The sequence below is a fragment of the Mucilaginibacter daejeonensis genome, from assembly GCF_020783335.1.
In the GTDB taxonomy this organism is placed as follows: Bacteria; Bacteroidota; Bacteroidia; order Sphingobacteriales; family Sphingobacteriaceae; genus Mucilaginibacter; species Mucilaginibacter daejeonensis.
In genome coordinates, this window is the sequence record NZ_CP086068.1 from 2,996,884 (window position 1) to 3,112,226 (window position 115,343).

Below are 115,343 nucleotides of genomic sequence, written 5' to 3' on the forward strand. Positions count from 1 at the left end.
ACCGCCTTCGCTATACGCTAATTGGAGGGCGAAGACATGCCCGTGAGCATCCATTTTTAATAAGGAGCGATGAAGGATGTTGATCATCTTTTCGGGGTCATCAGCATATTTTTTCCTGAAATCTTCATACTGGAACTCAAGAAATATGAGGCATAGCGCGTTCTCCATGGTTTGCACGTCGGCATCCACCTTGATGCGCTTTTTAAGAAGGATCTCGGTCACGCGGCTTATCTGCTCATCGGCATAGCCCGCTTGTCCCATCAAGCCTGAAGCGATCTCTGCGTGATGCAGGGCAAGGTCTTTACGCCATTTCAGGTATGCCTCGCGCCCTTCGGGGTAACTTTCTCGGGGCATCTCCCAGCGGCCAATGTGCTGGCAACGCGAGGCCAACAACAACTCTTCACTGGCCTGCGGATCAAGTAGAAGCACCCTATCATGAAGCTTCAAGGCAAAAAAATATTCCTGCGGATAGCTTGTTCCCTCCCACTCAAAAGTGCGTGGGTCGTTGCGGTTATAAGCATCAAAAAGATCAAAGGCGGCCTGGAGTTGCGTCATGGCCACAAGGTAGGTATTTTTTGAACATGGCGTGGATAGCGTCCATGCTGAACGTCCGAGTGTTGGACCATAAGCGTCGTGTCATTACACCTTCAACATATCAGCGTATGGGCTGTTATAGCAACGGTGCATTAATGCTTATCGTTCCAAAAATATTATCTTTACCGCCTCATGAGCAGAACCGTAACGCCGTACCAGAACCAGCAAGCGACCAAGAAAGAACAGGTGGCCGATATGTTCAACAACATATCAAAGACCTATGATTTTTTGAACCATTTCATGTCATTAGGTATCGACATCGTTTGGCGCAAGATCGCCATCAATGAGCTAAAGGCCGATAAGCCTAAGCGCATCCTTGATGTGGCCACCGGTACGGGTGACCTCGCCTTTGAGGCGCTATCCATACTGAAGCCTGAGAAGATAGTAGGTGTTGATATATCGGCCGGGATGCTGGAGATCGCCAAGCAAAAGATAGCCAAACGTGGCCTGGGTCATAAATTCGAAGTTCGTTTGGGCGATTCTGAAAAACTGCCCTTCGAAGCTAACGAATTTGATGCGATCACGGTGGCTTACGGGGTACGCAATTTTGAGGACCTGGAGGCAGGCCTTGCAGACATGCTACGTGTAATGAGGCCGGGCGGTAAACTGGTGGTGCTCGAGTTCTCCAAACCAAGAGTGTTCCCAGTTAAACAGCTTTACAATTTCTATTTTAACTATATCACGCCCGGCATTGGCAAATTGTTCTCTAAAGATTCGCGGGCTTACACCTACCTACCTGAATCAGTAGCAGCGTTTCCTGATGGCAAGCGGTTCACCGACCTGATGGATAAGGTTGGATACAAAGCCACCAAGAGCCGTCCGCTAATGTTCGGTATATGCTCGGTGTATACGGGCATCAAGTAGCATGAGAAAAAAAGGAGCCATATTGCTTTGCATGGCAATGCTGCTATCGCACCTGGTGATGGCACAAAGCTATGCCTCTGGCGGTGGCGCCGACGATAACGACCTGAGTTTTGGCTTCACCTTTCAGTATGTGATGCAGAACTATAAGATCATTAAGCAGCCAGACTGGCAAAAACCTTTGTATAACAACGAAGACCCTTTTAATCAGCTTACCACTAACGTGACGAGCATCAGCTCGCGTACCACGCCTGGTTTTGCCGTAGGTTTCATCACACGCTACCGGTTGACCGAATTTTTGGAAGCACGTACCACTCCCGGTCTCGTATTTGCCGACCGTGAACTGCTCTACACCTTTGCCAAGCCAACCACACCCAACAGCCAGCTGCAGTACGACGACATGGCCCGGCAGGTACAAACCACTACTATCGAGATACCTTTACTACTAAAGCTGCGCTCCGAACGCATAGGCAACTTCAGGGGCTACCTCGTAGGCGGTGCCAAATATTCTATCGCCATGAACAAGGGAGAGCCTGACCGTAATGATGCCCCCCTGCAACAAAAGATCCAGAACAAGCGGGGCTTTGCTTCGTATGAGGTCGGTTTAGGATGCGACATCTATTTCGAGTACTTTAAAATGTCGCCCGAGATCAAGGTGGGCAACTCTTTTGGCAACGTACTGGTGGCCAATAACGTACCGTTGATCTCGCCGCTGAGCAAGCTGTTTCTACAAAGCATCATGTTCAGTTTGCATTTCGAATAAAGGCTGACAAAGTTCAATTCGTTTGCTCTGCAGGGTCCGCATCCCACATAAAAAACATAATTTTGGCGTTCAAGTTATACTACTTATGGCTAAGATCGCTTTAATAACAGGGGCTACCGCCGGCATTGGCGAGGCATGTGCCCATCTGTTCGCCCGCGAAGGGTATGACCTTATATTGACCGGCCGCCGTCAGGACCGACTTGACCAGCTGGCTCAGCAACTGAACAACACTTATAATGTGCGTATAGCGGTCGCCGCTTTCGATATTCGCGACCGGGAGCAGGTATCGCATCACCTGGAAACGTTACCGGCCGACCTCAAACAAGTGGACGTGCTGATCAACAACGCCGGTTTGAGCCAGGGCCTCGACCCCATTCAAAATGGCAACGTGGCCGACTGGGATACCATGATCGATACCAATATCAAAGGCTTACTTTACACCAGCAAGATCGTATCGAACTGGATGATCAGCAATGGCCGTGGCCATATCATCAACCTGGGCTCGATCGCGGGTAAGGACGTTTATGTGAACGGCAATGTATATTGTGCCACCAAAGCTGCTGTAGATGCGCTGAACAAAGGCATGCGGATGGACCTGCTGTCACATGGCATCAAGGTGACCGCCATTCATCCTGGAGCAGTGGAGACCGAATTTTCGGAGGTTCGTTTTAAAGGTGATAAGGACCGCGCCAAAAAAGTATACGAAGGGTTTACACCACTTACGGCGCAGGATGTTGCCGAGACCATTTGGTTCGTGGCATCACGCCCGGCCCATGTAAACATCAATGACCTGATCCTGATGCCTACAGCACAAGCTACGGGCACCATGATACATAGAGGTTAGTGAGTTTAGTTATTAAGCTTAAAGTTATTAAGTTATTAGATAAGATAGCTCAATAACTCACAGCTTGATGACCGCAACTTCAATAACCAAATAAATCATTAACTCAGTAACTACACACAACTGAACACATGTCACTACAGACCCAAATAGACCAGGATATAAAACAAGCCATGCTGGCTAAACAAAGCGAAAAGTTGCGTGGTCTTAGAGCCATCAAATCGGCTTTGTTGCTGGCCAAGACCGAAAAAGGTGCTGCCGAAGAGCTAACCGAAGAGGCCGAGATCAAGGTGCTTCAAAAGTTAGTGAAGCAACGCAAGGAATCCGCTGACATATACCAGGCTCAGAACCGCCCTGACCTTTACCAGATCGAAACAGAAGAAATGGAAGTGATCGAGGCGTACCTACCCAAACAAATGGACCGTGCCGAGATCGAGACCTACCTGAAAGACCTGATCGGTCGTGTAGGTGCGACCTCTGTTAAGGACATGGGTAAAGTGATGGGTGCTGCCAACAAAGAACTAGCCGGCAAGGCCGATGGCCGCACCATATCAGAGGTAGTAAAACAATTACTGGCCTAATTAAATTTCCTTAATGTTAGGAACTATGTTCCAAACAGCTAATTTTATGCCGTGATGTGACCATCGTTAACATCAATGCCGGTCACTTAAATGTATTACTTGTACGTGTTATGAAATTTGTGCTTAAAGAAGAAAAAGGATTTATATACATTGATGAAGGCAAAGGCGATGTACTGCTGCTGCTTCATGGCCTTATGGGTGCTTTAAGCAACTGGGAAGCGGTGATCGATGAGTTCAAGGACCGGTACCGGGTCATTATCCCTATCCTTCCTATATATGATCTGCCTTTGCTTACCACCGGTGTAAAAACACTGAGTAAATACGTGCACCGGTTCATCAGGCACATGGAGCTTGAGAACATCACCCTGATCGGCAATTCACTTGGCGGTCATGTGGGACTGATCTATACCCTGGCTCACCCTGAGCGCCTCAAGTCATTGGTGCTTACCGGCAGCTCAGGCTTGTACGAGAACGCATTTGGCGGATCTTTCCCACGTCGCGAGAACTATGAGTTCGTGAAGGAAAAGGTAGAATATACTTTTTATGATCCGGCCACAGCCACGAAAGACCTGGTGGACGAAGTGTTCATCACCATTAACGATCGCTCAAAGGTGCTGCGCATACTGGCCATGGCCAAATCGGCCATCAGGCACAATATGGCTAAGGAACTGCACAAGATCACCATGCCGGTAGGCCTGATCTGGGGCCGTAACGATAAGATCACACCTCCCGAAGTGGCGGTAGAGTTCCATCAGTTGTTCCCGCAATCGAAATTATATTGGATCGATCAGTGCGGACATGCACCGATGATGGAACAACCAGAGGAGTTCAACCGTATATTAAAAGAGTACCTGGGGACGTTAAAGGTCGACCCCGTAAAACAAGAAGTTTAGTTATGCTTGCGACCGAGTTAGCTGCCAATATCATCCCTCCTGTGGCCACCACTGATCCCATTCAGCTGGCGATCGACCGTATGGTGGAGTTCAGGGTGAGGCACCTGCCGGTGGTGAACAACAACATTTTTATAGGCTTATTGGCCGAGCAGGACATCACCGAGCCCGACCATACCCTGCCCGTAAGTGAGTTACCTCACTTACATGTCAACAACTTCATCTTTCAGGAGCAGCACGTTTACGAGGTGATCCGCATGTTCTATGAACAGGAACTCACCATTGTACCCATCCTGGATGCGGCAAAGAACTATACCGGCGTAGTGACGCTGAATGCCATGAACGCTTACTTTGCGCAGATCACGGCGGTATCGCAGCCCGGAGGTGTTATCGTGCTCGATATCAGCAACAAGGATAACTCGATGGCGCAAATGGCCCAGATCGTGGAATCAGATAATGCGCAGATCTTAAGCTCCTACGTTCGCACATTTCCAGACTCCACACGGATGGAAGTGACCCTTAAACTGAATAAACCAGACATTGCTTCTATAAATGCTGCATTTTTGCGGTATGGCTATGATGTAAAGGCCTCTTTTGACCAGCACGATGGTGATGATGACTCGTTGAACCGCTACGAATCATTCATGAATTACCTTAACATGTGACCCCGCCGATGACGATATTAATTTATGGCCGACGCTTTAACGACACCGTTCTCCCCTACGTACAACAGGTATTTGATGTACTTGCGCAACATGATGTGCAGGTGTACATCCACCACCAGTTCAACGATACGTTAAAGGAACAGATCAGCAAGGTGCCGTTCCCGGTACTGCAAAGTGAGACCCCGCTGGGTGGAAACATCGATGTGGTGATCACCCTTGGTGGCGATGGTACCCTGTTAGATATGGTGACCTTTGTGCGCGATAGCGGCATTCCGATCATTGGTATCAACTTTGGTCGCCTGGGATTTTTGGCCAGCGTGAACAAGGACGACATTGCCGCAGCACTTTTTGCATTGGTGAACCGTCAGTACACACTTGATAGCCGCGAGATGCTGAGCGTGAGCTCGGAAGCAGAGATATTTGGCAAGGACAACTTTGCGCTGAACGACATCACCATCCACAAGCGGGATGATGCTGCCATGATCACCATGCACGCCTATCTTGATGGCGAGTTCCTGAACACATATTGGGGCGATGGTATCATCATCTCCACCTCTACCGGCTCTACTGCTTACTCGTTAAGCTGCGGCGGGCCGATCATCTATCCGCGCTCTAATACTATCGTAGTAACGCCGGTATCGCCTCATAACTTGAACGTGCGCCCGATCGTACTGCCCGATACCAGCACCCTTACCTTTGAGGTGGAAGCACGCAACGCTACCTGCCTCATATCATGTGATTCACGTACGGCGGTGATCGATAGCAAGTTCAAGTTCGATATTCATAAGGCAGGCTTCCAGGTGAACCTGGTACGCTTACAGAACGAAAGCTACCTGGAGACCTTGCGCAAAAAACTATTGTGGGGATTGGACGCCCGCAACTATTAGCCTTACTGTTATGAAGCGCTTCCTGCTGCTCATCGCCCTTTGTTTATTTGCGTTACACAGTAATGCTCAGCAATGGGAATTTGGCGTACAGGGTGGCGCAGCAGGTTACATTGGCGACCTTAACCAACGCAACCTATTGCAAGTGAGCGGAGCCATGCAGGGGCTTCATTTGCGTTATAATATCAACGGGCATTGGTCCATCAAAGCAAGCCTAAGTAAGGCGCAGGTAGAAGCTGCGGACAGCACATCCAAATACGCCGAACAACGACAACGCAATCTGAGCTTTTATACACCGTTTACCGAAGGTGCGTTGATCGGCGAGTTCAATTTTATGGAATACTTGCCCGGCGACCGTTATCATGACTTCACCCCCTTTGTTTACGGAGGTATAGCTGCGGTCAATTACACACCCAAGGCTATTTATAACGGGCAGACCTATGACCTGCGTCCCTTGAACCTCGAGCAGTCGCCGCAAACCTACGGTACCACCGCTGTGGCGGTCCCCTTTGGAGCAGGTGTAAAATTCAATCTGTTTAGCTCAGTAAGCCTCACTGCCGATGTAGGGTATCGCACGGTATATTCAGACCACTTTGACGATGTGAGCGGTAATTATGCCGACCGAAACACCTTTGTTGACCCTATCGCCCGGGCACTGTCTGACCGTTCAGGCGAACGGACCGGCGTATATATAGGCACTGCCGGTAGCCAGCGTGGCGACTACCGGAAACACGATACCTACGTCTTTTTCGGGCTAAGCCTTTCTTATACTATTCTTGGCCAGAAGTGCTACTATAAGTAACTGCTGGCACTGCGTTCGATCTAACAGCGTTTTGGTGAACAGCAGTTTTAATAGCTGCCGGTTTTACTGAAGCACGGGCAGGCTCGTTGCATTTACCAAGCAAAGTATAAATGATAATAAAGATAACGATGGTAGACAAACAGCCTCCACCTAATTTTTTTGCGCCCCAGGCGGCGATCAGCGCACGGAAAAATTTATTCATTTGTTGAGGGTTTTATAACAGTACCCTCATAAATGATAATTGTTTGAATAGAGATAGTAAACGTAGCTTTAAAGGCTAAAAACAGGCATTAAGGTAGAGCCTACTCCCCTTCCGGGTACTTGCGGAAGATGCTGTTGATGCGCATTTGTATCACCCCAAAAAAAGCTTCGCGGAAGATACGGGTCGACATTTTAGAGACGCCCTCGGTACGATCGGTAAAGATGATCGGTATCTCCACCACCTTAAATCCATGACGGATAGTGGTGTACTTCATCTCGATCTGGAAGGCGTAGCCCACAAATTTGATCTTATCCAAACGGATGGTCTCCAATACCTTGCGCTTATAGCACACAAAGCCAGCAGTAGCATCATGGATATCGATACCGGTGATCATGCGTACATATACCGATGCATAGTAGCTCATGAGTACGCGGTTCATGGGCCAGTTCACTACATTGACACCTTTCACGTAGCGCGACCCGATGGCCATATCGGCACCTTCAGCACAGGCCTCGCGCAAGCGTAACAGATCATCAGGGTTGTGTGAAAAGTCGGCATCCATCTCAAAAATGTAGTCGTACTGGTGCTTGATGGCCCACTTAAAGCCATGTATGTACGCCGTGCCTAATCCCTGCTTCCCCTTACGCTCCTCGATGTATAAACGTCCCGTGAACTCGTTCTGCAGGCTTTTAACGATACTGCCCGTGCCATCAGGTGATCCATCATCAATGATCAGTACATGCAGATCGTACGGCAATGAGAATACCTTGCGGATCATTCGCTCGATGTTCTCTTTTTCGTTATAAGTAGGGATGATGACTATGCTATCGGGCACGGTAAGTAATTAATGTACGAGTGGCAAAAGTACATATTTAAGCCTTTAAAAAACAAAAGCAGGAAAGTAACAACTTCCCTGCTTTAAGTTAAATTATGTTAAACGGTGTGGTTACAGGTTGGTGGTCTCGGCCACTAACTTGTTCTCGTCCTCAGTAACGTAATTGCGCTCTTTCAATCTTGGTGATACGAATAAGTAAACCACCAGGAAAACATTGATCAGCACCACGAAGAACCAGAAGTAGCTGGCTCCCTCGAAACGAGAGAAAAATCCGTGGTTAGAGATACTGCTATTCACGAACGCCACGAACATGTTACCTATAGCAACGGTAAGCAGCCAGATCGCAGACATGGTGCTCTTCATCGACTTTGGCGACTGGGTATAAGCGTACTCCAGACCGGTGATCGATACCAGCGTTTCTCCGGCAGATAGTACCATGTAAGCCAGTATCTGCCACCACACGGTCGGGTGTTGACCAGCATCGATCTTTTCCTGCAACAACGCGATGATCACGAACGATAAACCAGTAAGGAATAAACCTGCGCCAAAACGACGAAGCGGTGTTGTTTTGATACCGATCTTATCCAAGAATGGATACAAGCCATAGTTGAATATCGGAATGAACGACAGTAAGAAGATAGGGTTAGCCGTTTGGATCTGCTCAGGCAGTAGCTTGTAACCGAACATGGTCAGGTCAAGCTTAGTGGCCTGCAATACCCATTCGGATAAGCTTTGGTCCCACATGGCCCAAAACACCGGTACGAAAGCGAAAACGGCCATTACTCGCCAAACCGCTTTCATGCCTTCTACCTTTTCAGGATCGAACTTTTCTTTGGCTACGTCAAGCAACGACTGCCCTTTTTGTTTTTTGCCCATGTTGAATAAGGCATACAGCGATATAAAGACAAAGTTATTCTTGTTGACCCCTTGTGGAGGCAGCCTTACATATTTTTTACGACCTGTGAAAAAGATGATGGTAGCTAACGCCATTAGCACACCTGGGATACCGAACGCCCACTGCGCGCCATAGTGTTTATAAATGTAAGGGATGGCGATGGTTGATAGCACAGAACCAGAGTTGATGGCAAAGTAGAACCATCCATAAACCTTTGACAAAAGGCTTTGATTGGTCTTATCGAACTGATCACCAACGTTGGCCGATACGCATGACTTGATACCGCCCGCACCGATCGCGATCAGGATAAGGCCATATCTGAACCCGGTAAGGTCAGTATCAAAAAGTGCCAGGCACAAGTGCCCTAAGCAGTAAATGATAGACACATAAAGGATCACTTTGTATTTACCAAAGAACCAGTCGGCAGCCAGCGCACCAACGAATGGTAAGGCGTAAGCCAATGACACAAAGAAGTGCGTGCTCTCGTTGGCCTGAGCCTCGGCTACTGTTTGTAAAGCTGGATTTGCTGTTGGGTTGAAGAACTGAGCCACCAGGAAAGTGGCAAGTATGGAACGCATACCATAGAAACTGAAACGTTCGGCGGCCTCGTTGCCTATGATGTAAGGTATGCTTTTGGGATATTTAGGGTTTACGTTCTCGGTATCAATTGTTAACGGATCTTGAACCATAGTTTAAATTAAAAAATTTTTCTAAAATAGCATTTATATCTCAAACCCGAATTTTGTGTTGAAACATTTACCATCCCCGATACAAAAATGAAGTTATCGTGAAGAAAAGAAAACTGGTCAATTAGATGCTTGAAGCTCATGTATAACAACACTTCGCTCAAATTCAGTACGATAAAAAAGTGGGTCGAAAGATCCTGTTCAGCCGATCTGTCCACAGATCAAGGCAAATAAAATTTTGACCGAGAGTACAACGGGTGCAGAAGATCAGTTACGACGACGGGGCTTCACGGTATTCCTGCGTTCGATCTTGGGGTCGGTCACGCCTTCGTCCTCAGGCATGGGTATGTTGCGCATATCCAGGCCTTCTTTGAACTTCCACTTGCCACCCGTCATCTGGTATCCATCGTAGCTCAGATCCCCACCGTACATCTCGGGCGACATCTGCGCTTTGCCGTCGGGTGCGGCCAGGTGATCAAAAACGATGAGGTTCTGCTCGGGCACATAGCGTAACAACATTGACGCCTGTCGGCTGTATTCAAATACTACGCGATCGCGCATGCGTTTATTACCCGTAAAAACCGGCATACCAAAAACAGGAGCATTGTTCTTGAAGGACAGCACTTCGATCACCTTTTTGGTGGTTTTTACGTTATTCCCTTTCCAGCCTAAGAGCACATAATAAGGGTTAGTGCCAGCTACGTGGATGATCTTGTAGTATTGGGCACCCAGCCATTTTTTGTTATCGGTTATCGTGTCCTCTGCACTATTGATGAATGGTGTTTGATCCTCCAGAGGGTGTAACAGAAGCTTTCCGCCGGTGTTCATCTGTATGGCACCGTAAAAACGGTAACTGCCATCCTCATTCATCACGAACCAACTAAAGATCCTGAATTTATTATCAGGCGACCGCATGATGCTGATCGTCTTCAACGAATCGAAGTTGTAGGCGTAAGAGTTGGGGATCTTCAGGGTGCTTACCAGCGTACGGATGAAGGTGTAATTGGCATTCTTGCGTTCCACATCGCTCTCGTTGTTAACCACCTGCCTGCCCAGTTTGATCAGGCTATCCTGCATGGGCCGCAGTTTGGCCAGCTGATCAGGACTGTTAAAGCGCTGACCGAACGCGGTGCCGCAAACCGTACACCATAACATCACACATATAATAACAACTCGATACATAGGCATTGGTGGCGAAGTATGCTATCAAAAAACGATAATACAACTTATTTTGTTGCAATTAACGTTATTATTGTAAGCAAAGTGGGCGCGCAGTGCTGTCGCCTCCTGTTTACGAAAATCATATGCGTTAAATGGCGATCATTAGTATATCACGTACCAAAGCTTTATTACGTAAATACGCGGTAAGCGTAAAGTTCATTATCATACTTTTGAGCGTATTTCTTATCATCCTGGCATTGCCCAAGCAGGTAAAGTTCAGGTATGAGTTCGAGAAAGGCCGGGTATGGAACCAAAAGGAACTTTTAGCGCCTTACAACTTCGCCATTTTAAAGACCAACGCTGAGCTCGAACGTGATCAGTCGGCAGCTTTACAAAGCGTATCCCCTATTTACCAACTGCGCGCCGATGTACAATTACAGCAGTTAGAAGGCTTTGCTAACGACCTCAATATCAAATGGGCAGGTTCAGGCTTGCCGGAGAAGCAACGGGCCCGGTACCTGGAGATCGGTCGTGCGTTACTGAACCATGTTTATGCCATAGGCATCCTTACACCGGGCATTAAAGACCTGCCCGCCACCGAGGACTACAATATTACGGTGGTGAACAAGAACGTATCGGCCAACAAGAACACCTCGGGCCTGTACACCAAAGAGAAAGCGATAGTTTACTTTGAGCAGGAGCTAAACCTGACCAATGTAGATAAGGCGTTTATGCTTGACCTGCTCCAGAACCGGCTGCAGAACAACCTGATATACGACGACAAGCTTACTGCCCGCATCAAGCGCGACGCCCTGAGTGGAGTATCGACCACGCAGGGCATGGTACAAAAGGACGAGGTGATCGTGGCAAAAGGCACCGTGATCAATGATGAGATATACCAGAAGCTCCTCTCGTACAAAAAATACTTTGAGGACAGCGCCCGGGTGAACGGCAACCGCAAAATGGTGTTCCTGGGTCAGTTCCTGCTCGTATCACTGACCGTGACGCTGCTAATCGTTTTCCTGTACCTCTTCCGTAAAGATATTTACCAGGACAATCGTTTGGTGGGGCTGATCATGCTGGTGATCACGGCCATGCTCGGTACTCTTTCATGGGCGATCAGCCAGCAGCTGCCTAACCTGTATTACATCCCCTACTGCATCGTACCGATCATCATCCGCATCCTGTTCGATACCAGGCTGGCGCTTAACATTCACCTGCTGGTGATCATGATCGCCGGTTTCTATGTGCCTAATAGCTTTGAGTTCGCTTTTTACGAGATCACTGCTGGTATGGTATCGATCTACAGTATCAAGAACTTGCTGCGTCGCGGCCAGTTCCTCACCTCGGCGGCTATCATCACCATCACCTATCTGATCTCGTTCCTGGGTATCAGCTTTATCCGCGAGGGCGACCTGAACAGCATCGAATGGGCAGAGTTCTTTCCATTCGTGGTGAGCGTGATGCTTACCCTGCTGGCCTATCCACTGATCTACGCATTCGAGAAACTGTTCCGTATCACCTCCGATCTTACTCTCATTGAGCTGACCAATACCAACGCGGCCATACTGCGGGAATTAGCCTTTAAGGCTCCCGGAACGTTTCAGCACTCGTTACAGGTGGCTAACCTGGCCGAGAACGCGATATACAGCATTGGTGGTAATGCCCTACTCGTACGTGCGGGCGCCCTGTACCACGACATTGGCAAGATGGAGAACCCTTTATACTTCATCGAGAACCAAACGGCCGGCTTTAACCCTCACGACAAGCTCTCTTACGAAGAGAGCGCACAAATCATCATCAGGCACGTGCGTAAAGGCGTAGAAATGGCAGAGAAAGCGAACCTGCCAGAGACGCTCATCAATTTTATACGCACCCACCATGGCAATACCCGGGTGGACTACTTTTATCAATCTTTTCTCAAGAATTTTCCAGAAAAGTTCATCGATGAGAACATTTTCAGGTATCCTGGACCTATTCCTTTTTCAAAAGAAACGGGTGTATTGATGCTGGCAGACTCTGTTGAAGCGGCATCACGTTCACTCAAAGAGCCCGACGCCGGATCGATCAGCGACCTGGTCGATCGCATCGTAAATTACAAGTTGAACCAGAATCAACTGAAAGACAGCGACATCACTTTAAAAGAGATCGAGACCATCAAAACTATATTTAAACGCATGCTGATGAGCATTTATCACGTACGAATAGATTATTAGAAATAGGTGAAATATTTTTTTGACGGATAGCTTGAATTACTATATTTGCAATCCCAAACGGGGAACATAGTTACTTTAAACGGTGAGGTGCCTGAGAGGCCGAAAGGATCAGTTTGCTAAACTGACGTACGGGAAACTGTACCGAGGGTTCGAATCCCTCCCTCACCGCAAATAACATGTCAAAGTTTTGAAAAACGCCTCAGATCATACGATCTGGGGCGTTTTTGCTTTATAGCCACCTCATTTCAACGCAATTCATCTCAATCGAAGCGAGACCTCTTGCGAGACCTATTGGTCCCTTCGTAAATTAGGTCTCGCTGAACCGCTAAAAGTTTAATTATTAATCTTTAATCGTTAAAGCGATGATCAGAACAGTTTGTATCAACTTCGCGTTGAAAAAGAGCAAAACACTTAAAGACGGTACGGCCCCGGTTTATTTGAGATTGACCGTAGCAGGAGAACGTGTTGAATTTACCACACGCCGGTACATCAGGCCGGAGCGCTGGAATGCCGACCAGCAAAAGATGACCGGCACAAATGAAGAAGCTCGTGTGTTTAACCATTACCTCAAAACCCTTGAACAGCAGGTTTATGATGAGCACAGAAAAATGATGGATGCAAATGCCAACATTTGTGTGGAAGATCTCAAAAACAGATTGCTTGGCAAGGAGCAAAAGGAAAGGCAAAAGATGCTGATCCCCATCTTCAAGGAACACAATAAGCGTCTGCAACTCCTCATCGGAAAAGAATATTCCCAGGGAACGTTGACCATCTTTGAAACCACCTTCAGGCATGTAACTGAATTTATTCTGTGGCAATACCGGAAAGCTGATATAGACATCAAAGCTGTTGATCACGAGTTTATCACATCCTTTGATTTCTATCTGCGGTCAGAATGTAATTGTGCGAATAATACTACGGTCAAATATGTCAAGAACTTTAAGAAGATCATCAGGCTGTGTATAGCGAATGGCTGGCTGGACAAAGATCCGTTCGTTAACTACAAGCCAAAAGTAAAAGAGGTAGTTAGAGATTTTTTGACCAAAGATGAAATTCAAGCAATGGCAGATGCTAAGCTGGTTACCAATCGGGTTAGACAAGTGAGGGATATCTTCCTATTCAGTTGTTTTACCGGGTTAGCGTACGCAGATGTGAAGAAGCTTAAAAGGTCTGAGATCATCAAAGGTATTGATGGGCAACAATGGATTTTTACTTCACGTAAGAAAACAGACACCACATCCCGGATCCCCTTATTACCAACCGCATTGAGGATATTAGAAAAGTATGAGGATAATCCAGAATGCTTGCACAACGATAAAGCATTACCTGTCCTGTCTAATCAGAAAATGAACAGCTATTTAAAAGAAATTGCTGATACGATCGGTATCAACAAGGAATTGACCTTTCATATTGCCAGGCACACTTTCGCTACGGTGGTGACCCTTTCAAACGGCGTATCTATAGAAAGTGTTTCCAAAATGCTTGGTCACCGTAATATTCGCACTACCCAACATTACGCAAAAATTTTAGACGCGAAGGTAAGCGAGGACATGACTGCTTTAAAACAGAAGCTGATAATAAATGAAAATAAATTGTCAAACATTGAAATGGCATAAAAGTCTGCGGTACTCTAACTATTAAACAAAGTATCCGATAAAAATATAAAAAATGCACGAAATGTGCAAAATTTATCTTTTTATCATTCTTGTTAAAGTTTTTTATGTAGCTTTGACAAAAATTGTTATATGTTAATATCATTCGCAGTAACCAATTTTCGATCCATTCGTGAGCGCATGGAAATAAACACGCTCAAAACAGGGTCGAAAGGACTGGTATCGAATTATTTCAAAGCTTCAGGGAAAAGGCAGATGTTAAAGTCTGCTGTATTATATGGGCCGAACGCGTCAGGTAAGTCTGGTTTCTTAACTGCGTTTAATGCTTTACGATATTTGGTCAACGAATCAGCCGGCTTTAAAGTTGATGAAAGCATTGCTCCATACGAGCCTCACCGCCTTGAAAAAAGCTATATTTCGATGCCAACGACATTGGAAATCAGTTTCATCAATAGATGGCAATATGATTATATCATAGTATTTAATGATGAGCAAATTTTACAGGAAGAATTACACTACTATCCTGGTACTGCAAAAAGTCTACTGTATTCGCGATTCGCTGGCAAGGAAATAAAATTTGGGGACTATTTCAAAGGGCCTAAAAAGACGCTTGAAAAAATCACTTCTTCAAATCAACTTCTGTTATCTAAAGCTGCTGAGAATAATGCCGAAGAGGTACTGTTAACAGCGTTTAGGTTTTTTACATCCAAACTCAGGGCATATCCTGTAATGGAAGTGTTCCATGAGCACAATTTAACCTCATTTTATGCGAAGCGGTTAGCTGAAGATAAGGAAAAGGCCTTTACAAAACGTTTCAATGCCATGATTTGCGCACTTGATACGGGTATCAGTTCCGTATCCGTCGAAGAGGTTGATTGGAATAACTATAAGTTTCCCGGAAATATGCCAGACGAAATAAAAAAACAGTTTCAGGAAGACTATAAATACGACATTAAAACGCAGCATTTTGTATTTGACAAAACTGAAAAAATCGGATTTGAATCATTTGATATCAGACAGGAATCTGCTGGCACCCAAAGCCTTTTTGCGATTGGCGGGATCATTTTGGACGCACTGAATCATGGAAGGGTATTAATTATCGATGAGTTCGAGAAGAACTTGCATCCCAACATAACCGGCTTTCTAATTCAGTTATTCCATAACCCTGTAATCAATAAAAACAATGCGCAGTTGATATTCGCCACACATGATATTACTCAACTATCAAATGACAGGTTTAGAAGAGATCAGGTTTGGTTTACACAGAAGAACGAATTTGGTGCAACCTCGCTTTACAGGTGCTCAGATATTGAGGGAATACGTTTAGGGACGCCGTTGGACAAATGGTACGCTTCAGGCAGATTTGGCGCAACACCAATCATCCACGATGCAGATTTTTTAATTGAAATGCAGTCTGATGAGGTTTAAGGTCAATAAGAGAATTTTGATTTTGTGCGAAGGGGTTACAGAATACCTTTATGCAAAAACACTCCAGTCGGAGCTGCCGCGCACTTTGCAGCAGTCTATTTCCGTGGAGGTCTTTTATTCGACCAAGAATGATCCTAAACAGCTAGTTAATGAAGCCCATCGCCGCCTGAAAGCAGCGGTAAAAGAAAGAAACCCGTACGATACAGTTTGGTTATTTTTCGACAAAGATCAATGGCCTGATCTTGAGAGTACATTTAGACAAATTGAAAGGGATAATTTTGAGGTTGCCTATTCCTCCATAGCTATAGAGCACTGGTTTATATTGCATTTTGAGCATCGTGGCAGAGCATTTCAAACAGGGGAAGAAGCATTGCGGCACCTTACCCGACTATGGCCGGAGTACCATAAAACTAAACTCAATCACTATAAACATTTGAAAGAAAGGTTAGCGCTTGCAATGGAACGGGCTAAAATGATCAACCGCCAGCAAGACGGAGAAACGCCCATTCATGTACGTAACCCTTTTTTCACAGTACAACGATTGGTGGACTTTTTTGAAAATTTAAAGGAGGAAGGCACATGACATAAGAGATAACTTACCACACAGATAGGGTATGTCTTATAACAAAAAAAGCCCAGGAAATTGCGGACTCCTGAGCCTTTGATGTATAAGTTCATACGTGCAAGAAAGATGCAGCATACAAACGAGGTTTTCACGTCCTCTTGTTTTTAAACGCACAAAGGTAGAAAAAGTTATCCTTGTAGCAAGTAAAAACGACGTTACGCTGTCATCTCTCCTTGGCCTGTACCTGCGCAGCCTTTGCAGTAATATATTGTTAATATTACTAAAGAGATTAAAAATGACAGATCGTTTTATACAAAAGCCGGTTATCCTGGATGATGACCTAAGTAATGGCAGGCTCAAAGTAAGCCTGTTGATGACCCTATTAGCGGACCACCCTTATAAAGACCAGGTCGCTGAAACTTTCAAGATAGCTGAGATAGAAGAAGAGTATATTTTGGTCGACCATATAGATACTCTATTCAAAAAGATCAGTAATATAAATAAGAACTTTCATCGGTTCGCCGTCAATGCGCAAAGCAAGCATATCAATATTCGGCAAAGCGAAGAGCCGGTAAAAAATCTATCCAATCCGCTTCCTTTGGTCTTCAACTTCGAAGAATATGCAGAGGTAGATGAAGTGAAAACTGATCTAGATTGCTATGCGATCTACGATTCAAAAAACACTTACTTCGATACTTATGACATGGCAAAATATGCCAATCGTCTCTATAAAGATGGTCTTGGAGAACTTGCGCAACATAACCTTGATTATTTCAAAGCTTTAGCGGGCGGACACAAGAAATACAATCGATATCGCAGTTATCGTATGGTCGTCAGCGATGGTCAGGTTTTCCTGCGCGGTATCACATCAGTAGACAGGTATTATGAGTACGGTGTAGATTTCGCATTTGTTGTTTCTATGCTAGCCTTACACAGGGACATGAAAAAGCACGAAGGAAACAGGTACGCAATTACCAGTGCCGCGGCATCTGAATCCAAATTAGAAATCATTGTCGCCGATAAGGATCTGAAAGATGCAGGACCATTTGGAAAAGCCTCATCAGCAATAATTATCACGACCAATGACCTTGGTCAAGGATCACTAAACTACCAGAAGATTATTCGGGTTGGCGGCAGGCTGCATGGAGGTGTTTATCTTTTCAACAGCAAAGAGGAAGCAAACAAGAGTGAGTTAATCATCTCGCACCGAACAGGACCAAAGAAAACGCTGGAAAGTTTGTCCGAATTGGACATGCTATTAAACGACACCCAGGATTTTATCAATGACCTCCTTTCAATAAAAACGATTAAAACACCTGATGAATTACGGGCGCGTATTGAATACAAGTTGACCAATCCGCGTAGTGCTTTCCGGGAAATTCGTGAATTGAGGGACATTTTCAAAACTAAGATCAGTAATGAAATAAAGGCTTTTGCCAAGTTGTTGGAAATGTGTGATAAGGCAGAGCAGCTGGAAATTGACTATGACCTCAAGGACAAATTGAGGTACATTATCTCGGAGATTATTCTAAACAAAAAGTCATAGGGCACAAGTCTTAGCCTATAACGCTTGTAAAAGTCAGTCTTGCGAAAAATGTTAGTAATTTACAAACATTACACGCTTTTTATTAACTAAATTTATACGTTATTAATTATAATACAGCGTCTTAAACCAATTTAAGACGCTGTAAAAAATTCTTAAAAATATGGCAAAAGAAAATGTTGCGGTTAAAGAGAAGAAGGTTGTTCTCGAGCCACAGATATCGCTTACGATGATATCACGCTATATTATAGCTTCGGAGCGGCGTAGAAAAAGTATTTTGAAAGGCTGTAAATATCCACCAAATTACATTCCCAGGTTCTATGAAGTAGCCCGGAAGTTGGTTTGTGAAGCCTTTTCCTTGAATTTTATTGACCAGCATGAAGTTTATTTTGACGATTTCAAACGGCATGCCGCACGGCTTAGAAAAGAAGCGAAAGATTATGCCGAAAACACGGATGATTATAAGAACCGTATATATTCAGCAAAAGGTCTCGACAGCATTGTGGCGATGGAACAATTGTTAACACCCATATTGCAGAAATATGTATTAGAAAACAATCTAACCCGTCGGAGAAACAAAATTATGCAAAACGGTGTGCGCATCGGTGCTATGGCTGATTTGATCTTATCCGATGATTCCTCAACCCCTGTAGGCTTTCTTAAATTCAACTTTTCAACAACCAAGCTAAAAAAGGAAGAAGCTGCGGCAAAGCTTTGGGTACTACATCGCTTCTATTCGGAAAGAGAGTTGAATTTCAATCATAAGATATGCCTCGTAATTGACGTCGCAGCCTGGCGGATTTATAGATTTTCAGACGTTCAAAACCCAGGTAAAGAAATCGATCTTGCCAGTCATGAGATTTTTAACATTTGGAAACTTATCTGACGAAATGTTAACAGGCCAACACCATTGTAAGGGTCTTAATATTTTCGGTCAAGGTTTTTCGTCGCGTTGATTTAGGCTTTTCTCGGTTTTACACTGTTCACACATGAAAGACATTTCCTTATGTTCGAAGACGTTAATATTAAGTAACGCGTTATAGAGGCAAAACGAATTTCCTTTACAGATTTAGCCACATAGCATATCATTAAAAGCCGTCGTTATTTTAGGCATTAATCATTAGTTTATCAAACACACCTCTCCATTGCATGGCTTAAACAACCGGCAGCAGCAAGCAGGAAAACTGTCAAGGGCGCTGCTGCCAATAAAAACAATAATTGCAGCGTTCATACACCCTTGACAGTTTTCCTGCGGTGCTAATTTTGTGATGGCGGTGCAGTGGTCAATAGTTATTAAACGGAAAGGCAATTTTATGGTGAGAGGTAACGAGCTATAGTATTGCCTGTGCGGCAGGAAGGCTGTCGGTATAATGGAACCCGTAGCGATAGCGTGTGGTGAAATGAAACCGTCTGCCTTTCTGCAAAGGCTAATCTTTGAGTTGCTCTATTACCTGATGATACATTTCTTCAGCGGTTATGAACAGCTTGCATACTTTGTCCGACAAAGCTTTTACTGTATCCTTGTCTGCCTTGAAGTCGTCTTTATACCTTGCTGCCGAATAGGCCGTTTGTAACAACTCGAAAAGCTGCACATCTTTAACAACACTAAAGTCAAACACATTTTTCAAGTCATCTGTAAAGATCAACGTTATCCTTAGCTGCCTGGCCAGATTATGAATAGAAAGCCGGTAACCCAAATTTACCCGAATAATAGCGCTTAAAGTGCTTTCTACAGCTTGGTGCATCAGGAACACCGCTAAATTATAATTACCATCATCAAAACAGCTTAGGGACGTATCCAGAAAGTCTTTCCCTTGCTTACCCCAACGGTTCCATATATCTTCTACCTGGCTCTTGATAAATTTTCCATCAGGATTCCGTAGTTCGGGTAACTCAAATTTAGATGACTGGTAAGCTATTTTGTTTTTTTGTAAAGCATTGATAAAAAAGCGGCTTCCTTCTTCAAGCGCTCTAAGGAAAGCATCTGACTTATGAACGATCGCGCAAACATTGATCAGGTGACCGCATTTCTTCTCGATCTTATCTAAAAGTTGATGTTCCGATGTTTTGTCTTGTTCCTTAGTGATGATTAAGAAATAAAACGTATCAGGATCAGGATGTGTCCCAAGGTGAATGATCATTAATACAGACTCGATCTCCTTGAGTATGATCTCTATCAATTGATTTAAGCCAAGCTGTTCAGCCGGTGTAATAGCTTCATTAAACCTGCAATGGAAATTCATTAATGGCAATCTTACCGGATACTGCTTTACCTGAGCAATTATCGTCTCTTCACGCGCATCTGCATTCTTTTTAAATGTTGGTTCGATCTCGCGCTGCTTGATGATCCACGCGGCCTCATATAGCTTCTGCATGTTCTCGTAGAAGTAGATGACATCACTGGTATCTAAGAACTCATCCGCCGAATGATTGGACAAACCCGTTTCCAGCCACTCATAAAGAAAGTCAAGGTACTGGTTAACCGTATAGACCTTAAAAAAATTACTAATTGCGAAATATGGATTGATGCGTTCGATGGGTGACAGGTAGATTGGGTAATGCAGCCATTCCCGCTCTTCTCGCTGTAATTGTACATCAAAGTTGATATGAATGGCATCAGCGAGTTTCAATGCTCTTTTGGTACGACTGATTAAGTAGGCTGCTTCCAGTAACCTTGCATTTAATTGGTGTGTAAACAGCAACCCAGCTGGACTTTTCTTATGTTCATCCGTGTAATAACACTCCTCAATCACATGCTTACGCCACTCCAGTAAGCTTTCTAAATGTCCGGGTAGCCAGTCTGCGGAAAAGAAATCACTGATCACCTTTAAAGGCTCGTTGATCTCATCCTGGTCAAGGTACCGGGGATAAAAGTTCTTTACATCATATTGCTTTAGGTCCATGACTGATACTATTGCGACCGACCTGCATTGACCGGCAACACAAAAGAATAGTACCGTACCCCCGTGCCGAACCACAGCGATTTGTACTTTACAATAATGCGGTTGTTTCGTACATTTACAATAATTGATACATTTACGCCATGGCAGAGACTTTACACATTGGAAGAAAGATTAGCAAGATTCGTGAATTACGCGGTATAAAGCAGGAAACACTGGCATTAGAACTTGGCATCAGCCAACAAGCGATTTCTAAAATTGAACAAAGTGTCGAGGTTGAAGAAGAGGCTTTAAGTAAAATCGCGAAAATACTAGGGGTAACGCCGGAGGCAATCAAGAACTTCAGCGAAGAAGCCGTAGTTAACTACTTCAATACATTCAACGATAATAGTACGAATAACGGCGCTGTTTACGCTTTTAATAGCACATTCAATCCAATTGACAAATTGGTTGAAGTGTTTGAAGAGAACAAAAAGCTTTATGAACAACTACTAACAAGTGAACGAGAGAAAATCGAACTTTTAAAGAATTTGAAATAATATCAAGCTCCGCAAGGGCTTTTTTTATTTGCTATCGTGACCTACATGGTTCATTTATTAGAAATGCAGAGTATGCATTTCTAACTTTCTGCATTTATAGAAATGTTCATTTCTACAAATACAGAAATCTATATCTCTACATTAAATCGTTGATTACGAATTGATTAGTTTATGCGTTGTCGTAGACTTGATTATTACTTACGAACTGTCAAAATTTTCATCTGAAACTCAATTGAATCGGACATGGTTTGATTGGCTAAAAGCTTGTAGAACTTTGCCGATTTATAACGGACATTCCATTTTGTTCTATCAATGACGAGCCTGGCGTTGGCTTCTATAATGCTATCTTTAGATACTATTTTTGCCGGAAAATTGACTTGATGTGTGATACCTTTAATCGTCAGGTTTCCTGTAACATTCTTACGCTCATCACTTAATTGTGCAACCTCGGTTAACACGATTGTCGCAAACGGATATTTCTCAACCTCGAAAAAATCAGGATCCTTTAAATGATTAACTAATTTGTTATCACGCCCATGTTTTTTATCGGCAATGGTGTTCATATCAATCTCTACTGTACCACCCACAGGTTGACCGTTATTAACCATTAATTCTCCCTTTGATATGTGGACATATCCGCTCTGAGTGTTCAATCCGTTTAGAGAAGAACCTTTCCATGTTACTACGCTTGCGTTTGTGTCTATCTGAAGGTATTTTTCGTCCCCGACGTGTAAGGACAGGGGACTTTTTGGTGCGTTTTTTCTTCCTTTTCTTTCAGACCCGCCGCAACCGAGTATGGTAGCAGCAATTATTAAAATGAAGCAGGGGACTGATGATTTTTTCATGTTATAGAATAATATCGGTTAAAGAATGAGATTAATGAATAGATATTAGCAAATCATTTATGCTTTCATTTTTGATGCTCTTTACTTCTAAAGTCAGTAATGGTTTGGCCATCATACCGGTACACCCCGTTCATCGACCCAAACCAAATACTACCATCGTTAACTTCCAAAATATCACAGAGCATTTTTCTTACTGACATGATCTCGGTTACCTTAGGAATGTTATCATATAAAGACTTCGCATCATAGCGCGCAAGGACCCAGTTTCCAACCCCATTCGTGCTAGAAGCACCAGTAGTCCAGATATTTCCTTTGCTATCCTCAGCTATCGCCGACGCACCCCGCTTTGATACTTTGGTAAACGTGCTGCCGTCATACCGCCACAGACCACCCGAAACCAACAGCGTATCGCCTTTTCTATCTTCGATGATCGATGCACCAAACCAAATGTTTCCTTTTCTGTCTTGGATGATTGACCCAACGTTGTGAAATGGTTTGCCCTCTTTATTTTTGAAGACGGTAAACGTTTTTCCATCATAAACACAAGCGTCTCCATCGGTACCAAACCACAGTTTTCCGGTCCTGTCTTCAAAGATGGTATGGACACTATGATTAGAAAGTCCATCTTTCGTTGTCAAATTTTGAAAAGACCTACCATCATAACGGCTCACCCCGTTCCCGGTGCCCAGCCAGATATGACCGGCCTTGTCTTCAACAATGGAAAAAATGCAGTTACTGGGTAGTCCCTCCCGGGTTGTAAAATGCCGGAAAATTTTTCCATTGTACTGGTAAACCCCGGAATCGGTCGTTGCAAACCAAAGGTGTCGGCGCCGATCTTCCAACACATTCCAATACCTTCGAGAACCTATTTTACTGGTGAGATTAGTGAATGATTTTCCATCATAGCTGAACACACCGCCAAATGATGCGGCAATTAATAGAGTACCGTTTTTGCTTTGCTTGATATTGCGGACCATTCTGCTCGGGCCGTAAGCCGTAACGGTGTCTTTAATGGTGTAATTAATATGATCTTGATGAGGTTTAATTTTGTTTTGCCCGCAGCACAGGCAAAAGACGGAGATCAATAACAAAAGATATAAGCGCGCGTACTTCATCATTTCTTTATAAATGTTAATTTATTGGGAATATTGGCAGTTTTGAACACCCCATATTCAATTACCGCAATCAGTTCAGCAAAAGTAAGTGCCTGTCATTAGGCAGGAGGAATTGCTATTGTAAATAAAAATGTAAACTTTGTAAATAATATCATTACAATTATGCGCCGTAGCCAAAATTCCATTTGTATATCCAGGAAAGCCAAATTTTTTGTTGGATTGGTAATCCTTTTGGTTACTGCTGCACTATGTGCAGCTTTTAGTATGACCGGCGATAGGGACTTTGCTACAGCCAGAAGGGAAATTTTATTCCGGAGAATAGGACACGAGTTGCTCTTGCAATCGGGTGATAGCACATCCAGGGTGCTACCGGTAAAAAAGATTACCGAAAACGAATACCAGATTAGATTTGAAAATGCATTTACATTTCAAACAGATTCATTAATAAATCTTACTCGGCGCGAACTAGGTAGAGATCCATTGGCAAGCGATTATGTTGTTAACGTTTTGGATAGTCGCAACCCCGGGGCTGCTTATGGATATGCGATCTCGAAAAACAATGAAGATGAAATTGTAGCCTGCAAGGGCAGAAAGCAACCCAAAGCGCATTATGTGGTAGATGTCCAGTTTAAAACAGCAGGGGGCAGTATAATCAAGGGCGGATATCTTTTGAGTGGCCTACCGTTTTTAGCATTTGCAGGTTTTCTATTTTTCAGGTCGACGCAATCGCGAAAGCCCCTCTACAGGAAAGATACAGATGCCAGTACGATCACTTTGGGTTCTATGTTGTTTGAAGCAAAGAAAGGCAAACTTGTAATAAATGGTATAACCATAGATTTGACCGGAACCGAAACTCGTGTTATGCGCATTTTCGCCTCATGTCCAAACGAAATTGTGGAGCGAAGTCGGCTACAAAAAGAGATATGGGAAGATAACGGTGTTATAGTGGGTCGCAGTCTTGATGTGTTTATATCAAAACTCAGGAAAAAATTAGAACCTGATCCGAATTTGAAGATTACCGTTCTACGCGGTAAAGGTTATAGGCTTGAAACCAATTTAATGCAATAAAGTGGAGCTTTATTAACCCAATCTTTGGCCTTTCCTTTTCTTACGCTTGCGTTTGAACTCATTCAATGCACCTTGATCCATATCATCAGCAGGGTGATCAGTGCCGAGCAAACTCCCGATAAGATGGCTACCAGGTAAAGCCTGATAACCCACCTGCTGCCGACCTTGTTGTTGGCTTTGTATATCTGCTCCGCGCTGTATACGATACTTTTGATTTGGAACGCCAGATTGGTTGCTGTGCTGTCCATGAGTTCTAGCCGCCTGCTGGTATCCGCTATCTTTTGCTCTGATTTGATCCTGTAGTTTTCCAGCGCCTTGCTGTATAACTTTTCTATTTCCGGCAGTAATCTTTGTATCTCCGTCAGTTCCGGTTGCTGGTCCTCTTGTGGCGGATTCACTGGCTCTTGCTGATTGCTGAAGTTCTCTTGTCCTAACGTTTGCCTGGTAAATTGCTGTGCGATCTCTTTCTTGTTCATAACTGATAGCATTTTTAATAGCCTGCCATTTATATGCATTACCTAAATGAGCGCCTTTGAACTGCATTCCTTCATAGCCGTAGGATATGCCGCTCACAAAGCCGGTGCTGGCTTGGTTAAACAATACATTGATTCCCTTGAATTCCAGCGCCTGAATGAATTGTGCTGTATCCGGCTTCCTGCTGAGCACGTCTTTAATGATCTCCTGTAACTGCATTTTGGAGGATGGCACATTTGTTCGCTTCATCATCTCCAGCTCGTTCTTCGTCATCGCCCGCTCTTGGGCCTGTCTACTTGAGATGACCTCGGTCAGCCCATGCTGCTTTTCCAGCTTCCTGAGCACCTGCTCACTACGCTGGTAGTCCTTGCTGTCGGAAACCACTTTACCATCGTAGCCGATGCGGTTAACCAAGATGTGCAGGTGCGGATGATCTGCATCATAGTGCCGGAAGATGGCATATTGGTGCTGGTCAAATCCCATATTGTTCAAATATTCATTTGCAATAATGTTCATTTGTTCATCGCCCAGGTTCTCGTTCGGCGGGAAATTGAGGGAGGTATGATAGAAGTACTTTTGGAGGTTGGGCCTTAACATTCTGATCAAAGCCACCTCACGCATGATAGAATCCTCTTTACCCGATGTAAAAGTCATATCCAGGATCTTGGCAGCACCATGCTCCACCTTTTGCAGGTTGTAGCGCAACGCCCCCTTGAATCCCTTTCCTTTCACCTGATCCGCTGTCATTTCATTAAGCAGTTAAGTATGTCCTTCTGGGTTTTGATCAAAGCGGTTAGTATGGTTACGAATGCTGGTGATAGTTTACCTGCGTTTAATTGTTTAACCGCTTGGTTGAGGTTAACGCCGATCTTGTGCAGCTCCCGGTAAAGTGCAGCGTTCATCGGTGATAGCTTGATGGCAGGGAACCTGCCGGTAAATGCTTTCTGCCTGATCCAGTTGGCTGGTGTCATCGCCGATGCCTGGGCATAGTTGCAAACCAAATCATTCTCATCTTTTGTCAGCCGGATATTGACCTGAATGATCCTTTTATCCTCTTCCTGTAAAGCCGGTCTTCCCATGATCTTTGATTTTAAACGAAGTGCAAAATCTTGCTTATCTCCGAAGGAGCAAGCCGTTTAAGCGTAGCGAAAACATGGCTTGCTCCATTTCGTAAAGACAGTTTCATTTGGCCAAACGGATACGTTTGGACTGCACTTCACCACGCAGGACTTTTTGAATTGCATCCATCTCGTAATAGAGGATGCCGCCAATTTTGGTGAAGGGTATCGTGCCGTTGTCACGAAGGGTTTGCAGGGTGTTGCTCGAAATTTTGAGCAGGTTCTTAACCTGATAACTTTTAATCCATTTACGCGGTTCGCCTTCGGCTGAACCGCCGCTTAATAATGCCTTCATCTGGCTCATCAGCTTCTCGCCGAATGCTTCCAGGTCTTCCCGTGTGATGATTTCTGTTGCCATTGCTTTCCTTTGTTTCGTTAAACTTTCAGTTTGGTTAGCTAATTAGAGCTTAGCTTTTGCAGCGCGATCAGGATCGCGTTGCTTTGAAACAAAGATGGGTGAATAGGATACAAACTTTATCCGATATACTCCGAGTCGGATATAAGATTATTAAATATTGCTGAATTAAAAGTTGGGATTCATAACCCTAAGGTCGGCAGTTCGATCCTGCCACTCGCTACTTGAAAACCAAGCAGTTACAGTAAAATGTAACTGCTTTTGTTGCCAGCCAGTTTCGGCAGATTATTCGGGACGACAGGGCTTTCATTGGACTGTGGCGCTTAGACCCTACATTAGGGGCGGTGTTGCCTGTCGCAGTAGAAGTAAAAGGTTTCGATGTTTGGGATTTTGGCGATTGGCAAGTTTCGGTCACCCATCAATTAGTTGAAAAAATAATAGCAGCACGGTTGAATAAGTTACGCAAAGAAACGGGAGGTATACTTATTGGCGGCTTTGATTTTGAACATAAAAAAATCTATCTGACCGATACGATATTATCACCAACTGATAGTAAAGAATATCCTACCGCATACATACGTGGTATTGAAGGATTGGAAGCTGCATTGAGCAGTTATAGTGAGAAAACAGCGGATCATTTAAAATATGCTGGCGAATGGCATTCTCATCCGGAAAACTGCGCATTATCGCAAAGTGATGACGATAAAATATTATTCCAGCATATCCACGCAGAAATGCGGGCTTTGGGTTTTCCAACCATCATGCTCATTGCCGGAGATTGTGGTAAGTACGAAATTTATTTTAAAGAATAATGATAGAAAAAGCTAAACGTATTGGCATTGCTTTGTCTGGCGGGGGTTACCGCGCAGCAGGATTTCACCTGGGCACCCTGAAAAAACTTAACGAATTAGGGATACTGGAGTGTGTTGATGTGTTGTCTACGATTTCAGGTGGGTCAATCACAGGGGCTGCTTATTCGCTGCACTCAGGTGATTTTAATGCATTTGAGCAGAAAATGATTACCTCATTGACGACCAAAAGTGTAATCCGCTATGTGCTGACCTCCTGGATATTTTGGCGGGGAGCGTTACCGCTGACGTTACTATTATTAAGTTCCTTCATATTGCCGTTCACGCGCTTGGCTGGTTATTCCATTATTCCGCAATTATTATTTCTATTCCTAATGGTACGTTATCAGTTCAAATTATTGCCCCTTAGCCGGATCATCGAAAAGGCTTACGATAAATTTTTCTGCATGAAGGCAACATTAGCAGATCTCAAAGACCGGCCCGAGTTAGCTATAGGTTCTACCAATTTACAGACTATGCGGCATTTTACATTCTCTAAGCGTAAAATGGAAGATTCAACCTATGCTTTTTACACAAAACCTGTGCTCTTTAATGGTGCGACGTTCCCGGTTGCCAGGGCGGTCATGGCATCATCTTGTGTGCCGTTTGCGTTTACGCCGGTACAGATCGATAAAGTATTCTACCAGGATGAAATCTTATATGGCACCATGAACCCTCAATTGGTAGATGGTGGCGTATACGATAGTCAAGGCATACATAAAATCACGCAAGGCAATAGTTCTTATGCCTGCGATATAGTGGTAGTTAGCGATGCTGGCAACAAACTGCCTTTTGCCAAACTCTATAACAGCACCTTGACTTTGTTGCTGCGGACAGTCGATACGTTCATGGTGCGTATCAAAAATTTTCAGATGATCCAGAATGTCTACCAAAATCAGCACGGCCGGGAAATCGCTTATCTATCCTTAGGTTGGGACTTGGGGGGATGCATATCTGGTTATTATGATGGATTGGTCAATAAAAATATACCAGCAACACTTTCAGAAGCACACGAATTACCAGCTGCTTGGTTAGATACGCCAAAACTATATAAGTCAGATATTATCCAGCATTTGGAAAAACGCTGCCAGTTTGCAGAGATCAATGCTCATTCGCTTACGCCCGAACGGCTACAAACGATACGCCGGATCGGTACCAATCTAACCCGCATCAAACCGCAATTAGTTAAAGACATGATCATTCACGCGGCTAACTTGACCGAACTACAGGTTCGCTTGTATTGTCCATCTTTGTTGACAGCAACAAGTAACAGCTAACGAGTTTGTGAGTTTTATCCATTTTCAATGACAATGTGAAGTTATTGCAAGTTGTTCAAACACCGTGGCGAAAAAATGAAGTTGAGCCGCATATATTTGCACTACCTTGACACCAGCAGCCAATGAAACCAAAGTTAGCGTTTAAAAAGAATTATCCCTTTGCCCTGTGGCTTTTCTGCTGCCTTGCTTTCTTTTTGTTTTTCCGCCAGCCGGTCTACAGCATACTCGATACACTCTTGGTTAAGCATCTCGTATCACGTTATGACAATACAACATTCCATGAGATTGTGCTGATCATTCTTTGCGCAAGCATTGCCGCCTGGCTTTACCATTACGGCAGCCGAAAATTCAACACGATTGTTGCTTTGCTTACGATGCTATTTTATGCTCTTATGCGCAGTGATGACTATTGGCATTTTCAACCTTCCACTCTTTTCCACTGGTTAAAAAATTGGGACTTCGTTGCGGCGGCATTGACCGCCCCTGTTATTATTCATCTTTTCAAACCGCGAGCAGGCGCAAGTCATGAGCCGCAGCCGGAAAGCTTCATTGAAGAACGCGCCATAGAATCTGATAATCAGGATACATTTCAACGTTCGTCCGTCGTAGCAGAAATTGCCCGCCGGGTCAGCGTTACTTCCAATTGTAGGTCCTTTGCCATCGGCATACTCGGTGAGTATGGCAGTGGCAAGACTTCCTTTATCAACCTAATCAAAATCCACCTTGACCCGGCTAAAACAGAGGTACTGGATTACAATCCATGGAGCTCAGAAGGTGCCGCGAACATCCAGCGAGATTTCTTTGACCAGTTGTCAGCTAAATTGTATGAACTCAATCCTCGTATTGCTAACCTAATCGTTGATTATTCGCGTAAACTGAGCCGGACAGATTCTTCTTTTAATAAATTTATCAGGGAAGCTGGCTTGGCCGGTAGTTTGTTCACCAAAAAGACCTATACTGACGACTTTGAACGAATCAACCAATTATTAGACAACTCTCCAATGACCATTTTTAACGATCACCTGTTTGAGGATGCCCCCTCTTTTTATATCATGCGATAATATTCCGTGAAAAAAGGGGGATGCTATATTTCTAAGCCTATGATTATATCCCTGTCAAATTCAAATCGATTGGTTACCGGCAGTGGGATACCGCGTTACTTAGGCGCAAAATAAAAACGATCATTTTTTTAAAAACAAATGGTTTGTTATTTGTTACGATCTAAACGGAAATGGTGTCTTCCGTTCAAAATAACCGCCTCGTGCTGATGACGCCTACAATTAAAGCATAGATGAAACCTTGCAGGTCTTGTCGTGAACATTATTGTAGGTGAATGATCAGCGGTACTTAGATCCCTTTCTATCCCGTCTCGCATCTAATCAGGTCACCTCCCTGCTCATTGTTCCGGCAATAGTTCATGGTTTTATCCATACGATTTAAACTTTTAAAAACAACATAAAATGAACATCAAGAACATTATGGCTAGGGAAGTTTTGGATTCAAGAGGTAATCCGACCGTTGAAGCGGAGATCACTCTAGAAGATGGATTCACAGCAAGGGGAATCTCACCATCGGGTGCCAGCACTGGTGAGAAAGAAGCGGTGGAACTACGCGACGGCGACAAAAGCCGCTATCAGGGCAAGGGCGTTGAAAAAGCAGTAGCTGGAATCAATCAGGAAGTTAAGCGCACGGTTATCGGCTCTGCGTTTGCGGATCAGGCAGCCTTTGACAAAATGCTGATCGACCTGGACGGAACACCTAATAAGGCTCGGTTAGGCGCTAACGCCATTCTGGCCGCTTCGATCGCCTTTGCGCGGGTCAACGCTGTATCCAAAAAGATTCCCCTTTACCGTCAGCTTATCGAGCGCGATACCTATGTGATGCCGGTCCCATGCATGAACGTGATCAACGGTGGTCGGCATGCGGACAATAACCTGGATTTTCAGGAATTCATGATCGCCCCGCACCATGCGCCGAACTTTAAAGAAAGTATCCGCATGGGAGAAGAGGTATTCCATACATTAAAAAAGCTATTATCTGACAAAGGCTATTATACCGGTGTGGGCGATGAAGGTGGTTTTGCGCCCAACCTCCGCTCTAATGAAGAGGCCATCGAAGTGATCCTGCAAGCTATTCAGAAAGCCGGATACAAACCCGGCGAGGATATCTCTGTTTGCCTGGACCCGGCTACCAGTGAAATGTGGGATAATGGTCATTACAAAATGTACAAAAGTGACCAGCAGCGTTATACTTCGGAAGAGATGGTCGATCTATGGGCAAAATGGATCCGAACCTATCCTATCGTGCTTTTAGAAGACGGTTTGGGCGAAAATGACTGGGATGGCTGGAAGATCATGACCGATCAGCTGGGCAGCGAAGTGGAATTGGTCGGCGACGATATCTTTTGCACGAACCCTTCGATCATTCAGGAAGGCATCGATCGTGGTATCGGGAACAGCGTATTGATCAAGCTTAATCAGATAGGCACGGTATCAGAGACCTTACAAGCTGTAGCATTGGCGCAGCAGAACGGCTACCATTGTTTCATCTCCCACCGAAGCGGTGAAACCGAGGACACGACCATCGCTGACCTGGTGGTAGCCACCAATGCCGGGCATATTAAAACGGGAAGTGGCTGCCGCTCGGAGCGGGTCTCCAAATTTAATCAGCTTTTACGCATTGAACAGGAACTGGGTAGCAAGGCCCGTTTTGCAGGGATCGAAACTTTTAAACGGTAGCAGCAGATCAGGATATGAAAGCCCTTATCACCTCGGAGCGCTACCGGATCGTTAAAGAACTGATCAGGTGGAGCTTGCTTATACTTCCGGTAGCTGTCGCTATCGGAAGTATGGTCGCCTTGTTTCTATGGATACTGGACCTGGCCATCATTTACCGGTTCCATCATCCCTGGCTTCTATTTTTGCTCCCGCTGGCCGGGGTACTGATCCACTTGATCTATCGCTCGGTCGGCAGATCTTCTGAAAAAGGCAATAACCTGATCATGGATGAGATACATGAACCAGGCGGGGGCGTGCCACCGCAAATGTCACCGATCATTCTATTGACCACGGTATTGACACACTTGTTCGGTGGTTCTGCCGGTCGTGAAGGTACCGCGGTACAGATCGGCGGAAGCATTGCCCATTTATTCGGAAAGTGGTACAGACTATCCGTTCAGGACATGCAGCTGCTGCTCACGTCCGGAGTAGCCGCCGGGTTCGGTGCCGTGTTTGGCACACCGCTGACGGGTGCGCTGTTCGCCCTGGAGGTCCTGGCCATAGGGCGTATGCAGTATAACGCGTTATTGCCTGCACTGATCGGCGCAGTTGCCGGAGATTATACGGTAGCAGCCTGGGGAGTCCACCATACGGCCTACCAGATCAGCGCCTTTCGGCATGAACCCTATTTTTTATCGGCTTATCTACCTTTTGATGGTCTGTTAATGGTAAAAGTAATGTTAGCGTCCGCGGCATTTGGGATGTCCAGTGCTTTGTTTTCTTCACTAGTTCACGCGATCAAGGTCGTTTCAGGTCATTTTATACGATCGAAATGGCTGATCCCTTTTACGGGTGGCTTGGTCATTATCGCGCTGACCTATCTCAATGGCAAACCTGACTACCTGAGCCTTGGTGTCGCTGCAGAGTATCCCGGGGCCGTTACGATCCAGTCGGCTTTTCATGCCGGAGGCGCAGACCTGTTCAGTTGGTTTTGGAAAATGATCTATACGGCTATCACGCTTGGCTCTGGATTTAAAGGCGGAGAGGTAACCCCTTTATTCTATATCGGGGCTACCCTTGGTAACACTTTATCTGCTGTATTGCATGCACCGGTAGGCTTATTTGCAGCGCTGGGATTCATTGCCGTGTTTGCCGGCGCGACCAATACGCCGCTGGCCTGTACGGTCATGGGAGTAGAACTGTTTGGCGGTGAACACGTACTTTATTATGCGATCGCTTGTTTTACAGCCTATTTATTCAGTGGTCATTCGGGCATTTACAGCGCGCAAAGGATCGCCATCCCCAAATTGCTGAATGCCGGCATAACGCCCGACTCCGCTTTGGGTGACCTGGGTAAAAGCCGGCCGCATTGGTATGAACGATTTCTAAAGCATTAACTGCAGAGGCGGGGCGCGGTTCTACCGCGCCTCTATTTTAACGGTAACGATCTTGTTGACCATATAGGTCCTGCGATCCTTGTCGTGTTCCATGGGTTGCGTATTTCCCTGACTGTCGGTCGCCCTCGACATCAGTTTATATTGGCTATCGCCCGCAGGAACCTGCCAGTTGTATTCCCAAAGCCGCCAGGCGAACTTACCGTGCTTGCCTAGCAACTTTGCCGGTTTCCAGGTTACACCTTCATCGAAGCTGACCTCGACTTTGGTTATTTCATTTTCTCCGCACCAGGCCGCACCATGCACCCGGTATGTTTTACCGGCAGGGATCACTTCGCTTAGCGCTGGTCTGGCGATCTCTGCTTTTACCTGTACCTCGGTGACTGCGGTCAGAGTCGGCTGGTCATCAGTGCGTTTCCAGTAAGCGTATTCCAGGGTTTGCCAATAGCCATCAAAGGGCTTATTCACCGCGGTTATCTTGGTAAGCCACTTTACGGAAGCCATACCATACCAGCCCGGGATGATCGCCCTCACCGGGTACCCATGCTCGGGACTAAGGTCCTTTCCGTTCATTTGATAGGCAAGGATCACTTCCGCCTGCATCGCTTTGGTAAGCGGTAAGCTTCTGGCAAAGTGGATAGCACCAGGAGATTTAGGTTCTTCCGAAACTTCACCCTTGTCTGCGCCTTCTAAAATGATCTCTACTGCGCCCGGCTTTATGCCGGCCTTTTCCAATACTACAGAAAGTGGTACACCGGTCCATTCTGCATTTCCGACGGCACCCTGTTCCCACAATAAGCCTTTTACCTTTGGAGCCAGGTTGGCCCGCCCGTTTCCGGCGCACTCCAATGTTGCCATCACTTTTTTAGCGGGCAAAGCACGTAACTCATCATAGCTTAGTGTAATCTCTTTATTGACATGCCCCCCGATCCTGACCTCCCATTCTTTTGCCTTCAATCTTGGAATGGGAAAATGTGTTCGTATAAAGAACTGGTTATTGGGCGTGATGATACTGGAAAGCATCGGAAAAGGAAATTCAAAATTGACCGGCTCCTTTTCTCTGATGATCAGGCCCGGGAAGGATGGTTGGGGCCCTTTATCTTCGTTATTCGCTGAAGCGATACCCGGAATGAATGCGGTTGCCATGACCGGAACCGTCCCTTTCAGAAAAGCACGTCTTCCATTATTGCTGGTGGCATTGATTTGTTTATGGCCCATAATTGATCGGTCTTGATTGGAGTGTTAAATAAATAAGGTTTAGAAGTGTATTTTGTTTGCGTAGGTAATCCCGTATGGTTGCCAACAATTTAGCCACTTAATTGCTTAGATCATATGAATATGTCAGGCGCAGATACAAGCAAGCAAAAGATCAACCCCGGTGACCATCTGGCCAATGAACGCACCTTTTTGGCCTGGATAAGAACCAGCATAGCATTGATGGGTTTTGGCTTTGTAGTGGTAAAATTCAGTTTGTTCGTCAAGCAATTATCCCTAGTTATTACTGATAAGGTCCTCCTGCCCGGGAAGGGCTTTTCCGCAACCATCGGGATCATCCTCGTCGCTATCGGTGCCCTGATGGCTTTATTAAGCTATTTTAGATATCGACGTATTGAAAAACAATTGCTTAGAAACGCCTATTTTCTTTCGTTCGCCTTGTCGCTTTTGATGACCGTTGCGATAGTACTCGTCAGCGGGCTGCTGCTTTGGTATCTATTACCCAATACCTGATCAAACTTTCGTCTGAACAATTGCAATAGTTTAAAGTTAATAGATCATGGGAGGCACACAATTTAATATAACAGCTACATTGGAAGGCGGATCCGAAATGCGATATAATGTAACGCACCAGGACGAGACATTTGTCGTGCAGACCGGTGCCGGAACGATCACGCTGATTAATAACGGTGATAATTCATGGAGCATTGTTAATGGCGAAATCTCGCAGGAGCTTGCCAATACTATTGGGCAGGCCATTGAAGACTACTATAATAGAAATTCTTAATAGATGTCTATTTAGTATGATAACAAGCATTTCATTTTTCCACCAGCATAATAGATCATAACCATTAATAGTTGGTAGCTAAATTGAGACACACCTGATAGCTCCCCCAATGAGGTCAGGCAGGTATTCTTAAAATTGAGTAACGCTGATTCAAAAATCTGTGTATATAGCTTTTAGCACCTTGTCATATGATCACAGCCCCCGAAGAATATTACAAAGGACTTCCGCGAAAAACAATAGCCGCCTGTGTATTGATCCCGCACAACGATTTCTATTTGATCATTAGAAAAAGATCAACTCAACAATGGACCTTACCCGGAGGAATTGTAGAATCTGGAGAAAGCCCAATGGCCGGTGCTATTCGTGAATGCCAGGAGGAAACCGGTATTAGGCCAAGTATCGAAGGCCTATACCACGTATATTATTCGGAGCCTGTAATAGGTGAAAAGATCAGCTATGGTGATAGCATACATCTGATATTCAAAGCTAAGCCCATAACCGCCGACCAGCTTGACCAAATTTGCTTTCCTGATCAGGAGGCAGATAAATATCAATGGGTAGCCTTAGATGAGGTCGCATCTTTTGTGAAAAGCAATTTAGGTAAGGCGATACTCAGCGCTTCCTGCGGCGAGCTATATTCTGTTTGGAAAAGAACTCTACATTCCTTGATGAAAGAAGATGAATTTTACCAGCCAAAAAATGATTATCAATAGTTGATCAATAACTACAGATTATCGATCATCATATTTTGTGATATAACTTCAACCATTTTCGCTTGTACTTTTGGTATATCAATCAACGATCAAAATGAAACAGCAAGACGAAAATAGAGAAGTGACCAAAGCCTTGGTCAAAGTATCAAAGGCCTTGATGACCGTAAGTGTTTTGTTTGCGGTTTGTATAATAGCAGTGATCGTGACATTGTTAGTGCCAGCTGATCATAAACCGGGTGAAGTTTCCCAACAGGTATATGGAAGGTCTGATCAGCCTGCTACCATTCCATCTACCGAAGCCTCTGCCGGCACTACACCACGCCCTATTCCGGCTGATGCATGGAAAGCCCCTGATGAAAATACGATTCCTGCAGGTAAAGATGGCGAGATGATCAAATATGGCAGGGAGCTGGTCGCACATACCGCCAAATATTTTGGTCCTCAAGGCAGCATCGCGAAGATAACGAACGGGATGAATTGTCAGAACTGCCACCTTGATGCCGGGTCACGCCTTTTCGGTAATAATTATGCCAGCTTTATTGCCAGTTACCCAAAACTGAGCAACAGGAGCGGCCGGGTGGAGCAGCCCGAAGAACGCATCGCTGAATGCTTCGAGCGTAGTTTGGCCGGTAAAGTGCCTAACCCTTCCAGTAAAGAGATTCAGGCCATGCTCGCTTACATGAAGTGGATCGGTAAGGACGTAAAGAAAGGTCAAAAGCTATTTGGAAATGCAACAGAAAAGCTGGTATTCATGGATCAGGCAGCAGACCCGGCCAAGGGTAAGGAAGTGTTTATGATGAAATGCCAAAGCTGCCACGGTGCTAATGGCGAGGGCTTGCTGAATGCTGATAAAAAAACCTACGCCAACCCGCCATTATGGGGAAAACATAGTTACAATGATGGTGCAGGTATGTACAGGCTGACCAATTTTGCAGGATTTGTGAAAAACAATATGCCATACGGCGCTTCTTATCATAGTCCGCAATTAACAGATGAAGAAGCATGGAACGTCGGTGCCTTCGTTAACTCCCAGCCGCGCCCTCATAAGGATCAACATAACGATTGGAAAGACCTGAAGAAGAAACCGATAGATTTTCCGTTCGGGCCTTATGCCGACCGGTTCAGCGAGAAGCAGCATAAATACGGGCCATTCAAACCCATAAAAGACGCTCAAAAAGAATTAACCAGTAAAAAATCATAAACAAATAGAAAACATGAAAAAGTACATCATCATTTTAGCAGCCTTTGCGCTCACTGCTTTTGCAAAAAATGTCAAAGCGCAACAAACCGATCCCGCCGCCTTCACCGGCGCAACCGCAAAACTCAAGCATTACAACGCGCTTTATATCATCAATTCCGGCGATGATAAAAAGATCAAGGGGACATTAAGGAACATCAATAATGCGCTGGAAGACTCAAGGCTGAAGGGCAAACTCCATGTTGAGCTCATCGCTTTTGGCGACGGTGTAGCTGTTTACATGAAAAGTAGTGCTTATGAGCAAAGTTTAAAGGACCTCCAGGCAAAGGGAGTGGTATTGGCACAGTGTGATAATACCATTAAGGAAAGGAAGATCGATAAAGCTGACCTGTTCCCATTTATCTCTTATGTGCCGAGCGGCAACGGTGAGATCATCATCCGCCAGTACGAAGGCTGGGCCACCGTGCATCCTTAATCAGTACCCTCATTCAATTTATATAAACATCATGAAATATCTTCAGAAAATAACATTTGCAATAACAGCAATAATAGCTTTAGGAAGCCAGGCAAAAGCACAGGATCATCGTTTCGATCCGCCATGGAATACCCCACCTGAAAGTAAAGTACAGTTTACCGTCCCAGGAGTGGACAATGTACCCGACCTGTTCGGCGACATTAACGATCCGCAACTGGTGGTCTTCTTTGCCGGGAACCAGTTCATGTGTATCGATGACCTGATGTCCGCCTTCAAAAAACAATACCCGCAATACCAGCGTGTATTTGCCGAAACCCTGCCACCGGGCATATTGGCTAAACAGATCATGGGGGGTAGCATCGTTATCGGAAATATGCGTATTACGCTTAAGCCGGATGTTTACACCGCAGGAAAAAGTCGTATCGATCAGATGCCGGAATATTTCAGCAAGTCCGTACCTTATGCTTACAACCGCTTAGCTATTATGGTGCAAAAGGGTAACCCCAAAAAAGTGAAGGGATTGAAAGACCTGGGACGTAATGATGTGCGTGTAAGCATGCCCAATCCGGAATGGGAAGGTATCGGCAAGCGTATCGAGGAAGCTTATGTAAAAGTGGGCGGTGAACCCTTAAAAAACACGATCATGGATACCAAGGTTAAAAACGGCAAAACCTTTCTTACGCAAATACACCATCGCCAAACGCCAATGCGTATTATGTATCAACAAAGTGATGCTGCACCGGTATGGTACACCGAAGCCTATTATCAAAAAATGATCGGCCACCCGACAGATATGGTAGAAATACCTGACGGTGAAAATATCAGCGCGACTTATGTGGCCGGGCAACTAAAAACCGCACCACACGCACAGGCTGCGCAGGATTTTATGGATTTTTTGGTGAGCCCGACCGCAAAAGCCATCTATAAAAAATACGGGTTCATTACAAAATAACGACTAATAATTAAAGATATGTCATTACACTTAGGGGATTTAGCTCCCAACTTTACCGCACAAACAACCATCGGCGAGATCGATTTTTACGAATCCTCGGCGACAGCTGGGGAGTATTATTCTCTCACCCCGCAGATTATACCCCTGTTTGCACAACTGAACTCGGAAGAACGGCTTTATTAAAAAGCGAGTTTGATAAAAGAAATGTTAAGGCGCTGGCTTTAAGCATTGATCCGCTTGATAAGCACTTATCATGGATAAGCGATATCAATGAAACACAAAACTGTAATGTCGACTTCCCGCTGATCGCCGACGACGATCGAAAAGTTTCGGAATTATACGACATGATCCACCCGAACGCATCAGCGACAGCTACCGTCCGTTCTCTGTTTATCATCGGGCCTGATAAAAAAGTTAAATTGATGATCACCTATCCGGCATCCACCGGCCGCAACTTTAACGAAGTGTTGAGGGTGACCGATTCTCTTCAGTTGACGGATGAATTTAGTGTGGCGACCCCAGCGAATTGGGAAACAGGCGAGGATGTGATTATTGGTCTGAGTGTTAAAACAGAAGACATTGAGTCAACATTTCCAGAGGGACACCGCATTGTAAAACCTTATTTACGTTATACGCCAGACCCAACAAAACAATAGACTGGTTCAATGTTTTTAAGTATTCGTTTTTTTTATGCTAAAACTCAGTTTTTTTATTTTGTTGATGTCAATTTTGGATGCAGCCAAAGCGCAACACCACGATATGTCTATGCCAATGCCTGCCTCAAAAAATGTTTATTTGCAAATGATGGATCAAATGATGGTGAGTATGGATAAGTCAGCACCGACCCACTCATCGGATAAAGATTTCCTGACAATGATGATTCCGCACCATCAGGGCGCAGTCGATATGGCGAACTATGAAATAGAGCACGGTAAAAACCGGGAGATGGTCCAGTTGGCCAAAAGTATCAGGGCTGAACAATTGGTGCAGATACAGCAAATGGAATTATTGCTGCGTAGTGCTAAAACATTCGTCAGCGCGGGCACAGCCCATCAACAGGCCAACCAAAAAATGATGATGGTAATGATGCAGCAGATGCCAAAGGAAAAAGTGCTAAGCAATGATGACAATGCTTTTGCCTGGGTAATGATCCCTCACCACCAAGCCGCTATTGACATGGCTAAAGTGGCACTGCAATACGGCACCAACAAAAATATAAAGCGCCTTGCCGAAAGTATTATCTCGGATGAGCAGATTGAAATTGATCAAATGAAGAAATTCAGTCATATCCCGTAAAACAAACACCTATGAAAAAATTAATGTTCCTGTTCCTGGTATTGCCGCTGACCAAATTAAGCGCGCAGGACCGCGTCTACACGGGTAACCAAATATCCAATACTGTGTCAGTGATAGATCCTAAAACGCAAACTTTTCTGGGCGATATCGTATTGGGAAAGCCACAGCCTGAGATATTAAGCCCGCTTTACAAGGGGCAGGCATTGGTACATGGATTAGGTTATTCGCCTAAAAGACAATTACTTGCGGCCGTATCAATTGGCTCAAATTCGGTTACTTTTATATCTACCCCCACTAACAAGGTGCTTAAGACGATCTATGTAGGTCGGTCTCCGCATGAGGCTACATTTAACCCATCTGGCTCGCAAGCCTGGATCTCGGTAAGAGGTGAAGCATATATCAGTGTGATCGACGCGGCAACGATGAAGGAAATTAAACAGGTGAAGGTGGCGGACGGCCCTGGCATGGTTTCTTTTACGCCAAATGGCAAATGGGCCTACGTTTGTTCAAGTTTCACCCCCCGACTGGATATTGTTAATACAGCTACCTATCAGGTTGTGAAAAGTATTCCGGTGGTCAGCCCTTTCTCGCCGAATATATTTTGCAGCCCCGATGGTAAATGGATCGCCTTGACACATAAAGATATCGGCAAGGTAACATTGATTAACACAGCCACTAACAAAATTGAAAAGGTATTCAATACCGGGCCTATTACCAATCACGTTACGTTTACTGTCACCAATAAGGTGCCCTTAATGCTTGTGACCGTTGGTGGCGAAAACACCCTGAAAATTTTTAATATTAACCAGGGCTTCATACTGGTAGATAGCATAGCTACCGGTTCATTGCCACATGGCGTTTGGCCTTCGGGCGACGGGAGATTTGCTTATGTCGGCCTGGAGAATGATGATCAGGTGCAGGTTGTAGACCTGGTAAAAATGGCCGTTGTAAAAACGATCCCGATCGGTCAGTGCCCGCAGGCTTTGCTTTACGCGGTTAATGCAGGTCCGGTAACACCGGTTACAACGGGCTTATCACCCCTAAACGCAGCTAATAAAAGCCAGGTGATCAAGCTAAAAAGCACCAGCGCGATCATGCCTACCGGCATGTTGAATATAAGAAGCGTGGGTTTAACTGATCTCGTACAGCAGGACTTCAAAAAACTTGAACCCAACACCGCTTATACCTTGGCGCTTACCAATTCTACCCAACAGCCTTACAACGCAGATTACGTCATCAATTCATTTAAAACAGATGATAAAGGAACATTTAGCGGACAGTCTACGGGTATTATAAAAACGGTCGGCAAAACCATGGCAAATTATAAAATGGTGATATTAATTAAAGACACGAACAAGGTCACGGTTATGACCGGTCAATAAATTAAATAACGATGAAAAAGATTATGATAAGTTTGGCATTGGTTGCCGCCATTTGCGGCAACTTATATGCTCAAAAAGACACCTTACACATTTACGGCCCAGGCGGCCCTTTATCAGCCATGCAGGATTGTGCTAAGGCATTTACTGCTAAAACTGCTATCCCGGTCAAAGTGACTGGTGGCCCGGAACCGAAGTGGCTTTCACAAGCGCAGAAAGACGGGGATGTGATCTACGGCGGGGCGGAGTATATGCTTACGCAGTTCATGCAAACCCATCCAGGGATGATTGATGTTCCCACACGTGTCGAACTTTTTAAAAGGCGTGCGGCTATTCTCGTCAGACCGGGAAATCCAAAACAGATTACGAGTTTGAAAGATCTTGCCAAAACCGGCGTTAAAGTGCTTGATGTAAATGGGGCCGGTCAGTTGGGCTTGTGGGAAGACATTGCCGGTAAGGAAAACCTGATCGGGGACATTCAGAAAAATATCGGCGGCTCATTCGCCAATACCGCGCTGGGCATCGATGCCTGGAAGAAGGACCAAAGCTATGATGCTTGGATCACCTATGCCTCATGGCATGAAAACCTGAAAGATGTTACGCAGTTGGTGGAATTGCCTTTGTCATCGCGCTTGTATCGAGGTACACCGATAGCACTCACATCCAATACCAAACACGCAGCGCAAGCCAAACAATTCATTCAATTCTTGCAAAGTGCCGATGGCCATGTGATATTTAAAAAATGGGGATGGGAATAAAGTTCACTGTTAAACTATAGCAAAAACAGATCGACAGAATCAGTCTGCTTTTGCTTTACATGTTTGAGCTGTTTTTCATAACTTTAGACTATCAACCATCTGTTTTAACAATGAAAATGACTTAGTTTTATGATTGATCTTTGAGACATAAATAAAGAAGATCATGAAAACTATTCAACGTTACGTCCATTATGAATTTGATGACCAAGCAATAATAATTGGCAACAAGGTTATAAATATAGCTGTATCAGTCATCGCCTTGGCAGCAGCTACTTTCCCATTTTTGTTGTTATTTTACCGACTTAGTTAATAACCCTTTATCAATATGTTCGATTTCCGCTTACAGGTTTTTCATACAGTGGCCAAGCGGCTGAACTTTACCAAGGCGTCCACGGAACTTTTTATTAGCCAGCCTGCTGTGACCAAGCATATTAAAGAGCTGGAAGAACAGTTTAAAACCACGCTGATAGAACGCAGTGGCAACAAAAAAATATCGCTCACACCTGCTGGCGAAATGTTGCTGGCTTATGCGGATAGACTGGCCGCTGTTTACAACGAGCTGGACTTTGATATGAACCTACTGATCAAAAAACATTCGGGTACGTTGCGTATCGGTGGCAGTAATACTGTTGCGCAATACGTGATTCCCCCGGTATTAGCCCGGTTCCACGAAAAGTTTAAAGATGTACAAGTGAACCTGGTGCCAGGTAATACGGAGCAGGTTGAGCAGGCCTTAGTGAATAAAGAGATTGACCTCGGCATTGTAGAGGGCATCCTCCGTAATCCGCAGCTCAGCTACCAAGAATTTTTGAGTGATGAACTGGTGCTGATCTGTAGTGCCTCGAATACTTTTAAAAAGGACAGCATCAAGCCAGAGGAATTAAAAGAATTGCCGCTGTTGCTGCGTGAACCCGGTTCGGGAACGTTGGACGTTATTGCTCACGCTTTAAAGCCTTTCAATATCAAATTATCAGATCTGAAAATAGAAATGCAGTTAGGGGGCACGGAAAGTATAAAGTCTTATTTGCTACACAGCAAATGTTTTGCATTTGTATCGGTGCAGTCGATCTTAAAAGAGCTGAAGTATAACGAATGCCGGATCATCGACATTAAAGACCTGAGTATTGAGCGGCCATTTTATTTTATCCTGCCACACGGACAACCTTCTTCATTAGCAGAAATATTCATGCGATTCGCTAAAAGCTATAAGAGCCTATAAGCATTTGATATGACTGAAAAGGAGAAAAAAGTCATTATCATGTTTATTGCCGAAGCACCTGGCTCTACCAACAACCATTTTTATTTAAAAAACACCAATTTATTCCGGGCAATGCGCGCGGCCTTTGAACAGGCTTTTGGTAAATTTAGTTCTGCTGACGAATTTCTTGACTTTTTCAACAAGTCAGGCTGCCTTCTGGATCATCTATATCCGCTGGGTAAAGAAACATCAGCTAAATCAATGCCTTATGCTGTCGGACAGTTGGCAGATCGTATCCGATTGATTCAACCTAAACACGTTATCATTTTAATGAAGCGAATTGTTCCCGATGTCAATAAAGCAGCTATCGATGCCGGTGTCTCTCCATCTGAAATTCTGACCACCGCATATCCCGCAGGAAGTGAAAGGAACAGGCAAGTCTTTATTCACGATATATCAACCTGGTTAAGACATATACTCGATAATTTTTAGTTATCGTCAAGTTGGATTCGTGATAAAAATCACCCCAAAAAGCTATCGATATTTGAATAACAAAATCAAATATCATGAAAACGTATCAATTGGTCATCGACCCCAAATTCAAAGAAAACGGCAAGGAATGTAAATTCGATCACAGCCCTAAAAATGCTGTGGAACACACCGCAGTAGAAGATACACCTGTGATCGGTGTCAAAACAAAGAAAGGCTGGTTCGACAAAGATGCCCCTCAAAATCTTACCAGTAAGGAAGCTATGATCAGGGGAATTTTGGTAGTAACCATGCCAGCACTCAGCGCCATAGATTGGTATTGCGGCACCCATACCATATATATTCTCGCTCCGGTGTTGTTTTATTTGGAGGTAACTGCACTAACCATGACATGCCCTATTAAATCAATATTTAGTAAATACAGACATACAAATTTGCCTGAATTGTAATTTATAGTTAAGTTCCATCACACTTAGTTTAACACATCATGAAACATACCGTTGAAATAATCTCTGTTAAACAGATCACTCATGATGTTAAAAAGTTCAGGCTAACAAAGCCCGCAGGTTATCGGTTTAACCCGGGGCAAGCTACCGAACTTTCGATCAACAGACCAGAATGGGCAAATGTCCTCCGTCCGTTTACGTTTACAAGTTTAAACTCAGAGAACTTTCTTGAATTTACCATCAAGATCTATCCGGATCATCATGGTATGACCGAACAATTAGACAAACTGGGCAAAGGTGATGAGTTGATCATTAATGATTCATGGGGTGCAATTGAATATAAAGGGCCCGGTTATTTTATCGCCGGTGGCGCAGGGATCACGCCTTTCTTGGCCATTTTAAAACAACTGCATCAATTTGGCCAGCTTAATGGGAACACTTTATTCTTTGCGAATAAGTCAAAGGGTGATATTATTCTTGAGGATGATCTTAAAGATATGTTGTGCAGCAAAGTAACATTTCTTATTAGCGGGAAAACAGAAGATTTATATTTGAATGAAAGGATCGGGTATGCATTTCTCAAAGAAAACGTCAATGACCCTAAGCAATATTTTTATATATGCGGGCCGGAGCAAATGGTGAACGATGTAAACGACATCTTATTAAGTATGGGCGTATCGCCGGATAGATTGGTTTACGAGAAGTAAACATGGTGTATTCAACAGTAATACACAACTCTCTAAGATTTTATAATGCGCCGCAAGCCTGCTAAATTTACCGCATGATACAGTTTGGGCCAGCATTGCAATCAGCGTTAGAAGAAAACAGCCACCGTAAACAGTTGCCTGCCGGCACGGTGCTGATGTCATCCAACAGTTATGTGCGGTCATTGCCGGTGCTTTTATCCGGCAGTATGCGGGTTATGCGGCAGGATGAGGACGGCCGCGAGATCCTTTTATATTACATCAAGCCCGGCGAAAGCTGTATCATGTCATTCCTGGCCGGGATACATGAGGATACCTCAAAAGTACGCCTGGAGGTAGAAGAAGATGCCGACGTCTTGATGCTGCCCATTACCAAAGCCAGCGAATGGGTAAAAAGCTATCCCGAATGGGCCGACTTTATTTTTAAACTTTACCACCAGCGTTTCGAAGAATTGCTTACTGTGATCAATGAGGTTGCCTTTCAAAAACTGGATGACCGTATTGTAGAACTGCTCAAGAAGAAAGCCGCAGTATTCAATTCCCATGAATTTCAGATCACTCACCAGCAATTGGCAGAAGAGTTGGGCACAACGCGCGAAGTAGTATCACGCTTGCTTAAGCAAATGGAAAAGAAGGAAATGATCTCCCTTTCCCGCAATAAGATCACTTTAAATTTCCCTGTGTAACATAAGTCACCAATTGCCGGGCTGAAAGCGGATAGCTTTGTTCAATCAATCATCAGGTTTTGGAAATAGCAGGTTACGCAGCTTCGGTTTTAATTGGTTTATCCCTTGGTTTAATAGGCGGCGGTGGCTCTATTCTCACCGTACCTATTCTCGTTTATTTTTTTGCTATCGATCCGGTGTTAGCGACCACTTACTCGTTATTTGTAGTTGGACTAACCAGTACCGCAGGTGCGGCCAGCCATTACCTAAAAAGCAATGTGGATGTTAAGACCGCGTTGATCTTTGGTTTACCATCCTTGGCCGCCGTATTTATCATGCGGAGATGGGTAATGCCGGTGATACCAATTCACTTATTTACGCTCGGACACTGGACTGTTACCAAAAGCATGCTGCTGATGCTGGTTTTTGCCGGTCTGATGCTGGCAGCATCCCTTTCCATGATCCGGAATAAAAAGGAAGATCGTGGTAGTTCCCTAGAGCTTAGTTATCCAAGATTAATTTTCCAGGCCATAGCTGTTGGCCTTATCACTGGTTTTGTAGGTGTTGGCGGTGGTTTTCTTATTATTCCATCGCTGGTATTGCTCGCAGGTTTACCGATGAAAAAAGCAGTGGGTACTTCGCTTATGGTAATGACCATTAGCTCGCTGCTGGGTGTATTGGGTGATATCACCGGGCATGTAGTAATAAATTATGCGTTTTTAGCTGTCTTTTCGGGTTTTGCCATTGCCGGTATCATCCTTGGCAGTTACCTCACGCGGTTCATTAGCGATACTCGCCTGAAGCCTGCCTTTGGCTGGTTTGTATTGGCTATGGGTATCTTTGTTTTAATAAGCACTTTAACTAACTCACATGGACATCATTAAACAACCGTGGCCCTGGTATGTAGCCGGGCCTTTAATAGGCCTCATCGTACCGGCGCTATTAATATTAGGTAACAAAACATTCGGTATCTCATCAACCTTACGGCAGATCTGCGCGGCTTGTATCCCGGCAAATATTTCCTTTTTTAAATACGACTGGAAGAAGGACACATGGAATTTGTTTTTTATTGCAGGCATCGTTATAGGCGGATTCATCGCCGCGCATTTATTGTCTAATCCCGGGCCGGTGGGCATCAATCCTAAAACCATTGTTGCCTTGCAGCAGCAGGGCATTAAAGATTTCAGCGGTTTACTGCCACAGGATATTTTTAGTTTCAAGGCGCTTACCACTTTAAAAGGGTTTGTATTTATGGTAATTGGCGGTTTGCTGGTCGGCTTTGGTACGCGCTATGCCGGCGGCTGTACTTCCGGCCATGCCATTATGGGGATCTCTTCTTTACAATGGCCTTCCCTGGTAGCTACCTGCTGCTTTATGATTGGCGGCTTCGTCATGACCTGGCTGATCTTACCTTATTTATTACAGCTATGAAGAATCTGAAGTTTTTACTGGTAGGGATATGTTTCGGTATCATCCTGATCAAATCCGAGGTGATCTCATGGTTCCGCATACAGGAAATGTTCCGTTTGCAATCCTTTCATATGTATGGCATCATCGGCAGCGCCATTGTAGTGGCCATGATCGCTATAGTATTGATCAAGCGCTTTAATATCAAAACGATCTATCAGGAACCTATTGTTATCCCGGACAAGAAATTTAACTGGGGATACGTTTATGGCGGATTGATCTTTGGATTAGGCTGGGCGCTTACCGGCGCGTGCCCCGGTCCGCTGTTCGCGCAGATCGGCAGCGGTATTTTGGTTACAACTGTAACGCTGCTGAGCGCTCTTGCAGGAACCTGGGTTTATGGTTTATTACGTGAAAAACTCCCTCATTGATATGAAGATCCAACAATTTGAAGATAAAGGCCTGTCGCATTATTCCTATGCGATATTAAGCGAATGCGAAAAAAAGATCGTGCTGATCGATCCATCAAGGGATATTACCTCATACCTCTCTTATACAAAAGCGCACGATGCAACAATAATTGGTGTGATCGAAACCCATCCGCACGCCGATTTTGTGAGCGGGCACCTGGAATTGCAACAGGTTACTGGAGCGGTCATTTATTGCTCTAAACTATTGGGCGCTGAATATGCCCATCAAACATTTGACGATGGCGATGAGCTCTCATTCGGCAAAATAAAACTCAAAGCCCTGAACACACCAGGGCATTCGCCGGATAGCATCAGCATTGTTTTAGCACATAATGGCCAGGATAAAGCCGTGTTTACCGGCGATACACTGTTCATTGGTGATTGCGGCAGGCCTGATCTGCGTGAGCAGGCCGGAAACCTCACTGCGAGGCGTGAGGAATTAGCCAAACAGATGTATCATTCACTGCGCGACAAATTGTTGGTGTTGGACGATGCGGTTTGGGTTTACCCGGCACATGGCGCAGGTACCTTATGCGGTAAAGCGCTAAGCGATGCTAATCGCAGCACTATCGGCGCAGAAAGAGCGGGCAACTGGTCGTTACAGGAAATGAGCGAAACTGAATTTGTGCAGACCTTGCTGGGAGATCAGCCATTCATACCAAAATACTTTGCTTATGATGTTGCCTTGAATAAGCATGGCGCACCACCATTACAACCAGCATTAGCTGGCGTTCCGGCCAAAAAACCGGTCGAGCTGAACAGCGAAATGTTTATTATCGACGCCCGCTCTGAACAGGAATTTAAAAAAGGACATTTGCCGGGATCGATCAATATTCAGGATGGCGGCAAATTTGAAACCTGGCTGGGCAGCATCATTGCTCCCAAAGAAGCTTTTTGTTTAGTAGCTGAAAACGAGGAGAATTTAAATCAATTGATCAGCAAAACCGCTAAAATCGGTTACGAAGCTTTTTTAGAAGCCGCATTTGTGATTGACGGAGGCCACGAACAAATGGCAGAACTGAATTTTGCTCATTTTGCTGCGCACCCGGAGCAATACACGATAGTCGATATCCGAAACGAAGCTGAAGTAAAAGCGCAGCCGGTTTTCCGGAATGCTCTTCCTATTCCACTATATGAATTGCGGGAGCGTTTAGCGGAAATTCCTTTAAGTAAACCTATTGTGGTGCATTGCGCCGGAGGCTACCGCAGTGCTGCCGGCAGCAGTATTGTTGCTAACGCATTTGATTCGAAAACCAACGTGTTCGATCTTAGTGAAGCGATCAAAAAGTTTATATCTTAACAATGGCTGATAAAAAAAAACACTGGGAAAACGTTTATGCTCATAAAAAGCTGACCGAAGTAAGCTGGTACGAAGAAAAGCCGGAAACCTCGTTAAGCATCATCAACAGTTTTGATCTTCCCAAGGATGCCGCCATTATCGACATTGGTGGCGGAGACAGCTTACTGGCCGATCATCTGTTGGAATTGGGTTACTCCAACATTACCGTATTGGATATTTCTGCCAAGGCTATTGACAGGGCGAAGTTACGGTTGGGTGATAAGGCCAACGGAATTAAATGGATCGTAAGTGATGTGCTGGATATGGAAATTGACGATCAATATGACCTTTGGCATGACCGGGCAGCATTTCATTTTTTGACCAATACAGCAGATCAAAGCAAATACGCTAAAGTGGCAGCTAAACATCTGACCAATAAAGGATGGCTCATCATCGGGACTTTTGGTTTAAATGGCCCAGAAAGGTGCAGCGGATTAGCTGTTGAATGTCATTCCCCTGCTTCGTTGTCGAATATTTTCCAGGAGCAGTTTCAATTAACTGGCAGTATGGAACATATTCATCATACACCTTTTGATACTGACCAGGTATTTAATTACAGTTGGTTTCAAATACTACCATAACCTGTGGTTATCGTTCATCGCCTTTTATGATAAAAATCATTACTAAATAAGGCGGAATTTTGGGGTATCAAAAATAAAGTATCATGAATACCCAACATCAGTTAACCCAGCCCCATACATTTCTTCACCTGAACGAAAACACCCGTAAGGTTATTTTTATACTTTGCGTATCCGTATGCCTAACACCATTTGTAAGCCCGGCCATCGCGCTGTTATTAGGTTTGGCGGTCGCACAATTATCCGGTCACCCGTACCTGCACTTAAATCATAAAGCGACTCACTTATTGCTGCAAGTTTCGGTGGTAGGGCTGGGTTTTGGCATGAATGTACACAGCGCCATGCAAGCCGGAAAAGAAGGCGTATTGTTTACCATCGCGTCTATCAGCAGTACATTATTATTCGGCTTTTTGATCGGCAAGTGGCTAAAAATTGAAAAGAAAACCTCGTATCTGATCTCCAACGGTACCGCTATTTGTGGCGGCAGCGCCATTGCCGCCATTTCTCCGGTGATCAAGGCCGAAGAAAAACAAATATCTGTTGCGTTGGGCTGTGTGTTTATTTTAAACTCTATAGCATTGTTTGTGTTCCCGGTTGCAGGGCATTACTTCAACTTATCGCAAACCCAATTTGGTTTATGGTGCGCTATTGCCATTCATGATACCAGCTCAGTAGTAGGCGCAGCCAGTAAATATGGTGCACATGCCTTAGAGGTAGCCACCACCGTTAAATTAGCCCGGGCACTGTGGATCGTGCCGATCGCTTTTCTATCAACCTTCCTGTTCAAAAACGATTCTAAAAAGGTAGCTATTCCTTATTTCATCGGGTTATTCATCCTGGCCATGATCGCCAACACTTATCTGCCCCTTGTAAAATTGATCAACCCCTACATGGTGATGATCGCGAAAGCTGGACTTACCTTAACATTATTCCTGATCGGTGCTGGTCTATCTCGCCAAGTACTGGCTTCAGTAGGATTTAAACCTTTGTTGCAGGGTGTGGTACTTTGGATACTAATCTCGACAAGCGCTTTGTATGCCATTATGCATTTGGCATAATTTCAAATAATAATGGCAGAATACTGTAAATAGCTTGATAGTGTTGGAAGCTATTTTGCACTTAAAAACATCAGTTATGTTTTTCCTCTGCTACTGGAGGGAATCAGGCTACCTTAATCGTATGAAGGGAATAAAAAGTAGATAATGGCGATAAGCGAAAACATTTACTGTATCAGCCGAAGGCTCAAAAGCGGAGTTATTGACCAAAGTATTCAATGTAGAAGGTTGAAACGCCGAAATTAACTGATCTCAAAACAAAGCCGGGCCTTCAAACTTTATGATTTATAAACGATGCATACTATCCAACAATCCTTACAGAATTTATCCTCCTGTTTTGGATGTTGTTTGGGGAATATTTTTTGGCTTCCTACTCTATGTCGCTATCAAAGCGTTTATTTCAACCCGAAACCGTATTGTCAAGGTTAGGTAGGAATAACGCAGGATCAGTTGGGGTTTCTAAAGGTTATTGTATTCATGCCGTATCGTCTAGTCGTATATTACTATGTAAATATCTCTTGGCTAATCCAAATTACAACATAGAAAACGCTGGGCACGCATGGTAAACGACATTAGCATAAGTTCCGTGAATGGGATTGATACTACGCAGCGATAACAGAGTTGATGATAGCTGCCAAGTTTTCTACATCAAAAGGCTTTTCTACAAATCGATCCGCACCGGCTTCCTTAGCGATCATTTTGCCATTGATAGCCGCTGAGAAAAGCACTACTGGGATACGTAAGAGTTGAGGCGTTTTTTTGATCTGTCTGGTCAGTTCATCTCCTGAAAAAGGCATCCAGATGTCTATCAGCATTACATCCGGTTTTTCCGCAATAGCCTGATCGATGACCTTGCTGCTATTGATCTGGGTGATGACCTCAAAACCCGAATACTCCAAAAGCATACTGGTCATATCCAGGATGTCTTTGTCATCATCACAAACCAAAACTTTACACATCGACTTCCTATTTAATAAGATAGAGCAATTATAATGCCTTTAGTTTAATGGGTCACGGGAATTTCAAACCAAAAAGTACTGCCGATGCCTAATTCACTTTCCGCGCCGATCTTACCGCCGTGCCGCTCAATGATCTCGCGGCATAGATACAAACCGATACCAAACCCCTTGGTGGTTTTCATATGTTCGCCCTCGACCCTATAGAAACGGTCAAAAACGTGTGGCAGGTCTTTAGCCGGAATGGCCATGCCCTCATCTTTGACGCAGACACGTACCTGTCCATCCCGGGTGGTAGCCGAAACGTTAATGATCGTTCCCTGCGGGGAATACTTGACCGCATTGTTAATCAAATTGATCAGCACCTGTTCTATTTTGTCCTCATCAGCCAGAACGGGTTACAAACCGATACCAAACCCCTTGGTGGTTTTCATATGTTCGCCCTCGACCCTATAGAAACGGTCAAAAACGTGTGGCAGGTCTTTAGCCGGAATGGCCATGCCCTCATCTTTGACGCAGACACGTACCTGTCCATCCCGGGTGGTAGCCGAAACGTTAATGATCGTTCCCTGCGGGGAATACTTGACCGCATTGTTAATCAAATTGATCAGCACCTGTTCTATTTTGTCCTCATCAGCCAGAACGGGTGTATGTTCTACCGGATGATAAATCACGGTATGCGTGGTGATTGTCGCTAACGATTCCGATTCAGCAGCCTTGACCAGCTCAGCCATATCAAAGGGTTTGTGATTGATCTGTATCTTTCCTTCGCCCATGCGTGCGACATCCAGGAATCCGGTGATCATGCTGCTCATTTTACCGACCTGCCGTTTGGCTTTTGCCGATACGTTGCCGGTGAATTGATCATTGTTCTTTCTCGCACTCATCTCCAGCATTTGCAGATAACCACTTAGTGAAGTTAAGGGTGAACGGAGTTCGTGGCTCACAATGCCGATAAAATCGATCCGGCGCTGTTCTTCCTGCTTTTGCTCGGTAATGTCCAGAACGGAGCCGATGAACCGGAGCGGTGTGCCCTCTTCACTAAACAAGGTGAGCTTACATCGAACTATTGTCCAAATTTTATTAGTTACTAATAAAAACGAGTATAGTCGTTGATATAAGGTATACAGATGTATTACTTACTTGGCAGTGTCTAATCGGACTGTATAAAAATCAAAACTTTAAATTATAACCAATAAACCCTATCTTTACATAAAGATTGAGACTATTTCAATTGATTTGAGCGGGTCTTTGAAGAGACCTATTTTTCAAAAACCGACATATAAGTGCGATAGGGGGTGAAAATAGTCAGGTTACATTTCCCTCCCTGAATAAGGGAGGCTTTTTAATGGTTCAATTACTATTGTTTATCATAACGTTCTTAAGCCACCATCCAGCAACAGCTCGCCGCCCACCATAAACTTAGAGTCGTCAGAGGCGAGGTATAGGAAGCCTTGCGCCATTTCATCAGTAGTTCCCATTCTTTTTACCGGCGTTGCTTGTGCCATATATGCTTTTGCTCCGGCAATTTCTTCCTGGCTGGCACCACTTCTTTCAAATACCGGGGTATCCACCGGTCCGGGAGATAAAACATTTACACGGATTTTGCGGTCAAGCAATTCTGCTGAGAAACTACGGGCCAGTGAACGTACAGCCGCTTTAGTTGCTGCGTAAGCAGCAATGGTAGGCAGGCCCTTTTCACTAACGGTTGAGCCTGTCAGAATAATGGAAGCACCATCTTTCAAGTATGGCAGTGCCTTCTGCACAGAGAAGAAAACACCTTTAAAATTAATATCGCTGGTCTGGTCGAACATTTCCTCGGTATAGTCGCTCAGTAGTCCTGTAACGTATACGCCGGCATTAATGACCAGAATATCAATCTTACCGAATGCCTGGTCTACCTTTTGGTAAAGTTGGTCGATTTGAGTCAGATATGCCGAATTACTTGCCACACCGATAGCATCATTGCCTATCTGGCTTATCGCGCTTTCCAGCGTTTGCTGGTTGCGGCCTGTAATGGCAACATGGGCGCCTTGTTGGGCAAATAACTGTGCAGTTGCTAATCCAATGCCGCTGTTACCACCGGTAATTACGGCTACTCTATTTTCTAACTTTTTCATGTCTTTTGTATGTTCTGATTGAACAATACAAAGGTGCACAGCCCTTGAAGGCTAAAGAATAGAGAAAATTCCCGCCTTTATGGAACTATTGCCCGGCGGAAAGCAAAGTTGCTTTAGCGTTTCGGAAATCAGACGGTGCGTAGCTGGTTTGTTTCTTAAAAAAGTTACTGAAATAGGAGGCATCGTCATATCCAAGGTCATAAGCAATCTCCTTGGCAGATTTGTCTGTGTACATCAGCAATCGTTTAGCCTCAAGTATAATACGGTCTTGTATTACCGTAAGCGGCGATTTATGATTGTACAAAGCGAAGTAGTTAGCTAACGTTTTGGGCGATTTATTCAACTGATCAGCATAAAACTGCACGGTATGCGCTTTGCGGTAATTATTTTCTACCATCAGGTTAAACTTTCGCAGTACATCCAGTTTATCATCTGTCAACGTTTGCTCTTTTAAGTACTGTTGTTTACCCAATCTGGTTACAATGATAATCAGGCGCTTCAGCATCATTTGCAGCATATCGCGCTGTATAGCGTCTTTGTCCTCAAACTCATCTATAAATACTTGCAGCAGCAGGTTGAGCTTTTTTTGTTGCTGCTCATCCAAAGCGATGAACATGGTCTCTGCAGAGCCGTAAAATAAAAAGCCTACGCAGCTCACTTCTTTATCATGATCTACGATGCAATAAAAGTTCCGGTTATATTGCCAGGCGATAATGTGTTCAGGCTTTTCAAATGTAAAAGTCTGGTTCACCATTAACGGCAGGATGGTTTGAGGCGGAAAGTTCTGTTGAATGCCATCAATAGTTACCGTCTGCGCTGGTCCATCATTCCAGGCAAGGGTTAGAAACTTGTCTTTACGATCCCGCTGAAAAAATAACCGGTCGAAGTTAGACTCGTGCAAGGTAAGATGCAATTCGCCTGCAGAAATAGGATCTACATAATGTAGCTTCATGTCACAAAGTTGGAAGTAGTCGCAAATATAATGTTGAAGTCGTTATCGAGTTAAAGTTGTTTTGGCCAGCCGACATAAGCGGAGAAGACACCTTAACAACAAAAACGATGACAATAATCTTTTCAGGTTACTATCATCGTTACTGCATCAATGCAAATATTATAGATCGTATCAGATCAATTTGTTATTTAGGCAAAGTTGCTAAGAAATCCAAAATGTCTGCGCCAATTTCATTAACATGAGTTTCCACGGCGAAATGGCCGGTGTTATAAAATTTGATTTTTGCATCAGGCAGGTCTTTTTTAAAGGCTTCGGCACCTGCCGGTAAAAAGTAGGGATCTTTACTGCCCCATACCGCAAGTAATTTAGGCTGATGCTCTTTAAAATATACATGGAACTTAGGGTATAGAGCCACATTGGTCCGGTAATCACCCAACAGATCGAGTTGTATCTCAACATTACCAGGGCGATCCAGAAAGTGCTGATCTAAAGTATAGGTTTCTGGCGCGATCAATGTTTTATCCTCAACACCTTCCTCATACTGCCACTTTGTAAGCTTTAAGGTAGTAAATTCACGTAGTGCGTCACGATTTTCCTGTGTAGGGTTTTGCCAGTACTTTTGAATAGGATTCCAGCCACTGCTTAATCCTTCTTCGTAAGCGTTACCATTTTGCGAAATAATACCGGTGATTTTTTCCGGATTATTCATTGCCAGACGGAAACCAACCGGGGCACCATAATCAAATACATAAACAGCAAAGCGCTTTAGTTTCAGCTCATCAATAAACCCTTGTATGGTTTTAGTCAGGTTGTCAAAGGTATAGGTGAATGCTTTGTGGTCAGGTGCGTCTGAGTAGCCAAAACCTGGCAGGTCCGGAGCAATTACATGATATTGTTTGCTAAGTATCGGGATGAGGTTCCTGAACATATGAGAAGATGTAGGATAGCCATGAAGCAGTAAGATCACAGGTGTATTTTGTGCTCCGGCCTCGCGGTAAAAAATATTAAGTCCATTTGCTCTAATGTTTCGGTAGTAAGTTTTTGGGGTGTTCATGATGGTATGTGTTTTAATAGTGGAAGGTTTTTGTGCGTAAACCGGCTTTAAGCAGGCTATTAGTGTAATAAGTATTAGTGTGATTTTTATATTTCGTTTCATGACCTTTTTTATGCCCTGAGTGGACGATACAAAAGTGTGTGAAGCGAACACGCAAACCGATAGAGAAACTTCCCGCCGGCATGTAAATTCTACCCGCTGATAAAAACGCTTGATACCCTATGGCTATGACAAATCGAGCAAATGATTTATCATGGGAAAAAACAATGGTGTAAACAGATATACTTGAGCTGTAGAGCAAATAATATTTGAGCCTTGGAGCAAATTTTCTGGCTAGTATTTTACTCATCTTTGTAACGTTATCAAGCATTATGGACGTTTTAAAGTTGAGTACCGATTGGGCTAAAGCAGAAATAGTTTCAGCAAGGCTTGTTTTGCTTTTTGGTGTTCTGATATTCCTGGTGGCTATAGGCTTTTGGCAGTTTGGCAGAACAGGGACGGCAAGAGCGTTCATTATTCCGTTATTCATTGCCGGGATATTAGTGGTGGCAGTTAGCGCTGGTCTATACCTGGCTAACAAACCCCGCCTAATTCAATTTCGTGATGAGTACCAAAAAGATCAACAGGCTTTTATGCAAAAAGAACTGGCACGTACTTTCAAATCACAGCAGGACTTTAAGATGGTTTTTAAAGCACTTCCCGCTATTATAATAGTTGCCGCACTAATCATCGTATTTGTTCCGGGCAGTATCTGGCGTGCAAGTGCAACCGTCACTATTTTACTGATGGCTTTTCTGATGTTGGTAGACAGCCAAACAGAAGCGCGGAATAATGCCTATAGGCAGGAGTTGCTAAATGTAAAACCATAAATTGATGCAACAGCCGATTAGCAAAATAATTGAGGAGCGTTTTGTTTACTCCTGTACTTTTCAAAAACAACGAGGGTACGAGCAGTTCGTTCCCGAGTGCCTGCTGGCTTACCAGGTGTCAGGAGAGACTGAGGTTCAACACCGGGATGGTACACTGTTATTAAAACCCGGTCAGTTGCTGCTGGCCCGAAGAAACCAGTTTACCAAGAGCATTAAACTACCAGGGAACAATGAACCCTATAAAGTTATCTCCGTAATCTTTCCTGTTCAGGTATTACAGCAATACGCTGCTGAAAAACACTATATTAAGAGGGATAAATACAATGGCCCTCCGAACCTGATATTAGAACCAGATGGTTTTCTTAAATCATATTTCAATTCCTTACTACCGTATTTAGAACAGGCAGAGCAGATAGATAAACCGTTAGGATTGCTTAAAACCACAGAAGCGCTCCATATCCTGTTGAAGCAGTACCCGGAACTAACTGATTTTCTATTCGATTTTACCGCCCCTTACAAAATGGAACTGGAAAAGTTTATGAACGAAAATTATCATTACAACGTACCGGTAGACATTTTTGCACGAATGACGGGCCGAAGCCTGGCTGGTTTCAAACGCGACTTTAAATCTGTCTTCAAAGAATCCCCACGGAAGTGGCTTTTGGAAAAACGTCTTTCAAAAGCTTGTTCGCTAATTATCAAGGGCGCGAAAAAGCCATCGGAGATCTATCTCGAATTAGGATTCGAAAACTTGTCACATTTCTACAAAGCGTTTAAACATAAATATGGCGTAACGCCAACTAATTATAAAATTAACGATCATGATTAATCAGGAACAGTTATTACAGGTGATGACCGACAAGCAAGCCATCCGCGAGCTTGTAGACCAGTATGCCTTTTGTGCAGACAGTCGCAATGCCCAGGGCCAGATGGCTCTTTTTACTGAAGACACGCATTTTGCAGTTTACATGGATAGCAAATCAGAACAACCTACGCAGGTTATCGGTAAACGTGAAGACTTATTTCCGGTGTTTGATAATTTAAATTCCTATCACGCTACCATGCACTTTAACGGACAGAATACAGTGAGCCTTAATGGAGATCATGCTACTGGTGTAGCCTATTGTATGGCACATCACCTGACTTTAGAAGGAGAAACTCAAAAATGGATGATCGCGGCTATCCGGTATTTGGATACGTACCGTAAATCTGATGGTAAGTGGTTTTTTGCCGAACGTAAACTCTTGGTAGACTGGATTGAAAATCGCTAACTGGCACTATAAACTAGTAATCATATGAAGGGTTTACCCTAGGGGGTTAAACAATACACTTCCGCCTTTAAACCTTCACTCCTGGCAATTAAAGAAGCATTCTAGATTGACAATGTCTGTGCAATATAGTCGGCGATGTAAAGGCGAAGGGTACGTGGGCCAGCTCCACACGTAGGACTATGAGCGGAGCATGCTGCAAAGTAATTTGTTCAATCAAATCTTGCAATCGTAGGAATACCGTAATTACGTTAATAGCACCACAAATACTATCTAAATTCTGTTAAAACATTCAATTGATTTACAACTGCATTTCGTATTTTTGGAGAGTCGTTAGGGCGTGTTACCTATGTAACTACCTTGAACGAGAAAGTCTTTGCAAACAGTTGATTATAAGCTGATTTAAGAAATAGGTTCGAGCCCAGGTGGGCGCACTTCCCGAGTATCGGGAACTTTTAAAACCCTCTAAATAGCTTATTTAGAGGGTTTTTGTTCTATTACAGTCCTTTTTTAATCTTTACAAATACTCCCCTTGCAACCCCATTTCGGCTACCTGTGACAGTTTCCATAGCGCTTAGTTGGGTAAGGCCACACTCGGTTAGAACATGCGAGACCTAAGATATTTAATGCTATTTAACGGTTAAAGAAGAATGGCACCCTATTCAAGGAGCTACTCGGTGAAGGCATCGACTTGGCCAAAACTATTCAAAAAGCACAAAATATATTCAACTAATATGGGAAAACGCAGATCGATATGGGTGGCATGGTCTACACTGGCGAGAAATGGTTAGACCTGTTCAAGAATATTATTGCACTCTTTTGTTTGCAGAAGTTGTTTATTTAACCTTTTCTTCACTTAGGCGTGGCAGAGCAAAATAAACGTATAACAATATGATGGGTATGATACTAAGCAGTACACTCCATAAACAAATGATCAATGCAACAAAGTGTAGTACTGGGGCAATTGCATATTCCTTTGTCAGAAGCCGGACAAGCCTTGGATCTGCATTTTCTTCTAAGAGTTGTTTCTTTCTTATCGCATACCACCAAACGCAGTTATAGAGCAATGTCATAAGCATTAAAGTGGCATGATAGATCAATGCTGCCGTTCTTTCGTCTGGTTTGCCAACATTCCTTGCCAACAACCCTGTGGTTAAGGACTGAAGTGTAACAAACATTAGAAAGAAAATATCCAGGATGAGCAGATACTGATCAGTCTGTTTATATAAATAAACATATTGTGATGATTTGCCCATGCAATGCATATAAATAGGAATGAAGCGGCGAATGCAGCATAATGGGGCCAATCCATAATGATCACCTGCACCAAGCCTGTTCCGGTTTCCGGTTTAGGCAATTCTGTGGCAAGCAACGTTGCTGCTATCGCTAAAACAGCGTCACTGAAATACTCCAGTCTGTCAGTTGGCCGATGGTTATGCATTAGAATCCCAATAGATTAATTTATGGTATTGGAAGTTGGCCAATAAAAAGGGAAGCCTGAATATTCATTTGCAGGCTCTCCTGATATATTGATCAAATTGTTTAAATACTTAAGCGGTTACTGCTTCGCGGTCTTCTGTTTGATTTTTTAGGGTACCTTGCTTGCCTGGTTTTAAGATCACCTTGGTCCAGCCTTTGTCGCGGGCATCAAAATGCTGGTACCCGTCTGGTGCGTCGTCCAATGAAAGTTCATGGGAAATGATAACCGATGGCTTGACCTTACCTGAAGAGATCAGACCACAAAGCTGACGGTTATAAGATTTCACGTTCGCCTGGCCAGTTGCAATGCTTTGCCCCTTTAACCAAAACTTACCGAAGTCGAAGTCCATGTGCCCTTCTTTAGCAAGAGGGTCTTCTGCCTTTGGGTCTGGTGCAACGAAGACCCCAACCACGCCAATGGAACCTGTGAACTTGACAGCTTGCACCAATTCGTTCATGGTTATATTATTGTGTTCGTGTCCGTGCTTATCACAACACTGATAACCTACGCATTCGCAGCCTCGGTCGGCTCCAACACCATTGGTGAGTTCCATGACCTGATCAACCGCTGATGCTTTTGAAAAGTCGATCGGTATGCCACCCAACTCTTCGGCTAATTTTAACCTGTCCGGATGGTCATCTACCACCATGATCTTGTTCGCACCTTTTATGCCCGCTGAGATGGTTGCCATCAAGCCCACCGGCCCGGCGCCATAGATGACCACGTTATCGCCGGGCTTGACGCCCGCCAACTGGGTGGCATGAAAACCAGTAGGAAAAATATCGGACAGCAGTACATAATCGTTTTCCTTCTCCTTAGCGTCTTCAGGCAGTTTTAAACAGTTGAAGTCGCCATACGGCACCCGCAGGTATTCAGCCTGCCCTCCGTCATATGGCCCCATTCCGGCAAACCCATAAGCAGCCCCCGCAAAACCAGGGTTCATCGTCAGGCAAAATGCAGTGAGTCCGCTTTCGCAATTTTTACAATGACCGCACCCGATATTAAATGGCATGCACACCATATCGCCGACCTTGATGTTCACCACCGCGTTGCCAACTTCTATGACCTCGCCGAGATTTTCGTGACCAAAAATGCGTCCTTCTTCCATGTTGGTTCTTCCTTCGTACATATGCAGATCAGAACCACAAATATTGGTCGTAGTGATCCTGACCAGTACATCAGTGGGTTGTTCAATTTTTGGATCGGGCACTTCTGACACTCTTACGTCTCTGGCGCCGTAATAAACTAATGCTTTCATAAAACTTTGATTAAGTGTATAATTTGTTTTTAATTGACAAGGCTTAATGGCCGTTAGACTCATCCGGCAGGAGCAAATACCGAACGCATGTTGTTGTTGGTTTTATCCTTGAACATCATATAACCTTCCTGCCCCATGTCTAATGAAAGTTTATGAGTAAGCAAATACGCCGGATCTACCTCTCCTTTAGCTACGATGTCCAGCAGCTTTGGAATATACCGCTGACCGAACTGCTGGCCCATTCTGAAAGTTAATCCTTTGTTCATCGCCGCACCCATAGGGAATTTATCAACAAATCCACCGTATACACCGATTATAGATACTGTTCCACCTTTGCGGCAAGCCATAATTGCCTGACGCAGTACGGCAGGCCTATCGTTCTGTAGCCTGGCATATTGCTTGGCATAGTCATAGATCTTTTCGATGCCGGTGCTATTGGCTTCCATACCAACGCAATCTATACAACGGTCCGGACCACGGCCGCCGGTCATGTCCTTCAGGGCCTGCAATACATCTACTTCTTTAAAGTTGAGTGTCTCCGCATTAGCCCTCACTCGCGCTTGTTCCAGACGGTAAGGGTATTGATCAATAGCGATCACTCGGCCTGCTCCCAATAACCAGGCACTATGCATGGCCATCAGGCCAACCCCACCGGCCCCCCATACTACGACCGTGTCACCTGGTTCAATACCTGCAAAGTCGGCAGCCATATACCCGGTAGGAAAAGCATCAGATGTAAATAGTGCTGATTCGTTACTTACACCATCAGGTACTTTGAAACAAGTGTTCTCGGCAAAGGGTATCCGGGTATACTCGGCATGACTGCCGGCATATCCGCCTAAAGCATGAGAGTAACCAAATATTCCTGCTACCGGATAGCCGTAAGCTTTCTCGGTCCATTCAGGTTCGGCATTGGAATTATCACACAACGAGTACTCCTCACGCTGACAGAACTCACAGCCCCCGCATGATAAAACGGAGCACACCACTACCCGGTCGCCTTTCTTCAGTTTCTTAACTTCCGGGCCAACCTCCACAATTTCACCCATAAATTCATGCCCGATGATATCACCCGCCCGCATCGCAGGTATGTAGCCACCTAACAGGTGTAGATCAGAGCCGCATACCGATGATAAAAAAACACGCACGATCGCATCCCGCGGATTCAAAATACTAGGATCTGGCACGCGCTCCGTACTTACTTTATTGATCCCTTCCCAACATATCGCTTTCATAATTAACTTGTTTAAGTAAAAAATCAGTTCAGTACTTTTCGTCTTTGCGGCCGGATGGCTGGCCGATAATGGTTGGGATCTCTACCGCTTCCAGTATTCGCTTGAAACGCCGCACATCTTGTTTGACAAGCTCTTTAAATGCCGGGTTGAGCAATTTGGCCGCCAGTTGCCCAGCGATCCCTAAAGGCGGATGGTAAGATAAAGTTGCTCGCACCACTGTACCCCGGCTGTTCAGAGTATCCGTAAAATGTACTTCACCTGAATTTTCGACTTCTGAGCCGGGTAGCGAACGCCAGGTGATATGGCTATTTTCTTCTTCCTGCTCTATTTGAGCATCCCATGCTATAGTGGCAAGTTTCTCTTTGGTGGTAACGTTTCGGGGAACTTTGGCCACCCAATGTGAGCGCTTGCCGTCTGTTTGCCTGACCTCTTCTAGGTACGTCATGAACTTAGGCAGGTTTTCGAGCTTACGCCAAAATTGGTACACCTCGTCACGTGGTTTTGATATGGTCACACTTGTTGTAACTTCAAAGCCCTCCGTATCCGCGTGTGCGGTATCTATTTGTAGTACTTTGTTGACGGGGCAGAAACCGGAGATTCCCCGTAACATCAGGTAAGTGCCTACAGTAGTTAAGCTTTTTCCAAGAACGGATGCTTTCTTGTTCCAGCCATTGTATACTAGTGCAGCACCTCCTAAGAGCGATAATAATCTGCCTGTCGTTCCTACATTAGTGAAATGTTTCGTTGACTCGTTTTTCTCTTCGCCCTTTGAGTCTGGAGGTGCAAATGTTTTCGTTGTATTTGCCATAATGAAAAAATGAGGTTATTGATCTTTATTAATAGCCGGTCTGATCTCCCGAATAGCGAGAGTCAGATAACACAAAAACTAAAATTGTCGACCTAACAACGGAAGGAATGATCGCTTGAAAAGCACGGTCGATGAGTAGCGGATAACGAGGTAACTTACAACCTATATGTTTACCAACAGAGCCTTTTCGATATTGTTTAACTTATTTTCTTCAAAAGAAAATAAGTTAAACTAGAATAGCAAATTTAGGATGAATAAAAAATAACCAAAGGAACCTGAGCGCCAGGAAGTAGGCTGAGCAAGCTGTATGTAATGGTCACTTTTAAACGAAAAAAGACGACCCCAATGAAATGACAAGTAGCTGTCAATGTGGAAACAGCAAAGGAGAGCTTTAATGGCGTGCAACTAGAATGAGGAGTCGTTCTCCGTGCAAGGAATAATCAGATAGTTGAAACATATTTATTTCTCATTGAGTTGTAAAAGCGGCCGCTTAACCAGTAAAGAGAAACAGCTATCATGAATAGCAAGATAACATCTCGGCCTTTCAACATATCTTGATAACTAACGTGGTGAAAAAGAAGAGATGGATCATAATAGGCTTAAGCTTGCTGTTGCTGGCGATATCTTTATTGAACATCATCCTTGCCCCTATCGCAGCCAAGAAACTAACAAAATTGGTGGAGGAAAAGAGTGATGGTAGATATTTCCTAAAATTTAAAAAGCTTGAACTTGACGTTTTTTCGGGTTATGCTTCGCTAAAAGGTATTCAACTGCTCCATCGGAAAGTTCAAGCAGATACCGCTGCCTTGGTGATCAACGGCACCGTCGGCGAGATCAAAGTGACAGGTGTTGGCTTGCTTCGGTTCTTGCTTCATAAACAACTGGTCGTCGATAGTCTTCATGTAGATCAGGCCGACCTTTCGCTAACGCTCCGACATAGGCCTGCAAGTAGAAATAAGAAAACTACATTATCTCAAAAGCTATCTCCATTTGCAAAAATCATCACTTTGGGCCACCTATCATTAACTAATATAGGTGTTCACTATAGGGATCGTACCGGACAAATTCAACGTGCAGACCTAAAGCGATCAGATCTTGAGGCCGACGATCTTTTGATCAAAGAAGGCGTAGAGAACGACACCACCCGAACTTTATTCAGCAAGAGTATCCGTGCGAGGATCGCGGATATTAGTGGCAGTACCCGTGAGAATGCCTATCGTTTTAGCCTTAAGCATGGCATGATGGCGACCAAGGCAAGGAATATACAGCTAAACGGCATCAAGCTTGAGCCACTGGAAGTAATGCCGTTCTTTAAAAAAATGCGAACGGACCGATTTCAGATGGCGCTCGATTCCCTGGAACTTCAAGAACTTGACCTCTGGAGTCTGTTTCAGCGAGGCACATTGCAGGCGCGTAATATCGCCGGATCTCACGGCAGTTTTGCGGTCTTTGGCAACCCAATGGGCAAACGCAGCCCGGGCGATCGTGCACTCAGCTTTCCCAACGCCGTGTTGCAAAATATGCGAAAAAGGATCAATATCGATACGGTGGATCTTTCTCATATCAACGTCCGGTATCAGGAGATGAAACGGTCTACCGGGAAGGTCGGTACCGTAGACTTCTTAAATACTGAAGGGCTTTTTACGCATATCACGAACGACCACCAAAGACTGCTTACCGATCCATGGTGTAAGATCCAGCTGAGAACGATGGTCATGGGCAAGGCAAAACTTTCTATGAATGTAAATTTCCATATGAACACCCCATTGTACCGATACGATATGGAAGGGCACATGGGATCAATGTCCGCACTCGACCTCAACCCGGTATCGGTGCCCTTAGCTGGCGTCCGCGTTACGAAAGGCGTTATCAACTCATTAGACTTTGTGATCCATGGAGACCGCCATAAAAGTACCGGTACCGTCTATACGCGTTATAAGGACATATATGTTGAAATGGTCCGCGAAAACAATGACCGTAAATTTTTGAAGACACTTTTGGTCAACACTTTTGTCCTTGAGCACAACAACCCTGCAACCCCTGGGAAGGAACCACGGTATGGCCAGGTTTCGCTTGAACGACCGCTGAGCGACCCCTTCTTTAAGACCATATGGAATACGCTGTTGACGGGTTTTAAGTCTTGCATAGGTATTACCCCGCCCGCCCCCCAGACCAAAGAAAAAGTATCGCTCCCTAAAAAGATATTCAGAGCGATCGGCGACCTATTCAAGAAACACGATTAGCTCTCAACATAGGATAAGAGGCGATCGACAGACCTATTATCGAAAGCCGCACGAATCAAGTTCTACCCGGCGTGATCAGGATGCTGTTGAGCAGAATAATTTGGCTAGCATCAATGGGCCGCGTTTGGTCAGCATGGCACACCCTAATACAGCACTAAGTAGTTGTGACTTGAGCTTCCGCACCCCTTCCCTACTATGAAACAAAGATGCCAGCTATGCCTTTGACGCGTCAGCGTAAAGATATAAGGGATAATAAGTGATTCGCTGATCAGGTATCGATACAAGTCTATTTGATGCTTTACAGGGCCAATAACGATCGCCGATCTGATCACTAAACAAAGACTATAGAAGCACTAAAAAGTTGAAGTAAAATGAAGACGCATAGATCAACAGGTCACTCGAAAAGGTAACCGCTATAAGCTAAGCCTTTTGCTACGCTTTGGAAGTTATCGCCCGACCTGAGTTCCACATGTGGTAGTCTTTCCCTGAACAGCTTTTGTATGCTGCCCACCTGAGAGGTGCCGCCTGTAAGGAAAAGGGTTTGCACATCGCCGGCGGCTATATTATGCTGGGTCATAAAAGCCTCCAGTGCAGTAATGATCCGGTCAACTTCTTTGGCGATCACCTGCTCATACTCAGTTAAGGTCACCACTTCCTCCATATCGATGCCCATTTGGTGATAACTGAACGGTGCGGAAACGGTACCGGATAAAGTGATCTTGGTTCGTTCAATAGCGCGGAATACCGAGTAGCCCAGATTGTTCTCCAGCAGCGTGATCAGGTTCTTGAATTTTTGATCTTTACCCGAGTAATGGTAGTAATTTTCAATATCTTTTTGGATGCGCAGGCTGTTAAAAAAGTTCATTTGCTCCCACGAGCAAATATTGGCGAACAAGGCCTTTGGAACGGTCAAATATTTACCTGGCGCCGCTTGGTATTGTGTGTGCTTCCCAAAGTAGGGTGTTCCCTTCTCCCACATAAAGGCAGCATCCAGGCTGTCACCTCCAACATAGACCCCTCCGGTAGCTATCATATCCTTTTTACGGTCTTTACGGCCCGCCATTGCCGGATCAAGTATCAGGTAGGTAAAATCGGTAGTACCCCCACCCAGATCGGCCACTAATACGTTTTCCCGTTGGGTTAGCGTTCGCTCATAAGCAAAGGCAGCGCCTATGGGTTCGAACTGGTAGCGCACGTTCGTAAAGCCAGCCAATTCAACTGCCCTTTGAAGCCGGTTTTGTGCCAGGGTATCTTTCTGCGTATCGTCGTCATCAAAGAAGACCGGCCTGCCTATCACTGCTTTTTGGCAGTCTTGCTGTATAAGTTCATCCGCCTTTTGCTTAAGCTCTTTCAAGATGATCGCCACCAGGTCGGATGCATTGTAACGCTTGCCCTGTATACGGGTTTCAGTAAAACTGCTCTTAGAAAGTATCTGCTTCACCGATTTGATAAAGCGGCCTTTCATGCCATCGGCGAGATACGCAGTGATCGCTTCTTCACCGACCACATACCCGGCATTACGATCGGCATAAAAGTATATAAGGGACGGAATGATCAGTGTATGGCTGATCGCTCGAGCTTCTTCGTCATAAATGGCTAAGGCAGAATTGGTGGTCCCGAAATCAATTCCATATAAATAATTACTCATGGCACGTGCTAATAAAAAAGGCAACGAAGCTATGGAAAAATAGGAAACAAATAAAGTATTCCTGAACAAGCCGTTGTAAAAGAACAATAGTTGCTGCGGGTTGATGTTAACCGCTTAAAGATCTGCCAAATACCTGAAAATCGACAAAGTTAGTGTTTATTATGGGACACGAAGGAGCGTCGGCTACTATCAAATGAATTCAACAAGATGGAAATAGAAACAGCTGAACTCAGATACTTTACATTATCTTGCAATTGGATACTTAGCTCTAATGAACACTTACAATTTACCGGACGACCTTTTAGATGGTTCAGCGATCGACCCTAATGAGGTATTGATTCGGTGTTATACATCCACCAAGGATTCGGTCAAGAACAGAATCATACTTAATCAGAACATGATCAACTTATTGATCAGTGGCAAAAAAACGATCGTATATCCGGGATCTACCGCGGTTGTCAATGGCGGTGAGCTGGTCGTATTGTCTGCCGGTAATGTACTGACCTCTGAATTACTGACCGGAGAAGATAGCTTCAGCAGCCTTCTATTCTATTTTAGTAATGAAGTATTAGATCGCTTCCTGATCAAGTACCATAATTTACTTCCATCGAGTTCTAACCGCAAAGACAGTGGAAAAGCCTTCCTTATCTTCAAGCAAGACTTGTTCATCAAGCAATTTATTGCCTCAGTACAGGCATTGGTCAATACCGATGCTAAGTTGAGCCCGGAGATACGGCTGCTTAAAATAGAAGAGTTGCTTTTGTACCTATTACATGCCGATCCTGAACGTTTTAAAGCCATACATTATATCACGCATGACAAGGATGAACTACAACTGAAAAAAGTAGTAGACAGTCACGTAGGTCAGCCCATTACAGTAAGCGAATTGGCTTTTTTGTGCAATATGAGCACTTCAACCTTCAAAAGGCGATTCGGCGAGTTATACCATACCACTCCCCAGCAATGGCTTCTCGACCAGAAATTAAAAATGGCTGCGGACCTGCTGCGATCATCCAACGAAAGCCCTGCGACCGTGTACCTACAGGTCGGCTATCAAAACCACTCAAGCTTTACCGATGCTTTCAGGAACCTGTTCGGATGCACACCAAGTGAATACCAGCGATCGAACGTTACTCCGTAGCATTTGAACGCCTACCCATAACGTTGCGCGACGACGCCAGACTACCTTTGTTCCATCAAAACACATCAGATGGAAACGGTAGAAAGTAACAAAGAAGCGGTACGCCGCTTTAACCAGGAAGTGATCGCGTCATTTGAACGCCTACCCATAACGTTGCGCGACGACGCCAGACTACCTTTGTTCCATCAAAACACATCAGATGGAAACGGTAGAAAGTAACAAAGAAGCGGTACGCCGCTTTAACCAGGAAGTGATCGCGTCATGGAATGAGGAGAGTTTTCAAGCGCTCATGCACGCAGATTTTGTTAACCGATCAGCACCCAAAGGGATGGACAATGGTCCGCAAGGTATGCGGTATTTCTTTAACGAGATCTTAAGGCCTGCTCTCACGGATATCAAGGTGACCATTCACCAGCAAGTTGCTGAAGCCGATCTAGTGACCACGCGCAAAACGATCAGCGGGCGGCATACCGGCACGCTGTTAGGTATCACGGCAACAGGGAATGATATACAGATAGAGGTGATAGATATAGTGAGGCTTGAAAACGGTAAATACATCGAACATTGGGGCATCACCACTTTACCCGACCTATTGGCTAATCTTTCTAAATAGGTTCAACATGACCAATAGATATTTTGCTGACCTGGCGGCTTACACCCGCTGGGCAGACAATAAAGCGATGAGTTGGCTGGCTGCTATTGATGACGAGCAGTGGGAGCTATCGAATCCGAGCAGCTTTGGTTGTGTGAGGCGGACAGCTATTCACATCGCCAGTGCCGAAAAGATCTGAGTAGACTTTTGGAAGGGTGCGACTACACCTGTTTTTCTGTCCGCCGTATTTTCAGGCAGTAAAGATGATTTGATCGCAATATGGCAAAAAGCCAGCGACGATCTGGTCCATTACATTAGCGATTATCCTGAACATAAGCTTGACCTACCAGTTACTTTTATTTACCCGAATGGCACGGTCGGTAAGATGCCTATTTATCAGAGTTTCGCGCATATCGCAAATCATTCTACTTACCATCGTGGGCAGCTTGTTACCTTGCTGCGTCAGGCTGGGTACTCCGACTTCACGTCAACTGACCTGGCCACCTACTACTTGATGTGATCCTGGCCACATCTTGCAGCGTAAAGCTTTGGCCGATCATACGGAGTGACCAAATGGTCGCAATTGTCTTTATCGGACCAGAAAATATACAGCTCATTATTGGATCGATATGACGAGATACAAAAGTATTAGGCACCTATCTAAACGTTTACCCGGAGTCGACATTTCAAGATACTTAGAGCTAACTGACTCGGGGATGATCAAAAAGTCGCCGTACTATGGGCTTTTTCCTTGCTGCCTGAGAAATGGCTACAACTATCCAAGGATCGGTCACATTCCAGATCACCCCTTTACTGACCTTTGTTTTATCAAATCATCAGACAATGACAAAAGAAATAAAGCAAACTGAAAGAGTATGGTTCGTGACCGGTGCTTCAAAGGGCCTGGGTGCTGACCTCGTCAAACAATTACTGGCCGACGGTTATCAGGTGGCCGCCACCTCAAGAAAAAAGGAGGCATTGATCGAGGCGATCGGTGAGCATGAAAACTTCCTGCCCTTGAATATGGACGTGACCAATGACAATGACGTAAAAATGGTGATCGGTCAGGTAGTGAACAGATTCGGCCGTATCGACGTGATCGTAAATAATGCCGGGTTCAGCCAAATAGGTGCAGTAGAAGAACTATCGGCCGCTGAAGTACAAAGGAACTTCGACGTGAATGTGTTCGGCCCATTGCATGTGATCCGCCACGCAGCACCCTTTTTAAGAGCGCAGGGATCAGGTCACATCTTCAATATCGCTTCGATCGGGGGCTTCGTGGGTAACTATGCAGCATTTGGTATATATTGCTCTACCAAGTTCGCCATGGCTGGTTATACCGAGGCATTGGCTGTCGAGATGGCGCCATTCGGCGTACATACTACTCTGGTTTACCCGGGCTATTTCCGTACCAGCTTTTTGGAAAAAGACTCTGCCATGCTGCCTGCTAATGCCATAGATGCTTATGCAAATGCCCGTGAGGTGGAAGCACAGCATCTGAACGAGATCAGTGGCAACCAACCTAATGACCCTAAAAAGGCCGCAAGCGCTTTCATAGAAATAAGCAAACAAGAACAGCCACCTGTGCATTTCTTTATCGGCGTGGATACGGCTGAACTTGTCAAAGGCAAGATAGAGATCATCGAAAAGGCATTAAATGCCAATCTGGAACTAACTGAATCGACCGCGATCACTGAATAATGACAAAGACGATGGAAGATACTCAAGATCACCTGGGCATGTGGGTAACCGCTGACGGCCATGTGCGCCAGGAGTTACTGCCGAATGGCCGTTACGATGAAGCCCGCGGCGAGCGCAAAAGCGCATACCAGGGCAATTATTGGATCAAAGGCGACCACATCGATTATAAGGACGACACAGGTTTTACCGCCGATGGCGAATTTCGCGATGGTGTTCTTTACCACGGCGGTATGATTTTTTATAAGGAAAACAAATAATTTTAAGTTATGCCTGGCACATTCCGTTTTCATACCCTATCAGACCTGCATGCCTATTATGGCTTGCCAGGACCGGAACATCCAATGATCAGCCTGATCGATTACAGTAAGGTAAAATATCCGGATGATACCGCAAGCCTGAAATGGTTACAGGACTTTTATATGTTCGCTTTAAAGCGGAATGTGCAGGCTAAGTTTAATTATGGCCAGCAACCTTACGATTTTAACTCAGGTGTGCTGTCCTTTTTTGCACCGCAACAATTACTGCAAGTACAGATCAAACCCGATGTAGAAGTCAATCAGACGGGATGGCTTTTACTCGTCCACCCCGACCTGCTTTGGAATACGCCACTGGCGGCACAGATCAAAAATTACGAGTTCTTTCAATATAAGGTGAACGAAGCCTTATTTCTTTCAGAGAAAGAGGAGGCTGTTATCGCCGAGATATTTCAAAAGATAGAGAGGGAATACCAGTCGAATATGGACCGTTTCAGCCAGTCGCTGATCATCAATCAACTGGAATACCTGCTCATTTATGCTGACCGCTTCTATAACCGGCAATTCCTCACCCGCAAGATCACCAATCATCAGATACTGAATAAATTAGAGATATCACTGCAGGAGCGTTTTGCAGACGATAAGCTGATCGATAATGGTATCCCGACGGTGCAACAGGTCGCTGACGAATTGAACATCTCGGCTAATTACCTAAGCACACTGCTCAAGGTACTGACCGGGCAAAGCACCCAGCAGTTCATCCATGATAAATTGATCGAGAGAGCAAAAGAAATGCTTTCGGCGACAGAGCTGTCCGTATCTGAGATAGCTTACCGTTTGGGGTTCGAGCATTCGCAATCGTTCAGTAAGCTATTTAAGGCAAAAACAGATCTTACCCCGATGGAATTCAGGCAAGCGTTCAATTAAATACGGAATTACAAGTGATCATTTGGCAGGCCGGATGATATTGTCAGGTCCTTTTTATCCCTGCATCAGGTGCTACTGCATGTGTCACAAACGTACCATCTTCACTTAAGGGGGCACTTTAAATCCATGCTTAGGTAGCTTGTTGCTTAATGATAAGTGATCTGATCAAGGTCGATCGGTCGCTTCGGATGAGCTTAAAACTTCACTCTATCCAAGTATGCTCTCCAGAAAACCAGGATCATTGCGATCGTCCCAAAGCTGCCCCCTACCCACGGAGCAATATGTATACCGTGATGATCAATGAACCATCCTCCGGTAGCTGTACCTAACGAAACACCAAGATTTCCGAAAGACGTTTGAAGGCTGTTAGCAAATTCTTTGGCATCAGGAGCTGCAGATACCATGTAACCAACGCCTATCAGGAAACAGGGGCCATACATGACACCCCAAAAGCTCACCACTAATGCCACACTGCTTATCGAATTATCAATAAACTCAAATGCAAAAGGTAACAGCAATGTCCCTACAACAAAAAATGCGGCAGTCCACATCATGCTTTTGCCTAAAACGCGTCCTGCCACAAAGTTCGAGATCACACCCATTACCCCGAATAGTAACAGCATATAGCTGATCTCCTTGGTGCTTAAACCTTTCACTTTCAAAAGGTAGTCGGCAAAGTAGCTGTAAGAACAGAACCATGCACTTATTAAGAAAAGATTCAACGCGGTGCCGGCAATAAAAGTTGGTCTGAATAATATACTTAATTGATCTTTGAACGACTTGACCTCTGTGTTCGGCATAGATGGCAAGTATCTGTATGTGACCACCAAGGTGATCAAGATCACGCCTCCTTGGATCGCATAGCTTAATTGCCATGCGTAGATGCTCGCAATGAACGTGGTGAATGGTATAAGCGTTACCTGTGCGAGCGCTATGCCGCCGATAATGATACTGGTCAACCGCATCTGATCTTCTTGTGAAGCATCTTTTGTAGCAGCCGCAATGACCATAGAGAAAAATGCAGGATGCAAGATCGTTGGCAGTATTCTAAGTATCATCAACAACCAAAACGGCGGACTAAGACTTGATAATACATTAGAGATCAAAAATAAGCCTAAGGCCCACAGCATGATCTTCTTTTTATCGAATTTCGATGCGAACAGAACCATGAAAGGTCCCGTTACGGCAATGGTTAGCGCAAATGCACTTAACAAATAACCAGCTGTTCCAATGTCTATATGGTAATGATGAGCGATCTGAGGCAAGATGCCAATAACGCCGAACTCCGTGCCAATTATTCCAATAACGCCCACGCAACCTATGTACGCTATTCTCCTATTCAAACTCATAATAATAAACTGAACGGTTTAAAAAAAGGACAAAAAAATTTTTTGTATACCATCTCGCTACTCATTGTCTTTCAAAAATGCTTGAGAATCAATAAATAGGTTTGTTAAAGTACTTATTAGAAACTTACCGTTAGGCTTTGACCATTTGTATCAGCGTTTCAACCATGTCATAAACCTCTTTCCGGTTCTTAGTCAATGCGAATCGTTTCAATAAAGCACTGGACGAACTGGCAAAGAACGCAGCTGTTAGTTTTGTATCTAACAAAGCTTTAATATCCCCTGCCTCCTGTCCGGACTTCAAGATCTGGTGATAGATTCCTTCGATCATTTTCTCATTTCTAGATAACAGACCAATGACCTCTTCATCACTGGGAGCTATCTCAAATGCAATCTTGACCGCTAAGCATGTCCTTCCTTCGTTCATGCTTTGATCGATCGACAGTCGTAACAGTTTTTTAAGGTCTTCGATACTGTTAGATGTACCGCCGTTGAGTATATTAGTATACTCTGATACCTTGATCTTTAAATATTTATCCAAGCATTTGATAAGGAGGTCTCTTTTATCACCATAAGTAGGATAAATGCTGCTTCGATTGATGCCCATATGATCTTCCAGATCACTTAACGATGTTGTGTGATATCCCTGCGACCAAAACAGGTTCATAGCAACATCCAACTTTTGTTCATAGTCGAACTCTTTATTTCTTCCCATGGTAATGCAAAGATATATTTTAAACCGATCGGTTTAAAATAAAAAGACCATAGTCACAACATAGCGATAAGACTCTTTACGTTGAACTTGATCATGATTTTGTCCTGATAGATCAGGGAATGACACCTTTTGGAGAATATTTACAGATCCTACGGGTTTTCATGGTTCGGTCGCTTAGCAATTACGTTTATCAATAAGTGTGTTATCTCACGAACTTGCCGAAGATCCTTTGGTCACCGACCTTGATAAGGTCCCTGTGACATTTGGTGCAAGATATTCACAACTACTTGTAAATTTCTATGTTGTATCAATCGTGCTAAAATGATCATTACCTTGACAAAAAACCTTTGAACGATGAAAATTATAGTCTTAGCTATTTTAATACTAACCGTTTCTATTGCTTGCAATAGTTCTCAAAACTCAAAGACCTCTGCTTCTCCAAATGCTGATACCATCATCCTGAAAGGTGATAATATCGTTTTTATATCTCCAAGCGAAAAAAGCGTCAAAGAACTAAAAAAGAAATACGGAGAGGACTTTTACACGATCGCAGATGACGCGAATAACTATTTTGCTGAAGCTTCAAGTTATCTGGATTCTTTGAAAGTCCCTTATAATAGCTATGATGACAGCAAGACGACCGTTTATAAGGATAATAAAAAAGTCGTCAAAATTCTTCCACACACCAGCCCTTGGTACGCCATATTCTATAAGAACGGGAAGTATCAAACACTTGATCTGATAGATCTTAAGGAACGATATTCAACATTTTTCACCAACAAAAGTAATATGGTCCGGACCGTTCTCGACGCTAAGCATGTCATTGATTCTGTTGCAGGAAAGAGATATTTTGTAGTGGAAGAAAAAGATTGTGATCTCAACTCGGATACGTTTATAGATAAGATCGTTGTATTAGGCAATAACAGCGATGCAGACACGCAAGACCCAGCAACTAAAATAGCTCCCGTCACTATTTTGATGAATGACCATGACCAGAGATACACCGTTTTAATAAATGAGAAGATCTACCCAAACGACTTTGGGGACGCTTTCAAAAGGCTAGTGGTTAAAGATAACTACTTCACGATCGAACTTTCAAATGAAATCCCCTACCAGTATGTCTCGGAAAAATATATCACATTTAGATTCGACAAACTTTCAAAAGAGATAGTTCTGTCAAAATATGGTGAGAACATCAACTGGCACGACGGAAAAAGAACCGAGACGCGGTGTTCAGATAAAGACTTTGGAAAGATCCTGTTTCAAATGTACGATTCCAATAGCATTAAGGCTTATTGTAGTAAATAAAGCCTTTGCCGTAGCTACAGTTTCGTGAACAAATTGTGAATCATGTGCGGTTGATGTAAATATCTTTGCAATTTTCTGCAGGTGGAGTCGCTTATTGCAAAATCTCCAGTTCTGATAATTTTAATCTTAGCCTATGGTCCTAGCTATAGTTTAATGATTCATAGAGACTGTTATGTATAATAGTACTTGAAAATCCGCACTGGTCTTGCTTCACATTGATGCTTATGCAAATTACTCAAACAGAATATAATCCGCCTAAATACCAGCTTGGCCTGGCTAAGCGTCTATGGAAACGCGAATAGTTGAACCTGCATAATTTTCAGCCAGGCGTTTTTTTTTTAATACCATTATTTTATTAAAATAGTTGGCGCCTTAATGAACACTTACAATTTTGCCCAATTCTGAAAGATTAAGAATAGTCATTTTGTTTACTGTCAGGTTTCGATGATAAAATATACATCTTACTTCAACAAGGCCGTTATTCTAGTCAGAAGGTATTGAAGTTTGTTACAGAGTTGTTGTTTTTGTGGTTTTCTGGATGCCTTTTAAAGCAAGTAATATATGCAGCCCAACTACCAGAATGATTTACAATCCTGCCATATTTCATACTGAGACAATACCTAGCCAAACAGTAACCGTTTTGTTTTCCCCTATTTGTTTTTGAGGAACTAAAATTTACTGTTCGTCTTACATATTGACAAGTTGCTCTTTTTACAAAGCCCTATCCCATTTAAAAAACCTTACGATCAAAACGAATAGTATGAGCTCCGATTGGAGCTACACCACTTGGTTTTTCACTGCTAAAGTTTTAAAATACTCGACGCTTTCCTTGGGATGGCGTTTCAAGGTCTTATAATCTATATAATAAAGCCCAAAACGGGTGCCATAACCGCTGGCCCATTCAAAATTATCCATCATGCTCCAGTAGAAATAGCCTTTGACAGGCACTTGTTCTGCGGTAGCTCTTTGAAGCTGCGTTAAGTAACTACGCATAAATGAGATCCGGTCGGTATCATAGATCTTTCCATTTGCTGTGATCTCATCTGCGCTGCTATAGCCATTCTCTGTAATGTAAATACTTTTGGTCTTCCATATCTCGTACACATTCTTAGGTCCCCAATAAAGAGATTCAGGCCCCATTCGGTGCCATTCAGATGTACTGCGGGGGTGTGAACTGGCAAACGGTATCAATTGATACCCCAAGGTGTTACTAGCAGCCTCTACATAGCTGGACGGCATGTAAATGTTTAGTCCCAGCAGATCAAGCGGGCTGCTTATGATGTTTAGATCACCAGCAACGATGTCAGGAGCATTTGCGCCGGCTTTTTGAAGATAGTGATCAGTGTATTTACCGTCCATGATCACGCTCAGGTAGCCTGCATTTTCTTCTCGCATTGCTATCTGTGATGCAAGGATGTGCTCGCGCGTATCTATAATGGGTACAGGTATATCCAGGTTCTCAGCAAGGCCTACCTGGAATTTTCCATGCGATCTGATGGCCTGTACGCCCAAGCCGTGGGCAAGCGCAGCATGGTGGCGTACATTATGCAAGCCTTTGGCTTCTAACTTAAGTCCTGGTGCAAATTGCCCGTTACCATATCCTAACTCTACAAATGTTCGGATCTCGTTCATGGTGAAAAAATGCTTGACGCGATCGCCAAGCTTGCGGGCTATATAACCTGCATATTCACCGAAGGCATATGCTGTTTCACGGGATAGCCATCCTTTATATTTGTCTTGCAAATGCTGAGGCAGATCCCAATGATAAAGCGTTGCAAACGGAGTGATGCCATTGGCCAGTAACTCATCCGTTAGCCGGTCATAATAGTCAAGCCCCTTTGGATTGGGTTTACCTACACCATCTGGAAAAATACGAGACCAAGCTATAGAGAAACGAAATGTTTGGGCATTCATCTCTTTCATGAGTTTAACATCGTCTTTGTAGCGATGGTACATATCGCAAGCTACGTCGCCTGTCTCGTTATTTTTTACCTTTCCAGGTTGATGTGAGAATGTGTCCCAAATGGTTTTCCCACGTCCATCTTCGTTAACGGCTCCTTCTACTTGGTAAGACGCCGTGGCTGTTCCCCAAAGGAAGCCCTTGGGAAACATTCTGCTGTTATCTGGCTCCTGGACCTTCAAAGGCTCGTCGTGTAACGGTTCGGCTTGTGAAGGCAAAGCGGATAGTGCCGATAGGCCGGCAACAGATATGCCCGCTTGAATGAATTTACGACGGTTAAAATTTGATATTTTTTTTGATGGATCAGACATAGTTGAAATAGGTTAGATGTAAAAAATGAGGCTTTTACCGTCAATTTTCAAAGTAGTGTTCCTTGACAGATTATGAGCGGCATTCGATGAAAACATTTAAAAAGGAGCCGCAAATTGGGATCATCTGCGGCTCCTTAAAAGCTACGGTCTATATAAAGCCGATATCATCGATGTAAATAGTTTCGGGCGATGAGATACCGCTAAGCTCTTGTATACGCAACTGCTCCAAGATCACCGGCCGTGTTCCAAAACTTGATAATGGAATAGTGAGATCCGTCCATTGACCGGCTTTGAGGGTCACTACCACTCCTTCATTATCAGTAATGGCCTGTTTGCCATCTTTATCAGGTCCCATTACCATGACCCTGACCAGCCTGCCATCAGTACCCGGACCGCCATATATAGATAATTTAACAGCCGATTTATCGCTCAGGCTAATGGTGCCGCCGCCATTACCGATCTGGAACCCTGCGTATCCACCCAGATAGGTAACAGCTATGGAATTGGTACCTCTTTTTACTGGCGACGTATTACTGAAGTTGGGTTTATCACCGCCGTTCCATCCACCTACCCACCAGCCTTTGGCCAGTGCGTCGTCGTACACTAAATATCGGAACCCGAAAGAGCCAACAGACCTGGTAGTGCCACCAGGCGTGGTCACGTAAATAAATGCCTGAACGATACCATTGGGCACGCGCACCTGTATCTGTGTGGCGCTAGGTGTACCAATGATGGTCGCAGGTGTGTTATCGAACGTCACTGCGGTCACGCCATTGAAATTCGTACCGGTGATGGTCACTGTTTCTCCCGCACCACCAGCTACTGGTGTGAAACTGGTGATCGACGCTGCAGGTTGCTGTATAACAAAGTCAAAATTGAACTGGCCATTTCGTGTAACTACCGTCAATTTATTAGGCTGACCGCTTCCCCAAGGTGCATTAGTGGGTATGGTGATGATAATACTGTTCTCGGTCACCAGTGCAGGGTTGAAGTATGCAGAAACGCCATTAAATAACACTTGGGTAGTAGAACCCAGATTCTCTCCCATGATAGCGTATAAGCCATTCAAACGGCCGCTGGTCACAGTAGAGTCGAATGCCACTTGTTTTACTTTGTCGGCGATAGTACTGGAGTCAAGCGTGATACGGGTGGTGATGTTCTTAAAAGTAGAATCTTTACTAACGGTTCTCACCCGTGTGATCACTGGCGCACCTGAACTGCCGTTGTCATTATCTTTCTTGCATGACGTGATCAATGATGTTACCAGGAACACCAAAATGAGTATTTTTATTGTCTGAATGAGGGAATGCTTTTTCATTGCTCTTCAATATTTAATTAAAAACATAGGGTATTGGGGCCTGCGTAAGTTTACTGTTCTGAGCCACTTCGGTGGCCGGATACGGGAATACAAAGTTGGCGTTGGTGGGCGTATACTTTTGTGAATAAGTGACCGGCGGTTTATCGGCACTATATATACCGCGCTCTTGACCACTGATCACGGCAATGGCTTTAGGGTGTTGGTTGTTCAATATACCATTCCAGCCGTCCATGCGGTAAAGGTCGAACCAGTAATCGCCCTCTATCGCAAATTCTACCCGGCGTTCATGCAGGATGTCGGCTTGGGTGATCGCAGGCAAGGCGTTCAAACCGGCGCGTAATCTTACTTTATTGAATGGTGTAAGCGCGGCAGGGTCTGATGTGGTCGTTCTACCGGCCAAAACTGCTTCTGCCTCGATAAGTAGCACATCAGAGTAACGCATCAGGTAGGTGTTGTTACCTGCTGAGAACTGAGCACCTAAGCCGCCATTATCGGCGGGTGTACCTACTACATATTTTTTGATCGCCGCACGGGTGTCCTGCGCATTAACATCGCTTGGCACGGTGTAACCGCCATTAGCCTGATCCAATTCAGGATATTTGGCACCAGCCAGCATAATGGTCGCAGCCACCCGCTGATCGCCGGGCTCATAGGCCTGCTGAAGGTCGATCGATGGGCCGATCACCGCGTAGCCATCGCCCGTACCGGTGATCGATGAATTGTATGCAAAAGATGACTGTAGTGAATTACCGTGTCCGTAGCTACCGCCACCTAACCACTGTATAGCGATCACCGACTCCTCGTTGTTGTTATTGGCCGTTTTGAACAGATCATTGTATGATTTGCCTTGTACGTCGCTTCCATAGAGTTTGAATTCGCCGCTGTTGATCACTTTTTCGGCACAAATTTTTGCGTTAGCATGATCCCCCATGTAAAGGTACACCTTAGCAAGCAGCGCCGTTGCCGACCCGCTGGATACATGCCCCTGCGCCTGCGAAGAACCACTGCGAACCATTGCCGTGCAATTAGCTTCGGCAAATTTGAGGTCGTTAACAATGAACTTGTACACGTCACTTACCGGGTTGGTATTGACCTGGAAATTGTCAACATAATCCAGGCTATTTTCAATGATGGGTACATTTCCCCAAACCCGAACCAAATAAAAGTAGGCCAGGGCGCGCATGAGGTGCGCTTCGCCAAGGGCATTGTTCACCACATTGGCAGGTACCGATGCCGGCACTTTATTTTTAAGGTTGTTGATCAGGGCATTTGATTGAGCAACTACCGTGAATAACGAGCGCCATCCGTCGGCCAAGACGATGTTATCGCCTGTTACTGCGAATTTGCCGAAATTGACCACATCACTTGAGTAGGTCCTGGCGTTCCCACCATAGAGTTCGGTAATGGCCCAGCTGGCTTGGTTATTCCAATGAAACCAAGGTGAATTGTACAAGGCATTGGTACTCGACCGTACCTGATCGGTATTCTGGTAAAAGTTATCCAGCGTAAGTGCGCTCTCTGGCGGCCGGTTAAAGAATTCCTTTTTGCATCCGGTCAATATCAGTATCACCGGGATGAAAAAGAACGGTATATAGTTGATGTTTTTTTTCATTTGACGTGCTTCAAAATTTAAAATTCAGCGTTTATCCCTAAAGTGATAGTACGTGGTATAGGATAGCGGCCCAGGTCAATATTGGTCAGGAATACGTTCTGGTTATTGGCACCGATCTCTGGATCATAGCCCTTGTAGGGAGTGAACGTGTACAGGTTCTGCACGCTGCCATAAAACCTTAAGCGGCTCAACTTGATGCGTTTGATCAACATGGTCGGCAAATTGTATCCCAAGGTCACGTTCTGTATCCTCAAGTACGACCCGCTTGAGATATATCGATCTGAAATGACCAGGTTGGGATTGTCCGTACCACCTTTTGGGGCAGGGATATTAGAGTCAGCGTTAGTAGGGGTCCAGAAACCAGCCACAGATGCTAACTGATTTTGGTAGAGACTTGACGCGCCGGCAATAGTACGGTTAAGCACGTTCAGGATCTTTGCACCATATGAACCATTCAGGAACAAGGAAAGATCGAACGCCCCATAATTGAACGTATTGGTTAGACCGTAGGTGAACTTAGGGTTAGGGTTTCCTAACGAGGTCTGATCGTTCTGATCTATCTTTCCGTCACCATTCAGGTCTTGATATTGGATATCCCCAAGCCATGTGCCTGCTTGCGTTGGAGCCAACGGGCGTCCGAATTGATTTGGTGCATTGCGCAGTTGTGCGTCGGTACGGAAAATACCTGCCACCTTGTAGCCATAGAACTCGCCTACTGAACTGCCCACTGTGGTACGAGTGACAGGTAGGTGCAGGAAGCCGTTGATCACTTCGCCAATGAGTGGCCCGCTGTTATTGGCCAACGATACTACCTTATTTTGATAGTGAGAGAACACCAGATTAGAATTCCATTTCAACTTACCATCTTTAAGGTTCTGGGAACGTATGGAAAATTCAAAGCCATTGTTCTTCAAGTTGCCGCCATTAATCGTCGGTGGATTGATCCCACCCAGGTAGTTGGCATCACCGATCAGGTAAGATGGTAGTGGCTGCTGGAAGAGGAAATTTTTGGAGGTCTTGTTGTACCAGTCGAAAATAAGATCCACCCGGTTACCGAACAGGCTTGCGTCGATACCGATATCTGTTTGTATAGAAGTTTGCCAGGTAAGGTTGGGATTAGGTATCTGATTGAACAAAAAACCGGTACCCAAGCCGGTAGACGATGGCGTAAGCGATGAGCCGAAGAGGTAACCACCAATATCCTGGTTACCCACCTGGCCATAACCTGCTCTTAGCTTGATATTGTTAGCGAACGACTTGATCTTAGCCATGAATGGCTCATCAGACAAGCGCCATGATAAGGCGAATGATGGGAAGTAGCCAGTGTTGCGTGATGATGAAAAGTTGGAAGACTTGTCGGCACGGATGGTGGCCGTGATACTGTATTTGCCGTTGTAGGTATAGATACCTCGCGCATAAGCAGATTCCAATACGCCGCTACCTTTGAACTCATCATTACGGGCAGTTGCCGCATCGCCTAAATTTAAGGTTTGCAGGTCATTGCTAAAGAACTTCTGACGGTATGCCGAAACGCCTCGGTAGGTGTATTGCTGCACCTCATAACCGAGCAATCCCGTTACCGCATGCTTACCACCAAATGTATGATTGTAGTTGAGGTACTCTTTCCAATCCCAAAAGGTATTTTGAGTGGATAACTCGCTCAACGACGCGGTGGTATTGACATATTGCCCCCAGGCATAAGTAGGGTTAAATAGCCGGTTATCGGTAAAATTGAAATCGCCGCCCAGTTCCGAACGTAGAGATAGGTCGTTGCTAAAGCGAAGGTCGGCGTAAATGTTACCGTTGATCTTGTTACGTATCAGATTATTGGTGATGCTCAAAGCTTGCGCTACAGCATTGATGGCCCCTCCTACCTGATTGGCAGGTGGCCCGGCAAAAGAGCCGTCGGCATTGCGTACAGCTATATCGGGAGAGTTGAGCAAGGCATTATAGATGATGCCGTTATTGTCAGAGAACACAACGTTCTCATTAGTGCGGCTTCCAGACAAGGTCATGCCTACGTTCAGCCAGCTTTTGGCCTGGCTATTCACGTTCGAACGAAAAGAGTAACGGTCAAAGCCCGACCCGATCACCATTCCATCCTGATTCAAGTATCCGCCAGACAGGTAATAGTTAGTACCATCTTTACCACCCGAGATCGATACCTGATGACTTTGCATAGCTGCAGTACGAAATATCTCACGCTGCCAGTCAGTTCCCTTACCCAGCAAACTTGGGTCGGCGAACTCGGGACGAGTGGCGCCGTAAATTTCACCAAGTGTATTTTGCAGGTTAGCATACTGCTTAAGGTCCATCATTTTCAGGTACTTTGCGGGTTGCTGTATACCGGCCCAACCATCATAGATCACTTTTGCAGATGCGTTCTTACCGCGCTTGGTGGTGATCAGGATAACGCCGTTGGACGCCCGGCTACCATAGATAGCTGCTGCCGACGCATCTTTCAAAACATCTACCGACTCTATATCACTAGGATTGATCAATGAAAGTGGACTAACAGCCGTTTGATCATTGTTAAGGCTTTGCAGCGGAGATCTGCCACTTGTGCTGGAATTGTTGGCGTCGCCGGAAACGGGTACGCCATCTATCACATACAAGGGCTCGTTGCTACCACTCAATGAGGTGATACCCCTGATATGCACCGAGGTAGAGCTTCCGGGCGCACCCGAGTTTTGGGTAATGGTAAGTCCGGCCGCTTTACCTTGTAACATCTGGTCGATGCTGGTTTGGGGTACATCCTGGATATCTTTGGCTGATACGGAAGATACCGCACCATTGATATCACCACGCTTTTGCGTACCGTAACCGATAACTACTACGTTATCGAGTGACTTTACTGACTCTTGAAGAACCACGTTGATCAGCGTCTGATCACCAACGGTGATCTCCTGGTCAACATAGCCAATGTAGCTGAACACCAATATGTCCTTACTGTTGGCAGTGATACGGTAATTGCCGTTATTGTCTGTTTGCGTGCCGCCGCTGGCACCCTTAATTTTGATGGTAACACCAGGCAAAGGCTGACCTTTACTATCAAGTACTTTTCCTCTGACCTCGGCTTGAACGATCGCAGGCGCGGGCATCTCTTTACGACGCAGGACGATCGTTTTGTCCTTAATGAGGTAAGTGAGGGGCTGACCGGTGAAACAAGCATCAAGTGTCTCTTTTAACGAAGCGTTCGTCAGATCGATAGACACCGAACGGCTCCCTTCCAGCATTTCATCAGTATAAAGAAATTGGTACTGGCTCTGCCGCTGTATCTCGGTCATCACTGATAACAGTGATGACCTTTGCTTTTGAATGGTCAATCGCTGCGCGCTTGAGGCGAACGATAACTGTAAAAAAACGGTAACGGAAAGTAAAAATGTGATTCTCATAACCCGCAGGATTTTTGGGGTGAAAGCGGTTAGCTCACACTCTCGCGGAGTGTAAAATTTCATATATTTGAAGAAGTTTGGTTCTGAATTGGTTAGTAGATCGTAATGGAATTATTAACGGAGCAGCCAAACGCCGACCGGGAGTGTTGCACCACTTCCGGTTCATTTGCCTCTCTCCTACATCGTATGTAAAGTTTAAGGCATAACGATAACACTCCTTTCTTCCACCTTAAAGTGAACTAATCCGGTTGATTCAAGTGTACTTAATACTTCGGTCAAGTTTCGCGAACGTGGTACCGTTCCTACAAACCCCTCGGAAGTTGGCTTTCCTCGATAAATGATCTGAACATCATACCAGCGGGCAATTTTTCGCATGATCTCAGGTATTTTCTCATGCGCGAAGTTGAATTTGCCGTTCTTCCACTCTATAGATTGGTCGGCATCCACTTCGGCAACCTGGATGTCAGTATTTACCCTGCTTTGCTGGCCTGGCACGAGAGTCCTTTTTAATGCACCTTTGCTGACCTGAACAGAACCTTCTAATAAAGTAGTGTTCACCGTAGGTTCGTTACTATATGCCATCACATTGAAGTGGGTGCCTAATACTTTGATCTCAGACCGAGCAGTTGCCACGATAAATGGATTAGCTCTATTTTTGGCCACTTCAAAATAGCCTTCTCCTGTAAGCTCTACACGGCGAGTGCTGTCACCAAATTTCACCGGGAACTTTAATGAAGAAGATGCATTTAGCCATACCTGAGTTCCATCAGGTAATGTGACCTGGTATTGGCCGCCTGCCGGCGTTGATAGTATATTCCAAACGGGTCTGCCGGCCGAAGCGGGCGCTAAGCTTCCCGAGTACGCTATATTGTTCTTGTCTAAGCGGATCGTAGTGATACCGTTGTCATTAGTGATCTCGCTTCCATGAGTATCAGAAAGGATCATCTTCTTGCCATTGGCTAAAATGAGCTCGGCCTTATTGGTACCAGGCAGGATCACCTGGTGCTTTTTATAAGCCACCTTTGATGGCACGCCGTTCGGCGACCTAAGCAGAAATATACCTACACTGACAAACATTAAAATGGCAGCAGCTATTGCCCATCGTTGGATGGTAAAATGTCTTTGAGGCAAGGCAGGAGTGTCAATGTTATGGAGTATGTTATTAATGATCTCTTCTTTGTCGACACCTGGCACTTTCTCTTCGGCTTTTAATTGCTCCCACATAAGCCACATTGCCTCATCCATGCCTTCGGGTGTATCGTCTTGGCGCAATAGCTGTAACAACTCGCGCAGCTCCGCCCGTGTGCAGCTACTGTCCGCGTATCGCTGCAGCAGATACGGTATTCGGCTTGTTGAATTGAACATGAATGGTGAGGTATATAATGGTTATATAAGGCAAAGACGTTAGTTTTTCGTAATCGTACTGTCAACCGCGAAAAAAATCTTAGTAAAAATATTTTATGCAACAGGCAGTACGAAAGATCAGCCCGGCCGTCTTGCTTATAACTCCGGAGAAGATCAAGCCACATAGGCTTATTAAATTTAGTAAACCAATTATTTAGAATATGAAAAGTCCTTACTTAATGGCGGCCGCCGCCATGTACCTTGCACTTCTGTCTTGTAAAAAGGTAGAAATGTCTACAGTTGATCAAGTTCCAACACCAGGGTCCAGCGTGCTTGCGCCCGAGGCTGTTGGGCCTTGGAACCGCGTCTTCACCGAAAACTTCAGCAATAGCTCCAGTTTTAATAACTGGACAAAAGCCGATCGGTCCGACTACAATTCAAATGCTTGTGTTTATGACCCGAATGTACCCGTTATAGGCAATTATGACTCCCGAGACGTTTTGGTATTGACCGCTACTAAAAATGGCAACTCATATAGATCAGGGCATGTTAAATCCAATTTTTCTTTCAAGCCTGGGGTAAATGAAGAGTACCGTACAAGTGCCTCTATCAAATTTATCGCCCTGGACGGGACCACCTGGAAAGACTTTACGCAAACCTATGGCGCCTGGCCAGCCTTTTGGACCGTTCAAGAAACCAACTGGCCTGTGAATGGCGAGATCGATATCGTAGAAGCTTACTCATTCGGCAACAGTGCTAAGTATGCCAGCAACCTCTTTTATGGCAGCTCTGCAAATAATAATCAGTTAGGCAACACTTGTGAGAAACCATACAATGTGAACGCCGGCTGGCATATGTATGATGAATATTGGAAGAATGAGAATGGTAACGTGACCGTCACTATCCAGTTAGATGGAGTAACGGTAGCTACCTACACCAATGCCATTAATGGTAATTTAAGATTGCAGAATTTTGGACCACACAACATCATATTTAACCTGAATGTGGGATCGAATAGTAATCTTGGCATCTTTAATAACAGCCAGATCAACTTATTCAGCAAAACCATGATGTGGGTAGATTATGTGACCGTTGACAAGCGCACCTTATAAGTTTGTGTTCATATAATGCAAAAGGGTTATCCGAATATGACGGATAACCCTTTTATTATTAAAATCAATGCAGGAAATTGAGTAGTGCTACAAGAAGAAGATAATCGTAATCCGGATTTTTCCGCAAATGCTCACGCAGATGTTTCAACGTCTCCGAAAGATGATTTTTGACCGTGCTTTTAGAGAGTTGCATCAAGTCAGCGACCTCATCATGACTCAATCCATCAAGCTTGCTGAGCTTAAATATCTGTTTTTTTTGCTCAGATAACCCCTCCATCCCCTGATCGATGATCGATCTCAATTCCGCAAGGCCGAGTTTTTGATCAATATCGTCCTGTGCGATCTTCAGGTGCTCATCGAGCAACTCGACCAATTGGGTTTCCCGTGCCAGCTTACGCAAATAGTCAATGGACAAATTTCGAGCTGCGGTAAAAATGTATGCCTGAAGACTATTGATATTACCAAGGACGTCACGTGACAACCATATCTTCAGGAAAACATCCTGTACAATCTCCGTGGTAATTTCCTCAGATTTATTGAACTTAAAAACATAGGAAGACAAGCGGTCAAAATACGCATCGTAAATTTTACGAAAAGCGATCTGGTCTCCGCTAGATACTCTTGACAATAAGTATCTTTCTTCATTGGGTTCAATGACTATCAAAGGTCAAACAGGTACGAAGGTTCTTGTAATTGGATAAGACAAATATATTTAAATAACTAAAAAACTCATAATGATAATGGGAAACGATAAGTTTATGATGTCGTATGCCAATGACCGATTCCATTTTTCTATTGCTGAGCCTTGAGATAATATAACTGTATGGCATACATGGATAATAGCATCCCAGTGGATCACCCCTTACCTAACCGTCAACACCCCCTCTTTTCCTGATGGGATGTCCAAGTCCACCGTACTCAACTTCTGAACATTCTTGTACACCAAGGCAGGTAATGACACGTCCTTAGGAATAGCTACTTTATTCATGATCAACCCAGTGACGTCATCGAATACCATACCAGGACGAAAGTCGGCGGCTTGCAGGTTGAGCTTAAGGCCTTCGAGCTTGATATTTTGCGCGTGGCGGGTGTAGAGCGCCCATGACGGTAGCTCGCCGAACATGGTGAATTCGGGGTACCCGGCGGGGTTCTCTGTGATGGCGTTCAGGGAGTCCAGGCTCACATAGGCTTTCTCTTTGCTTGCACCGCCGCCATAGGTGATATCGATATTGCGTAAGGTGATGTTGGTGACCGGGTGACCAGGCAGGCCTGTGATAGAGGAAGGAAGCAGGTTATGAGGCGCTACTTTGGGTAATGGTCCTTCCATTGGGTAGCCAATGTCTGGCTTGCCTGCTGGTACTTCCACTTTCATATTCTGGATCAATATTTTGTTCACCGTGCTGTAACGCTGGTCTTGGTTACGATGACCCAAGCGGATGAATATCGCGTTACCGGTGTTTTGCGCGTTCACGCCGTTCACCTCTACGTTCTCAATGTTACCACCATCAACAGCTTCTAAGGCGATCGCCGAACGGTAAGTATCATAGATCTTCAGGTTACTGACCTTGATGTTCTTAAAGCCACCCAACGACCCGGTGCCCAATTTGAAGCCGCTTGCGCTTGAACGTAGTGTACAGTTCTCTACCAGTACATTTTCGCAAGCACCGTCCGCGATCTCAGATTTCAAGCATATCGCATCGTCAGCTGCATTGAAGTAACTGTTGGAGATGGTGACGTTCTTGCTGTCCACAATATCGATCCCGTCGTTATTCCAATAGGCGGTGCTGTTCACGGTCATACTATCGATACGAACACCATCGCATTCTTTATAATTTTGCACCCAACTGGCGGCGTCGCGTAAGGTTACGCCTGTAACTCTGACCTGCTTGCAATTTTTGAAAAATAAAAGGTTCGGCCGGTTCTGTTCAGTAGGGCGCTTAGTGCGCCACAGATCATCTTGTAACTTACCGGCCCGCAGTACTTGCATCAGGTTGCTGATCAGCAGGTGCGCCTGCCCATTTATCGTTCCTTTACCGGTTATAGACACGTGATGCTGACCTTGGGCCGATATAAGCGCCATCTTCCCTACCGTATAATCCAGCCTATCAGTACTGCCTGATAATTCAGCATCTGGCGCAAGATGAAGCTCCACGTTATTTTTAAGGACCACCGGACCTGTAGTGAACCTTCCGGCAGGCACTATAACACGGCCTCCGCCATTGACAGCGGCAGCATCTATCGCTTTTTGGATGGATGTGGCATTGTTATGCGCCGTGATGCTGGCTCCGTAGCGCGTGATATCATGATCTTTTTGCGCGTATGCCGTAGCAATGTTGAAACCTAAGAGGATGACAAATAGTAGTTCTTTCATAAGCTGTTCATGATGCGTATATACCATCAACTATAAAACAAACAAGTGTACCGCTGGTAAAACGGTACACTTGATAAATTGAAGATAAGATAAACTCTTCAGTTAATAACCTGGGTTTTGCGGGATGGTAGCACCACGGTTAAGATCGATCTGCGTTTGAGGGATGGGCCTTAATAAATGGAAAGCTTTTAAAGTGTTCGATGCTTTGGCCTCATCGTTATATGCCAGCGTACGGCTGATCAATTTACCGGTACGCTTAAGCTCGAACCACCTGAACTCCTCACCAGCCAGTTCGCGTGCACGCTCATCTAAAATGTCGTCCAGGGTCAAAGTGGTGGCCTGCATTTCGGTGGCATAGGCAACTCCGGTCAGCGGGTTGTTCCCTGTCTTAGCGGCGCGCGTACGTAATTGGTTATAGTACTGCAGTGCTTTACCCAGATTTCCCGCCTGCAAGTACGCCTCAGCGGCCAGCAGGTAGGTCTCTCCTAACCGAAACACATAGGTGTCGCGCGTGCCGCCGTAGTCGGCAAATAGCGCGTTGGGGTCCCTGAACTTTTTGAACAACGGGAACGTTCGGGTATTGCCGCTAAATGGCGAGGTGCGATACTCGTCAGGATTAAAAACATAATACTTTTTAGCGGCCTTTTGCGCAGCGGTAAAAGCAACATCAGGGTAGTAAACTACCGTATCTCCTGCCACAAAGTTGTTGCCTTTAGCTACGCCGCTTGCTTGTGCGATCAAAGTGTTCCAAACAGTGGCCTGGTAACGGCTATCGCGCACCTTATCAAATAAGCTATAAAAATAAGGGTCGGGCGTGGCCGACGTCGCCGTGTTAGGCCGGTTATAGAACGTTGAACGGCCGATCGGTGCAATGGTAGAAGCATCCCACAAAAAGTATTGTTGCACCGCACTACCAGCAACCGCCGTACCGGCAACGGCAGTACTACCCGCAGTTGCTGGCAGCCCGGCCTTGCCTAAGAAGAATACCTGGTTGGTAGCCGCGTTGGTACTATATTGAACGGAAAAGATAACCTCAGAGTTGATCTGAAAGCCTGTTACCGACGGGTCGAACATGCTGGCGAACGATGGGCGCAAGCTGTAAGTGCCGGAGGTGATGAGGTTCTCGGCCAGGGTGGCCGCCTGGGTAAAGTCCGCCGCGCCGGATCCGTAGCTCTTGTAGCCCCGGGTGAGATACACCTTGGAGAGCAAATGCTGAGCAAAACCGCGGGTGATACGCCCCTGGTCGGCCGTAGTCGTCGGTAATGCGGTGATGGCCTCGTTAAGGTCCTTGATCATTTGCGTATATACATCACGTTCAGGTGTGCGGGTGAACGAGGTGTTGACATCAACGGTGCGTGTGAGTACCAGCGGAACATCGCCAAAGGTCTCCACCAACAAATAATAGCAATAAGCTCTCAGTGCTTTGGCTTCTCCTATGCGTGCATTAAGCGTAGTCGCATCTATGTTTTGCACCTGGGTGGACCAATAGAGAGTGGTATTGGTACCGCCTATGGTAAAATACAATTGCTTCCAGTAGTTATCAAGATCGGCCAGAGAAGAGTTTAGCGATGCGTTGTAGATGTTCAATGCATTCACATCGGTGGTTTGCAAGGATGAATAGGTATCAGTGCCGAGGTTGTGCAATGAGCTCATGCCCACGATGTAGCGCAGGTTAGGATAATTGGACCGCGCCAGGTCTTCAAAACCCTGTTTGGTCACGTAATACAACTGGTCGGTAGCAGCACCAAGATTGGTTTCTTCAATATATTTTTTACAGCCTGTGCTTCCGGCCAGTGCGGCCAATATGAAGAACGGTAGCAGTTTATGTTTGAAAGATTTCATATCAATGATCTTTTGATGATGATTAGATTAAAGAGTAAGGTTAACGCCGAGGATGAAAGTACGGGTACGGAAATCCTGCAGACCGAAAGAGTTCAGGTCGGCCGTTTCAGGGTCCCAACCAATAAATTTGGTCCAGATGAACGGGTTGTAGGCCGTAGTGTAGATGCGCAAACTGTTCATGCCGATCTTACTGGCCAGCGCTTTTGGCGCGGTGAAGCCCAGCGTCATATTACTGATCTTGGTGTAAGATGAGTTTTGGTACGTGGCGACCAACCTGCGAGTAGCATCGGTCTCAATAGCATTATTTGCCCAGGTATTGCTGGGGTTAGTGGTGGTCCAGTAACTACGATCGTACGCGCCAAAACGTGCCCGGCCCTGATCACCATTCATTGCCTGCTCTAAAAAGGTACTTACCTGCTTGGTGCCCTGGCGGGTGTAAAAGGTAATGCCCAGATCAAAGTTCTTATAGTTGAAAGTGCTGGTCAGGCCACCGAACCAATCAGGTATATCGCTGCCTTGTATCACACGGTCGTCGGCGTTGATACGGCCATCACCGTTCACGTCAAGAAGTTTATACTGACCGGGCTTTTGACCAAAGGTGGCGGCCTGAGCGGCCTCATTGCTTTGCCATACGCCAATGATTTTGTAGTTGTACAACACGCGGGCCTTTTCGCCTATAAAACGTGCATTACCTACGTCGTTGGCACCATTACCAAAAAGATCAATGATCTTATTATTGTTCTTGGAGAAGTTGATGTTGGTGGTCCAGGTGAAGTCCTTGCTTTTGATGTTGGTTGTATTCAAACCCAACTCAACACCACTGTTACGTATCGATCCAACATTGGCCGTAATGGTGGCATAGCCGTTAGCGGCAGGTATCTGTTGTGGTAACAGGGTACCTTTGGCGGTCTTATTGTAATAATCGAACGTGAACGCTACACGGTTCTTGAACAGGTTCAATTCCATACCGGCGTTGTACTCGGTGGTCTTTTCCCAGGTAAGGGCCGATGGGGCAAGGTTTACGATGCCTGAACCATTGGCATTAGCACCGTTAAAATCATAGTAACTGGTTGAAACGGCCGACTGGGTAACATACGGGTAAAAGTACGTTCCATTTACTGCGGCGTTACCCGAGCGACCATAACTGAACCTGAATTTCAGGAAGCTGATCGCTGAGATGTTCTTGATAAAGTTCTCTTCGCTGGCCACCCATCCCAACGCTGCCGATGGGAAAAAGCCCCATTTGTTTCCGTCAGAAAAAATGGAATTACCATCGGCTCTGCCGGTCACGGTCAAAAGATAACGCCCCTTCAATGTATAATTACCTCTGAAAAAGTAAGAGCTGATCGTTTGCTTACTGTAAGCGCTTGAAACCGTAGTGACCGGAGCTACACCGTTAACGGTGGTCACGTTGCCTACATTATACCATAACGAGCGGTAAGGCAAGCCGGATACCGAGATCAGGTTGTTATCTGTTTGATAATAGTTAAGCGAGTTGCCTAAGGTAAGCTCAAGCTTATTATCCGTGTTGATGCTCTTGTTGTAGATCAACAGGTTATCCAGCGTGTAATTGAAAATGTGGTTCGCGCCATTGGTGGCTGCATTAGGCTTGGTACCCGCTCCTATCTTGGAATAGGTATCGCTGTACGTACCGGCACGCTGGAAAGTGATATCAGGTGTGAAAGACGTACGGAATTTCAGATCTTTACCAAAGCTCAGCTCTGCGAACAGATTAGGCAACATACGAATGTACTGCGTACGGCGCAGGTCGTTATCAAAGTCGAACAGCGGATTGGTGATCTGCTGCTCACCTTCGTAAGCAAAAAAGCGTGGGCTGCCGTCAGCATTGTATGCGCTCCCGGTAGGACGTAGACGGTAAGCGCTTCTAAATACCTCGCCGCTACCCAAATTAAAATCAGCATAGGTGCCGTACATCGAGGCACCGATCTTGACCACGCTACCCAGCGTTTTTTCCAAACCTACTTTCAGGGTATATTTCTTGGTGTTCTCCACCTTCAAGGCTCCCTCGTACTGCTGGTAGCCAGCAGATAAAAAGTACAAGGTCTTTTCATCACCACCGGTTACCGATAGGTTGTGGTTGGTTTGCAAACCATTACGCTTGATCACATTGATCCAATTGGTGTAATTACCGTTAGCTATATTAGCCAGCTCAGTGGCCGAGAAAATTTGCGCGTCAGTATAGTTCACATTAGGGGTCACGTTAGTACCCAGGGTACGGTAGAACTCACGTGCGTAATCGACGAATTTAGGCCCATCCATCACTTTTGGCAGGTTGTAGGCGTTCACAAAGCCCACATACCCATCATAATTGACCTTGGTTTGGCCGCGGGTACCGCGCTTAGTGGTCACGATCACCACACCGTTAGCACCTCTCGAACCAAATATGGCCGTAGATGACGCATCCTTTAATACGTCCATGCGCTCGATGTCGGCCGGGTTGATGTCATTGATATTGGCCACTGGGATGCCGTCCACCACGTATAGCGGTTGGGTGTTACCGTAAATGGAGTTCACACCGCGGATCTCAATGGTCATATCGGCACCTGGTTTGCCCGAGCTGCGTTTCACGTCCACCCCCGGCATACGGCCCTGAAGGGCCTCCTGAGCGTTGGGTGCACGCGACTTAACGATATCCTCTGAACTCAGTGAGGCCACGCTACCGGTGAGGTCGCTCTTCTTTTTGGTACCGTAACCTACCACTACCACTTCGTTAAGCGACTTTGAATCGGCGGTAAGTTTGATGGTCAACGGCAATGTACCAGTGGCCGGAACCTCAAGCGTATTATAACCTACATACTTGAACACCAATACATCGTTAGTGCTCTCTACTGACAGCTTGAAACCACCGTTCACATCAGTGATCGTACCTTTGGATGTGCCTTTTACAGTAACACTTACTCCTACCAGCGGCTGGTCCTTTTCATCAACCACCTTACCGGTGATGTTGATGGCCTGCATCTCTTTAGCATTAGTGACGGCTTGGCTTTGCGGTTGTGCATCGATCAGGATGATCTTGTCCTTAAATACCTGGTAGTTGATATGATATTGCGTAAGCAGTTGGTTCAACACATCCTTTAACCCCATGTTACTGAACTGTGCCGTGATCTTGTCACTGGTGCTCACCACATCCTGATTGTAGATAAATTCTACCTTATGCGTTCGGGCAAGCGTCTTCAACACATCGGCAAGCGTCCTTTGCTGTACCGATAGCGTGATCTTTTTATTGAGCACTTCCTGCGCCGAAGTTGGCTTTGAGTAAGTGATGCCGGTCATCAACGTGATGATGAGTAACTGGCCAAATGTGATTTTCATGATCTTGCACCAGAAGTGCGACTGAAGTAAACAAAAATTCATAGATTTGAAATGATCGTATTTTGACAAAAAATATAATAAGGGCCCATTCACCAATTTTATTGATGTTCACCAAATGGGCTCGATCGCATCGGGTACATGAGTGCTGCAACACTTTTGTACCCTTTTTGCATTTATAGGACAGGAAGTATCAGGTGGGTAAGTATCTCTTCTTCATGGTCTTCTCTTTTTTGGTTTGATTTATAAATTGGTTCTTCTTAGTATGATACGGTCATTGGTTATAACCGCATAATCGATCTTCATCGAGGTCTTGAGCACATCCAGAACTTCGGGTAGGTTAAGCCCGTTAAGGTCTGCTGTCATGGAGGCCTTTTTGAGATGCTCTCCCTCTATAGTGATGTCCACATCAAATCGTTTACTCAACACAGAAGCTATTTGTGCAACGCTCTGATCATTGAACGACAGATCTGTATGTTTCCAAAGCGCCATATCGCTCATATCGGCGTGGCGGTTAGCGGTCAGTTGGTTTTGAGTGGTACTGTATGTGGCCTGCTGATCAGGCAATAACATCACCTCGTTCTTAAGCAATCTAGCACCGGCTTGGTGTGCCTCGCTGCCTGTTTTACTTACCGATACTTTTCCGGTCATGACGGTCACGGTCGCCTTGGTGGCATCATTGGCGTCTTTCACCCTAAAGCTTGTTCCCCACACCTTGGTCACGATGTGCTTACTCACGATAACGAACGGACGCTGCGGATCTTTGATCACTTCAAAAAAGCATTCTCCGTTCATGGCCACGTCCCTTGATATAGCATTGAAAGTCTTGACATATTTAAGACTACTGCCCGGTTTGAGCCAAACGGTGCTACCATCAGGCAGGTTGTGTTTAACTATGCCAGCACCCGAGTTTATGACGTTGGCCCAGCTATCGGTCACTGCAGGTTTAGATTCAAGCGAGCGCTTGTTCCAAGCAAAAAAGATGACCATACTGGTCAACACCGCTGCAACGGCGATCTTAGCCCACAAGGATATGATCTTAGCGTTCGACCTTTTCTCTTGCTCAATGCCAGTTTTGTCGCTTATCCTATCATACATGCGCTGTTGCAACCTGTCGCGGTCGGCAGCAGGCAACGAGTCAAGGATATTGGCCTTGGTATCGTAACTGCTGTACCATTGTTCTAAAATGGCCGCTTCTTCAGGAGTACAAGTACCCTTTTGGTATCGCTCCATCAGCTCGGCAAGTTGCTCGCTGGTCATGGTGAAAAAAGAAGATTTGAATCGGTTTACAATATATAGTCGTTTAGGCAGGGCGCTTACCCTTGCCCGACCTACATATTTTTTTTTAAAAAAATAAGCACAGCTAAAGGAAGGTAATCGGCCATGCCTGAACGCAGGGCATGCAAGGCTTTGGTGAGGTGACCTTCTACGGTCTTTTCGGAGATGTTGAGTAGTTGTGCTATCTCCTTATTGGTCTTGTGCTCGGCTCTGCTCAATTGATACACCGACCGGCATTTGTCGGGCAGTTGATCGATCAGCTTTTCGAGATAGCGTTTGAGGTCGTTAAGAATGATATTGTCCTCGGTAGAATTGTCGGCATCGGCAGACGATGACCGAAAACTTAAATAATTTTCTTCCGTCAACCGCTTCCGGTAATGGTCGATAACGCTGTATCGTAAGGCAGTATGTAAATAGTTAGAAAAACCTGTATTTATCTGTAAAACCTCTCTTTTTTCCCAGATCTTCACAAAGATGTTTTGCACCAATTCTTCGCAAAGTTCAAGGTCAGACAATCGTTTATACGCAGCGTTGAGCAACTTATCCCAGTAACTCTTGTAAAGGGTTTCAAATGCCGCAACACTCCCCTGCCGAAGCATTTCGACAAGTTCATTATCATCCTGTAGGGCACCGCCGCTCATCCGAGACCTTTGATCTTCTTTGAAACTTAGTATTGGTTCGATCGTGTAGAACTACAAATAAACTAAAATTTCAATACTTAACGCTACACCTATCACATGACAGTGTGATGAGGAGGAAGAGTTGCGAATAGTTCAGTGTGATCAGTTTAGGAGACCTTTTATAAAACACACTAAGCAAAAGCCAAGTATAAATACAAAATACTATTAATCAATACGTTGAAACTTACCATCAGGCTTCAGATGATAGACCACGGTCGAGCTTTCTGTCTTCGCATTCTCGAGAGTACCCGTAATATCGCCTTGCTCGTTGTAGGTGTAGTGATCCTTGCTGTATGAAGTGATCGATATCGAACCATTCTTTTGTATCACAAAATCACGGTGATATTCTACCTCGAATGTGAAACGGCTATCCAGTAACAAAGCGTCCTGCAATTGACCATTGGGGTTGTAGCTATTCAATTGTATGTTAAGCACACGGCCATCGTTCTCTCCTTTTATGGTGTAGATGATCACTTTAAGGTTCACCTCGCCTAAATGGAACTGGTTAGCGTTAACATACCTATCGCCTGGTTTAATGTCGTACCCGAACGGGCTTTCGTGTACGGGCACGATCGGTTCGTCATAGGAGGCCAATTCAAAGCCTTTGGGGACGACCAATTGATGATCACCGCCTACCGGCTCACGCTGATAAAAATTGGCGAATCGCTTTGATGATATGGGCCATTGAACATCTGTCGAACTGGTATGCTGATCAGTGGCAGTTGGTGCTAGGGTCACCGGTGATAGAAACACCGTGTCACGTCCACTCTTAAAATGCTCTTGCATTTGTTCGCCGCTGTGTATGATCATTGTGCGTGCGGTATCTGGCTGGTAGCCTTCTTTAAAGAACGTGATCACGTCAGAGCTAACATCATCAGTCGTTATCTTGAAATAGCCATGCATATCGGATTTCACTTGCAGCCCATGGTAACTGACAATAACATCCCGTAAAGGTGAATGGGTCTGGCGGTCGTAAACGTAGCCTTCATAAGCGTCTTGCCCACAGGCTGAAAGCAGACAAACGCCCAATAATGTTACAGCAATTCGTGATAATGATAAAGCGGTTTTTAAGGTCATTGGAAATGATGGAAAAGTGAATGTAAGTATTTTGTAGTGATACGGTCATGATCCGCAAGGCTCTAACAAGGAAACCACCAGTGCAACTTGTAAAGTTTACCGTCCTTTATGAACAACTCGATATGCCCATCAGATACATTATTACTATCTTCTCTCAGTATGGCCACCTGCACTTGGCCATCGCCCATTACATCCGCCGTGCCGATCTGCTTACAGGCGTTCGGGAATATCTGCTTTAGACCGGCCATCGTGGTGTGGCCGTCAAGCCGGTATCCCTTGAACATCAAATAATAGCCATGGGCAAAGTTCACTTCGTCTATCGCCACCTTTTCTTTTGAACATTCGAACCGTGAACCGCTCTTGAAAAGATATCTGGCACCTGGGTCCACAGAACCATCCGCTTCCTGAAATATGTTGGTGCAAGGCTCTTCTTCAAGGAGTAATTTGGTACTGTCGGGCTCGCCAAGTGCCTTGCGGAACTCCTTCAGAGAGAAATAGCGCGGTAAAACACCATTTAAACGAATGTCCTTTTCCTTCATCACCTCGTTCAACGTATCGCTTGCCAACGCTGCCGTTGGTGACCGCAAGGCATTAGAGACAGGTGTATCATTGACCGCCTTTACAGCTTTTGGTGCTTTATCTACCTTCTGTGCTGACCGCTCGGGACGGCTGTCACATGATATGATCGAACAGTACAGGACTAGTAACAATCTCGATAATAAGCTTCCTCTCGTCATCGCCCCTAATTAAAGCATTAATAATAATTCACCAAACAGTGATATTACCAAAACGGTTCTTACACAAAATGGTTTATACGAGATCATGTTGACCAACAGATCATACCATACGAAGATCTATCAGATCGTGGTCAGGTACTGGCTTATTGACCTGTTGATCAGCGTGTCCTTATACATCGCTTTTAGACTGACCATTATAAACATCGCGGCTGCTGGAAACAGCTTCTCGGCTACAATATTCTCCATACTTGATATCTTGCTAAATTTGGTCTTCTCCCTGATGTATCTCGTAACCATGGTAGCCTGTTCTCTAACCATATTTTTGAACCGCATCAAAAAGATCCGAGACAACGGATCGCTCTCCTGGCTGAGTTTTTCCGGCTTACCTTTTTTGCTGACCACAGCACTGATCATCACCTTTTATCAAGACGGCCGGTCACATAAGGTCGATCTCACTACTAAAGCTTTGCTCTTTTCGGCGATATATGTGGTCAGCACCACGATGCTCTTCTTCAGCTTCCAACGCCGATATCGTGCACTGTCGAAAGCGATCAATATAGACCGAAATGCTATACCCCAAACGTAATAAGACATGACATCTACCCAAAAGCTCAGATACATCGATGCCGCATTGATCGCCCTGATCTTGATGATGACCATTACTAGCTGTCATCAAGATCGAAGTGAATCTACCGCTAATAATGGGACTAAGCGAACGGTCGACAGCGGCAAGACCACCAAGTCCACGCCAAGCAAGATGGGCATAAAATTACCATCGTCATTCGTGGTCAGTTGTGGTTCAGGGTGTGCCATGACGTACACACCTACAAGAGTTACAGGTGCTCTTCCTAACATCACCGTTTCGTTCAAAGTAGATATGTTCATGAACGACCAACTATCTGATACTTATACTGAGGTCTACGTATTTGCTTACGACCCATCTGATCACATTCGAACCATTCATCTACAGGGAAAAGAAGAGAGCGTACTCACTACCTCACCACCTTCCGCACAAAGGTCATTTGCTCAATTTGCCGCTGAGCTGATCAGTAATGATATTGATAAAGGATCTGTAGCGTCATCCAAAATGATTTATGACCGAAGGACCGACCCATCAAAGGCGTTCTACACGACAATGCCAACTGCCTCTGTAAAAGGCTTAGACAAGTACAGTTGTAATGAGGCGGAGACGCGCTATCTTTCCCTGCCATCCCCCGTCAGCGTCAGGCTTATTTTGGTTCCGCAAGACTGCGGCGATATGAGCTACCGGTATTATTTGATCGCCATAAAGAACGGGCAAGTGACCGGCAACCTGTACGTTGAAGGCGAATGGTACGAACCTGATGGCGAGGACGACAAGGAGACCAGGCATTTTGCGATCACGGACAACTTCCAGATCATAGTGACCATTACAATAGCAGAGCGTTCAGTTGAAGAGCGTTATCATGTTGAAGAAGATGGAACGATCGTGAAGGAGAAAGGAAAGTAGGATCGCTGCCACAACGTAATACTGTTCCGCTTACATACCGTGCGTTGATTGAATACAAGTTGGCGTTACGATGGCTTTGTAAGCCATCATAACGCCTGTATTAACATTGTAATTTAGCTTTCTTATTGATCAAGCGGTGTGGCGGCATGCGTATCACTAATGAATAGAAAGGCGTCAAAATGATCACTCATGTTTACTTTATCGTAAGTGGAAGCACCACTTTTAGGGGTGTATCCTACAAAACGCATTGGCTTGATCAACCTATTATTATTGAACTGGTCAGGAAAGAAATAAAATGCCGGGATCTTGGTGTCCATCAATGTCTTTTCCCATGAATCCTTTAATGGGGCCTCCAGTGCATATGCTTTCATTGGGTTATCATAAGTGTCGCGCGGCTCTGTTGTGGCTGCAAAAGTGCCTGTGGCCGTTCCGGTCCCTAACACAAAGTACTGATCAGGGAACATCTTTCTTAGGTAACCACCGGTGCCGCCTACGGCCCCCTGGTAGATCGGCTTTTTCGCCACATGCCCGTCGTGTGCCCAAATGATCATTTTGGTACCTGGAGTTCGCATCATCGCCGACACCGTGTAAGCCATATTGCTGTCGCGACTGGCCTCTGCTTTTTTGGCCCGAGAGGCGTAGAACGGGGCAAAGGCCTGCCGTAAATTAGTGATCGCGAGCAAGGCATCATTCTTTACCTGTTGCGGCAATTCGATGGCCTCAAGCTGCTTGCCTAATTGCCCTGCCAGCAAGTAGCCGCTATAGCTGCTTTTCTCAAGTGAGTCGTAATTTAACCTATAGTCGGCCCGGTTCAATCCATACCAGGCCTCGTCTTGGAATGTTGCTGCACGCAAGATCGGTCCGTTCAACGTGTCCAGCAAAGCAGCCGCTTTGGTGCCGCTAAGGAGCTCTTTTAATACGGTGACATCAGGTCGTGAAAAAACGTAGTCGATGCCACTGATCACGACCTTACGACGATGACCTGCATTGTACTTTTTCACCCATTGCAGAAGTTCTTTGGTCTCTTTGTTTTGCCATATACTGAGCAGATACTTTTTCATCAAGCTGTCGATATTCGACCGTTTAGGCAACTCGCGATCCAAAAGCCAGCAATCGCTCAGGTCATTCTCAAATGCGATGCGATCAAATCCTTTCTCTTCCACCAAAATACGGGTTATCCAATACCGGAGCTTATAGAACTCGGCGGTACCATGCGTGCCCTCGCCCAAGGCCACGATCTTTTTGGTAGCCATTACTTTGGTCAGCGGAGCTATAGATCGCTTGAGATCTGTATAATTATTTGTTTTGATCGCTTTTAACGCCTTTGTATCGACGGATGCACCATCGTTCACCTGTGCTTTCAGTGTTGCCAAGGAACAGATCAGTGTAAGCAGAATGACTATAGTTCTTTTCATGTATTTGTTATTAATGATGCAAATGAAAAGAGTTAAGCATTAAGATGGAGCGATCGGCCGACCGAACGCACGGCCCGCACGTCAGAACCGGCACGATCGGTTTTCGTCGTGTAAAAAGCAGTTTTCGTCGGATAGCCTTGTATTAAATAGACCGATGAGTCTTAATTTAGCGATGTGCTAAAAAGCTTTAAGATCACCTTCCCCGCGGTTTTTGAGATACTTGTATGGATATTCTACGTGAGTATCTATAAGTACTCCTACCGTATCGAGCATTCAGGGCTTCCGCACCAGGAGGGTAATAATTTTCCTTACCTTGAAATATGTCTTTACAGCATTTTCAGTACATTATACCTGGTACCCTACTACCGCTGGGCTGTACCTCGATTACTTGAAAAGAAGCGATATTGGCTCTTATTCTGCCTTACGGCAGTATCGTTGTCATTGGTAAGCGTGTATAACAATGCTGCAATTGCCTGGATATTCCAATTGTTCAAACAAAATGGAATAACCCGATCGTATTTTGCCGGTTTGACAAAAGTGCGGTATGTGGACCTCGACCTGGCGCTCACCGATCTGTTGGCTTTCTTTTGCGTGGCCTTTGCCAGGTATTCATATAAAAGCGAATTGAAGCGGCACAGCGTGGAGACCGACCACTTGAAACTGCAGTTGAACATGCTCAAAACGCAATTACAACCGCATTTCCTGTTCAACACTTTGAACGGCCTGTATGGCATGAGCCTTACCGGCTCGAAAGATACGCCCCGATTCATACTGCTGCTATCGAATATGATGCAATACATTTTGTATGATTGCGACAAGGAGTTCGTTAGCTTGGCCGATGAGATCGATTTTTTGAAAGGTTACTTTGAATTGGAGCAAAAAAAATATCCCAGTGTCAGCATTGAATTACTGACGCCGGCCAACGTACCTGACATACAGATACCGCCGCTCTTGTTCCTGCCCCTGGTCGAGAACAGCTTTAAACATGGCAAACATAAACTCACTGACAACGCTACCGTGATGGCCGAATTAAAGATCCACAACGATAGATTGAGCTTTTCAATAATTAACGATATGATGGGTAACGCACCTGTACTACCAACACCAGATCGTGTTGGCGGCATCGGCCTTGTGAACGTTAAAAGGCGACTTGAGTTGTATTACCGTGGCATGCATCAATTCATCACATCAAATGCTGATGGAAAATATGTCGCCGAAATTTTGATAGAACTGATATGAAATGTGTGATCGTTGACGATGAGCCATTGGCTCATCAGGTGCTGGAACATTACATTGCAGAGACGCCCGGACTACAGTTAGCGGCCAAGTTCAGGAACGCTGTCGACGCGTTCGAATATTTGAGCAAGCATACGACCGATCTGTTATTCCTCGACATTGAGATGCCCTTGGTGAACGGACTTCATTTTTTGAAAGCCTTGTCTACACCTCCACCCACTATCTTCACTACCGCATATAAACAATATGCCTACGAAGGTTTTGAACTGAATGCCGTAGACTATTTGCTTAAACCTTTTGCATACGAACGTTTTGTAAAAGCTGTAGAGAAGGCCAAGAGTGCATGGTCACAAACCACCCAGAATGATGTGGATACCACTACCCTGCTAGTTAAGGATCAGCAAGGTACACTGATACTCAAGCAAAACGATATCCTATATATTGAAGGTTGCCGCGATCATGTAAAGATCAATACCACGTTGGGAACGCACGTCATTTATCATACACTTAAAGGGATATTGGACAAACTGGACACTAAGACGTTCATTCAGGCGCATCGCTCTTACATCGTGAATAAACATCACGTTAGCCGTATCCAACAGGACGCGTTGATCTTAAAAGATCAGACCTTTGTGCCCATCGGGCTCTTGTACAAAAAGCCGTTGTTGGAATTCATCCACAATTAGTTCAGGTTCGTCACTATCTACGTCGAACGGCAAGTATACGAAACGATGCGGTCCTGATCACTGAGCATTACAACGCTCATTGACCAACGCTATGATCTCTTCCTTTTGAGCCGTGTTGAAGGGTATCGCCCTGATATCTTTTTGAGCATTCGCTTTGAAGTGAAGCCTGATGAGGTCTCCGGCCCATTTACTGGGTATGAGTTCGGCTTTTACAAGATCACGATATGGCACGAACACCATCGATGCTTCGAGGTAAAATATATTGAACAACGGTTTTACCCTTGACGGCTTTCCATCGCCCCACGGCAAATAGTGAAGGCCGTGTTCGTCAAGCTTTAACCAGACGATGTTACGAGCTTTGAGGAGATAAGCCACGCCACTGACCAGGATGAGCAGGTCAAGCAGGCCGATCATGATCTCAGGAAATCCGGTGAATAGCCTAAGAAAGAAGTTAAGCCCCGAGATGACCGAGCCGTCGATCAAAGAAAATATCATCACAGGCAACAAGCCTACGAACACCATCAAAACCCCTATCGTGATGGCTCGCCATGCCGGAAAATAGTATTCCTTATTCATCACTTTAACTAACGGCACAACAAAGCACGTTGTTTACTGACGACAAGCCAACTGATCACTTAAAGCTTTTCGACATAGCGTGGTGCAGCCCCGAAGCCGACCAGTAGCCGCTACCGATGATCCTGCGGATGGTGAAGAGAGGGTCGTTGGCATCACGCTTTTCGGCCAGTTGGAATGCGGCCTTGAAGCCATGCTTTTTAAGCTCTGGCAGCACCGACATATTCCAGAGGCCATAAGGGTAAGCAAAGTACTCTACCTTTTTGCCCGTCAGTTTTTCAAGTGTACGGGTCGGCTCATCCACCTGCACGGTCCAATCGTCAAGCTTGGGGTCAGTGTTGTGCTTGTACTTCACCACCATCTTGTGGTCGTAGGTGTGGCTGCCGATCACATGCCCTTCTGCCGAAAGCTGCTTTACCTGGTCCTTGGTCATGTATCGCTTATGACCTAATGCAACGGTCATGATAAAGAACACCGCCTTAAAGTGGTACTTTTTCAATTCCGGATAGCCTACCGTGAACTGGTCCAGGTCGGTATCATCAAAAGTGATCATGACCGGGTTTGTGGGCAATGCCTTGCCTTGGGTCAGGTAAGCAAGCAGGTCATCGGGCAGTATGGTGTGATAGCCATTGTCGGCCAGCATTTTCATGTGAGCTTTAAAACGGTCTACCGGACAGATATCGTCCTTGGCTCTTTTAGAGTCTTTAGCCGTCCAGTTGCGGATCTGGTGATAACAAAGGATCGGCACCTCTTTGCGAGCCATGATCTCCGCAGCATTAGCGGCCCTTTGTTCAGATGGATATGATGTTGTTTTGGAGATATCAGTAGCACCGTTGGGACCGGTGACCTTTTGTTTGGCTGTGTTTTGATGGCATGAAGTGGCAATTAACAAGGTGAGTGCACACAGCACTAACCTGAGCAGATCCTTACGCATTATACTTGAAGTTGGTGAAGCAATTACGTGGTAAATATACTCCACCGACCGATCACACACCAACTATTTTGAGCGTTGCATAGCATAGGATCAACGGCAGTACCTTACGATCTTATCTGTCATCGCTATTTTGACGACAACTCGTCAATTGACTGTTTGATCTGCTTATCAATGTTGGCCATTTGCACCGAATTAGGTTGAGAATCGCTCGCGTAAGCATCATACATCAGCCTATAACTTTGTATCCTCAACTGGCAGTACTTAATAAGTCCCTTGTTTCGTTGATGAATGTCATTTGACACGTCAAGCTTGTCAAGATCCTTGATCAGGTTGATACCTTGGTTCCAGTAAACGATGCCCTTTTGCAATGCAGGCAATGCTTCGGCTAAAGGCTTACCGCTGGTATCGTTCACTATCTTCACGGCCTTTTCTTCCAGTTCAAAGAACGAATCGATACGCTTAAAATAGATCGCGTTGCCGCTACGTGATGTATATACGCATGCTAACATCGTCCCCGCCATGATGACCACACTCGCCGCTATGGTCACCCTTTTGTTGATCGCTCGATCATCAGGTCTTTTTAAACCGGGCAGGTAAATATAACCGACCACCGCACCACTGAGCAGCCCGCCTATGTGCGCTGCATTATCGATGCCGCTTTTCAGGCCGCCGTACACCAGATTATAGATCACGAACATACCGATATTGGCCAATAGCCCATTGCGCATAGAGCGCTCCACATGGTTAGTACTTAGTATAGCGAGGAAAACACCATAAAAGCCGAATATAGCCCCTGAAGCACCTGCACTTATGGTTTGATCATGCCACCATATACTCACCGCGCTGGCCGCTATACCGGTCAGGATGTAAGCCGTTAGAAACTTTACTTTGCCGAGGAACGGCTCCAAAAGCACACCCACAAATACGAGCGCGTACATATTGAGCGCCAGATGAATGATACCGAAATGAATGAAACAGTTGGTCAGTAAGCGCCACCACTGCCCATCAAGGGTGGTAGTGGTAGAATTGGCTCCCCAGGCAAGGACACTTGGTCCCGTAGGCTCAAAAACAGAGACCCCGCTGCATACCATGATGAGAAAGATCAGCACATTGATGATAACCAGTATGGGCGTGAAAAAGTAGTTTTCGGTAGGCTTAAAAAAGGAGAAGAATCCTCCGACCGCCCCGAATTTTGGTCGGATATCGGGCTTCAAAGTGTCTTCATAGGGAGGTATGAAGTCCTTTTCATACGCTTTATATCGTTCATGGACCTCATCCTCAGTAAGTGTGGTGCTGAGTTCGGTGAAGGTCGCCTCGAACTGATCGATCGCACGTTCGGCCTGGCCGCTATCAGTTGCTAGACTGGAGATGGGCACACACTTGATGTGCATTTGATCGGCGCCCACATTGATGGTGAACTCACCATTCCATGAATGCTGTGCATTGTTGCTATAAGCGATCACGCCCGCATCTGAAAGGAACCGGGTACGCCAATCCAGAGATTCTATGGCACCGAACGCCGATACTAAGCTTCGCTTCTGGCCAAGGCCCTCGATGTTTACCGAACGTTCTGATGTTCCCATACTATGATGTGTGTAAGGTCATTTATTTACAGCTACTAATATAGGCGCTTTACGTTGCGGTACGCTATCAGGACCTAAATTGTGAACGAGCCATTACTTTATTTTGTAAGTGAGCCATATCGCATCATCTTCGATGCGTATCACCTGTTCTAACTTGAATAAGGTAGCACCACCCTTTTTTACTTTAGGGTCTATTTCCAGGAAGGTTGAACTGTCTGAGCTACCATCGGCAATGGGTAACAACACCTGATGCAATTCGTCTATAAGGCTTTCATTCAAAAAGCTTCCATTCACGTGACCACCGCCCTCGAGCATGAGTTTTTCGATACCAAAAAGTGAGTAAAGCTTTTTTACGGCTACCTTGATATCGACCTCTTTTTCCCCAGCAAAAATATACGATACACCGATGTCTTGTAAATGGGCAAGGTAACCATCCTTAACCCCTTCGGTCAGGATCGTGATCACGTGGTCGCCTTCCATCTCCGAACTTTCCCACCCCAACTTTCCACCACCATCGATGGCTATGGCGAATGATTCGGCTTTGGCATTGGCCACATAATCTTTACGGTCAACGTCGTGATGGCCTTTTTTGATGACCGGCTTGGCAAATTCGGTAAAGTCCTTTTCCATGGTAGTGCGGCCCACGATCCAGGCCTTCACTCCTATCTCTTCGTGCACTTCCTCAAATTTGTCTTTCAGTTTCTCAATGGCTGGAGCATTGCCCCATTTCTCGGTCAGTATCTTTCCATCGAGCGATGTCATCATTAAACAAATGATGTATGGTCTGTCTTTCGGCATTTTATATTACGTAAAGCGTATTGGTGTATCGACCTAACATCCGAAAGCGTTGCGATGTTTCGGGTAGCGTGAGACATCAGCATACGTATCAAGCCACTGGATGTCCAGAGGCTCTGTCGGTTGCGAAGTGAATGGGTGAAATGCCGAATTTTTTTTTAAAAGCGTTCGAGAAATGTGAGAGACTCTCAAAGCCCAGGTCGAGATAAAAAGTAGATGGACGTTGGTGTTTGGTCTCGATCAGATACCTGGCCTCGTTCAACCGCTTATCTTGAAGCCACTGACGCGGCGGTGCCCCGAACGCTTTTTGAAAGTCACGTTTAAAACCTGCCAAACTACGCCCGGTCAATTGCGCAAATCTTTCAACCGGGACGTTGAACCTGAAGTTGCTCAGCATGAATTTTTCAAGGTCGATCTTGTGGGGTTGTGAAAAATCGAACAAGAAGTTGCGCAATGCAGGCATGGTCATCAATAACAGCTTCACACACTCTTTGACCTTCAGTATGCCCAGACCATCGGTAACCGCTGCCCCTGCGTTGCGGGCGTACGGAACGATGGACCGGAAATAACCTTGCAGGTAATCATTATTGGGGATGATCAGATTAGGCAGACCAGCATATTTGCGGTCCGCCTCTATCCTTTCTTCCAGAGCTATTTTCCGCAAAACCTCCTCCTGTAGTGAGATAACGATCGTTTCATAATGGCCACCCGGCAGCGGTGTTTTGCTCAGGGTGCCCAACTGGTCTTTACGGATCAGAAGCATTTGCCCGCCGGTCATGGAGATGGTCTGATCAGAAGTTTCTAAGACCAAGTCTCCCGATACTTGCAAGATCAAGGTATGATGGTTCCATAAACAAACCTTCTCCTTTCGCTTGGCCGATAGGTACGAGTAAAAGATCACACCGGGCAATATTTCTTCTGGACTGGTCATATTAGCGCTGCAAATAAGTGCCTCCATGTATAGCACCTATGGCAAAAGTAGTGTTTAAAGTGTTCATTTCTTCTGCAGTGAAGGTGATATCCATGGCAGCCATGTTTTCCGGTAAACGCGACCTGCGGCTCATGCTTACCAACGGTATGATGTGTTCGCCCTGTTCTTTTACCCATGCTATGGCCACTTGTGTAGGTGTGCAGCCTTTGCGAGCGGCCAACTCCTTCAATACCTCAACTTTTTGCAGGTTATGTATCAGGTTATCACCCTGAAAACGAGAGAAAGCATGACGATGATCATCATCAGCAAGCGGCGCCTTCAGTTCTCCTGTTAATAACCCTTCAGCTGTATTGGCAAAGGCCACCACGGCGATGCCTAATTCTTTTGCCGTGGGCAACAACTCGTTCTCGATCTGCCTGTCGGCCAAGGAGTAACCGATCTCGAGTGCGCTGATCGGGTGTACATCGTTCGCAGTGCGCAACTGTTCTGCAGTGATCTCAGATACGCCGATGTAACGTACTTTTCCTTCCTTCACCAGGTCGGCCACAGTGCCTATGATGTCCTCGATAGGCACGCTACCGTCCATGCGGCTGGGTTGGTAAAGGTCAATGGTATCGACCCCCAAACGGGTGAGTGAGTAATTGATAAAATTCTTGATAGCTACTGGTCTGAGGTCCATACCCAACCACTGGCCGTTATGGAAAATGGCACCGAACTTTACGCTGATGAAAGCATCATCGCGCCTGCCCTTGATCGCTTTACCGATCAGCATCTCGTTATGACCGGCACCGTAAAAATCACCGGTGTTCAGCAGGTCTATCCCACTATCCAATGCCTCGATGATGGTCGCTATGCTTTCTTTCTCGTCGGGCGTGGGTCCACCCCAAATGCTCGACATACGCATACAACCCAAACCGAGCCGCGACACGAGTGGCCCATGGTTACCTAATCTTACTTTTTCAATGTTCTTCATACAACAAATATCTTCACTTCATATCCCTATCACTTGTCTGCACGGCTCGATCGCATTGTCTGTACGGCTCAATGTGGCCACTTTGTCCAACTGTTAACGTTGCTCGAACCAATTGAATAAAATAGCGTTTATATGAACGGTTATGAATAATATCAGAAAAAACCTTTACTACGCTGGGGCGGCCGGGCTGGTGATCACCTTGATAGGTGTCGGCATATCATCATGTGTATCCATCCCGAAAGGCGCCAAAGCTGTGCGGCCTTTCAACAGATCAAAATACCTGGGCAAGTGGTACGAGATTGCCCGCATGGACTTCAAGTTCGAGAAGGGACTACAACAGGTCACTGCCGAGTACTCACTCAAGGACGAGAATGTGATCAAAGTAGTGAACAGGGGCTTTGACCCCAAAAAGCAGGAGTGGAAAGAAAGTGTAGGTAAAGCTAAACTGGTCGGCGATAGTGACGATGCGCGATTGAAGGTATCCTTCTTCGGTCCGTTCTATGCCGGTTACAATGTGATCGAGATCGATCTTGAATACCGTTACGCCATGGTAGCTGGTAACAATACCAAATACTTGTGGCTGCTATCGAGAGAGCCTACCATGCCGAAAGAGGTCATAGACCGTTACCTTGAACAAGCCAAAACATTAGGATTTAAAACAGAAGAACTGGTGTGGACCAAGCAGGATAAGTAAAATATTTACAAGTAAATAAATTTGAAAGCAGCTTACGGTCAGCAACTGCAAAAGAGAACATGCATGACGTGTATTCCTAAAATGTTTTGATCATATCTTAACTAACAAACAATTGTTCGAGTTGGCCAATGGGTTCCATTCAACTATTGTTATCATTGTAAATACTATCTAAATAAGCGAATTTGTCTGCCTCCTACTTACAACCGTCCCAGATCACTAATGAGCACATGGTCATTGCCCTGCATCAGGTGAAGCTTGGTTTTTGGGAGTGGGACCTGGCTACCAACGAATTGAAGTGCACTTTACAGAACAAACTCAACTTCGGTTACAGTGAGAAAGACAGTTTCACTCTGGAAAGTGTAATTGCGGCAATATTACCGGAAGACAGGATGCGGCGTACAGAAGCCCTTGAAAAAGCAATGGACAAGAACTTCGGGGTTTATTCGTTCGATTGCCGGGTTAGGCATGCCGACCAGCGTATACATTGGCTACAGATCAGCGGTACCACCATATTTGATGACGATGTCCCACGCCGGATAATAGGCACCAGCCTCGACATCACTGAAAAGAAGGACCTGGAGATTCTACGCGATGAAGTACTCAACATTGCCAATCACGAACTGAAGACGCCTTTATCAGCCGTTAAAGGTTATTTGCAACTACTACACCGCTTTGTTGCCCGGACAGGAAACGAGCACTATGAGCAGATCGCCTTCAGGGCATTGAACGCTACGGATAAGATCACAAGGCTTTTAAATGATGCGCTGCAACCGGATGCTGTTCAAGCGAATGAGATGGTGCTTCGTAAAGAAGAGGTAGACATGAGGACGCTGGTTGAGGAGGTGATCGCCAATACTATGCTGGTGAATCAGAGCCATCGCATTGACCTTACTGTTGATGGTAACCTCACCAAGATAGAAGGCGACCGTTACCGTTTAGGCCAAGCGCTAACTAACGTGATGAATAATGCCGTTAAGTACTCACCAGACCATGACCAGATAGACGTAGCATTGAAAGCGACCAACGACGACATCAAAGTTACTGTCAGAGACTATGGTATAGGTATACCTGACGGCGAGCGTGACAAGATCTTTAGCAAGTTCTACAGGATCAAGAACGGCTATGACTCCATAACAGGTAGTGGGATCGGCCTGTTCATCACTTCCGAGATCATTGCCCGCCATGGAGGCAAGATCGAGTTCGAGCAGGCAGGGTCAGGAACAGGCACTATATTTAACGTTACACTACCCCGCCGCTAACCATCGGGCAATATTCGCTCACGATCCTGATCAGCTCATCTATATCGAACGGCTTGGCCAAAAAACCATTAGCCCCGGCTTCCATTGCCTTTTGATTGCCATCACTACTGGCCGAAAAGATCACCACTGGAATATGCTGTAGATTAGGTAACTTTTTCAAAAATCTAACCAGCTGATCACCAGTGATCTTAGGCATCCACATATCTAACAGGATGAGGTCGGGCTTAAAAGCCTCTGCTTGTCTGATCAGGCGGGTGCTATCGACCTCAGTGGCCACCTCATAATCGTCCTCTAATATCAACGACGTCAGATCAAGGATGTCCTGGTCGTCGTCGCAGATCAAAATTCTTTTCTTTATCACAATGTAACGTATGGAATAGTAAAATTAAATACCGAACCCTGCCCCTCCTCGCTTTCTACCCAAAGCGTGCCATTATGTTCGGCGATGATCTGGTTAGATACATATAAGCCTATGCCCAAACCCTGGAAACTGAACTGCACATTATCTGACCGGTAAAAGCGCTCGAATATTTTTTTATGGTCCTCTCGCTTAATGCCCACGCCACTATCGGTAACGGCCACTTTGATGAACCCGGCCAAAATATTCAGATGAACACCTATCTCTTTAGCTGATGGCGAATATTTGATCGCGTTGGTGAGCAGGTTGATCATCACCTGTTCGAGTCTGAAAAAGTCAGCCTTTACGGTGCGGCTGGCATCGCCGGTCACCACGATCTCGTGCGTATCGGTGGTCTCGCGTACGGCCTCTACCGAATTGTGCACCACCTCCATAAAGTTGAACTCGGTCAGGTTGAATTTCATTCGCCCCGACTGTATCTTGGATACATCAAGCAGATCGTTGATCAGTGCATCTAACCGATCGATAGACCGGTTGGTGACCGCTAATGAACGCAGATCGGCATCGCTGTTATTCTTCTCTGCCCGTTTGGTCAATATCTGTATGTGCCCTTTTATAGTGGTCAGCGGCGTCTTCATTTCATGACTGGCCACCGTAATAAAATCTTCTTTGCGTTGCTCTACTTCACGCCGATCGGTAAGGTCCTCCATAGCCAATAGTATACGGTCCTTGTATTTACCTTTCAGTTTGATCTGACGGGCGTTAAGCACCAGCAAACGTTTACCGATCTTGGGGAAATGATGCTCGATCTCGAAACCTTCAAAGGGATTATTGTGCGGCAATATATCCTCAAGCACTGCCCGTAATTCCGGAACGTCCCAGGCGCTATCGCTGATCTCATATAGCAATTTGCCCACTACATCCTTAGCTTCGAGCTTAAAGAACTTGCAAAAGTGCTCGTTCACAGATAACACTTTGATCTGATCATCCAGCACCAACAAACTTTCACGAATGGTCTCCACTATACTACCAAGATAATCCTCACTATCCTGGAGCTCTTTGGTGCGGCTAACCACCCTGGTCTCCAGCAACTCCTTTTCGGTCTGTAGTTGCTGCTCTGCATCACGCCTGCGGGTCACATCATTCTGCACGCCAATAAAGTGCGTCACGTTACCCTCTTGGTCTTTTACAGGTGATATCACCAGCTGATTCCAAAATGGGGTACCATCTTTTTTATAATTACGTATCTCAAGGTTACAGTGCTCGCCTTCCTCTATGGTGCGTCGAATGACCTTACGCTGGATCTGATCACGGTCTTTGCCCTGTAGGAACCGGCAATTATGCCCAATGATCTCATCGTGGCGGTAGCCTGTAAGCGTTTCAAAAGCCTTATTACAGTAAATGATCGGATTATCGGGCTGACGATTATCAGTGATCACGATGCCATTAACAGTAGCATCCATTGCAGTAGCAAATAAACGAAGGTCGAGGTCTTGAGAATCTGAAATACTTTTAGGCTTTTCGCTCATAATATAATTTCCGGACACTTATATGTCCAATATATTACAACACAAAGCCCTATAAGTTTAAGTGATGTTATTTTATATTGACCTTAAATATGGGGCTGGAGCACATGATGTCTGTCCGCTTGATCCACCCTCTTTTTAATGCGCATCTGTTCTTGGCAAGGTGAACCAGAAGGTGCTTCCTTCACCGATCCTGCTTTCCACACCGATCTGTCCGCCATGGCCTTTAATGATATTAGCGCAAACGTACAGACCCAGCCCCATACCCGAATATTTCCCGCTTCCCATATCGGCCCGGTAATATCTGTCGAACAAGAATCTCAGCTTTTCTTCGGCAATGCCTTTGCCCTGGTCGGTGATGCTGACCTTGATATTGTTATCCTCTGTCCTGACATCAATGAGTAGCAACTTCGAGTCGCTGGCATACTTCAGGGCGTTGTTGATCAGGTTAACGAGCACCTGCTCGATCTTGCCGGCATCTGCATATACCCAAGCTTCTGAACTTCCGTTGAGTTGAATAGTGCTGCGCTCGTTAGAAAGTTCGACCGTTGCGTCCCTGATCAGTTGCACCATATCGAACAATCTTGCACTGATGGTCAGCTGACCCAACCCGATACTATTGGCATCCAAAAGATCAGCAATGATCTTATTTAGCTTTTTAACGTTCCTAAAGCAGGAGGTCACCAGTTTGCCAAGCGGGCCATCGACAGGCTGGCTTTTCAATACCTCACGTTCAATGAACTGTATATTGGCCGTTAAGCTGGTAAGCGGCGTTTTAAGTTCATGGCTGGCGATATTGATAAAGTCGTCCTTTTGTTGTTGCAGCATCTTTTGATCATTGATGTCGGTACAGGTACCGAACCACTTCACGATCTTGCCATGCTCATCAAAATAGGGAGCCGCACGGCCAAGTACCCAGATGTATTCGCCGGTGTATTTACGCAGGCGATATTCTATTTCGTACGGCGTTCCGGTCTGTAATGAGTGGCGCCAGGTGTTCCATGCCCTTTGTTGATCATCCGGATGGAAAACATTGTTCCAGCCCTCTCCTTCGGTCTCCTCAAAGGTAGTTCCCGTGAGGTCATACCAGCGCTGATTATAATACTCATGCATCCCGTTAGCATCCGTCACCCAAACGATCTGAATAATAGAATCGGCCAGTTGCCTCAAAAATTTTTCACTTTGCCTGATACGTTCATCGGCCATCTCCTGCTCGGTCACATCGATCAGGCTACCAACGAATTCTACAGTAGAACCATCTATTTGCAATGGCACTACCTTCATGGTCACCCACCTCGCCTCACCATGCAGGTCAATGATCCGGTACTTGGATTCATATGAACCTGTCCTGCCTACAGCATCATAAAAAAGTTCGCGTTGATGGCCCACATCCTCAGGATGTATGGCCTTCAAATGCCCTGAACCCAGATTCTCTTCCAAGGTAGTGCCGGTGAAACGCATCCAGGTATCGTTAACATATATACATGATGGGCCAGCGGTACGCCACATCATGAACGGAGAACCATCAGCAAGAGCTTTGAAGTAACGCTCACGGGATCGGAGTAATTTGCTTTCGGTAACATCGGTTATGGAATGAATGATGTACTCCAGTTTTCCGTTAATGACCACCGGGTTATTGACCGTTAGCCAAAATCTCTCAACAAAATCCGTTGAACCCGACAAACGGATCGGATACCGTTGAACTGGCATTTCATGCCGCGCGTGTGTGGCGATCACTTGCGCAAAAGATGCTGTAAGGTTCTTTACACCATCGGCTATCTCATCGCCCGGAGCGTCAGGGAATACTTCAAATATGCCCCTGCCAATTATGTCCTGGCGTTCGGTATCGGTGGCCTCGTTGTAGGCTTCGCTGATCTCGGCAATGGTAAACTTAGGGAAATCAGGCAGCAGGATCAGGTAATTACCAGGCAAATTGTTGATGATCGCCAGTAGCGCGTTAGGATCTTTAACCTGAGTAATGTTCACTTGATCTTTTTTGGAGTAAATGTAAAAGTTAATTCCGGTTCTGAGCTAACTAGGTTCGCTTAGTTGAGCCGGAGCAACCCTTGATATCTCCGATAAGGCAGAGCTCGATCCCAGCGGTCAGAGGTTAGACCAATAAAAAAGGCCGGGTCTACCGGCCTTATCAAGTTACTGTCATTTAGCTCTTTTTAGAAGCCTTTACGCAATTTGGTACTGTTTTACCATTCTTCTTTTTGGTTCCTTGTTTCTTGTATCCTGACCAGCAGGTACTTTTCTTTTGTTTCGTTGCCATAGGTTAATATGTTAGATGTACGGTCTACTTATCAACTTCGATACCATACAACCTTTAGGGTTGATCTGTATGCGAAAAGCCTAAGCCGATGCGTCAAGGATACACCTGATCGTATATTTTTAAATTCATTTGATAATATTTAAACTCCAGAAATAAATATTTACAGCGCTGGCACAATACATGTTATTACTACAGCAATTATTTACTTAAATTTCAACATCATGCCTACTAAAGCAAAAAACAACAAGTCAGATGCATCAAAGGAAATGCGCGACCCAAAAAATTCTAAACAAGAAAAAAGCGCAGCCGCAAAAGAATTAAGCAGCGGTAGCAAAAAGAAACACTAATAAAAAAGGCGGTGATGATCTCACCGCCTTTTTTATTTAAGGTTAGTTGAACTCAGTATCTCTTCAACGAGTCAAACGTTGAGCACGCTTTTGATCTGCCCCGCAAGCCAAGCTGGATCTTCTAACTGTAGCAGGTGACCTATTCCCGATGTCCAAACCACGTCGGTTCCCTCCGGCAAATTAGGTATCGTCTCTTGCTCGGTCATTTGCTGGGTAATAGCCGGGTCGTCTGACGAAACGATGAGGGTGACCGGGACATCAATGATTTTGGCGTGGTCAGCTATAGACCGGTCCATCCCTTCAATGATCCACCATCGCCAGGTCTTCTCGTCCACTACTAATTGCGTTTCTATAGCGGTCTGTGAACGTTCGCCGGTCAATTCGCGCACTGTGCCATTCTGTACGGTGGTAGCGGCCTCATTGCGATCCGGATGTATCAGCATGCGTTGTTTCTCCTTTTCAGGCATACGTTCCACCGTAGGCGGCGACGGCGCCGTTAAAATCAACCGCTTAACTTTTTTGGTGGCATAACGCGACCGATAGGCCACTTCCATCGCGATCTTACCGCCCATGGAATGTCCTACAAGGATGTATTCATCTTTATCCAAATGCTCGTCCAAATAGGCGATCATATGATCGGCCATGGCAGCTACCGAAATTTTAGGCAGCGGCGCAGTGCCACCGAATCCGGGCAGATCGAGGGGCAGGCATTGATAAGCTTCGCCCAACTCATCAATTAACCATTTCCAGCTCTTTGCCGCACCTCCAAAATAATGCAAAAACACCAGGACCGGCTTGGCCGGTCCTGGTGTCATTTGGTCGTTAATATTCATGCTGGCTTAGAAAGCAGATTCAACTGCACCACCGTCTACGCGGTAGTTGCTTCCGTTCACATAGCTGCACAGGTCTGAAGATAGGAATGCGATCACCGCCGCTACTTCTTCAGGCTTACCACGACGGCCCACCGCAATGTGTGGACGCTCGTTAGCCAGGAACCATTTAACAGCCTCGTCGCGATCGGTGCCGCGTTGTTTTGCCAGTTCGTCCATCATGGCATTGGTCATCGGCGACTCTACATAAGCTGGAGACACACAATTGAACAACAATCCCTCTTTTGAATAAGAGCGTGACAAACATTTGCTCAGGTTAATGATACCGGCCTTGCACGCGTTGTACGGGCTCTCTTCTTCATAAGGCTGATAAGCGTTCTCTGAAGCGATCAGCACCACCCGGCCCCAGCCACGTTCCTGCAACTGCGGAATAAAGGCCCTGCACAAACGTACCGCACCCATAAGGTCGGTATTAATGGTATTCATCCAGTCCTCGTCGGTAAGGGTCAGGAAGTCACCTGCAGCGCCTCTGGCACCTGCACAGTTGATCAGGATGTGCGCCCCGCCAAAATGGCTCTTCACCTGATCGGCAAAAGCCATTACGCTTTCGTTGTTATCCAGATCGCATGATAAGGCTAACACCTCAGCATCCGGAAACTCTCCTTTAAGTTTTTCTGCAGCCTCTGATACGCTGTCTTGTTCTTTGTCGGCTAAAACGATAACGGCACCCTCGGCCGCCAGTAGCTGGGCAGTGGCAAAGCCTATGCCCGAGTCACCACCGGTGATCACGGCTACCTTTTTCTGAATGTTGAATTTCATAAGTATAGATTAGATAGCCTATGAACTGCATGAAAGTGAGTTTGTTTGCGTATAAATCCCCAACCTCCTGCATGCATGTATACGTAAAAACAAAATACAACCTATTGCTCTAAGTATTTAACGCACATCAAAATGAATTCGGTGATCTTATTTGGACAGATCCGGGATCTGAAATAAAAGAACAAAGCGAGTGCCCTGCCCCACCGCTGAGGTACCGGATATTAGCACGCCGTTGTTGGTGGCGAAGTCCTTCACCAGGTGCAGCCCCAGCCCTATCCCCTTTTCGTTTCGGGTGCCGTAGGTCGACGTGTGTTCATGTGCTCCTTGTAGCAGTTTTTCCAATTTGTCCTGAGGCATGCCAATGCCGGTATCCTGTATGATGAGTTGGATCGTCTTGCTATCCGTTCGGTATGAAATGGTGATCAGGCCGTGCTCGCGAGTGAACTTGATCGCATTGGAGACCAGGTTATGGATCATGACCCTTACCTGATCGGCGTCGGCCATTATCGGTGGTACATCCTTTTTCTGATGCTCGATGATGATCTGCTTGTAGCGGGCCGCAGCAATGAGCACATCGAT

Annotated in this window: 114 protein-coding genes, 1 tRNA gene, 2 pseudogenes and 1 riboswitch (2 of these 118 only partly in view); of the genes and pseudogenes, 64 read left to right on the forward strand and 53 right to left on the reverse strand. The window is 45.2% G+C overall.

From position 1 onward, the window contains the following. Positions 1-555 carry the 5' portion of a DUF4202 domain-containing protein gene (locus LLH06_RS12660; protein WP_228169656.1) on the reverse strand. The gene continues 42 nt to the left of window position 1, outside the view, so only the first 555 of its 597 coding nucleotides appear in the window; its start codon is at positions 553-555; its stop codon lies beyond the left edge, outside the window. Between the two features lie 171 nt (positions 556-726). Between LLH06_RS12660 and ubiE the strand changes: the two genes are divergently transcribed. From ubiE to porG, 8 genes are all read left to right on the forward strand, one after another. Further along, entirely contained in the window at positions 727-1,458 is a 732-nt protein-coding gene (gene ubiE, locus LLH06_RS12665; RefSeq protein ID WP_228169657.1) for a bifunctional demethylmenaquinone methyltransferase/2-methoxy-6-polyprenyl-1,4-benzoquinol methylase UbiE, read from the forward strand. Position 1,459: 1 nt separating this feature from the next. Beyond that, positions 1,460-2,218, forward strand: a complete 759-nt coding sequence (gene porT / locus LLH06_RS12670) for a type IX secretion/gliding motility protein PorT/SprT (RefSeq protein ID WP_228169658.1) — start codon at positions 1,460-1,462, stop codon at positions 2,216-2,218. A gap of 85 nt (positions 2,219-2,303) precedes the next feature. Further along, positions 2,304-3,062 (forward strand): SDR family NAD(P)-dependent oxidoreductase, encoded by a 759-nt coding sequence (locus LLH06_RS12675; RefSeq protein ID WP_228169659.1) that lies wholly within the window; start codon positions 2,304-2,306, stop codon positions 3,060-3,062. 128 nt (positions 3,063-3,190) lie between these two features. Beyond that, positions 3,191-3,640, forward strand: coding sequence for a GatB/YqeY domain-containing protein (locus tag LLH06_RS12680; RefSeq protein ID WP_228169660.1), 450 nt, complete (start codon positions 3,191-3,193; stop codon positions 3,638-3,640). A 110-nt stretch (positions 3,641-3,750) separates the two neighbouring features. Continuing rightward, the gene (locus tag LLH06_RS12685) at positions 3,751-4,533 is read left to right on the forward strand and encodes an alpha/beta fold hydrolase (protein ID WP_228169661.1); all 783 of its coding nucleotides are present in this window, start codon (positions 3,751-3,753) and stop codon (positions 4,531-4,533) included. Positions 4,534-4,535: 2 nt separating this feature from the next. Next, entirely contained in the window at positions 4,536-5,195 is a 660-nt protein-coding gene (locus tag LLH06_RS12690) for a CBS domain-containing protein (RefSeq protein ID WP_228169662.1), read from the forward strand. An 8-nt stretch (positions 5,196-5,203) separates the two neighbouring features. Then, positions 5,204-6,082: an NAD kinase gene (locus LLH06_RS12695; RefSeq protein WP_228169663.1), complete on the forward strand. Its 879-nt coding sequence runs from the start codon at positions 5,204-5,206 to the stop codon at positions 6,080-6,082. Between the two features lie 10 nt (positions 6,083-6,092). Then, a complete protein-coding gene (porG, locus tag LLH06_RS12700; RefSeq protein ID WP_228169664.1) occupies positions 6,093-6,881 on the forward strand; it encodes a type IX secretion system protein PorG in 789 nt (262 codons plus the stop codon). Here the strand turns inward: porG and LLH06_RS12705 are convergent. The 4 genes from LLH06_RS12705 to LLH06_RS12720 all read right to left on the reverse strand — a co-directional run bounded on the left by LLH06_RS12705 (position 6,850) and on the right by LLH06_RS12720 (position 10,654). Next, positions 6,850-7,083 carry a hypothetical protein gene (locus LLH06_RS12705; protein ID WP_228169665.1) on the reverse strand — a complete coding sequence of 78 codons (234 nt, stop codon included), beginning with the start codon at positions 7,081-7,083 and terminating at the stop codon, positions 6,850-6,852. The genes porG and LLH06_RS12705 overlap by 32 nt on opposite strands. Before the next feature lie 100 nt (positions 7,084-7,183). Further along, positions 7,184-7,918, reverse strand: a complete 735-nt coding sequence (locus tag LLH06_RS12710) for a polyprenol monophosphomannose synthase (protein ID WP_228169666.1) — start codon at positions 7,916-7,918, stop codon at positions 7,184-7,186. A 111-nt stretch (positions 7,919-8,029) separates the two neighbouring features. Beyond that, complete coding sequence (locus LLH06_RS12715; RefSeq protein ID WP_228169667.1) at positions 8,030-9,502, reverse strand: POT family MFS transporter; 1,473 nt, start codon at positions 9,500-9,502, stop codon at positions 8,030-8,032. Positions 9,503-9,766: 264 nt separating this feature from the next. Next, positions 9,767-10,654: a hypothetical protein gene (locus tag LLH06_RS12720; protein ID WP_228169668.1), complete on the reverse strand. Its 888-nt coding sequence runs from the start codon at positions 10,652-10,654 to the stop codon at positions 9,767-9,769. Positions 10,655-10,812: 158 nt separating this feature from the next. Here LLH06_RS12720 and LLH06_RS12725 point away from each other — a divergent pair, with 158 nt between their 5' ends. From LLH06_RS12725 to LLH06_RS12755, 7 genes are all read left to right on the forward strand, one after another. Continuing rightward, on the forward strand, positions 10,813-12,876 hold the full coding sequence (locus tag LLH06_RS12725; protein WP_228169669.1) for an HD family phosphohydrolase: 2,064 nt from the start codon (positions 10,813-10,815) through the stop codon (positions 12,874-12,876). An 81-nt stretch (positions 12,877-12,957) separates the two neighbouring features. After that, positions 12,958-13,044 (forward strand) — tRNA-Ser (locus LLH06_RS12730). Between the two features lie 194 nt (positions 13,045-13,238). After that, positions 13,239-14,492, forward strand: a complete 1,254-nt coding sequence (locus LLH06_RS12735; protein ID WP_228169670.1) for a site-specific integrase — start codon at positions 13,239-13,241, stop codon at positions 14,490-14,492. Positions 14,493-14,621: 129 nt separating this feature from the next. Then, a complete protein-coding gene (locus tag LLH06_RS12740) occupies positions 14,622-15,917 on the forward strand; it encodes an AAA family ATPase (protein WP_228169671.1) in 1,296 nt (431 codons plus the stop codon). Next, a complete protein-coding gene (locus tag LLH06_RS12745) occupies positions 15,907-16,500 on the forward strand; it encodes an RloB family protein (protein ID WP_228169672.1) in 594 nt (197 codons plus the stop codon). Before LLH06_RS12740 ends, LLH06_RS12745 begins: the two co-directional genes overlap by 11 nt. Before the next feature lie 277 nt (positions 16,501-16,777). Further along, positions 16,778-18,028, forward strand: coding sequence for a hypothetical protein (locus tag LLH06_RS12750; protein ID WP_228169673.1), 1,251 nt, complete (start codon positions 16,778-16,780; stop codon positions 18,026-18,028). Between the two features lie 160 nt (positions 18,029-18,188). After that, entirely contained in the window at positions 18,189-18,911 is a 723-nt protein-coding gene (locus LLH06_RS12755) for a hypothetical protein (protein WP_228169674.1), read from the forward strand. Positions 18,912-19,452: 541 nt separating this feature from the next. Here the strand turns inward: LLH06_RS12755 and LLH06_RS12760 are convergent. Continuing rightward, on the reverse strand, positions 19,453-20,928 hold the full coding sequence (locus LLH06_RS12760) for a HEPN domain-containing protein (protein WP_228169675.1): 1,476 nt from the start codon (positions 20,926-20,928) through the stop codon (positions 19,453-19,455). 140 nt (positions 20,929-21,068) lie between these two features. Between LLH06_RS12760 and LLH06_RS12765 the strand changes: the two genes are divergently transcribed. After that, a complete protein-coding gene (locus LLH06_RS12765) occupies positions 21,069-21,464 on the forward strand; it encodes a helix-turn-helix domain-containing protein (RefSeq protein WP_228169676.1) in 396 nt (131 codons plus the stop codon). A gap of 194 nt (positions 21,465-21,658) precedes the next feature. Here the strand turns inward: LLH06_RS12765 and LLH06_RS12770 are convergent, their stop codons facing one another. Then, positions 21,659-22,309: a YceI family protein gene (locus LLH06_RS12770; protein WP_228169677.1), complete on the reverse strand. Its 651-nt coding sequence runs from the start codon at positions 22,307-22,309 to the stop codon at positions 21,659-21,661. Between the two features lie 65 nt (positions 22,310-22,374). Continuing rightward, on the reverse strand, positions 22,375-23,427 hold the full coding sequence (locus LLH06_RS12775) for a ligand-binding sensor domain-containing protein (protein ID WP_228169678.1): 1,053 nt from the start codon (positions 23,425-23,427) through the stop codon (positions 22,375-22,377). A 159-nt stretch (positions 23,428-23,586) separates the two neighbouring features. Here LLH06_RS12775 and LLH06_RS12780 point away from each other — a divergent pair, with 159 nt between their 5' ends. After that, a complete protein-coding gene (locus tag LLH06_RS12780) occupies positions 23,587-24,492 on the forward strand; it encodes a helix-turn-helix domain-containing protein (protein ID WP_228169679.1) in 906 nt (301 codons plus the stop codon). A gap of 12 nt (positions 24,493-24,504) precedes the next feature. Here the strand turns inward: LLH06_RS12780 and LLH06_RS12785 are convergent, their stop codons facing one another. The 3 genes from LLH06_RS12785 to LLH06_RS12795 all read right to left on the reverse strand — a co-directional run bounded on the left by LLH06_RS12785 (position 24,505) and on the right by LLH06_RS12795 (position 26,442). Next, positions 24,505-25,713, reverse strand: a complete 1,209-nt coding sequence (locus LLH06_RS12785) for a relaxase/mobilization nuclease domain-containing protein (protein ID WP_228169680.1) — start codon at positions 25,711-25,713, stop codon at positions 24,505-24,507. Then, positions 25,710-26,045, reverse strand: coding sequence for a plasmid mobilization protein (locus LLH06_RS12790; RefSeq protein WP_228169681.1), 336 nt, complete (start codon positions 26,043-26,045; stop codon positions 25,710-25,712). The genes LLH06_RS12785 and LLH06_RS12790 overlap by 4 nt, the downstream gene beginning before the upstream one ends. A 103-nt stretch (positions 26,046-26,148) precedes the next feature. Continuing rightward, the gene (locus tag LLH06_RS12795; protein WP_228169682.1) at positions 26,149-26,442 is read right to left on the reverse strand and encodes a helix-turn-helix domain-containing protein; all 294 of its coding nucleotides are present in this window, start codon (positions 26,440-26,442) and stop codon (positions 26,149-26,151) included. Positions 26,443-26,786: 344 nt separating this feature from the next. Here LLH06_RS12795 and LLH06_RS12800 point away from each other — a divergent pair, with 344 nt between their 5' ends. The 5 genes from LLH06_RS12800 (at position 26,787) to LLH06_RS12820 (ending at position 32,678) form a co-directional block, all read left to right on the forward strand. Then, on the forward strand, positions 26,787-27,251 hold the full coding sequence (locus tag LLH06_RS12800) for a Mov34/MPN/PAD-1 family protein (RefSeq protein WP_228169683.1): 465 nt from the start codon (positions 26,787-26,789) through the stop codon (positions 27,249-27,251). After that, a complete protein-coding gene (locus LLH06_RS12805) occupies positions 27,251-28,564 on the forward strand; it encodes a patatin-like phospholipase family protein (RefSeq protein ID WP_228169684.1) in 1,314 nt (437 codons plus the stop codon). The genes LLH06_RS12800 and LLH06_RS12805 overlap by 1 nt, the downstream gene beginning before the upstream one ends. 122 nt (positions 28,565-28,686) lie before the next feature. After that, positions 28,687-29,625 (forward strand): P-loop NTPase fold protein, encoded by a 939-nt coding sequence (locus tag LLH06_RS12810; RefSeq protein ID WP_228169685.1) that lies wholly within the window; start codon positions 28,687-28,689, stop codon positions 29,623-29,625. Positions 29,626-29,782: 157 nt separating this feature from the next. Continuing rightward, a riboswitch (Fluoride riboswitch) is annotated at positions 29,783-29,848 on the forward strand. 176 nt (positions 29,849-30,024) lie between these two features. After that, entirely contained in the window at positions 30,025-31,302 is a 1,278-nt protein-coding gene (eno, locus tag LLH06_RS12815; RefSeq protein ID WP_228169686.1) for a phosphopyruvate hydratase, read from the forward strand. Positions 31,303-31,316: 14 nt separating this feature from the next. Next, positions 31,317-32,678 (forward strand): voltage-gated chloride channel family protein, encoded by a 1,362-nt coding sequence (locus LLH06_RS12820; RefSeq protein ID WP_228169687.1) that lies wholly within the window; start codon positions 31,317-31,319, stop codon positions 32,676-32,678. A 21-nt stretch (positions 32,679-32,699) separates the two neighbouring features. Here the strand turns inward: LLH06_RS12820 and LLH06_RS12825 are convergent, their stop codons facing one another. Continuing rightward, positions 32,700-33,821 (reverse strand): sulfite oxidase, encoded by a 1,122-nt coding sequence (locus LLH06_RS12825; protein WP_228169688.1) that lies wholly within the window; start codon positions 33,819-33,821, stop codon positions 32,700-32,702. 192 nt (positions 33,822-34,013) lie between these two features. On the opposite strand from LLH06_RS12825, the gene LLH06_RS12830 reads away from it, so the two are divergent. From LLH06_RS12830 to LLH06_RS12935, 22 genes and pseudogenes are all read left to right on the forward strand, one after another. Next, on the forward strand, positions 34,014-34,403 hold the full coding sequence (locus LLH06_RS12830; protein WP_228169689.1) for a YidH family protein: 390 nt from the start codon (positions 34,014-34,016) through the stop codon (positions 34,401-34,403). Between the two features lie 46 nt (positions 34,404-34,449). After that, positions 34,450-34,677 carry a hypothetical protein gene (locus LLH06_RS12835; protein ID WP_228169690.1) on the forward strand — a complete coding sequence of 76 codons (228 nt, stop codon included), beginning with the start codon at positions 34,450-34,452 and terminating at the stop codon, positions 34,675-34,677. A gap of 188 nt (positions 34,678-34,865) precedes the next feature. Then, positions 34,866-35,390 carry an NUDIX domain-containing protein gene (locus LLH06_RS12840; RefSeq protein WP_228169691.1) on the forward strand — a complete coding sequence of 175 codons (525 nt, stop codon included), beginning with the start codon at positions 34,866-34,868 and terminating at the stop codon, positions 35,388-35,390. Positions 35,391-35,484: 94 nt separating this feature from the next. Beyond that, positions 35,485-36,591, forward strand: coding sequence for a c-type cytochrome (locus LLH06_RS12845; RefSeq protein ID WP_228169692.1), 1,107 nt, complete (start codon positions 35,485-35,487; stop codon positions 36,589-36,591). Between the two features lie 13 nt (positions 36,592-36,604). Next, positions 36,605-37,063 (forward strand): DsrE family protein, encoded by a 459-nt coding sequence (locus LLH06_RS12850; RefSeq protein WP_228169693.1) that lies wholly within the window; start codon positions 36,605-36,607, stop codon positions 37,061-37,063. A 31-nt stretch (positions 37,064-37,094) separates the two neighbouring features. Then, positions 37,095-38,015, forward strand: a complete 921-nt coding sequence (locus tag LLH06_RS12855; protein ID WP_228169694.1) for a molybdate ABC transporter substrate-binding protein — start codon at positions 37,095-37,097, stop codon at positions 38,013-38,015. A gap of 18 nt (positions 38,016-38,033) precedes the next feature. Next, positions 38,034-38,671 (forward strand): annotated as a pseudogene (locus LLH06_RS12860) (peroxiredoxin). Positions 38,672-38,705: 34 nt separating this feature from the next. Continuing rightward, on the forward strand, positions 38,706-39,311 hold the full coding sequence (locus tag LLH06_RS12865; RefSeq protein ID WP_228169695.1) for a DUF305 domain-containing protein: 606 nt from the start codon (positions 38,706-38,708) through the stop codon (positions 39,309-39,311). 11 nt (positions 39,312-39,322) lie between these two features. Then, on the forward strand, positions 39,323-40,693 hold the full coding sequence (locus LLH06_RS12870; protein ID WP_228169696.1) for a YncE family protein: 1,371 nt from the start codon (positions 39,323-39,325) through the stop codon (positions 40,691-40,693). Positions 40,694-40,704: 11 nt separating this feature from the next. Continuing rightward, positions 40,705-41,448, forward strand: a complete 744-nt coding sequence (locus tag LLH06_RS12875) for a substrate-binding domain-containing protein (protein WP_228169697.1) — start codon at positions 40,705-40,707, stop codon at positions 41,446-41,448. Between the two features lie 163 nt (positions 41,449-41,611). Beyond that, complete coding sequence (locus tag LLH06_RS12880) at positions 41,612-41,758, forward strand: hypothetical protein (protein WP_158829746.1); 147 nt, start codon at positions 41,612-41,614, stop codon at positions 41,756-41,758. A 15-nt stretch (positions 41,759-41,773) separates the two neighbouring features. After that, entirely contained in the window at positions 41,774-42,667 is an 894-nt protein-coding gene (locus LLH06_RS12885; RefSeq protein WP_228169698.1) for a LysR substrate-binding domain-containing protein, read from the forward strand. Positions 42,668-42,676: 9 nt separating this feature from the next. Beyond that, positions 42,677-43,138, forward strand: coding sequence for a hypothetical protein (locus LLH06_RS12890; RefSeq protein WP_228169699.1), 462 nt, complete (start codon positions 42,677-42,679; stop codon positions 43,136-43,138). A gap of 74 nt (positions 43,139-43,212) precedes the next feature. Next, on the forward strand, positions 43,213-43,584 hold the full coding sequence (locus LLH06_RS12895; protein WP_078346162.1) for a hypothetical protein: 372 nt from the start codon (positions 43,213-43,215) through the stop codon (positions 43,582-43,584). 38 nt (positions 43,585-43,622) lie between these two features. Further along, positions 43,623-44,288: an FAD-binding oxidoreductase gene (locus LLH06_RS12900; protein WP_228169700.1), complete on the forward strand. Its 666-nt coding sequence runs from the start codon at positions 43,623-43,625 to the stop codon at positions 44,286-44,288. 74 nt (positions 44,289-44,362) lie between these two features. Continuing rightward, positions 44,363-44,971 carry a Crp/Fnr family transcriptional regulator gene (locus LLH06_RS12905; RefSeq protein ID WP_228169701.1) on the forward strand — a complete coding sequence of 203 codons (609 nt, stop codon included), beginning with the start codon at positions 44,363-44,365 and terminating at the stop codon, positions 44,969-44,971. A 59-nt stretch (positions 44,972-45,030) separates the two neighbouring features. After that, positions 45,031-45,834, forward strand: coding sequence for a sulfite exporter TauE/SafE family protein (locus LLH06_RS12910; protein WP_228169702.1), 804 nt, complete (start codon positions 45,031-45,033; stop codon positions 45,832-45,834). Next, positions 45,821-46,381 (forward strand): YeeE/YedE family protein, encoded by a 561-nt coding sequence (locus LLH06_RS12915; RefSeq protein WP_078346488.1) that lies wholly within the window; start codon positions 45,821-45,823, stop codon positions 46,379-46,381. Before LLH06_RS12910 ends, LLH06_RS12915 begins: the two co-directional genes overlap by 14 nt. Continuing rightward, on the forward strand, positions 46,378-46,788 hold the full coding sequence (locus tag LLH06_RS12920; protein WP_202909713.1) for a DUF6691 family protein: 411 nt from the start codon (positions 46,378-46,380) through the stop codon (positions 46,786-46,788). The genes LLH06_RS12915 and LLH06_RS12920 overlap by 4 nt, the downstream gene beginning before the upstream one ends. Position 46,789: 1 nt before the next feature. Next, entirely contained in the window at positions 46,790-48,127 is a 1,338-nt protein-coding gene (locus LLH06_RS12925; protein WP_228169703.1) for an MBL fold metallo-hydrolase, read from the forward strand. Positions 48,128-48,129: 2 nt separating this feature from the next. Beyond that, positions 48,130-48,747, forward strand: a complete 618-nt coding sequence (locus LLH06_RS12930; protein ID WP_228169704.1) for a class I SAM-dependent methyltransferase — start codon at positions 48,130-48,132, stop codon at positions 48,745-48,747. Between the two features lie 83 nt (positions 48,748-48,830). After that, positions 48,831-49,802 (forward strand): YeiH family protein, encoded by a 972-nt coding sequence (locus tag LLH06_RS12935; RefSeq protein WP_228169705.1) that lies wholly within the window; start codon positions 48,831-48,833, stop codon positions 49,800-49,802. 599 nt (positions 49,803-50,401) lie between these two features. Here LLH06_RS12935 and LLH06_RS12940 read toward each other — a convergent pair. The 7 genes from LLH06_RS12940 to LLH06_RS12970 all read right to left on the reverse strand — a co-directional run bounded on the left by LLH06_RS12940 (position 50,402) and on the right by LLH06_RS12970 (position 55,251). Then, positions 50,402-50,758 carry a response regulator gene (locus tag LLH06_RS12940; protein WP_228169706.1) on the reverse strand — a complete coding sequence of 119 codons (357 nt, stop codon included), beginning with the start codon at positions 50,756-50,758 and terminating at the stop codon, positions 50,402-50,404. A gap of 44 nt (positions 50,759-50,802) precedes the next feature. Then, positions 50,803-51,120, reverse strand: coding sequence for a sensor histidine kinase (locus tag LLH06_RS12945; protein ID WP_394800279.1), 318 nt, complete (start codon positions 51,118-51,120; stop codon positions 50,803-50,805). A 33-nt stretch (positions 51,121-51,153) separates the two neighbouring features. Further along, positions 51,154-51,804: a sensor histidine kinase gene (locus tag LLH06_RS12950; protein WP_228169707.1), complete on the reverse strand. Its 651-nt coding sequence runs from the start codon at positions 51,802-51,804 to the stop codon at positions 51,154-51,156. A 321-nt stretch (positions 51,805-52,125) separates the two neighbouring features. Next, entirely contained in the window at positions 52,126-52,875 is a 750-nt protein-coding gene (locus LLH06_RS12955) for an SDR family oxidoreductase (protein WP_228169708.1), read from the reverse strand. An 85-nt stretch (positions 52,876-52,960) separates the two neighbouring features. After that, the gene (locus tag LLH06_RS12960; protein WP_228169709.1) at positions 52,961-53,827 is read right to left on the reverse strand and encodes a helix-turn-helix domain-containing protein; all 867 of its coding nucleotides are present in this window, start codon (positions 53,825-53,827) and stop codon (positions 52,961-52,963) included. Positions 53,828-54,011: 184 nt separating this feature from the next. Next, positions 54,012-54,881, reverse strand: coding sequence for an alpha/beta fold hydrolase (locus LLH06_RS12965; RefSeq protein ID WP_228169710.1), 870 nt, complete (start codon positions 54,879-54,881; stop codon positions 54,012-54,014). Between the two features lie 13 nt (positions 54,882-54,894). Continuing rightward, positions 54,895-55,251 carry a hypothetical protein gene (locus LLH06_RS12970; RefSeq protein WP_228169711.1) on the reverse strand — a complete coding sequence of 119 codons (357 nt, stop codon included), beginning with the start codon at positions 55,249-55,251 and terminating at the stop codon, positions 54,895-54,897. A gap of 1 nt (position 55,252) precedes the next feature. Between LLH06_RS12970 and LLH06_RS12975 the strand changes: the two genes are divergently transcribed. Genes LLH06_RS12975 through LLH06_RS12985 form a run of 3 tightly spaced genes read left to right on the forward strand, consistent with a single transcriptional unit; the run spans position 55,253 to position 57,021 of the window. Next, a complete protein-coding gene (locus tag LLH06_RS12975; RefSeq protein WP_228169712.1) occupies positions 55,253-55,750 on the forward strand; it encodes a hypothetical protein in 498 nt (165 codons plus the stop codon). Positions 55,751-55,754: 4 nt separating this feature from the next. Continuing rightward, on the forward strand, positions 55,755-56,579 hold the full coding sequence (locus LLH06_RS12980; RefSeq protein WP_228169713.1) for a helix-turn-helix domain-containing protein: 825 nt from the start codon (positions 55,755-55,757) through the stop codon (positions 56,577-56,579). Continuing rightward, the gene (locus LLH06_RS12985) at positions 56,572-57,021 is read left to right on the forward strand and encodes a nuclear transport factor 2 family protein (RefSeq protein ID WP_228169714.1); all 450 of its coding nucleotides are present in this window, start codon (positions 56,572-56,574) and stop codon (positions 57,019-57,021) included. Before LLH06_RS12980 ends, LLH06_RS12985 begins: the two co-directional genes overlap by 8 nt. A gap of 833 nt (positions 57,022-57,854) precedes the next feature. On the opposite strand, the gene LLH06_RS12990 is transcribed toward LLH06_RS12985, so the two are convergent. The 5 genes from LLH06_RS12990 to LLH06_RS13005 form a co-directional block, all read right to left on the reverse strand. Further along, positions 57,855-58,274, reverse strand: a complete 420-nt coding sequence (locus tag LLH06_RS12990) for a hypothetical protein (protein WP_228169715.1) — start codon at positions 58,272-58,274, stop codon at positions 57,855-57,857. Beyond that, positions 58,196-58,459, reverse strand: coding sequence for a TMEM175 family protein (locus LLH06_RS20805; protein WP_394800280.1), 264 nt, complete (start codon positions 58,457-58,459; stop codon positions 58,196-58,198). The genes LLH06_RS12990 and LLH06_RS20805 overlap by 79 nt, the downstream gene beginning before the upstream one ends. Positions 58,460-58,568: 109 nt before the next feature. Further along, positions 58,569-59,756: a glutathione-independent formaldehyde dehydrogenase gene (locus tag LLH06_RS12995; RefSeq protein ID WP_228169716.1), complete on the reverse strand. Its 1,188-nt coding sequence runs from the start codon at positions 59,754-59,756 to the stop codon at positions 58,569-58,571. Positions 59,757-59,815: 59 nt separating this feature from the next. Further along, positions 59,816-60,991: a zinc-dependent alcohol dehydrogenase gene (locus LLH06_RS13000; RefSeq protein ID WP_228169717.1), complete on the reverse strand. Its 1,176-nt coding sequence runs from the start codon at positions 60,989-60,991 to the stop codon at positions 59,816-59,818. 28 nt (positions 60,992-61,019) lie between these two features. Beyond that, positions 61,020-61,799: an SRPBCC family protein gene (locus LLH06_RS13005; RefSeq protein WP_228169718.1), complete on the reverse strand. Its 780-nt coding sequence runs from the start codon at positions 61,797-61,799 to the stop codon at positions 61,020-61,022. 569 nt (positions 61,800-62,368) lie between these two features. Between LLH06_RS13005 and LLH06_RS13010 the strand changes: the two genes are divergently transcribed. Continuing rightward, positions 62,369-64,042: an AsmA family protein gene (locus LLH06_RS13010; protein WP_228169719.1), complete on the forward strand. Its 1,674-nt coding sequence runs from the start codon at positions 62,369-62,371 to the stop codon at positions 64,040-64,042. A 394-nt stretch (positions 64,043-64,436) separates the two neighbouring features. Here the strand turns inward: LLH06_RS13010 and LLH06_RS13015 are convergent, their stop codons facing one another. Next, a complete protein-coding gene (locus LLH06_RS13015; RefSeq protein ID WP_228169720.1) occupies positions 64,437-65,690 on the reverse strand; it encodes an Hsp70 family protein in 1,254 nt (417 codons plus the stop codon). 271 nt (positions 65,691-65,961) lie between these two features. Here LLH06_RS13015 and LLH06_RS13020 point away from each other — a divergent pair, with 271 nt between their 5' ends. From LLH06_RS13020 to LLH06_RS13050, 7 genes and pseudogenes are all read left to right on the forward strand, one after another. Then, a complete protein-coding gene (locus tag LLH06_RS13020; protein ID WP_228169721.1) occupies positions 65,962-66,831 on the forward strand; it encodes a helix-turn-helix domain-containing protein in 870 nt (289 codons plus the stop codon). Between the two features lie 69 nt (positions 66,832-66,900). Further along, a complete protein-coding gene (locus LLH06_RS13025; protein ID WP_228169722.1) occupies positions 66,901-67,050 on the forward strand; it encodes a hypothetical protein in 150 nt (49 codons plus the stop codon). Continuing rightward, complete coding sequence (locus LLH06_RS13030; protein WP_228169723.1) at positions 67,031-67,444, forward strand: ester cyclase; 414 nt, start codon at positions 67,031-67,033, stop codon at positions 67,442-67,444. Before LLH06_RS13025 ends, LLH06_RS13030 begins: the two co-directional genes overlap by 20 nt. A gap of 7 nt (positions 67,445-67,451) precedes the next feature. Further along, positions 67,452-67,943, forward strand: a pseudogene (locus LLH06_RS13035) (DinB family protein). A 323-nt stretch (positions 67,944-68,266) separates the two neighbouring features. Beyond that, positions 68,267-69,124 carry an SDR family oxidoreductase gene (locus tag LLH06_RS13040; RefSeq protein ID WP_228169724.1) on the forward strand — a complete coding sequence of 286 codons (858 nt, stop codon included), beginning with the start codon at positions 68,267-68,269 and terminating at the stop codon, positions 69,122-69,124. 11 nt (positions 69,125-69,135) lie between these two features. Next, a complete protein-coding gene (locus LLH06_RS13045; RefSeq protein WP_228169725.1) occupies positions 69,136-69,381 on the forward strand; it encodes an Atu4866 domain-containing protein in 246 nt (81 codons plus the stop codon). A 9-nt stretch (positions 69,382-69,390) separates the two neighbouring features. After that, complete coding sequence (locus LLH06_RS13050) at positions 69,391-70,305, forward strand: helix-turn-helix domain-containing protein (RefSeq protein WP_228169726.1); 915 nt, start codon at positions 69,391-69,393, stop codon at positions 70,303-70,305. Between the two features lie 194 nt (positions 70,306-70,499). Here the strand turns inward: LLH06_RS13050 and LLH06_RS13055 are convergent, their stop codons facing one another. Both LLH06_RS13055 and LLH06_RS13060 read right to left on the reverse strand, forming a co-directional pair. Then, complete coding sequence (locus LLH06_RS13055; RefSeq protein WP_228169727.1) at positions 70,500-71,654, reverse strand: MFS transporter; 1,155 nt, start codon at positions 71,652-71,654, stop codon at positions 70,500-70,502. Positions 71,655-71,784: 130 nt separating this feature from the next. Then, positions 71,785-72,366, reverse strand: coding sequence for a TetR/AcrR family transcriptional regulator (locus tag LLH06_RS13060; protein ID WP_228169728.1), 582 nt, complete (start codon positions 72,364-72,366; stop codon positions 71,785-71,787). A gap of 354 nt (positions 72,367-72,720) precedes the next feature. On the opposite strand from LLH06_RS13060, the gene LLH06_RS13065 reads away from it, so the two are divergent. Beyond that, positions 72,721-73,674 (forward strand): hypothetical protein, encoded by a 954-nt coding sequence (locus LLH06_RS13065; protein ID WP_228169729.1) that lies wholly within the window; start codon positions 72,721-72,723, stop codon positions 73,672-73,674. A 777-nt stretch (positions 73,675-74,451) separates the two neighbouring features. Here LLH06_RS13065 and LLH06_RS13070 read toward each other — a convergent pair. From LLH06_RS13070 to LLH06_RS13090, 5 genes are all read right to left on the reverse strand, one after another. After that, positions 74,452-75,945 (reverse strand): GH1 family beta-glucosidase, encoded by a 1,494-nt coding sequence (locus tag LLH06_RS13070; protein ID WP_228169730.1) that lies wholly within the window; start codon positions 75,943-75,945, stop codon positions 74,452-74,454. 148 nt (positions 75,946-76,093) lie between these two features. Further along, positions 76,094-77,263: an IPT/TIG domain-containing protein gene (locus LLH06_RS13075; RefSeq protein ID WP_228169731.1), complete on the reverse strand. Its 1,170-nt coding sequence runs from the start codon at positions 77,261-77,263 to the stop codon at positions 76,094-76,096. Between the two features lie 13 nt (positions 77,264-77,276). Further along, positions 77,277-78,875, reverse strand: coding sequence for a RagB/SusD family nutrient uptake outer membrane protein (locus tag LLH06_RS13080; RefSeq protein ID WP_228169732.1), 1,599 nt, complete (start codon positions 78,873-78,875; stop codon positions 77,277-77,279). A 17-nt stretch (positions 78,876-78,892) separates the two neighbouring features. After that, positions 78,893-82,270, reverse strand: coding sequence for a TonB-dependent receptor (locus LLH06_RS13085; RefSeq protein WP_228169733.1), 3,378 nt, complete (start codon positions 82,268-82,270; stop codon positions 78,893-78,895). A gap of 195 nt (positions 82,271-82,465) precedes the next feature. Next, the gene (locus LLH06_RS13090) at positions 82,466-83,635 is read right to left on the reverse strand and encodes a FecR family protein (RefSeq protein WP_228169734.1); all 1,170 of its coding nucleotides are present in this window, start codon (positions 83,633-83,635) and stop codon (positions 82,466-82,468) included. Between the two features lie 200 nt (positions 83,636-83,835). Here LLH06_RS13090 and LLH06_RS13095 point away from each other — a divergent pair, with 200 nt between their 5' ends. After that, on the forward strand, positions 83,836-84,726 hold the full coding sequence (locus LLH06_RS13095) for a glycoside hydrolase family 16 protein (protein ID WP_228169735.1): 891 nt from the start codon (positions 83,836-83,838) through the stop codon (positions 84,724-84,726). A 64-nt stretch (positions 84,727-84,790) separates the two neighbouring features. Here LLH06_RS13095 and LLH06_RS13100 read toward each other — a convergent pair whose 3' ends face one another. From LLH06_RS13100 to LLH06_RS13135, 8 genes are all read right to left on the reverse strand, one after another. Beyond that, the gene (locus LLH06_RS13100; RefSeq protein WP_228169736.1) at positions 84,791-85,390 is read right to left on the reverse strand and encodes an RNA polymerase sigma factor; all 600 of its coding nucleotides are present in this window, start codon (positions 85,388-85,390) and stop codon (positions 84,791-84,793) included. Between the two features lie 198 nt (positions 85,391-85,588). Beyond that, entirely contained in the window at positions 85,589-87,097 is a 1,509-nt protein-coding gene (locus tag LLH06_RS13105; RefSeq protein WP_228169737.1) for a glycoside hydrolase family 28 protein, read from the reverse strand. Positions 87,098-87,199: 102 nt separating this feature from the next. Beyond that, on the reverse strand, positions 87,200-88,939 hold the full coding sequence (locus tag LLH06_RS13110; protein ID WP_228169738.1) for a RagB/SusD family nutrient uptake outer membrane protein: 1,740 nt from the start codon (positions 88,937-88,939) through the stop codon (positions 87,200-87,202). A gap of 27 nt (positions 88,940-88,966) precedes the next feature. Continuing rightward, on the reverse strand, positions 88,967-92,272 hold the full coding sequence (locus tag LLH06_RS13115; RefSeq protein WP_228169739.1) for a SusC/RagA family TonB-linked outer membrane protein: 3,306 nt from the start codon (positions 92,270-92,272) through the stop codon (positions 88,967-88,969). A 240-nt stretch (positions 92,273-92,512) separates the two neighbouring features. Beyond that, positions 92,513-93,529: a FecR family protein gene (locus LLH06_RS13120; protein WP_228169740.1), complete on the reverse strand. Its 1,017-nt coding sequence runs from the start codon at positions 93,527-93,529 to the stop codon at positions 92,513-92,515. Positions 93,530-93,600: 71 nt separating this feature from the next. After that, positions 93,601-94,188, reverse strand: a complete 588-nt coding sequence (locus LLH06_RS13125; RefSeq protein ID WP_228169741.1) for an RNA polymerase sigma-70 factor — start codon at positions 94,186-94,188, stop codon at positions 93,601-93,603. Positions 94,189-94,392: 204 nt separating this feature from the next. Beyond that, positions 94,393-95,130 (reverse strand): hypothetical protein, encoded by a 738-nt coding sequence (locus LLH06_RS13130; protein ID WP_228169742.1) that lies wholly within the window; start codon positions 95,128-95,130, stop codon positions 94,393-94,395. 236 nt (positions 95,131-95,366) lie between these two features. Then, complete coding sequence (locus tag LLH06_RS13135) at positions 95,367-96,014, reverse strand: hypothetical protein (protein ID WP_228169743.1); 648 nt, start codon at positions 96,012-96,014, stop codon at positions 95,367-95,369. A gap of 112 nt (positions 96,015-96,126) precedes the next feature. On the opposite strand from LLH06_RS13135, the gene LLH06_RS13140 reads away from it, so the two are divergent. Together LLH06_RS13140 and LLH06_RS13145 are read left to right on the forward strand one after the other, a co-directional pair. Next, positions 96,127-96,627, forward strand: coding sequence for a hypothetical protein (locus LLH06_RS13140; RefSeq protein ID WP_228169744.1), 501 nt, complete (start codon positions 96,127-96,129; stop codon positions 96,625-96,627). A 6-nt stretch (positions 96,628-96,633) separates the two neighbouring features. Then, on the forward strand, positions 96,634-97,530 hold the full coding sequence (locus LLH06_RS13145; protein ID WP_228169745.1) for a hypothetical protein: 897 nt from the start codon (positions 96,634-96,636) through the stop codon (positions 97,528-97,530). 122 nt (positions 97,531-97,652) lie between these two features. Here LLH06_RS13145 and LLH06_RS13150 read toward each other — a convergent pair whose 3' ends face one another. Beyond that, positions 97,653-98,945 (reverse strand): erythromycin esterase family protein, encoded by a 1,293-nt coding sequence (locus LLH06_RS13150; RefSeq protein WP_228169746.1) that lies wholly within the window; start codon positions 98,943-98,945, stop codon positions 97,653-97,655. 174 nt (positions 98,946-99,119) lie between these two features. Between LLH06_RS13150 and LLH06_RS13155 the strand changes: the two genes are divergently transcribed. Both LLH06_RS13155 and LLH06_RS13160 read left to right on the forward strand, forming a co-directional pair. Further along, the gene (locus tag LLH06_RS13155) at positions 99,120-100,184 is read left to right on the forward strand and encodes a sensor histidine kinase (RefSeq protein ID WP_228169747.1); all 1,065 of its coding nucleotides are present in this window, start codon (positions 99,120-99,122) and stop codon (positions 100,182-100,184) included. Continuing rightward, complete coding sequence (locus LLH06_RS13160; protein ID WP_228169748.1) at positions 100,181-100,867, forward strand: LytR/AlgR family response regulator transcription factor; 687 nt, start codon at positions 100,181-100,183, stop codon at positions 100,865-100,867. Before LLH06_RS13155 ends, LLH06_RS13160 begins: the two co-directional genes overlap by 4 nt. Before the next feature lie 57 nt (positions 100,868-100,924). Here LLH06_RS13160 and LLH06_RS13165 read toward each other — a convergent pair whose 3' ends face one another. The 6 genes from LLH06_RS13165 to LLH06_RS13190 form a co-directional block, all read right to left on the reverse strand. Continuing rightward, positions 100,925-101,461 carry a hypothetical protein gene (locus tag LLH06_RS13165; RefSeq protein ID WP_228169749.1) on the reverse strand — a complete coding sequence of 179 codons (537 nt, stop codon included), beginning with the start codon at positions 101,459-101,461 and terminating at the stop codon, positions 100,925-100,927. A 37-nt stretch (positions 101,462-101,498) separates the two neighbouring features. Further along, a complete protein-coding gene (locus LLH06_RS13170) occupies positions 101,499-102,374 on the reverse strand; it encodes a polysaccharide deacetylase family protein (RefSeq protein WP_228169750.1) in 876 nt (291 codons plus the stop codon). A gap of 125 nt (positions 102,375-102,499) precedes the next feature. Then, positions 102,500-103,957: a rhomboid family intramembrane serine protease gene (locus LLH06_RS13175; protein ID WP_228169751.1), complete on the reverse strand. Its 1,458-nt coding sequence runs from the start codon at positions 103,955-103,957 to the stop codon at positions 102,500-102,502. A 93-nt stretch (positions 103,958-104,050) separates the two neighbouring features. Beyond that, positions 104,051-104,755, reverse strand: coding sequence for a dihydrofolate reductase family protein (locus tag LLH06_RS13180; protein WP_228169752.1), 705 nt, complete (start codon positions 104,753-104,755; stop codon positions 104,051-104,053). 88 nt (positions 104,756-104,843) lie between these two features. Further along, on the reverse strand, positions 104,844-105,683 hold the full coding sequence (locus tag LLH06_RS13185; protein WP_228169753.1) for a helix-turn-helix domain-containing protein: 840 nt from the start codon (positions 105,681-105,683) through the stop codon (positions 104,844-104,846). Position 105,684: 1 nt separating this feature from the next. Beyond that, a complete protein-coding gene (locus LLH06_RS13190) occupies positions 105,685-106,656 on the reverse strand; it encodes an aldo/keto reductase (RefSeq protein WP_228169754.1) in 972 nt (323 codons plus the stop codon). Between the two features lie 142 nt (positions 106,657-106,798). Between LLH06_RS13190 and LLH06_RS13195 the strand changes: the two genes are divergently transcribed. Together LLH06_RS13195 and LLH06_RS13200 are read left to right on the forward strand one after the other, a co-directional pair. Continuing rightward, the gene (locus tag LLH06_RS13195) at positions 106,799-107,350 is read left to right on the forward strand and encodes a lipocalin family protein (RefSeq protein ID WP_228169755.1); all 552 of its coding nucleotides are present in this window, start codon (positions 106,799-106,801) and stop codon (positions 107,348-107,350) included. 182 nt (positions 107,351-107,532) lie between these two features. Next, complete coding sequence (locus LLH06_RS13200) at positions 107,533-108,609, forward strand: PAS domain-containing sensor histidine kinase (RefSeq protein WP_228169756.1); 1,077 nt, start codon at positions 107,533-107,535, stop codon at positions 108,607-108,609. Here LLH06_RS13200 and LLH06_RS13205 read toward each other — a convergent pair. From LLH06_RS13205 to LLH06_RS13215, 3 genes are all read right to left on the reverse strand, one after another. Next, positions 108,590-108,970 (reverse strand): response regulator, encoded by a 381-nt coding sequence (locus LLH06_RS13205; RefSeq protein ID WP_228169757.1) that lies wholly within the window; start codon positions 108,968-108,970, stop codon positions 108,590-108,592. The genes LLH06_RS13200 and LLH06_RS13205 overlap by 20 nt on opposite strands. After that, positions 108,967-110,496, reverse strand: coding sequence for a PAS domain-containing sensor histidine kinase (locus tag LLH06_RS13210; protein ID WP_228169758.1), 1,530 nt, complete (start codon positions 110,494-110,496; stop codon positions 108,967-108,969). The genes LLH06_RS13205 and LLH06_RS13210 overlap by 4 nt, the downstream gene beginning before the upstream one ends. A 135-nt stretch (positions 110,497-110,631) precedes the next feature. Then, a complete protein-coding gene (locus LLH06_RS13215; protein ID WP_228169759.1) occupies positions 110,632-112,479 on the reverse strand; it encodes a PAS domain-containing sensor histidine kinase in 1,848 nt (615 codons plus the stop codon). 510 nt (positions 112,480-112,989) lie between these two features. On the opposite strand from LLH06_RS13215, the gene LLH06_RS20710 reads away from it, so the two are divergent. Next, positions 112,990-113,115 carry a hypothetical protein gene (locus tag LLH06_RS20710; protein ID WP_262909331.1) on the forward strand — a complete coding sequence of 42 codons (126 nt, stop codon included), beginning with the start codon at positions 112,990-112,992 and terminating at the stop codon, positions 113,113-113,115. A gap of 71 nt (positions 113,116-113,186) precedes the next feature. Here the strand turns inward: LLH06_RS20710 and LLH06_RS13220 are convergent, their stop codons facing one another. The 3 genes from LLH06_RS13220 to LLH06_RS13230 form a co-directional block, all read right to left on the reverse strand. Further along, positions 113,187-113,948 (reverse strand): alpha/beta fold hydrolase, encoded by a 762-nt coding sequence (locus LLH06_RS13220; protein WP_228169760.1) that lies wholly within the window; start codon positions 113,946-113,948, stop codon positions 113,187-113,189. 6 nt (positions 113,949-113,954) lie between these two features. Beyond that, positions 113,955-114,764 carry an SDR family NAD(P)-dependent oxidoreductase gene (locus tag LLH06_RS13225; protein WP_228169761.1) on the reverse strand — a complete coding sequence of 270 codons (810 nt, stop codon included), beginning with the start codon at positions 114,762-114,764 and terminating at the stop codon, positions 113,955-113,957. Between the two features lie 147 nt (positions 114,765-114,911). Further along, positions 114,912-115,343 carry the 3' portion of a sensor histidine kinase gene (locus LLH06_RS13230; protein WP_228169762.1) on the reverse strand. Its footprint extends 1,350 nt past the window's final position, so 432 of the gene's 1,782 nt are visible here — the last part of the coding sequence; its start codon lies beyond the right edge, outside the window; the stop codon is at positions 114,912-114,914.

Bases quoted from the DNA above. Each gene is read 5' to 3' on its own strand.
- LLH06_RS13145 (WP_228169745.1), top strand. From the start codon at position 96,634: ATGACATCTACCCAAAAGCTCAGATACATCGATGCCGCATTGATCGCC.
- LLH06_RS13020 (WP_228169721.1), top strand. From the start codon at position 65,962: ATGAACACTTACAATTTACCGGACGACCTTTTAGATGGTTCAGCGATC.
- LLH06_RS12975 (WP_228169712.1), top strand. From the start codon at position 55,253: ATGGACGTTTTAAAGTTGAGTACCGATTGGGCTAAAGCAGAAATAGTT.
- LLH06_RS13190 (WP_228169754.1), bottom strand. From the start codon at position 106,656: ATGAAGAACATTGAAAAAGTAAGATTAGGTAACCATGGGCCACTCGTG.
- LLH06_RS13105 (WP_228169737.1), bottom strand. From the start codon at position 87,097: ATGAAAGAACTACTATTTGTCATCCTCTTAGGTTTCAACATTGCTACG.
- LLH06_RS12965 (WP_228169710.1), bottom strand. From the start codon at position 54,881: ATGAACACCCCAAAAACTTACTACCGAAACATTAGAGCAAATGGACTT.
- LLH06_RS12820 (WP_228169687.1), top strand. From the start codon at position 31,317: ATGAAAGCCCTTATCACCTCGGAGCGCTACCGGATCGTTAAAGAACTG.
- LLH06_RS12970 (WP_228169711.1), bottom strand. From the start codon at position 55,251: ATGCTTGATAACGTTACAAAGATGAGTAAAATACTAGCCAGAAAATTT.
- LLH06_RS12745 (WP_228169672.1), top strand. From the start codon at position 15,907: ATGAGGTTTAAGGTCAATAAGAGAATTTTGATTTTGTGCGAAGGGGTT.
- LLH06_RS13095 (WP_228169735.1), top strand. From the start codon at position 83,836: ATGAAAAGTCCTTACTTAATGGCGGCCGCCGCCATGTACCTTGCACTT.
- LLH06_RS20805 (WP_394800280.1), bottom strand. From the start codon at position 58,459: ATGCATAACCATCGGCCAACTGACAGACTGGAGTATTTCAGTGACGCT.
- LLH06_RS13040 (WP_228169724.1), top strand. From the start codon at position 68,267: ATGACAAAAGAAATAAAGCAAACTGAAAGAGTATGGTTCGTGACCGGT.
- LLH06_RS12770 (WP_228169677.1), bottom strand. From the start codon at position 22,309: ATGAAAAAATCATCAGTCCCCTGCTTCATTTTAATAATTGCTGCTACC.
- LLH06_RS13050 (WP_228169726.1), top strand. From the start codon at position 69,391: ATGCCTGGCACATTCCGTTTTCATACCCTATCAGACCTGCATGCCTAT.
- LLH06_RS12805 (WP_228169684.1), top strand. From the start codon at position 27,251: ATGATAGAAAAAGCTAAACGTATTGGCATTGCTTTGTCTGGCGGGGGT.
- LLH06_RS13030 (WP_228169723.1), top strand. From the start codon at position 67,031: ATGGAAACGGTAGAAAGTAACAAAGAAGCGGTACGCCGCTTTAACCAG.
- LLH06_RS12795 (WP_228169682.1), bottom strand. From the start codon at position 26,442: ATGGCAACAGAAATCATCACACGGGAAGACCTGGAAGCATTCGGCGAG.
- LLH06_RS13000 (WP_228169717.1), bottom strand. From the start codon at position 60,991: ATGAAAGCGATATGTTGGGAAGGGATCAATAAAGTAAGTACGGAGCGC.
- LLH06_RS12735 (WP_228169670.1), top strand. From the start codon at position 13,239: ATGATCAGAACAGTTTGTATCAACTTCGCGTTGAAAAAGAGCAAAACA.
- LLH06_RS13115 (WP_228169739.1), bottom strand. From the start codon at position 92,272: ATGAAAATCACATTTGGCCAGTTACTCATCATCACGTTGATGACCGGC.
- LLH06_RS12810 (WP_228169685.1), top strand. From the start codon at position 28,687: ATGAAACCAAAGTTAGCGTTTAAAAAGAATTATCCCTTTGCCCTGTGG.
- LLH06_RS13175 (WP_228169751.1), bottom strand. From the start codon at position 103,957: ATGGGAACATCAGAACGTTCGGTAAACATCGAGGGCCTTGGCCAGAAG.
- LLH06_RS13160 (WP_228169748.1), top strand. From the start codon at position 100,181: ATGAAATGTGTGATCGTTGACGATGAGCCATTGGCTCATCAGGTGCTG.
- LLH06_RS12985 (WP_228169714.1), top strand. From the start codon at position 56,572: ATGATTAATCAGGAACAGTTATTACAGGTGATGACCGACAAGCAAGCC.
- LLH06_RS12765 (WP_228169676.1), top strand. From the start codon at position 21,069: ATGGCAGAGACTTTACACATTGGAAGAAAGATTAGCAAGATTCGTGAA.
- LLH06_RS12875 (WP_228169697.1), top strand. From the start codon at position 40,705: ATGAAAAAGATTATGATAAGTTTGGCATTGGTTGCCGCCATTTGCGGC.
- LLH06_RS12905 (WP_228169701.1), top strand. From the start codon at position 44,363: ATGATACAGTTTGGGCCAGCATTGCAATCAGCGTTAGAAGAAAACAGC.
- LLH06_RS13180 (WP_228169752.1), bottom strand. From the start codon at position 104,755: ATGCCGAAAGACAGACCATACATCATTTGTTTAATGATGACATCGCTC.
- LLH06_RS12845 (WP_228169692.1), top strand. From the start codon at position 35,485: ATGAAACAGCAAGACGAAAATAGAGAAGTGACCAAAGCCTTGGTCAAA.
- LLH06_RS20710 (WP_262909331.1), top strand. From the start codon at position 112,990: ATGCCTACTAAAGCAAAAAACAACAAGTCAGATGCATCAAAGGAAATG.
- LLH06_RS13015 (WP_228169720.1), bottom strand. From the start codon at position 65,690: ATGAGTAATTATTTATATGGAATTGATTTCGGGACCACCAATTCTGCC.
- LLH06_RS12835 (WP_228169690.1), top strand. From the start codon at position 34,450: ATGGGAGGCACACAATTTAATATAACAGCTACATTGGAAGGCGGATCC.
- LLH06_RS13060 (WP_228169728.1), bottom strand. From the start codon at position 72,366: ATGGGAAGAAATAAAGAGTTCGACTATGAACAAAAGTTGGATGTTGCT.
- LLH06_RS12755 (WP_228169674.1), top strand. From the start codon at position 18,189: ATGGCAAAAGAAAATGTTGCGGTTAAAGAGAAGAAGGTTGTTCTCGAG.
- LLH06_RS12955 (WP_228169708.1), bottom strand. From the start codon at position 52,875: ATGAAAAAGTTAGAAAATAGAGTAGCCGTAATTACCGGTGGTAACAGC.
- LLH06_RS13130 (WP_228169742.1), bottom strand. From the start codon at position 95,130: ATGCATGGCTATTTCAAGATAACGACTGATGATGTTAGCTCTGACGTG.
- LLH06_RS12915 (WP_078346488.1), top strand. From the start codon at position 45,821: ATGGACATCATTAAACAACCGTGGCCCTGGTATGTAGCCGGGCCTTTA.
- porG (WP_228169664.1), top strand. From the start codon at position 6,093: ATGAAGCGCTTCCTGCTGCTCATCGCCCTTTGTTTATTTGCGTTACAC.
- LLH06_RS12725 (WP_228169669.1), top strand. From the start codon at position 10,813: ATGGCGATCATTAGTATATCACGTACCAAAGCTTTATTACGTAAATAC.
- LLH06_RS12785 (WP_228169680.1), bottom strand. From the start codon at position 25,713: ATGACAGCGGATCAGGTGAAAGGAAAGGGATTCAAGGGGGCGTTGCGC.
- LLH06_RS12780 (WP_228169679.1), top strand. From the start codon at position 23,587: ATGCGCCGTAGCCAAAATTCCATTTGTATATCCAGGAAAGCCAAATTT.
- LLH06_RS13120 (WP_228169740.1), bottom strand. From the start codon at position 93,529: ATGACCAGCGAGCAACTTGCCGAGCTGATGGAGCGATACCAAAAGGGT.
- eno (WP_228169686.1), top strand. From the start codon at position 30,025: ATGAACATCAAGAACATTATGGCTAGGGAAGTTTTGGATTCAAGAGGT.
- LLH06_RS13045 (WP_228169725.1), top strand. From the start codon at position 69,136: ATGGAAGATACTCAAGATCACCTGGGCATGTGGGTAACCGCTGACGGC.
- LLH06_RS12720 (WP_228169668.1), bottom strand. From the start codon at position 10,654: ATGTTATGGTGTACGGTTTGCGGCACCGCGTTCGGTCAGCGCTTTAAC.
- LLH06_RS13185 (WP_228169753.1), bottom strand. From the start codon at position 105,683: ATGACCAGTCCAGAAGAAATATTGCCCGGTGTGATCTTTTACTCGTAC.
- LLH06_RS13070 (WP_228169730.1), bottom strand. From the start codon at position 75,945: ATGTCTGATCCATCAAAAAAAATATCAAATTTTAACCGTCGTAAATTC.
- LLH06_RS12925 (WP_228169703.1), top strand. From the start codon at position 46,790: ATGAAGATCCAACAATTTGAAGATAAAGGCCTGTCGCATTATTCCTAT.
- LLH06_RS13150 (WP_228169746.1), bottom strand. From the start codon at position 98,945: ATGAAAAGAACTATAGTCATTCTGCTTACACTGATCTGTTCCTTGGCA.
- LLH06_RS13075 (WP_228169731.1), bottom strand. From the start codon at position 77,263: ATGAAAAAGCATTCCCTCATTCAGACAATAAAAATACTCATTTTGGTG.
- LLH06_RS12850 (WP_228169693.1), top strand. From the start codon at position 36,605: ATGAAAAAGTACATCATCATTTTAGCAGCCTTTGCGCTCACTGCTTTT.
- LLH06_RS12895 (WP_078346162.1), top strand. From the start codon at position 43,213: ATGAAAACGTATCAATTGGTCATCGACCCCAAATTCAAAGAAAACGGC.
- LLH06_RS13170 (WP_228169750.1), bottom strand. From the start codon at position 102,374: ATGCGTAAGGATCTGCTCAGGTTAGTGCTGTGTGCACTCACCTTGTTA.
- LLH06_RS12885 (WP_228169698.1), top strand. From the start codon at position 41,774: ATGTTCGATTTCCGCTTACAGGTTTTTCATACAGTGGCCAAGCGGCTG.
- LLH06_RS13210 (WP_228169758.1), bottom strand. From the start codon at position 110,496: ATGAGCGAAAAGCCTAAAAGTATTTCAGATTCTCAAGACCTCGACCTT.
- LLH06_RS12825 (WP_228169688.1), bottom strand. From the start codon at position 33,821: ATGGCAACCGCATTCATTCCGGGTATCGCTTCAGCGAATAACGAAGAT.
- porT (WP_228169658.1), top strand. From the start codon at position 1,460: ATGAGAAAAAAAGGAGCCATATTGCTTTGCATGGCAATGCTGCTATCG.
- LLH06_RS12890 (WP_228169699.1), top strand. From the start codon at position 42,677: ATGACTGAAAAGGAGAAAAAAGTCATTATCATGTTTATTGCCGAAGCA.
- LLH06_RS13125 (WP_228169741.1), bottom strand. From the start codon at position 94,188: ATGAGCGGCGGTGCCCTACAGGATGATAATGAACTTGTCGAAATGCTT.
- LLH06_RS12750 (WP_228169673.1), top strand. From the start codon at position 16,778: ATGACAGATCGTTTTATACAAAAGCCGGTTATCCTGGATGATGACCTA.
- LLH06_RS12990 (WP_228169715.1), bottom strand. From the start codon at position 58,274: ATGGGCAAATCATCACAATATGTTTATTTATATAAACAGACTGATCAG.
- LLH06_RS13090 (WP_228169734.1), bottom strand. From the start codon at position 83,635: ATGTTCAATTCAACAAGCCGAATACCGTATCTGCTGCAGCGATACGCG.
- LLH06_RS12840 (WP_228169691.1), top strand. From the start codon at position 34,866: ATGATCACAGCCCCCGAAGAATATTACAAAGGACTTCCGCGAAAAACA.
- LLH06_RS12685 (WP_228169661.1), top strand. From the start codon at position 3,751: ATGAAATTTGTGCTTAAAGAAGAAAAAGGATTTATATACATTGATGAA.
- LLH06_RS12935 (WP_228169705.1), top strand. From the start codon at position 48,831: ATGAATACCCAACATCAGTTAACCCAGCCCCATACATTTCTTCACCTG.
- LLH06_RS13055 (WP_228169727.1), bottom strand. From the start codon at position 71,654: ATGAGTTTGAATAGGAGAATAGCGTACATAGGTTGCGTGGGCGTTATT.
- LLH06_RS12675 (WP_228169659.1), top strand. From the start codon at position 2,304: ATGGCTAAGATCGCTTTAATAACAGGGGCTACCGCCGGCATTGGCGAG.
- LLH06_RS12790 (WP_228169681.1), bottom strand. From the start codon at position 26,045: ATGGGAAGACCGGCTTTACAGGAAGAGGATAAAAGGATCATTCAGGTC.
- LLH06_RS13140 (WP_228169744.1), top strand. From the start codon at position 96,127: ATGTTGACCAACAGATCATACCATACGAAGATCTATCAGATCGTGGTC.
- LLH06_RS12830 (WP_228169689.1), top strand. From the start codon at position 34,014: ATGTCAGGCGCAGATACAAGCAAGCAAAAGATCAACCCCGGTGACCAT.
- LLH06_RS12690 (WP_228169662.1), top strand. From the start codon at position 4,536: ATGCTTGCGACCGAGTTAGCTGCCAATATCATCCCTCCTGTGGCCACC.
- LLH06_RS12940 (WP_228169706.1), bottom strand. From the start codon at position 50,758: ATGTGTAAAGTTTTGGTTTGTGATGATGACAAAGACATCCTGGATATG.
- LLH06_RS12760 (WP_228169675.1), bottom strand. From the start codon at position 20,928: ATGGACCTAAAGCAATATGATGTAAAGAACTTTTATCCCCGGTACCTT.
- LLH06_RS12870 (WP_228169696.1), top strand. From the start codon at position 39,323: ATGAAAAAATTAATGTTCCTGTTCCTGGTATTGCCGCTGACCAAATTA.
- LLH06_RS12880 (WP_158829746.1), top strand. From the start codon at position 41,612: ATGAAAACTATTCAACGTTACGTCCATTATGAATTTGATGACCAAGCA.
- LLH06_RS12695 (WP_228169663.1), top strand. From the start codon at position 5,204: ATGACGATATTAATTTATGGCCGACGCTTTAACGACACCGTTCTCCCC.
- LLH06_RS13080 (WP_228169732.1), bottom strand. From the start codon at position 78,875: ATGAAAAAAAACATCAACTATATACCGTTCTTTTTCATCCCGGTGATA.
- LLH06_RS12865 (WP_228169695.1), top strand. From the start codon at position 38,706: ATGCTAAAACTCAGTTTTTTTATTTTGTTGATGTCAATTTTGGATGCA.
- LLH06_RS12740 (WP_228169671.1), top strand. From the start codon at position 14,622: ATGTTAATATCATTCGCAGTAACCAATTTTCGATCCATTCGTGAGCGC.
- LLH06_RS12920 (WP_202909713.1), top strand. From the start codon at position 46,378: ATGAAGAATCTGAAGTTTTTACTGGTAGGGATATGTTTCGGTATCATC.
- LLH06_RS12960 (WP_228169709.1), bottom strand. From the start codon at position 53,827: ATGAAGCTACATTATGTAGATCCTATTTCTGCAGGCGAATTGCATCTT.
- ubiE (WP_228169657.1), top strand. From the start codon at position 727: ATGAGCAGAACCGTAACGCCGTACCAGAACCAGCAAGCGACCAAGAAA.
- LLH06_RS12680 (WP_228169660.1), top strand. From the start codon at position 3,191: ATGTCACTACAGACCCAAATAGACCAGGATATAAAACAAGCCATGCTG.
- LLH06_RS12980 (WP_228169713.1), top strand. From the start codon at position 55,755: ATGCAACAGCCGATTAGCAAAATAATTGAGGAGCGTTTTGTTTACTCC.
- LLH06_RS13005 (WP_228169718.1), bottom strand. From the start codon at position 61,799: ATGGCAAATACAACGAAAACATTTGCACCTCCAGACTCAAAGGGCGAA.
- LLH06_RS13220 (WP_228169760.1), bottom strand. From the start codon at position 113,948: ATGAATATTAACGACCAAATGACACCAGGACCGGCCAAGCCGGTCCTG.
- LLH06_RS12855 (WP_228169694.1), top strand. From the start codon at position 37,095: ATGAAATATCTTCAGAAAATAACATTTGCAATAACAGCAATAATAGCT.
- LLH06_RS13225 (WP_228169761.1), bottom strand. From the start codon at position 114,764: ATGAAATTCAACATTCAGAAAAAGGTAGCCGTGATCACCGGTGGTGAC.
- LLH06_RS12930 (WP_228169704.1), top strand. From the start codon at position 48,130: ATGGCTGATAAAAAAAAACACTGGGAAAACGTTTATGCTCATAAAAAG.
- LLH06_RS13110 (WP_228169738.1), bottom strand. From the start codon at position 88,939: ATGAAATCTTTCAAACATAAACTGCTACCGTTCTTCATATTGGCCGCA.
- LLH06_RS12900 (WP_228169700.1), top strand. From the start codon at position 43,623: ATGAAACATACCGTTGAAATAATCTCTGTTAAACAGATCACTCATGAT.
- LLH06_RS12995 (WP_228169716.1), bottom strand. From the start codon at position 59,756: ATGAAAGCATTAGTTTATTACGGCGCCAGAGACGTAAGAGTGTCAGAA.
- LLH06_RS12715 (WP_228169667.1), bottom strand. From the start codon at position 9,502: ATGGTTCAAGATCCGTTAACAATTGATACCGAGAACGTAAACCCTAAA.
- LLH06_RS13025 (WP_228169722.1), top strand. From the start codon at position 66,901: ATGGAAACGGTAGAAAGTAACAAAGAAGCGGTACGCCGCTTTAACCAG.
- LLH06_RS12775 (WP_228169678.1), bottom strand. From the start codon at position 23,427: ATGATGAAGTACGCGCGCTTATATCTTTTGTTATTGATCTCCGTCTTT.
- LLH06_RS13085 (WP_228169733.1), bottom strand. From the start codon at position 82,270: ATGAGAATCACATTTTTACTTTCCGTTACCGTTTTTTTACAGTTATCG.
- LLH06_RS12705 (WP_228169665.1), bottom strand. From the start codon at position 7,083: ATGAATAAATTTTTCCGTGCGCTGATCGCCGCCTGGGGCGCAAAAAAA.
- LLH06_RS13195 (WP_228169755.1), top strand. From the start codon at position 106,799: ATGAATAATATCAGAAAAAACCTTTACTACGCTGGGGCGGCCGGGCTG.
- LLH06_RS13065 (WP_228169729.1), top strand. From the start codon at position 72,721: ATGAAAATTATAGTCTTAGCTATTTTAATACTAACCGTTTCTATTGCT.